Here is a 115343-nt window from a genome sequence, read left to right as displayed (position 1 = left end):
AAGGCGCTGTACAGTTGCTTCAACAGTTCCAGGATCTGGGTTCGTAGAAAAGGGTTCTCGTCTTTGATGAGCGGAAGGTCCTCTATCTCACCGCCTGAGTAAAGCCTACCCGGCACCTGCCGTTGAAATTCCTTAATTTTGAACACCCCAATGCCTTTGGTTTTGATGTCCATTTCACCGCCCAGATATTTCTTTTCCAGACTCAGGATCTTGATCTCGGTGCCGTAATCGCCCAGGCCATTCTCCAAATAAACCGGTATCCCGAAGGTGGTGTCATTGGTCTGGCATTCCATGATGAGTTGCCGGTAACGGGGTTCAAAAATATGGAGATTCAGTTTTTCCCCCGGAAACACCACTATGTTCAACGGAAAAAGAGGTAAAAATCTACTCATGCGTGTTTTTTAGAAACGTACGTAAAGATTCTAATTTAAGAAGGCTTTCTACATGCTGCCAGTAATTCTGTATTTTTGTCTGTAGAGCATGTTTATTTTTGCAGCAGCTTAGGTTACGTCATGGCTAAAAAGCAGATTTCCGTTCCTTTCACCTGGGCAGATGCCCGTTGGCTTTTCCTTAAGCTGTGTATTACCCTTTTTCTGGTAACGGTGCTGTGGGTGTTGGCTTACCGCTGGCTTGACCCGCCCGTGACCCTGCACATGCTCCTGAAACGCTCAGAACCTTCGCCCAAAACCCAGAAGATAGATCAGATTCAGCACCAGTTTGTAGACCTGGAAGACATGTCCCCGAATTTGCCCTTGGCGGTGATTGCGTCTGAAGATCAGTTGTTTTTCACCCACAACGGTTTCGACTTCAAAGCAATCAAACAAGCCTTCCAGCGGAACATGTCCAGCAAGAAAACTGTGGGCGGCAGCACCATTAGTCAGCAGGTAGCCAAGAATGTATTTCTGTGGCACGGGCGCAGCTACCTGCGGAAAGGAGTGGAGATGTACTTCACCTTCTTGATAGAGCTGCTGTGGGGCAAGGAACGCATCATGGAGGTGTACCTGAACATTGCCGAAATGGGCGACCATATCTTTGGGGTGCATGCCGCCAGTAGAAAGTATTTCAAAACCGAACCTATTAATGTAAGCAAGAACCAGGCGGCCTTGTTGGCAGCGGTACTACCCAACCCCATCCGGTACTCCGCCGCCAAACCATCGGGGTACACGCTTCGCCGGCGCCGTAACATTGCCCGTAACATGACCCGCCTGGGCGGAAGTGCTTACATCAAAAAATGGATTCAATTCTAGCATGAAACAAACAGCTCTCTTTCCTAAACTCTTGTTGTTCCTGATCTTCTGTACGCTGCTAAGTTGTAGGGCTTCCCGGGAAACCGGAAATCTGCGAAATGAGATTGAAGAAGTAATGGCGGCGCAAAGCCAGGCCTGGAACCAGGGAAACCTGGAGGCGTACATGGAGCCCTACTGGAAGTCTGATTCATTGGTGTTTCTGGGAAAAAACGGACCTACCTACGGGTGGGAAAAGACGCTGCAAAATTACCGCCGAGGTTACCCCACTCCAGAGTCCATGGGTAAACTGACGTTCACCTTATTGAAGACCGATAAACTTAGCAAAGATGCCTGCTTTGTGATAGGCAAGTGGCACCTCCACCGCTCCCTTGGCGATTTGCAGGGGCATTTCACGCTTCTTTTCCGGAAAATAGGTGGGAAATGGAAGATTGTAGCGGATCATTCTAGTTAAAAGAAAGATTTAGTGCCCCTGGGCGGAATATTATACTACTGGTAAGTTCGTTTCAGCGATTTTATTAGATAAATTAGTTGTAGGTGCATGCAGTTTGTCTGTCGCTGGCGTGGCGGTGGGTGGATGCGGTGCCCTTATGCTTTATTGTTGCATGGTTTGCCTCCGTGCGCTCACGGCCGCGAGGCCCCGTCTTCCCCTCGCGCACTGCCCTTTCGGCCTGAGATATCCTTTGCGCTTAGTTCAAGTCTAACTAGGGCCAAAAGCGAGGCGCGCTCGGGAAAGACTGGAAGAGGGAAAGTAGTAATAGGCTTCTTCCCTCAAAAGCGGAGACTCCCCCTTTGAAGGGTCGAAGGGGGATGTTTACACCGGCAGATCACACGATTGCCTTCTTCTGCAAAATCAAAATAAACATTACCAACTCAGGACTCAGAACTCAAGACTCAGAACCCCTTTTCTTCGTGTCTTTGCTGATGGGGGCAGGGGCTTGTTGGGTGGGAGTACCGGCGGCGGCGCTTTTGTCAATTTCTTTCTGTTCTTCCACTTTCTTGATCTCTTCATGGAAGATGAGCCCGGTTTCGGCGGCGTGTTTGGCGGCGGCTTCGGTGTCTTTGACCAGCAGCATTTCAACCGTTCCCTTGAGTTCTTCTGAGATGGTCGTCACGAGTTTGGCGCGGTCTTCCAGTTCCACATCTCTGATGTAGACGCAGATAATACGGCCGGGGAATTGCTGAATCACTTCTTTGTAAATAGGGGCATCTTGCTGCCCACTGTCGCCAATGAGCACGAAATTCAGGTGCGGGTAGGTGAGCAGAATGTTCTGGATCTCCTTGAATTTATGGCTCATGTGGTCTGCCCCGAAGAACTTGTTCTGCAGCAATCCAAAGTCGCGGAGCAGGAGCGGACCCGCTGGAATGTCGTTGATGTCCAGAAAATCATGGAGCAGGTCATACATGTTCCAGGGGCTGCTGCTCACGTAAAAAAACGGGTTGTTGCGCTTGCCGTTTCGGCCTAATTGCAGGGAGCGGTAAAACGCCGATACGCCGGCAAAAGGCAGACGGGTGCGGGCATTGTGCATGAACGTCTGCTGCGACATCTTGATGATATCTGTGGCCGAAGTGAGCACAATGGTGTCGTCAATGTCTGAGATGATGCCGTACTCCGCATCTGGCGGAGGGACCAGTACGTGGGCTTCGGTTTTCACGCCAGGCTCAAAGGACGAGATATTGGCGTTGACCAGTTCTACCTCCATTTCGTGCCATATATCATCCAGGAGCAGGGGCGTTTTAGGCTCCAGATTGATGACAAAATATCCTTCTTTGTCGGTGATAACTGTATACTCCTGGCCTTGATGGACAATGCGTAACTGCGCGTTGGGCACCTCATCGCTCTCAAACCTTCGGTACATGTTCAGCAGGTTTTTCAGGAGCGTGTCATTGTCTTCGGCTGAGGTGATGCCTTTATTGGCCAGCACGCGGCCTTTCAGGTACAGACGGTTCACGGTGCCGTAGCTGCGGTAGGCTACTATCTGCAAAGGCTTGTAGAGCCCAAATCGGTTTCTGATTCTATGTACTACTGAATCAAATTGGCCATTGGAAAACTCAATGGCCTTACTTAGATTTTGTTTGAAGTTGTTGGTCATGTGACAAGTTCCTGCGTTTCAAGGCTGTTTACGCATAACAAAGAGATAAGTAGAAATACGGATTAGAGCCCTAAGTTGCGTTTGAACTCCTGAAATCCCGTATCTGAGGCCGTCTCAGTTTTGCAGCCGCGTTGGCGCGCCTGTGCCTGAATGTCCTGCACCCTATTACCGGGAGCAGGGTGGGTGCTGGCCCATTCTATTTGCGAGCCTCGGTTTTCAAGTGTTTGCATTTTCTGGAAGAACCCGGCCGCGCCGTCACAGGCATAGAAGTTAGTGGCCCCTAAATACAAAACCGAGTATTCATCTGCCTCCCGTTCAAAGTCACGGCTGAATTTCAGACCCACCAATTGGCCGCCCACCTGCGTGAAAATGCGCTCCACGTTTCCAGATTCGTTTCCCAGAATAAGCCTAGAAATAACCGAGATACCGTATTGTTTCTGGAGCTGTTTAATGGAATGGCGTTGGTCTGCGTGGGCAATTTCATGGCCCAACACCCCGGCCAACTGGTCCTCATTGTCTAGATGGTCTATTAAACCGGTGAAAACGTAGATGTGTCCGCCCGGGGTGGCGAAAGCGTTCTGGACATTTTTGTCATCAATGATCTTGACATCCCAGGGGAATTCCTCGCTGTAGGTGACCTGGCCAGATTCCAAAATCCGCTCCACAATTTTATCCAAGTGCGCGTAGGCGGCCCGTATTTTAGGGTTGGAAGAATTTCGGTTCAGCAACTGGCCTTTGCTTTTATACGCGGAGTCTGCCTGCGCTGAAACCTGCTTTCCCAACTCCAAGTCATTCTCTAAAGGAAAGAAAACTGCGTCGCCGTTTTTATCTCCGGTGCAACCGGTGAGCCATACAGAAAACACCAGCAGGAGCGTGGCAAAAGCTGGTTTTACAGAAGAGAAAAGCGGCGTAAAGAATCTAGCAGACATAGGTGTGTATCGGTTTAAATTCACTTCTACGTGAAGTTTGGTAAAAGAACAAAGTCTTACAATTAGTTGCGGTTCTTGGCTGCAATTGGCGGCTACGTACGTCAAGCTGTTTTCCGCTTTCTTTCCAGAAAACAGGCAGAAAAGAAGGCGTACAACTTTTATCTTCCTGATGGGTTTAAGGAGTGAAACTTCTCTATTGAACCTAAAATGGAAAATCCCTTATCTCCACACGCCATCTACGCCGATGCCACCGTTTCTGCCCAACAGGCGGGTTTGCGTTACTTCCCAGACACCAAACCAGGCATTACCCGGGAGCTGAAAGATAAAACCGCCACCTATTTTACGGCGAAGGGAGAACCTGTCACCGATGAGAAAGTGCTGGAACGCATAAACAAATTGGTGATTCCGCCGGCCTGGACCAATGTCTGGATTTGCCCATCGGCCAACGGCCACATACAGGCAACCGGCCGTGACGACAAAGGCCGCAAACAGTACATCTACCATCCGCAATGGAAAGAGGTGAGAAGCCTGAATAAATTCGGGCGGATGATTGCGTTTGGGAAGGCTTTGCCCAGCATCAGGAAGCAGGTGGAGAAAGACCTCCGGCTGAAGAAATTGGAGAAGCGCAAGATTCTGGCCATTGTGGTAGAACTGCTGGATAACTCTTTTATCAGGATTGGGAATAAAGCCTACGCGAAAGAAAACAAGTCATATGGGCTCACCACGCTACGCGACCGACACGTGAAAGTGGAGGGCGATCACCTGAAGCTGGACTTTGTGGGCAAGAAGGGCATCAAACACGAAATCAGCATCAAAGACCGGCGTTTAGCGCGTCTGGTAAAGCAATGCCAGGACATACCGGGCTACGACCTTTTCCAGTATTATGACGAAGACGGCAACCGCCAGCCCATTGAATCTGGAGATGTGAACGAATACCTGCGCAGCCTGTGTCCGGAGGAATTTACAGCCAAGGATTTCAGAACGTGGGGCGGCACCGTGCTCATGGTAGAAAGCCTGGAACATATTCTGGAGGAAGACCCAAGCATCTCCAAGGAAAAATCAGTAAAGGAAGCGGCCAAGTTGGTGGCTCAGGAGTTGGGGAACACGCCCAGCGTTTGCAACAAATACTACATCCACCCCGAGGTGGTGAATCTCTTCAAGCAAGACAAACTGATAGATTACCTCCGGAAACACGATGCCAAAAAGCGCAAAGAAAATCCGTACCTCTCCAGAACCGAAGAATTTGTAATTAAAATGCTGAAAGATATTCAATTAGGGAAAAAATAACGATTTTATAAATATCTTTCAGCCGGTATTAACGCTGAAGAATATGTACCTTGAAACCCAACGCCTTCGCATTCAGCCGCTCACGCAGGTACAGTTGCAGTTGTATGCCGCCAATGACGGCTCCCTAGAAAAGCAGTTGGGTTTGAAGCATACGCCCAAAGAGATTGAAGCAGATCTGGCAGACGCCCTGGAAAACTATTTTCTGCGCTTAATTCCTTTCCACGCCCGGGAGTTTTACTTCTACACTTTATGGGTTATTACACTCAAGCAGGAGCAAACCCTAGTGGGAGATATGTGCTTCAAGGGAGAACCCGATGAAGCCGGCGAAGTAGAAATCGGTTACGGCACCTATCCCGATTACCAGCAGCAGGGCATTATGCACGAAGCTCTGGAAGCCTTACTGACCTGGTGCGCCAACCGTCCAGACATCTCCACCGTCATAGCCGAAACCGAAACCGGAAACACCGCCTCCGAAAAAATACTAACCAGAAACGGCTTCCTCCGCGACTGCCAAACCCGCGACAACAGCTGGTGGAAACGGGAAGTAAAAGAGCTGGTGGTTTGATGAGGTGGGGATTTGAAGATTTGAAGATGAGGAGATTTTTTGAAATTTGAAGATGAGAAGATATGAAGATATGGAGTTTGATTAATGTAATATAGTGTTTTGCACTGCTTCACTTAAAATGAGCTTGAAACGACATTGGCGCAGACACTCGTAGAAACTGCGCACACTACGAGGTCTTTGGAGTGTGGGTTATTGCGGAAGCAGGCACACAATGGCGCGGAAGTTACTTCCGTGACTTGCTACTTTATTTTATAAACAGGAATCCTCTTCAGAAGAAAAGGCACGGAAGTAACTTCCGCGCCATAGAAAACTATAAAGACTTTCCCATTATCCCATCTCCAAATCCCCACACCTTCAAATCTCCACATCTCCTCATCTCCACATCTCCTCATCAAATCCCTTCTCGGTCAAAAGCGTGGACTTTCACATCATGTGATTTCTTAAGCTTGGTTTCTTTTCCTTTCTCTACCGCAATGCCTTGTTTGGTATCATAGACGTGGGTTTTCTTGCCCCAGCCGGCTACAAAGGAGTCGTCTTTTACGTCATCTTCGCCCATGCCGCCATAGATGTTGATGGTAATGCCGCGTTTCCCTTTGCCAGTGAGAATAAACTCGTCTTCATCGGCTAGGCCGTGCAGGGTGATTGATTTGGTGTCTGTTTTCTTGAAAACACGGTCAAAAACCACCAGGGCAGTTTCCTTGTCTTTGCTGGCTAGTTGAGAAACCAGAACTCGGGTATCGCCATTGGGAAGGCGTTCTATGATGAATTTCTCTTTTTGGTCGGTTCCGGCCACTTGTACCTTTTTGGCTAGATTCCGGTAAATCGCGCTGGCCAGCTCAGGTAATTGTTCTCTTCTGGAGCGGAGCTTCTGCTTGATTTCTTCACCGGTTAATGCATACGCCTGGGTGGGTAAAGCTTCTACCGCGGCGGCAATGACACTATCTGTTAATTGGGTCTGAAGCTGTGCGGCCAATTGTTGCCATTGCTCCAGGGTCACTTCGTTTAAGCAGCGTTCATCAATGAATTGGGCATTTTGCAAGTAGCCTTCTGGCGAGGAAACGCGGGCATGGAAAGTCTTCATTTTCTTCAAAGGAGCCCACTTTCGGCTGAAAAGCCAGGGGATTACTCCGTCATCGAACTTGAAAAAGGCTTGGTCCCGGTCTTTGGGGACCGGCGTGTAGGTAGTGACGTTGTTGGTGTCATACACCGCCCATTGCCACTGACCTTCGTGCCGGTCCCAATCGCCAATCAGGACATCGAACAAACGGGCTTTCGCGAAGGACAACTGGTCGGGGAGGTGCGAGTGCTGGGAGAATCTCTTTTGGAGGAATTCCTCAGAATCAACCAGGTTTTTGGCTTTGCCCAAGTAACTGGTGATAGCGGCTTTGCCTTCGTACTTTTCTTCCAGCAGAAATACTTTGTCCCGAAACTCAGCAGAGTTTTTGCCCAGTCCCTTTTCGTCTTTCGGAATATACACGTAGCGTGGATGGCTGTGGGGAATACGGGCGCCCCCGGCTAGTACAGAGACAACGGCGGCCCCATACGGGTGGGCAGCCGAGGTCTGGTCTCTCAGCCAATTGGTAAGAAAAGTTTTCCGTAAACGTTTGGGCAGAATTTCTTTCGGGTCTTTGTCTACGGAGCGCAAGGCGTACTCTTTTCCTTCCTCGTTCTGTAATGTAAGGCTGGTAGTCTGGAACCCTCCACCCATTTTTTCGGGGCTAAGTCCGCCATGCATTCGGGAGATGTCCAGTACGGGCAGAGTAACCGGCTGGGCCCAAACATGGCGGTAATGTTTGCCCCAGAAGATGTTATGCAGAAAACCTTTTTGATAGTGCTTACCCGCCACCACAGTGGCAGAATCCCATTTGGCATTTCGTTCCTGCTCCACAGCACCCACCAACGCTGACTGTTGAAAGTAATCTTTCCGGGCACAGCCCGAAGACATTAAAAGAACGGAGATAGAAAAAGTCAGTAGTTTCCGCATAGAAAGTGTTTGAATATTTGCCATACAGAAAGTATACCATAAAAGTTATATTCCACTTTTTAGCCGGAATAAGTCTTCGTTTTTTGGCCGTTTTTCAAAATTCTGATGAATAGTAGCCGAACATAGAAGCTGGCTTTTGGGTATAAATACGCACGTATGGCACAAAGCATCTTTTACAGGAAAAAACGTCGCATTTTAAAAATCGTACTACTCTGGCTGCTGGCTTTTCTTTTATTTCACCCCGAAAACGTAAGTGCCTTACCCTCAGATTCAACCGTAACCGTAGCCGCCGGTAAACACTATTTGAAGAGTGCCTTCCATAGATTCTGGTGGGGCAAGCATTACCGAAAGGTGTGGGCGGAACCCGTTCAGGTGCCTTATTTCTGGTTAAGTAAATTCAAAGGAGGCGTAACACCTCTAAAGGAGGGCGGAAGTTTCCAGACTAAAAACCTTAGGTTGGTAGACGCGGCCGGGCATGAATACGTCTTGCGCTCCATTGACAAAGACCCTTCCAAAGCCTTGCCCAAAGGATTGCAGAAAACGTTTGTCGCCAACTTAATGCGTGACCAGACCAGTGTCATTCATCCGTACGGAGCTTTTATTGTTCCGTCGTTGGCCGCGGCGGCGGGAGTGTACCATACCAATCCCAGGTTGGTGTACATTGCAGATGACCCGACCTTAGGCGAGTTCAGGAAAGAGTTTGCGCACATGCTGGCCTTGCTGGAAGAACGGCCAGATGGAAATTGGGAGAACCTTTCCAGTTTCGGGAATCCAAAAGATGTGGTTAGTTCCAAGAAAGCCTTTGAACAGTTCTTCAGTAACCCAGCGCACCAGGTAGATGCCAAAAAGTATTTGCTCTCCCGGTTGTTTGACATGTGGCTGAGTGATTGGAGCCGGAGAGAGGACCAATGGCGCTGGGCAGTGGCGGAGAAAGGAACAACTACCCAATATGCGCCCATTCCGCGCGACCGCGATCATGCTTTCTTTAAATTCAACGACGGCGTTCTAACCAAACTGGTCAGCGTTTTTAAGCCTAATTACCAAAGTTTTGACAAAACTATTGTAGGCAAGAATGTGGAAGGGCTGATTAAAAGTTCTTCCCAAATGGATGCGTATCTTCTGGCGTACACCACCAAGGAGGAATTTACCCAGGCCGCCCAGGAACTTCAACTAAAGTTGTCAGATGAGGTGATCGCCCAAGCGCTCCAACTGTGGCCAGCCCACATCAGGGACTTGTCTGCGCGTGAGTTTACTTCCAAACTGATCTCCCGGCGTCATGATTTACCAAAAGCAGCCGCCACTTTCTACAAACTCCTGAACAAAGAGGTGCTTTTGCCCGGCACAGATGCCAAAGATAGGTTTGAAGTTCAGTTCCAAAAAGATGGGAGCGTGCTGGTGAAACAATGGGCTGTAAACCAAGAACTACAGAAAGTCCTCATTCACCAGAAAATCTTTCTGCCCTCAGAAACTAACAGTATTTCATTCTACGGCTTAGGCGAGGAAGACACGTTGGTACTAGCCGGGAAAGGAAAAAGTAAAATCAAGCTGAAGTGGTACGGCGGCGAAGGAACCGACAAGCTTGTGGTGGAGCCAAACTTTCAACTAACCGGCAAGAAAATCACGGTGATGGACGAAGAAGACGGGAATGACTATGAAAAGCACCATAAGATCAAACAGGAGAAATATACCCCAGCCGCGCAGGAATTCAACGGGGCCGGTTGGCTCCTGCGGCACCGCCTGCATTAAACCCGCTTTTAACGTTCTTTTCAGAAAACAGCCTTAAAGCGCGGCGTCTACGTCTGAGGAAAACACCAGCACTTTGTCCTGGTGTTTGGTGCGCATGTAGCCTCTTATAATCTGCTGGGTGTCTTTGTTGTCATTGTAATACTTAATGACACCTCTGAAATCTTCCAAAGAACTGGCACTGAACGTCTCATCAAAATACCCGAAACCCAGGTACCTGCCGTTGTCAACTACCACTACAGATTTCTCCTCTGCGCTGCGACCTTTGCCTATAATCACGAAAGTGTCATAGTCATATTTAAAGGCGTCAATGGATTCAATAACCCGTTGATTGTAGTCTTCCGGCGATTCTTTGCCCACGCAGGCTCCCTTGCACTGGTGCACCTGATAGTCAAAGCAGGGCCCGCTGGATTTATACAGGTCGCACATTTTCTGGCAGAGGTTGTACTTGGCTACCCGGTTGTAAAGAAAGTTCTTCGCCTGAAACTGGTTAGACATGGTCAAGAGCGGCGGAACTTCGGTCTTCGCTTTCTGGAACGTGAGCCGCAGATAACCATCTTGGTCGTAATAGGAGTAGATACCCGAGTGGTACACGCTTCGGCGTTGCGCGCGGTTGTAGAAGGGTTTGCGTTTCTTGATCTCGTCAGATTCAAATAGTAAAGCCACCAATTCGCTGCCCGTCAGTTCATAGGTGATGCTGGTAATCCGGTTCTTAAACTCAAGGGATTTCTTGCTCTTGAAATCAATGCTGAAGTGCTGGATAATCCGTTTCCGGATGCTTTTACTTTTGCCTACATAGATGATCTGGCCTTCTTCGTCATGAAAATAGTACACCCCGGCTTCCAGCGGAAGCGCATCTACCATGTCTCTGGAAATGGCCGGGGGCAGCAAAGAGGTTTTTATTTCCTTTGAAATGGAGGAAGTTTCCAGCAGTTTGTCGTCCTGAGAGTCGTTGACCTTTTTCTCATCAATTTTCAATAAACGGTCAAAAAGCACAGCGGTGGCTTCGGCATCACCAATGGCGCGGTGACGCATTTGCAGCGGTATGTCTATGCTCTTGCAGAGTTTGCCCAGGCTGTAGGAGGGGAGCCCCGGCATCAGTTTGCGGCTCAAGCGTACGGTGCATAAGGTCTTGCGCTGAAAGGTAAAACCCAGATCAGCAAACTCCTTCTTCACGAAGGAATAATCAAAGCGCACGTTATGGGCCACAAACACATTACCCTCGGTAATCTGCACAATCTGCTTGGCCACCTCATGGAATTTAGGCGCGTCTTTAACCATCTCATCTGTAATACCGGTTAATTGCGAGATGAAATAGGGAATAGGCCTACCCGGATTGATGAGGCTGTGAAACTTGTCTACTACCTGGTTGCCGTCATGAATGAAAATCGCGATCTCCGTGATGCGGTCTTCTGAGGGTTGCCCACCGGTAGTCTCTATATCTATTATGGCGTACACGCGCGCTAGTTAAAGTGGATGATAGTTTTGAAGTGCTAACCTTATTAGAACCATAAGTTAGGCAATATCGTTTCATCAGCCACTTTGTACTACCTTAAATATAGGCAGCAATAAAAAAAGCAGCCCCAAAGGCTGCTTTCCTTTGAATTAATTCTTTGCTAAAGATTTTGCTTCAGGGAAATAATCATTTGTTTGGCAGCCTCAATTTCCTGCTTCTGTCGTTGAATGAGAGTCAAGATTTCCACCGGAATGCCTTGGGTATGCAGCGCGTTGTCATAGGCTTTCAAGGCTGCTTCATCGCCGTTTTCACATTCGCTCAGAATGGCTTTGCTGTCATTTGCGCTTATGGCGGCCTTTAAGTTAATCCAGCCCCGGTGCACGGCTCCCGCTGCTTGCAGGGCTACCCCTTCAACAGTGGTGGTTTCCTGAATGCTTCCGCCTAATTGTTGGGCGGCACTTTCCAGCTCACCTAGAAAAGTAGCACGCTGTTGTGCGAAACGCTCAAACTCAGACTTCAGTTGAGGATTATCTACCGCTTCGGCAGCGGTTTCAAAGCCTTTTTTACCGTCACGAGCCGTTTCCACCAGATCATTCAAGGCTTTAACGGCTTTGCTGTTATCGTTTTCCATAGTTTTACTTTAAGGTTAGTTGATGCAATAAATTAAAGGGGCAATTGAATCATATTTAAAATTGCCCATTACCTAAATTTTACTTTGAACCAACCATTTTAGTTACTTCGTTTTGAGGCTGTTTTCTGTAAAACAGCTCTTATTGAGGACCTTTCAATTGGTTAGTCCTGCTTTTGAGTCTTTTCAAAAGCCTGTTTTCCTCAGGTCCGTTGTTGACGTCATTCAGCAGGAAGCCGAAAGGATGCAGCGGTTCATAGGCATCAAAGATGACCTTCAGAATTGCGATGATGGGAATAGAAAGAATCATGCCCGGTGCCCCCCAGATTTCGCCGCCCAAGATCAGAGCCACAATGGCCGCGAACGGATTAATACTTACTTTGGAGCCTACCACATACGGCGTAATAAAGTTTCCTTCCAGGAACTGCACAAAGGCGAAGATCCCAATTACAATGAGCATTTGAGCTGGCGAACCGGTGTTCACCAAAACAAACAGCGCTGGGAACATGGCCCCAATCAAAATGCCTATGTAAGGGATAATGGTCAGGATGGAGGCCATCACCCCAAAGAAAATGGCATATTCTACGCCCATGATCAGCAACCCGATTGAATTAAGCACGGAGACCACCACAATCACAATCAAAAGTCCGGAAAGGTAGCCCTGCACCACGCGCTGAATGTTGTCAATAGTTTCCATTAACGGTTCCCGCCGGTCTCTGGTGATGAACTGAAACATGAATTGGCGCAGGTGGTCACGGTAATACAGCATACAGAAGATGTAGATAGGAATAAGCGACAGCACCGTAAGCGCCCCGGTGGTAAGCGAGATGGTACTGCCTAAAAAAGCGGTCCCGGTCTGCGTCACATTCCCCAAGGCCTTCTGCATGAACTCTGCTTTGTTGGTTGGCTTTATCCCGAACCGTTCAAACAGAAAGGTCTGGAACTTGGACAACAGCAACGAGAGCTTGCTGTTAATTTCGCCAAGTTCTGATGAGAAGTTGCCAATCTGGGAAGAGAGAAACCAGACCACCAAACCCAGCAACACAATGACTATCACCAGCGAGATGACGATGGACACCGATCTAGGCAACTTTTTCTCCAATCCTCTGGCCATGGGCAACAGCAGCAAAGAAAACAAAGCCGCAAAGCAAATGGGAATAAGAACCGGACTGAACGTCTGAAGGAAGTGGAGTAGCAGATACAGCCCCAAAAGAATGACCGTGTACTTGAAATAGCTAGGTAGTTTTATTTCCATGGGCGTAAGGCGCTAGTTATCATAAATTTGATGTGTATTGATTTACTAATAATATTAGTATTTATAAGTTCCTGATTATCAGAATATCTTAGAAATGCTAAAAATAACGGCAAAATAAGGCTTATTGAATGAACTGCGAAGTCCTATATTTGGTTACATAGAAACAGAAAACCTTTCTTTTGGCAAGGCTTTAAGCAGAGTCATTTACGGTAATTATACGAGGGCTTTCTGGATTAAAATTGCCCTGGCAGGGTTTTAAATCAAAGTACACGCAAAATTTATTTTAATTTTACCTAATTCTACTAAACCCTTACCTTCTGTATGGCTGAGCAAACTGATGTAACCTACAACGAGGATAGTATACGTTCCCTTGACTGGCGTGAACACATCCGGCTGCGCCCGGGTATGTACATTGGCAAGCTGGGCGACGGCTCCTCTCCCGATGATGGGATATACATTCTTGTAAAAGAGGTGATTGACAACTCCATTGATGAGCACATGATGGGGCATGGTCGCACCATTGAAGTAAAGATTTCAGACCACAAAGTAGTGGTGCGTGACTACGGCCGCGGCATTCCGCTGGGCAAGGTGATCGACTGCGTGAGCAAGATCAACACCGGTGGTAAGTATGACAGCCGCGCCTTCCAGAAATCGGTGGGTCTGAACGGGGTGGGTACTAAGGCGGTAAACGCATTGTCCTCCAGCTTCAGAATCCAGTCGGTGCGGGACGGTAAAACCAAGGTGGCCGAGTTTGAGCGCGGCGAGTTGGTGAATGATGAACCGCTGCAGGATTCTAACCAGCGCAACGGTACCACCACCATCTTTGTACCCGATGATACCATTTTCAAAAACTACCACTTCATTCCGGAGTTCCTGGAAAACCAGATCTGGAATTATGTGTACCTCAATGCTGGCTTAACCATCCATTTTAACGGACAAAAGTATTTGTCTGAGAATGGCCTGAGAGACCTGCTGAGCCGCAAGATTGCCGAGGAAACTATGCGCTACCCCATCATCCACCTGAAAGGAGAGGATATTGAGTTGGCCTTAACCCACGGCAACGACTACGGTGAAGAATACTATTCCTTCGTGAACGGCCAGTACACCACCCAAGGCGGTACGCACTTAGCGGCTTTCAGGGAAGCGGTAGTCAAAACCGTGCGCGAGTTCTATAAGAAAGACTACGATGCCACTGATATCAGAGGCTCTATTGTAGGCGCCATTGCCATTCGCGTTCAGGAGCCGGTTTTCGAAAGTCAGACCAAAACCAAGTTGGGTTCCATCAACGTGGGGCCAGACGGACCAACCGTGCGTAACTTCGTGAACGACTTCGTGAAGGAGCACCTGGACAACTACCTGCACAAAAACCCAACCGTTGCCGATGCGCTGCGCAAGCGAATTGAGCAAAGCGAGCGCGAGCGCAAGGACATGGCCGGCATCAAGAAACTGGCTAACCAACGCGCGAAGAAAGCGAACCTGCACAACAAGAAATTACGTGACTGCCGCTTCCACTTCGGGGAAAGCAAAGAACTGGAGAAAGAGGCGTTGACTACTTTGTTTATTACGGAGGGGGACTCGGCTTCCGGTTCCATCACCAAGTCCAGAAATGTGGAGTTAGAGGCGGTTTTCTCCCTGAGAGGAAAGCCCTTGAACTGCTTCGGGTTGAAGAAGAAGATCGTGTACGAAAACGAAGAGTTCAACTTGCTGCAACACGCCCTCAACATTGAGGAAGGCTTGGAAGGCCTGCGCTACAACCGCGTGGTAGTCGCCACAGATGCCGACGTAGACGGAATGCACATCCGCCTGCTGCTCATGACGTTTTTCCTGCAGTTTTTCCCAGATCTGGTCAAAAATGGTCACTTGTACATCCTGGAGACGCCGCTCTTCCGCGTACGGAACAAGAAAGAAACCATCTACTGCTATAATGAGCAGGAGAAGCAGAACGCCATGCGCAAGCTGGGCAAGAACCCAGAGATCACCCGCTTCAAAGGTTTGGGAGAGATCTCGCCCGAAGAATTCGGGAAGTTCATCGGTGAGAATATCCGCCTAGAGCCAGTAATCATGGGCAAGACCGAACAGAACATTCAGAAGGTGTTGTCTTACTTCATGGGTAAGAACACGCCGGAGCGTCAGCAGTTTATCATTGAGAATCTCAAAATAGAGAAAGATATAGTAGAGGAGGTTTATGCTTAACGAAGAATTGGAAAACGAAAACAACCTGGAACTGGACGCGCAACTGGAAGGCGAGGAGACCATCCATGAGATCAGCTCTGTTTCCGGACTGTACGAAAACTGGTTTCTGGACTACGCCTCCTATGTGATTCTGGAGCGGGCCGTGCCTGCCCTGGAAGATGGCTTCAAGCCAGTGCAGCGCCGCATCATGCACGCCATGAAAGAAATGGACGATGGTCGTTTCAACAAAGTGGCGAACGTGATTGGCCAGACCATGCAGTACCACCCGCACGGTGACGCATCTATTGGAGACGCCATCGTGAACCTAGGGCAGAAAGATTTACTCATTGAAACCCAGGGTAACTGGGGCGATGTACGCACCGGAGACAGCGCGGCGGCCCCTCGTTACATTGAGGCGCGTCTCACCAAGTTTGCTCTGGATGTGGTGTTCAACGCCCAGACAACTGAATGGCAGTTGAGCTACGATGGTCGTAAAAATGAGCCGGTAACGTTGCCAGTGAAATTTCCGCTGTTGTTGGCGCAGGGTGTGGAAGGGATTGCCGTGGGCTTGTCTACCAAGATCATGCCCCACAACTTCCGGGAGCTGATCAAAGGTTCTATTGACGTTTTGAAAGGCCGCAAGACTACCTTGCTTCCTGACTTCCCTACGGGTGGTCTGGCTGACTTCACCAATTACAACGGTGGGGGCAGGGGCGGCAAAATCCGTTTACGGGCTACTATTGAGAAAGTAGATAAATCGCTGCTCATCATCCGTGACGTGCCGTATGGTACCACTACCACGGCCTTAATGGACTCCATTGTAAAGGCCAGCGAGAACAACAAGATCAAGATCAAGAAGGTTGTAGACAACACGGCCGCTGAAGTGGAGATTCAGGTGCACATCCCGCCCGGGATTTCGCCTGACCTGACCATTGACGCGCTGTACGCCTTCACCGATTGCGAGATCTCTATTTCGCCCAACACCTGCGTGATCATTGAAGACAAGCCTCGTTTCCTGAACGTAGATGAGTTGCTGCGCATGTCCACTGCCAAAACCGTTCGCTTACTAGAGCGCGAGCTGGAGATTAAGCTGGCGGAACTGGAAGACAGATGGCACAACTCCTCGTTGGAGAAGATCTTCATTGAAAACCGCATCTACCGCGACATTGAGGAGTGCGAGACCTGGGAAGCTGTGCTGGAAGCCATTGACAAAGGCTTGGAGCCGCACAAACCCTTGCTGCGCCGCGAGGTAACGCAGGATGACATCATCCGTCTGACCGAGATCAAAATCAAGCGAATCTCTAAGTTTGATTCTTTCAAAGCCGACGAGTACATCAAAAAGCTGGAAGCCGAAATGGCCGAGGTAGCTGATCACTTAGCGAACCTGGTGCGTTACGCCATCAGCTATTTTGAGGGTCTTTTGGCCAAATACGGCAAAGGCAAAGAGCGTAAAACGCAGATCAGAACTTTTGACGTGGTGTCTGCCCAAAAAGTGGCGGTGGCCAACCAGAAGCTTTACGTGAACCGCAAAGACGGCTTCGTGGGCTATGGCTTGAAGAAAGACGAGTTCGTGTGCGACTGTTCTGACATGGACGACATCATCGCTATCCGGAAAGACGGCAAGTTCATGGTGTCCCGCATCAGCGATAAGATCTTCATGGGCAAAGACATCATCTATGTTGGCGTGTACAACAAGAATGATGAGCACATGGTCTACAACATGATCTACGTAGATGGTAAAACCAGCATCTCGTTTGCCAAACGCTTTGCCGTGACCTCTATCACTCGTGACAAAGAGTATGACCTCACCAAAGGCGAGAAAAACTCCAAGGTGGTGTACTTAACCGCGAACCCTAACTCAGAATCTGAGTTGGTGAGCATCACGTTGCAACCGGCCAGTACCGCCAGAGTGAAACAGTTTGACTTTGATTTTGCCGAACTGCTCATTAAAGGCAAAGGCTCACAAGGGAACATCGTGACGAAGCACCCCATCAAGAAGGTAACGCAGAAAGCCCTGGGAGAATCTACCCGTGGCGGACGCGAAATCTACTATGATGAGGTGATCGGGCGTCTGAACACCGAGAACCGCGGTCGCTACTTAGGGTCCTTCAACACCGATGATTCCATTCTGGTGATCTTCAAGGACGGTTCCTATGAACTGACCTCCTTTGATGTCTCCAACCACTATGACGTGCCTAACATTGAGGTGATCCATAAGTTCTCTCCGGAACTGGTAATCTCTGCCGTGTACACCGAGGGAGAAACCAAGGTGACCTACGTGAAGCGCTTTGTAGTGGAGACCAGTACGCTGAACAAGCGGTTCATCTTCATCAGTGAAACCAAGGGATCTAAGTTGTTGGCCGTATCGGTGCACCCGGAGCCTAAGGCTGAAATCAAGTTCCTTCGCGACAAGAAATCTGAAAAAGAGACCGAAAACCTGTTGCTCAATGACTTCATTGACGTGAAAGGCTGGCGGGCCATGGGTAACAAGCTCAACTACTATAAAATCTTGGGGGTAAACATCCAAAAAGAGGAAGAAGTTGAGCTGGCAAAGGCTAAAATTGTGCCTAAACAAGTAAAGGCTGTCAAAGTAGAACCCAAGATAGTGCAATCTGCAACTGCTTCATTCTCAACAGGAGATGAGGTGTTACTTGATATAGAAACATTAAACCCAGAACTAGATCTGCCCGTAGAAAAGGAACAAATCGGGGATCTGGCGGTACCAGCTAAAACGCCTAAAAAACAGTTAAACCTATTTTAGGAATTTCTAAGTTGTTTTCGTAGATTACCCGTACGTTGGACTAAACAGATTAACCGGGGAGTATGCGCAGAACATTTAGACTGATGCTTTTAGTGTTGACTCTCATAAGTTTTCCGAACCTGGCGGCCCTGGCGGGCGGCTTAGGTTCGGAAAAACTCTTGTGGGAGGCAAACCAATTATTTCGTGAATACAAGGACGCTGAAGCCTTAGAAAAATATGAACTGCTGCTGGCAGATGAACCTGACCAGCAAGAGGCTTTGACCAAAGCCAGCATTGTCTGCGGTCGTATCGGCAACCGGTTTCCAGACGATACCCACAAAAGTCTATATTATCAGAAAGCCTTCGGGTTTGCCCAAAAGGCCCTGGAAATAGACAGTCTTTCTGCCGAGTCTAATTACGCCATGGCTCTTTCCCTGAGCAACCTCTGCCAGACCGTAGCCATCAAAGACCGGATGGTGCAACTCAATCAGATCAAAACGTACTTAGACCAAGCTTTAACCCAAAACAGCAACCATGCTGGTGCCTGGCATTTGATGGGCAGATGGGCGTATAAAGTAGCCAATCTTTCTTTTGCCGAAAGATCTGCAAACAAACTTCTCACCCAGCTTCCGTTGCCTACCTCCACTAATGAAATGGCCATTAACGCGTTTATCAAAGCCATTGAGCTGGATCCCTCCAACATGTTGTACTACTATGATCTGGCCCGGGTGCAACGCGAGGTAGACCTGACAAGTGACTGCGTGAGTACCTTGCAAAAAGCCCTGGATCAGAAGTTGATCACCACAGAAGACTTGGAACTGAGCCGAAGATGTAAAGTGCTGTTGCAGGAAGTACTCAAAGTAAGAGCATAAATCCCGTAACCTACAGGTAAGGTCTTGTATGCGAGGAGGCACCCATTTTGGGTGCCTCCTCGCATACAAGACCTTTTCATTTACAGGCTATTTTAAAGAAAACAGTTGAAAAATAGGTCCCGCGTAGGGGTTTTCTCTAACTGGTTGTCTATGGAGGAATACCTGTTTAAAGAGTGCTTTGCCGTTTTTGCATGGTAAACGCAAAATCCCTGATTTAGAGCGCACTTGTTACATAGGATACTTAACATATTCATTATATTAGAGAAATAAACCCAATAAGGTGAGAAATTTCCTGTTCTATATTCTCCTGTTCATGAGTGTAAGGGTGGCTTATGCCCAGACCACTCCTGTAACAGGAAAGGTTACAGACGCAGAAAGCCACAAACCGCTTGATTATGTCACCGTGCATGTGCAGTCGGCTAAGATCCCTTCGTTTACAGATGAGGCAGGGCAGTACGTCATCCGGAAATACACGCCTGCAGACACGGTCACGTTTACGTTGCTGGGCTATGCGCCCGTTATAGAAACCGTGAGTGAGCTCCAGAAGAACGGGGGAGTGGCATTGGTGCGCCAGAGTTACGCCATTCAGGAAATTGTAGTCAGGCCCAGAGAAAATCCGGCGTATAAAATTGTAAGAGCCGCCGCCCGAAACAAACACCTGTATCTGCCAGAAAACCAAGCAGCCATTCAATTCGGGACCTATACGTTAATGAAAGGCAGCATTCTGGAGCGGGAAGCCAAAGACAAAAAGAAAGGTTTCTCTAAACGATACGCTCCTTACCTGGATAGCCTTACCATTAGTGATGCGCCTTCCAGAACGGCTTCCCTGCCTATTTTCCAGTCAGAAACCATCAAGGAAACCTACTTCAGCCAGAATCCCCAGAAATCGAAAGAGATTCTGAAGGCCAGTAAAGTGGTAGGGGTGGGCATTGAGCGCGAGAGCCAGATAGCCCAGTTATTGAATGCCCAGGCCGAACACTTTTCGCTCAACCAGAACTGGATGCGCATGTTTGACAAAGATTTCGTGAGTCCTATCGCCAACCAGTGGGCCAATTATTATGACTATGACCTGGAGGATAGCATAGAGACTGCCAGCGGAAAAGTGTACCGCATCAGAATTCTTCCCAAACGGTCACAGGATCTCACGTTTGAAGGCACCATGTGGATTGCCGATCACTCCTTTTCGCTGCGCCGCATTGAGTTGAAGCTGAACAAAGACGTAGCCCTGAACTTTGTGAGGGATCTACAGATTGTGCAGACCTGGGATGAGCAGAACCCGTCCATCCTGCCTTTGTCCAGCAAGCGCAAATTCCAGATCACGGGCTTGCCCGGTTCTGACGTCCGGCTGTTTGTAGAAACCGTGACTACCTACACAGATCTGGTGGTGGGCCAGCCCAAGCCCGAAGAATTCTTTGACATGACGCACCAGATCAGCGACTCGGCGCTGAAGTACAAAGAGGAGTACTGGCAAGCGGTTCGTCCGCAGGAATTTTCTCCTGAGGAACTGAAGCGAGTGGCGTCTATTGCCCAAATAAACAAACTGCCCGAGATCCAAAGTGCCGTGAAACTGATCAGGGTAGTGGTGGAAGGCCATTTGCCGCTCAATGACAAGTTTGAATGGGGTCCTGTGTTCGGCACGTATGTGTACAATAAAGTAGAAGGCCACCGGTTTCAGTTCGGCGGCCGCACCACCCCGGAGTTCCATCCTAATTGGATCTTGAACGGCTACGTGGGGTACGGCACCAGGGACGAGTCTTTTAAAAGCCTGTTCAACATCAGGTACGTGGCAAACCGGCAGCAATGGACCGAATGGGGCGTAAGCTACCTGAACGATGTGGGACCAGCGGCCATGGATTTGAACAACGCCCAACTCAACAGCCTGTTTTTCTCCTCGTTCAGATGGGGGCAGATGAATTTCCCCTACCAGCAGGAGCGTATACAGCTTTGGGCCGAACGGGAATGGTTTCCTTCTTTCCGGCAGCGTGTCACATTCAGGCGCACCAATTACCGGCCGGTTTTTGATTCCCAACCTTTAAGTGGCGGCAAAGACGATTCCAAATTTGCGGGCTTCAGTACCACAGATGTGTCGCTGAGTTTACGTTTCTCCGCAGACCAGAAAATGCTGATAAGGCACTACGAGAAAATCCCGATCTCCAATTCCAATGCTCCCATCATTGGGCTGGAGGTCTCAGCGGGAATAAGCGGATTGATGAATTCTGATTTAACCTACCAGGAGGTGGCTCTGTCTGTAGAACAGCGGGTACGGGCGGGCATTTTCGGGTATGGGCGGTACTACCTCAAAGCCGGAAAAACCTTCACCAAAGTACCGTTACCGTTGCTGCAAGTCCCCATCGGGAACGAGACGCCTTTCTTCATTCTGCAAGGCTATAACCTCATGCCCTTCTTCTCTTTCGCCACCGATGAGTATGTCTCGTTGCGGTATGATCATCATTTTGAGGGAGCATTTTCCATCACCAATCGGCTGCCGCTTCTGAAGAAAACCAAATTGCTGCTTGTGGCCGGGGGCGCAGTGCTGTATGGTAGGTTAACAGACAAAAACAAACCAGCCCAAACCGATACCTCCGCAGAGAACATGAACTTCCAGAGCCTGGGAAAAGACCCGTACGCCGAGGTGAATGTGGGCTTTAAGAACATTTTTCAAATACTGCGGGTAGATCTGGTGCACCGGATCACGTACCGGGACCTGGAGGCGCCTTTGTGGGGCCTGCGGTTGTCTGTGGCGGTAAACCCATAAGGTTAAAAGCTGTTTTTACAAAATCAGGGTTAAAACAGAGCAGAACTTAGCGGTAAATGGTACCTTCGCCTTGTTATCTTTTTTCATATCTTTTCACGGGCATGCGTTTTTCTTTTTGGCTTTTAGGTTTGGGCATTGTTTTCCTTTCTGCCTGTTCCCAGAAAACACCAGAAGAGAGAATGTTTAACCCCACGCGGGTAGACAGCAGCATTCCTACCCAGATAAACGAACTCACCAACGCCCTGGAGCAGCAGAATTCGCACCCCGAATGGTATGTGAAACGGGCGAAGCTGTACCTGACGCTGGATAAAACGCAACCGGCCATCAAAGATCTTACCACGGCCATTGCCTTAGACCCTTCTTTGGGTGAAGCGTATTTTTGGCAGGCCAAGATTTTAACCGGTAAGCAGCAGTACCAGGAAGCCATGAAAATGATGATGCAAGCCGATGCCTTCAATTTCTATGCGCCAGAATCAGAGGCTATCTTGGCAGAGACTTACGTGGGCTTGAAACAATATGACCGCGCCCTGCGCCATAGCAGCAAAGCGATCAGGTTGAGCCCCGGCGAGGCCAAATACTATGTGCTGCTTGCCAAAGCCCAGGCCGGTACGCATGATACCACCCGCGCTATTTTCAACCTGAACCGGGCCTTGGTACGCGATTCTACCTTCCTGCCGGCCTTCCGGGAACTAAGTGCCATCTACACGGCCCGTAAACTGTATGACTTCGCCATTCCCATGGTGCAAGTAGGAGTGAAGAAACAACCCAATGACGGTTTCTGGTGGCAGCAGTTGGGCCAATACTATCTTAACCGCAACTTAACCGACACGGCCATTGCCTGCTTTGCAAAATCTATCAACTTAGAGCCGGAAAAGGCGGAGGGGTACGCGGGGTTAGGCGAGGCCTGGTACAAGAAAAGGCAGTACAGCACCGCCTTGCCCCAGTTGCTGAAAGCCCAGGAGTTGGGCCTTCGGCTCACCGAACATAACCGTTGGATTCTGGCTACCTGCCTGGAATGGACGGGCCAAAAAGCTGCCGCCCGCCCGCACTATGTTTATTTAATCAGAAAATATCCAGAGAACCGGCGCTATAGTGTAGCTTTGCAACGTATCAATAGACCCGTGCGGCCAAAGCCCATGGTAGATACATTGAGTTCCGTATCTGTTTTTTAGCTATTTTGCCGAAAACTAGACTAAAACGAAGAAGTTTATTTCTTTATATATGATCAACATTACCTTACCAGACGGTTCGGTCCGTGAATACCAGGAGGGAGTAACCGGAATTGAGATTGCCGCCTCCATTAGTGAAGGCTTAGCCCGCAACGTGTTGGCCGTGAAAGTGAACGGCCAGGTGTGGGATCTAACACGTCCTATCACTGAGAACGCTTCCATTCAGTTATTGACCTGGAACGATGACGAAGGCAAAGCAACTTACTGGCACTCTTCGGCGCACTTGATGGCTGAGGCCCTGGAGGCGCTTTATCCGGGTGTTAAGTTAGGTATTGGCCCCGCCATTGAAAACGGGTTCTACTATGACATAGATCTGGGTGATGACAGAAACCTATCCCAGGAAGACTTCCCGGCCATTGAGCAGAAAATGCTGGAACTGGCTCGTCAGAAAAGTGAATACGTGCGCAAGCCGGTCAGCAAAGCCGATGCCATCGCTTATTTCACGGAGAAAAACGACCCGTATAAATTAGATTTGCTGGAGAGGCTGGAAGACGGTTCCATCACGTTCTATACCCAAGGGAACTTCACTGACCTTTGCCGCGGGCCGCACATTCCTAATACTGGTTTCATCAAAGCCGCCAAACTCATGAACGTGGCCGGTGCCTACTGGCGCGGTGACGAGAAGAGCAAGCAGTTGACCCGCGTGTATGCCATCACGTTCCCCAAGCAGAAAGAACTCACCGAGTACCTGGAGCGCCTGGAGGAAGCCAAACGCCGCGACCACCGCAAGTTGGGCAAGGAAATGGAGCTATTCGCTTTCTCTGAGAAAGTGGGCATGGGCTTGCCGCTTTGGTTACCCAAAGGCACCTTGCTGCGCGAGCGCCTGGAGCAATTCATGCGCAAAGCCCAGATGAAAGCCGGTTATCAGCCGGTAGTAACGCCGCACATCGGTTCTAAAGAACTGTACGTGACCTCGGGCCATTATGAGAAATACGGGGCAGATTCGTTCCAGCCCATCAAGACGCCCAATGAAAACGAGGAGTTCCTGCTGAAGCCCATGAACTGCCCACATCACTGCGAAATCTACAAAACCCGTCCGCGCTCTTACAAAGAACTGCCGGTGCGTTTAGCTGAGTTCGGAACAGTGTACCGGTATGAGCAAAGTGGCGAATTGCACGGCTTAACCCGCGTGCGGGGCTTTACCCAGGATGATGCGCACATCTTCTGCCGTCCAGACCAGGTAAAAGAGGAGTTTACCAAAGTAATTGACTTGGTACTATATGTGTTCAAAGCGCTAGGCTTTGATAACTATACCGCCCAGATTTCTTTGCGTGACCCTGAGAACAAAGGCAAGTATATTGGTTCAGATGAACTTTGGGAGAAAGCAGAGCGGGAGATCATTGAGGCCGCCACTGAAAAAGGCTTGCCTACTGTAACCGAACTAGGCGAAGCTGCGTTTTACGGGCCTAAGCTGGACTTCATGGTACGTGATGCGTTGGGCCGTAAGTGGCAGTTAGGAACCATTCAGGTAGACTACAACCTGCCCAACCGCTTTGAACTGGAATACATTGGCGCCGATAACGAGAAGCACCGTCCGGTCATGATTCACCGGGCACCTTTTGGTTCTCTGGAGCGTTTTGTAGCGGTTCTGATTGAGCACTGCGGCGGTAACTTCCCGCTGTGGCTTAGCCCAGACCAGGTAGCTATTCTGCCTATTTCTGAGAAATACCATGACTATGCCCACCAGGTGAACGCGCAACTAGCCGAGCAGGACATCAGAGGATACATTGATACCCGTGATGAAAAAATCGGCCGTAAGATACGCGATGCCGAGGTGAGCAAAGTGCCGTACATGATCATTGTAGGGGAGAAGGAGCAGGAAAACGAGATTGTTTCGGTGCGGAAACACGGCTTGGGAGACATGGGTACGTTGCGCGTAGATGCCTTCGTAGACAACTTCAAAGCGGTGCTAGCCGAGATGCTTAGTTAAAATATTAGAAAAATACTTTTATTTTACAGGGATAAGCGCGATATTCGCACCCTGATTGTGAAACCTTAAACTTTTAGGAGGTACAACTATTTCTACGAATAACAGACGCTACGTGCCACGTGGCAAGGTCGAAGAACCTTATCGTATCAATCAGCGCATCACCGGCGTCCGCGACGTGCGGGTGGTAGGTGAGAACGTGGAGCCCGGTGTATACAGCATAGACCAAGCCCGCCGTCTTGCCACAGAGCAGAACCTGGACTTGGTAGAGATATCGCCCAAGGCAGATCCGCCCGTTTGCCGTATTATTGATTATTCAAAATTCAAATACGAGCAAAAGAAGAAGCAGCGGGAAATGAAGGCTAAAACCACCAAGGTGGTGATGAAGGAAATCAGGTTCGGTCCTAACACCGATGACCACGATTTCGAATTCAAGCTGAAACATGCCCGTGAGTTCCTGGGTGAAGGTGCGAAAGTGAAGGCGTATGTGCACTTTGTTGGCCGGACAATTGTCTTCAAAGAGCGTGGCGAGTTACTTTTGCTTAAATTTGCCCAAGCGTTGGAAGACGTGGCAAAAGTAGAACAGTTGCCAAAACTGGAAGGGAAACGGATGTTTCTGTTCCTTGCACCAAAGGTGAAAAAATAACAGTACACTTTTATATACACCCAAATGCCAAAGATGAAAAGCAAATCAGGGGCTAAGAAGCGATTCACCCTGACAGGTACGGGCAAAGTAAAGCGTAAACATGCTTTCAAAAGCCACATCCTGACTAAAAAGACCACCAAGCAGAAGAGAAATCTGACCCACACCGGACTGGTTAGCGAAGCTGATCAAGCCAACGTGTTACGGATGCTTGCGTCTTAATCACATTCAATTTTTCCAATTGTTTCATCGGGAACTGGTAACTAAGAATTAAACCGAGATCACCAGCCCCAAAAAAAAGTAGAAATGCCTAGATCGGTCAACACCGTGGCGGCCCGCCACAAAAGAAAAAGAATAATGAAAATGGCCAAAGGTTACTTTGGTCGTAGAAAAAACGTTTGGACCGTAGCCAAAAACGCCGTTGAAAAAGGGTTAGTTTATGCCTATCGGGATAGAAAAGTGAAGAAAAGAGATTTTCGCGCTCTTTGGATCCAACGTATCAATGCCGCAGCCCGTATCAACGGTCTGTCTTATTCCCAGTTAATGGGCGGTTTGAAAAAAGCCAACATCAACCTGAACCGTAAAGTTTTGGCTGACTTAGCTTTGAACCATCCAGAAGCTTTCACCGGTATTGTTGAGAAAGTAAGATAAGCTTTCCTGCCTATATGATTTAAAAAGCCCAGCCTACGCTGGGCTTTTTTTGTGTTCCTGCGGTGTTTCGTTTGGCTTTCTCCTGTGGTGTAGGTGCAGGCAGTTTGTCTGTTGCTGGCGTGGCGGTGGGTTGATGCGGTGCCCTTATGCTTTGTTGTTGCATGGTTTCTCTCCGTGCGCTCACGGCCGCGAGGCCCCGTCTTCCCCTCCCGCACTGCCCTTTCGGCCTGAGCTGTCCTTTGCGCTTAGTTTTGATATTCCAGGGCCAAAAGCGAGGCGCGCTCGGGAAAGACTGGAAAAGGGGAAAGTGGCAATGCATTTCTCTATCAAAGCAGAGACTCCCCCTTTGAAGAGTGCGAAGGGGGATGTTTACATCGGCAGAGCATACGCATTTCTTTCTCCTTCAAAGGTTATTCCCTTATACATGTTTCAAGTCTGTGACTTGGACCTACCATGACCGGAAGTTTGCAACTTCCGTGAGCCATAAAGACAAAGGCGTATTCTCCTCTTCAGAGGAGTAGGAGCGGATTTGGCGCTCTACCATCTCCTGTAAAGGCGCATCAATCATTCAATAAAGGGTTTCATGCTGTTTTTGAAAAGTGAGCCTTGAAACAGGTATTCCTAAATCACGGATGAACCTACTATATTTTCTAGCCCTACAGACAGGAAATAGCTTGTATATAGGTTAATCTAAATATAAATATTGCTCTAAATTCATTTTTTATCTTCTAATCTTTTGGGGTAGGTTTGACAATTAAACCCAACCCATCTGAACTGAACCCCTTATTATCAGATTGATCTACTGTTGAAATGAAATCTAACGTTACCAGAACGCTAATTGCCCTTAGCTTACTTTTTAGTACAATTCAAGTATTCGCCCAGCAACATACCGCAAATGAAAGTGTGACTCCCTATTCCGCCGTCTTTGGATATGGCAGTAACATGGGGTATTATGCCAATGGTTGGGATGACCGGGGACTTGCCACCATCGTGAACAAAGCCGGTGGTAATTCCATTAGACCAACTTTACCAGAGACCTTCGTAGACACCTGGGGGTATAAAGTTCGGTTAAGTGAGTTTCAACATTACACCAATACGTTGGGTATGAAGGAAATCACTTGTTTTATAGAAGGTCCGTCTGAGGCCCACCGGGATAAAACAGTTTACCCGGGAAGTAATTCTTCCTCTAAAATATTCGCCAATTTATACGAGCCAATCTGGCGCGCGGATGGAACCGTTAACCCCACCAATTACTACGCGAACTATGTCTATAATCTGGTGCAAACCTACGGGCCTTACATCAAGAACTGGGAAGTCATCAATGAACCGGACATAGGAAACAATAACCCTGACGAATGGCTTACCCGGGCTCCGCTGCCCAATGAAATGGAGAACATCAAAGCGCCTTTCTTTCACTACATTCGTATGCTGCGCATTACTTGGGAAGTAGTAAAGAAGTATAATCCGGAAGACCATATTACGCCGGGAGGACTCGGCCATTCGAATTACCTGGATGCTTTGTTGCGCTACACAGATAACCCCAACGGCGGAGCTGTGTCAAGCCAATACCCAAACAAGGGAGGCGCTTACTTTGATATGGTAAGCTACCATGTATACCCCTCTTTTTTTCTTCGCAAGTGGGACAATTCCATTGGAGGATTCAAATACCTGCACAATTCTGATTATGCGGCTGCCCAGGTCATCAACCATAAAAATGGTTTTGAATCTGTTTTGCAGAAATATGGCTATAACGGAACTACTTACCCTAAAAAGCATTACATCATCACTGAAACCAATATCAGTAGGCGAACTGCCGATTGGCGGTACAGCTCAGATGAGATGCAACGTAATTTCGGTATAAAGGCTTTGGTACTGGCGCAGAAGAACGGAATCAAGCAACTACATATTTATGGAGTAGGTGAAAATACCAATGCACCTTCCGGGGCAGCTGTTCCAATCTCTGAGGAGTACGGCTTGATGGGTATTTATGAGAACTTAAAGAGAGATGCCCCCGGCTCAGAAAAGTTGTCGCCTTTGGGTAAAGGATTCAAAACTACTTCGCTACTTTTATTAGGCTACACCTACGATGCTGGCCAAACAGCAGCGTTGAATTTGCCTGCAGCCGTTGAGGGGGGAGCTTTCAGAAAAGAGGGAGAAACAGTTTATGTGCTATGGGCAAAAAACCCGAACGACAAAACGGAAAACTATACCCAGCCTTTTTCTTTTCCAGCAGCCCTGAACATCACAAAAGTAGATCGATTTGAATGGGATTATGCGTTAACAGGAACCACAACCCAGCAAGCCCCAATAAACCTTACTTTAAATACTGCACCTTCCTTTTTCAAAGCGACTGTAAGTTCTGTAACAAAGCAGAATCAAACCATCACCTTTCCAGCCATTGGAACCAAAACAGCAGGAACTCCCAGTTTTACTTTGCAAGCAACAGCCAGTTCAGGGTTACCCGTGAGCTTCAAAGTAGTTTCCGGGCCCGCCACTCTTACCGCAAACACCCTCACCCTAACTGCGGCAGGTATAGTTACCATTGAAGCAGCCCAGAGTGGTAATACCACGTTTAATGCTGCGCCAACCGTAAGCCAAAGTTTTGAAGTGACTGCGGCTTCCACTACTCCTGGCATTTTACGGATGGAAGCCGAGAAATATACGCGTATGAGCGGAGTGCAGGTAGAGAATACAACTGACGTTGGGGGAGGGCAAAACGTAGGATATGTAGACACCGGCGACTGGCTGAATTATACTGTTAACGTACAGACTACTGGTACCTACACTATGCATTTCAGGGTGGCGGCAGGTTCTGCTTCCCAGTTTGATGTAAGAAGTACCAATGGCACGGTGCTCCGCACAGTAGAGGTGCCAGCTTCGGGAGGTTGGCAGAACTGGCAGACCGTGAGTGTTCCAGTTACGCTTGCAGCAGGCAACCAGACCCTCCAAATCTATGCACGCAAAGGGGGATGGAACATGAACTGGTTTGAAGTTGGCGCTATAATCAATGAGCCTGTGGTAACCACAACTCCGGTTATCACTTTCAACGCATTGCCAACTAAAACCGTGGGCGACGTTCCATTTGAATTAGTGGCCACCAGCACCAATGCTGGAACACCCATCACCATCACTTCTTCCAATCCCGGGGTTGTGTCGGTTTCTAACGGTACCGGTAAGTGGATGGCTTCCATAGTTTCTGCTGGTACTGCTATCATAACTGCCTCACAAGTAGCCGGACCAGGCTTTACCGCTGCAGTGCCCGTTCAGAGAACCATTACTGTAGCGGCTGCACCAACTTCAACTTATAAAGTACTGCCCGGCCAAATCCAGGCCGAGGCCTATGACGCTATGGCGGGTATTCAGAAAGAGAATACCGGAGATACCGGAGGAGGCCAAAACGTAGGCTATATTGACGATAATGACTGGATGGAGTACCACGTAGAGGTGGCTTCTACCGGAACCTACACCATTCATCTTCGAGTTGCTTCTACAAGCAGCACCGGTAATATAGAGATCCAGAATGCTGGAGCCGTGTTAAGTTCAGTTGCAGTGCCTTACACGGGTGGATGGCAGACCTACACTACCCTAAAGGCTACAGTCAACCTTATGGCTGGTAAGCAGACGTTGCGTCTGTTTGCTAGAAAAGGCGGTTGGAATATCAATTGGTTAGAGGCTACTAGCAGCACAGGCAGCACCTTAGCCCAAGCGGTCATCACCTTTCCTGCCCTAACCAGCAAGACAGTGGGTGACGCTCCCTTCACTCTTTCTGCCACCAGCAACAACACTGCTTCACCAATTACCTATACCTCGTCCAATTCAGAGGTAATTTACATCTCAAATTCAAATGGGAAATGGATGGCAACAGTGTTATCAGCCGGAACAGCAACCCTTACTGCCGCACAAGCAGCAGGAGGGAACTTCACTGCTGCTACATCGGTAGTACAGCAACAGGTTGTACTTGCGCCGGGAACTCCCTCTGTACAAACAGAAACCAGGATCAAGGTTACTTCCGTTTCAGCAAGTTCGAATACCGGTCAAAATTATACCCCTTGGCTGAATGACAACCTTAATGATCTCGTGGAAAGCGTTTGGGGCCAAGTAAACATGACCTATGTGGATGTTATTCTTCCGCTTGAGACAAGCGCCACCATCACCAGGCTTTCGCTCTATGACCATCAGGGCACTTTCGTAAATAATCCGGTTACAGTGTATGCGCTTAATGGGACCGAGAAAACCTTGATAGGAACGTTTACCGGGGAGGCTTACCTGGCTTGGGTAAGCCTGAAACCAAGTCAACTGCTAGTGGCAGACGCCATCCTGATCCGTAAATACGGGAATAACATACCACAGAAGGTGCAGGTGTACGGATATCCAACTTCCCAGCAAACTACCCTTAACGGAAGCACTGCCTCAGCATCTTTGCAAGTTGGAGAAGAATTAACTGCTAATCCCGTTAACTGGACAGTCTATCCGAACCCTACCACCGATAAAGTTCTGGTCCAATTAGGTTCTCACATAACTGGTGAGGTGGATATCCAATTGATTGATGTAGCTGGCAAGACCCTTGAGAAAATAACTCTACAGAAGCAGAATACTCAGTTTACCCAGGTGATCACATTGGAAAAATTACCTCAGGGTCTATACATTATCCGGCTTAAGACAAAAGGCATCAATGAGTTTAGGAGGATTTTGAAACAGTAGATAAAGAGGTAGTGCACCTCTGATTCTAATCTACAGCAAAACAGAAAGGCCGAAGCTTACTCTTCGGCCTTTTTGTTTTCAGGAAAGTAATCTGTTTTTATAGATCGGTCTTACTTGTCATAACAGACTCTTACTTCAACCTACTAGGTTACTGAATGATGGCTCATTTCAGTTAGAAATGCCAGATATGTTTCTGGGCTACTTTGGTAAATTTAATGTGAAAGCAGAGAATTCCTTTAGCCTATGGTGGGAACGCATCTTTATCAGAGTACAATTTATGATTTCATTATAAAATAAAGAAGGGGCTTCAAAAACAAGAAAGCTTTGATCTAACTCATCTTCATTCTATGGTCTGTTGATGCCTAAACTAAGTGATTGTGGACTACTTAATTTGTGCATAGCTCTCATAAACTGTGAATAGTTATAAAAGTTTTAGTTGGTGTTTTCATTATAAAGAAGCCTTCACGAGAGTCACTTTCGGTTTTTAAGCTCAAACCTATAGATTGTCTTAGACAATTGCATATTCTCTAATAATATTAGGTTTTTAATTGAATATCAAAGCATTGTAATCAAAGTGTTAGTGGTATTTTGCAACTTTTCAAAAAAGCGGTCAAAAATGGTGCTAAGACTTATACTCTATAGCCCACAGTAATATTCAAACTTAACGCAACATATATAAAGTTCTTTAGCTAAATATAAGATACAACTTTGCAGAGTATGAAAATTTCTTAATTGCATTAAAATTTACCAGGAAAGCTAATGCTGATAAATTGCCAAATAAATTTTAGTTTGGATTATAACTTTTACAATAGTGTGATTTTGTAAGCATCAGTAAAATAAGTATATAGGTGATATCAAATATTAATTGAGCGCATATTTTTATTTTAAGTAGACTTTTAATGCATTAATTTTGTCACATAGCTCTAGGTCTAGAGTAGCTTTTATGCATTAAAGCACCATTACAAAAACTTAAAATAATGAAATTAGGTTTACAACGATCTCTTCGTGTCTTCTCGTTCCTATTTTTCCTTTCGTCACTTAACCTTTTAGCACAGCAACCTGCTGTTACTGAAAGTATAAGCCACAATCCCCATCAGGATCTGGCTGTTTTAGACGCTGATTTTATTTCTGAAGAAACACCTCTGGGTAATATTAATACTAATAGTAGTTCTACGATATTTGGTCAGCCCTTTAAAACTGCTTCACGTTCATCAGGGGCACTTTCTGCAAAGTTCAGGATAGAAGCAGAGGAGTATACGCGCATGCACGGTGTGCAGACCGAGAACACCTCTGATATAGGAGGAGGTGAGAACATAGGCTATACAGATAATGGCGACTGGATGAATTACACTGTTCCGGTAAGTGCTTCGGGGCAATACACCATGAGTTTCAGGGTAGCGGCAGCCAAGAAGGGAGCAGTACTAGAGGTGAGAGACGAAAACGGCAACGTATTAGCCTCGGTTGAAGTGCCAGAAACCGGCGAATGGCAAAATTGGGTGACGGTGAGCACCCCAATCAACTTATACGAGGGTACCCAAACCCTACAGCTTTACGCCAAAAAAGGCGGTTGGAATGTTAACTGGTTTGAAGCAGTTCTAGGTGAAGAGACATCGCTTGCAAAACCCGGAAATAATTTATCTCTCCCGGGCCTGATCCAGGCCGAGTCTTATTCTGATATGTACGGCATGCAGAAAGAAGATACTGAAGATACAGGCGGCGGCCAGAATTTAGGGTACGTGCACGATGGGGATTGGGCTGATTATAAGGTGAATGTGGCTTCTACGGGCACGTATACCTTTAACCTGAGAGTGTCTTCGCAAAGCAGTTCAAGTATACTGGAGATAAGAAATGCGAACGGAACTGCCTTAGGCGCAGTAAACGTAGAATCAACCGGCAGTTGGCAAACTTTTACTACCGTAAAGTTGACTGTAAATCTTACCAAGGGAGACCAGACGTTGCGCTTTTTTGCCAAGAAAGGCGGCTGGAATTTTAACTGGTTTGAGGCAACTACCGGCACTGTTGCTCCTCCAGCACCAGCTCATGCCGTCATCACGTTTCCAGCCTTACAGGATAAAACAGAGGGAGATGCGTCTTTTGAGCTGAATGCCTCCAGCACCAATCCACAGGTACCTATTACCTACTCATCGTCAAACCCTTCTGTTGTTTCCATTGCAGAAGTTTCAGGCAAGTGGAAGGCCAGCATAGGGAAGTCCGGAACTGCCACAATCATTGCCATGCAGGCCGCCGGAGCAGGTTTCGCCGCAGCGGAACCTGTATCCCGAACCTTGACGGTGGTACCTGTTAAGGCTACTACTCCGGCACCAAAAGGCGACATCACCGTACAGGTTAAGTTCAATTCTGCTCCTCATTCAGCTTCGTCCACTTTTGCAGACATGAAGTTTGACAAGTCTGTAGGTTTCCTTTTTGTGGCGGATGATGCGCACTTAGCTAACTATAACTTAGTCTACAAAGTGCTGCATGGAGGAACAGCTATAGATGGAAAAACTTACCCTGGAATAAGCTACACCGATGGTGCTGGTAATCCGGTAGGGTATAAGTGGAGCTTCGCGATCAATGGCAGGGGAGATGAGCCCGGTTCTGCCTACATTCAGTATCCCCAAATCTCTGAAATGATCGCCAACGGTTTTGATGTCATGAACCATACCCGTAGCCACGGTGGTTCTAACCGTTACCAGGAGATCAAGGAACTGGAAAAAGAGATCTTTCAGCATACGGGCTACCGCACTAGAACCGGCGTGATTCCTACCGCCGATGAAGGTTTTGTCTCTTCCTGGATTCAGGAAGGCTATAAATTTATAGGAAGCACCTTTGGGGTTGCTGCCTCTCGTGATGGTTACGATGCCTACGTCAATTGGAACGACCGCGCCAACGTGAAAACAATGAACATAGACCACATGCTGGTTTCACGCTTCACGATGGATGACATGTGGAAGGCTGATCTTGGCAGTGCCGATACCTGGGTTGACAATATCTTTGCCGCCGCCACTAAAGGGAACAAGATTATGGCGCACGCCTTCTCGCATGGCCCTGGGGGAGCCTCAGAGGTGAAGTATTTCCAGCAGTTTGTCCAGTATGTAAAAGACCACCCTTCCAACCATGACCGAGCCTGGATTGCAGGTGCCCAGGAGTTTGCCGAGTATTATGAGACAAAGGAGAACGTAGTTAAAACGGAACAGCTAGCCGGAAACACACTCACCATTACTTTAGATCTCTCTAATATATCAGATAGAAACAGGCTGAGAGACATGTCTTTGTTGGTAGATAGTGACAGCAAGATTAGCAGTGTCTCCGTAACCGGAGCAGATGATTTCTCTTATAATCCAGCCACTGGCTTGATCAATGTGTTTAAGAAGAACCTGCAGGTGGCTTCTCCTTTTGATGATCCCACTCCACCGCAAATCACCTCTGTGCAGGCCAATGGTAAGAAACTGACCATTTCTTATGATAAGCCCGTGAGCCAATCAGGAACCGGAGGGTATGAGATAGTTGGAAACACCCTTACCGGCCTAGAAGGCTCCGGCATGCAGTGGACCCTCACGTTACGCGATAATTGGACTGACGGGCAAAGGTTTATATACCGCATGCAACAGGGTAACGCTACAGGCAACGGGCTAAAGGTTACTTCCTACATAGACCATCTGATCACCAAAAAAAACAGCAACAAAGGACAAGGTGACCGGATAGAGGCTGAACATTACAACAACATGAACGGTGTACAGACAGAAAAAACCTCAGATGCGGGAGGAGGATTGAATGTGGGCTGGCTGGATTCAGGTGATTGGATGAACTACTCTGTCTCGGTTGATGCCGCCGGCACGTACATGATGAATTTCAGAGTGGCAGCCAGTGGGTATGGAGGTAAATTCGAGGTAAAATCTGAGCATGGTGCTGTGCTTGGTACCGTTGATGTACCTGTTACAGGTGGTTCGCAGAAATGGCAAACCCTAAGCGTTCCTGTAGCATTGTCTGCGGGGAGCCAGTCCCTGCAACTTTACATAAGAAGCGGTGGCTGGAACCTGAATTGGTTTGAGGTGGCAGATTTAGCCCAAAGAGCACAAGCTGAAGCAATATCAGAAACGGCAGAGGCTTCTCTACATTCTACAGACCTATCAGGTGCCACATGGTCCGTTTACCCGAACCCGGCGCAAGATAAAGTTCAGGTGCAGCTAGGAGACCAACTAACGGGTAATGTAGCAGTAGACTTGTTGGATGCTTCTGGCAAAGTTATCAAAAGTATCAGATTACTTAAAACGACCGGCAAAAGTCTGCAGACTTTGCCTTTAGATGCTCTTGCAAATGGCTTGTATTTTATTCGTCTTAAGGCAAATGGTTTGAACGAAGTCAAAAAAATCATGAAGCAGTAAACAGCAACCGTACACCATGCTTTCATGACCCATAAGGTGAAGCTATACCTAAAAAAACCGGAGCAACCACTCCGGTTTTTTTAGGTATAGCTTCACCTTAATTTTTTAATTAATTTACAGTATGCTTTTAACCAAATTTCTGTTAAACACCTGAAAAACGACAACGGAATAATTTACTAATATTCTTAAATCGAAATTTTCTAAGTAGAGTACCTATTGCTTAAGTCCTGACTAGCAATGTGAGACGTCTTCTTCTATTAGAGTACAAGTCAATCTCTCTCTGTTTTATTGATATTTATTGAAAAGGAGACTAAAAACAGAATAGGAGTAAAGTTCGGCGGTTAAATCTTAAGCCTATCTTAGAGATACTAATTGGTTCTTAGAGCTAGTATTTGATAATACAGGCAGAAAATACATTCAATTATTAAAGCTAAATAAATGCCCATATTAAATAGACAATCAGGCTGTTTAATTTAGACTTTGTCAAAATGAGTGACAAAACGAAAAGGTAAGGTTATCTAATCAGCAGATTTAAGCAGAAGCAGTACGCTGTAATGGTTGAGAAAGGGGGAGGAATAAAAAAAGCCCCACTGGGAAGTGAGGCTTTGTAGCGGGGAGCAGAATCGAACTGCCGACCTCAGGGTTATGAATCCTGCGCTCTAACCATCTGAGCTACCCCGCCGTTTTGATGCTGCAAAAGTAGGAATAAGATTTATAACCACACAAGTTTTTTTGTATAAAATATTTTACCTTAATTGAGAACATATCCGCCCCCAACCTTTACGAACCCTATTACCTTTTAACTTTACTGTCTTATGAGTAAAATTAAGTTTGTGAGAGAGTATCCTCTAAACGCATCGCCTAAGATGTTGTACCCGTACCTGAGTACGGCCTCTGGTTTGGCGCAGTGGTTGTGTGATGCGGCCAAACAGATTGGAGACCGCAAGTACAACCTGGTTTGGGACAACCAGGACCACATTGCGGAAATGACCAGCCATAGAATGAACAAATCAGTGCGGTTTACTTTTCCGGGAACCAACAAAGGGGCATCCCATGACTACAGCTACATAGATTTCTCCATAGAGTCAGGGGAGTTAACCCAGGAACAATTTTTGCGGGTGGTAGACTACACAGACGTGGGAGACGTTGAACAACTAACCGAACTCTGGGATAATCAAGTGCTCACGTTACGGGAGTTGATAGGAGGATAGCCCGCCTTTGCACCGCTTTTCGTAAATTTGGCCACTTTCCCGTGAAAGCTGGCTTTCTACCTTATGGCCGGTGCTGGAGGAAGCGGTAGCACTACATGAAAAAATTAGACAAACTTATTTTAAAGTCCTTTTTAGGACCGTTCGTTCTCACCTTCGCCGTGGTAGAGTTTATTCTGCTGCTGCAGGTAATCCTGAAATATCTGGATGATCTGATAGGGAAAGACCTGGGCGTGGGCGTTATCTCAGAGCTGTTGTTTTACTTCAGCCTGAACCTGGCCCCAATGGCCTTTCCGCTGGCCATTCTGCTTTCTTCCTTGATGACGTTCGGGAACCTGGGGGAGCACCATGAACTAACGGCTATCAAAACATCAGGGATTTCCCTGGTGAGAGCTTTGCGGCCGGTTTTCTTCTTTGCCGTGCTGCTCACCATCTCGGCCTTCTATTTCCATAACACTATTGTTCCCAAGGCCAACCTGAAGGCGTACAGTCTTATGTGGGATATTCGGCAAAAGAAGCCATCCCTGGATTTAAAGGAAGGATCGTTCTATGGTGGTCTGCCAAACCGCAGCATTAGGGTAGGGAAGAAATTTGAAGACGGCCAGACTTTGAAAGACATCATGATCTACGACCATTCCAATGGACAAGGGAATGCGGTGGTCATGCTGGCGGACTCCGGGAAAATGTACACCCAGTTCAATGACCAATACCTGGTGCTGGAGATGTTCAACGGCAAAACCTTCGCTGAGGAACGGCCTAGCAGTTCCAATGGCTTTGGGCAGACTACGGGCTATCTGCGGCAGGCGTTTACCAAAAACAAGATTGTGGTGAATTTGTCTTCTTTCCAGATGACCCGGAGCAATGCCCAGTGGTTCGCTGATAACAAGATGATGAAGAACATAAATCAGCTGACGCAGGTAACAGATTCACTGCAGAAACAGATCAGCAAGGAAACCACGTTGCTGGAGCCCAATGTGCGGCCGTTTTACTCGCATTTTTCCACGCTCGGCACTAGTGATTCGCTCAAGATAAAAGTGGATGCCAAGAAGCTGACGCCAGAGATAACTTTGCAGGATGTGCAGACAGCCGCCAACTCGGCGCGGAACGTGAAAAGCTTCACCAGTTCTTATGCTTCAAGATTGAGCACCATTCAACGGGAACGCAACAACTATGAGATTGAAATCTTCCGCAAGTTTACCCAAGCATTTGCCTGTTTCATCATGTTCCTGATTGGCGCCCCGTTGGGAGCCATCATCCGGAAGGGCGGGCTGGGAATGCCCGTGATCATTTCCATCGCTTTCTTCATTGTCTACTATGTGCTCAGTATCCTAGGGGAAAAATGGGGCCGGGAAGGAGTGGCGCCGGTAGCGGTGGGCATGTGGGCGGCCAACCTCATTTTGCTGCCCATTGGACTTTTCTTTTTGTACCAGGCGCGCAATGACTCCAACCTGTTGGAGTTCGACTTCTGGCGCAAACTAACCGCCCGGTTCAGGTCTGCCAAGGCGTAGGAAAAGAAATATCCGTTCTTTATTCTGGTGAAATATTTGAATTATAGGGTTTGTTTGCTATCTTTGCGCCTTATAATCTGAACTGCGAAAATAGACAAGTACAGTTACACGCAATGAAATTAACTACCGAAGCGAAAAAAGAAATCTTCCAAACCAGCGGTTTTTCTAAGTCAGCCACCGATACCGGATCAGCTGAATCACAAATCGCCCTGTTTACTGCCCGGATCAATCACCTGACAGACCACCTGAAAGCAAACAAAAAAGACTTCTCAACCCGTTTGGGTCTTTTGAAGTTGGTTGGTAAGAGAAGAAGACTCCTGAATTACCTTACTAAAACTGACATCACGCGTTACCGCGCTATCATTGCTGAACTAGGCATACGTAAATAATTCACAGAAAAAGATTAGGGAATTCGGTTATTGGATTCCCTAATCTTTTTTATTGCCTCCGCTTTCCCTTCTTGCATTTAGCGCCCTGGGCTTTCTGCCTGTGGGTGCCTTTTTACTTTGAATGCCTCTTATTTCAAGAACGATGTCATATAACGCTATAACTAAAACAATCCGCATGGCCAACGGCCGTGATATCTCTATTGAGACCGGTAAGCTTGCCAAACAGGCAGACGGGTCTGTGGTAGTGAGATGCGGAAATGCCATGCTGCTGGCAACAGTAGTATCTAACGTAGGTGCCCGCGAAGGGGTAGATTTCCTTCCTCTGTCGGTTGATTACCAGGAGAAATTTGCTTCCTCTGGAAAAATTCCAGGAGGTTTCCTGAAAAGAGAAGCCCGTCTTTCTGACTATGAAATCCTGATCAGCCGTTTGGTAGACCGTATTCTGCGGCCTATGTTCCCAGACGACTATCATTCCGAAACCCAGGTAATCATCAACCTGATCTCCGCTGACGCGGAAGTGTTGCCAGATGCGCTGGCTGCTTTGGCCGCTTCTGCCGCTATCTCGGTTTCTGATATCCCTTTCAACGGACCAATCTCTGAAGTACGCGTTGCCCGTATTGACGGACAATTCCAAATCAACCCGTTGCTTTCAGACCTGAAGCGCGCAGACATCGACCTGATTGTAGGTGGATCTGCCGATAGCGTTGCCATGGTGGAAGGTGAGATGAGCGAAGTGTCTGAAGAAGACATGCTGGAAGCCATCCGTGTAGCGCATGAAGCCATCAGAATGCAAGTGCAGGTGCAGGTTGAACTGGCGCAGGAAGTAGGTAATACTACCAAGCGCGAGTACAGCCACGAGACCAATGACCTGGAGCTGAAAGACCTGATCTTCAAAGCGGTTTACGACAAAGCCTATGCGGTTGCCGCCTCCGGTAACAACGTGAAAGCCCAGCGCAAAGAAGCGTTCAAAGCGATCAAAGAAGAATTTGTGGCTTCGTTGCCAGAAGATCACACCTATGATTCTGCCCTGATTGGCAAATACTTCCATGACGCGGAGAAAGAAGCCGTGCGTGACGTGGTCTTGAAAGAGCGTCGTCGTTTAGACGGTCGTGCTTTGGACGAGATTCGTCCTATCTGGTCAGAAGTGAATTACCTGCCTTCGGCGCACGGTTCTGCCGTGTTCACCCGTGGTGAGACTCAGTCTTTGACTACCGTGACCTTAGGTACTAAATTAGACGAGCAGATGATTGACGGAGCCATGTTCTCTGGCTACAACAAATTCATGCTGCACTATAACTTCCCTCCATTCTCTACCGGTGAAGCCAAGCCAATGCGTGGTACCGGCCGTAGAGAGGTAGGGCACGGAAACCTGGCCATGCGTTCTCTGAAGAAAGTATTGCCGCCCGAAGACGAGAATCCATACACTATCCGTATTGTTTCTGACATTCTGGAGTCTAACGGTTCTTCTTCCATGGCTACGGTTTGCGCCGGAACCCTGGCGTTGATGGATGCTGGTATCCAGATCTCAGCCCCTGTTTCTGGTATCGCTATGGGCTTAATCATGGACGAAGAGACGGGCAACTTTGCGGTTCTTTCTGACATCTTGGGTGACGAAGATCACTTGGGTGACATGGACTTTAAAGTAACGGGTACTTCTAAAGGAATCACGGCTTGCCAGATGGACATCAAAGTGAAAGGGCTTTCCTTTGAAATCCTGGGCCAAGCCTTGGCGCAAGCCAGAAACGGACGTTTGCACATCTTAGGCGAGATGAACAAAACCATCGCGCAGCCAAACGCCGACTTCAAACCGCATACGCCACGTTCTACTAATATCATCATTGAGAAAGAATTCATTGGTGCTATCATTGGGCCAGGTGGTAAAGTAATCCAGCAGATCCAACGTGATTCTGGTGCGGTTATCCAGATTGAGGAGAAAAACGACAAAGGCTACGTGAACGTGTTCGCCACGAACCAGGATGCTATGCAGATGGCTGTTTCCAAGATCAAAGCCATTGTAGCCGTTCCGGAAGTAGGCGATACCTATACCGGTAAAGTGAAATCCATTCAGCCGTACGGTGCGTTTGTGGAGTTTATGCCTGGCAAAGACGGTCTGTTGCACATCTCTGAAGTGAAATGGGAACGTCTGGAAAGCATGGAAGGCGTGTTGGAATTAGGCGAGGAAATCCAGGTGAAACTGGTGGACATTGACCCTAAAACCGGCAAGTTCAAGCTTTCGCGTAAAGCGTTGCTGCCCCGCCCAGAGCGTCAGGAGTCTGCTCCTAAAAAGGACTAAGTAAATTACCGCTTAACCCGGCCAAATGCGTCTTGCAAGAGCACGCGTGTGGCCGGGTTTTGGGGTTTATTTATGAAAACAAGCCTGAAACCACGCAAGTTAGCAGGTGTTTTCATTTAGAGAGAACTTTTGGAGAGGGGGAGAGTGTTATCCCAACAGCCAACCAAATCAGAGATTTACACAGATAGAAATACACTCCAATGAGACAGCTGAAAATAAGCAAGCAGATTACCAACCGTGAAAGCCAATCCTTAGATAAGTATCTGCAGGAAATTGGAAAGGTGGACTTGCTCACCCCAGACGAGGAGGTAACGCTTGCCCAGCGCATTAGAGAAGGCGACCAGTTCGCCCTCGAAAAATTAACCAAAGCCAACCTCCGCTTCGTGGTGTCGGTGGCAAAGCAATACCAGAACCAGGGTCTTTCCCTGGGTGACTTGATCAACGAAGGGAACTTAGGTCTTATCAAAGCCGCCAAGCGTTTTGACGAAACCCGTGGTTTCAAATTCATCTCTTATGCCGTTTGGTGGATTCGTCAGTCTATTCTGCAGGCCTTGGCCGAGCAGTCCAGAATTGTGCGTCTTCCGTTGAACCGGGTAGGTTCTTTGAACAAGATCTCTAAATCTTTTTCAGAACTGGAGCAGAAGTTTGAGCGTGAGCCGTCTCCAGAGGAAATTGCCGAAGTATTGGAATTGACTACCGCTGAGGTAGTAGATACCTTGAAGATTTCTGGTCGTCACGTGTCTGTAGATGCTCCTTTCGTACAAGGGGAAGAAAACCGTTTATTGGACGTTCTGGAAAACGAAGACGAAGAGTCTCCGGACACCGGCCTCATGAACGATTCTTTGCGCAAAGAAGTACAGCGCGCCCTTTCAACCTTAACCAAACGCGAAGCAGATGTAATTACCCTTTACTTCGGATTGAACGGTGAGCACTCCCTTACGTTGGAAGAGATTGGCGAGAAGTTCAACCTAACTCGTGAGCGTGTACGTCAGATTAAAGAGAAAGCGATTCGTCGTTTACGCCATACTTCCCGCAGCAAGGCCTTAAAACCTTACTTAGGATAAGTTTACCAGATTATTTTGAAAGCCTTGGTTTCAGCAGGAACCAAGGCTTTTTCTTTTTTAGGCTTTGTAGAAGAAAAAGAGAGAGCTCCCGTTTTTGGGCAGTTTTAGAGAAAATGCCTTGAAAACAAAGGAAGGTTAAACCTTTGGCAAAGCGGCCTGTCTAAAGATTGTGTTACGCAAGAGAATTGTTCTTTCCTGTCTTTTGTTCTATTTGAAAGCTACCTGCTGTACGCGTATTCAGCTTTACAGCTTGATATTGAAACATTCTGGCTTGTAACTTTTTTTATTGCCCTTGGAGGCTACCGGCTCATCTGCCAGTGTCTTTAAAATAATTTGTAATATTGCACTCCCAAATTATTACCTGATATGGATAACCAAAAGGAGCGCGTAAAGTGTTTGATCATAGGTTCCGGCCCGGCCGGATATACCGCCGCTATTTACGCCTCACGTGCCGGTCTTAAACCGGTTATGTACCAAGGCTTACAGCCTGGAGGTCAGCTGACCATTACCAACGACGTTGAAAATTACCCCGGATATCCCTCCGGCATAAATGGCCCGCAGATGATGGAAGACTTCCGTCAGCAGGCCGCTAAATTCGGCACAGACATACGCTATGGCATTGCTACCTCCGTAGACTTCTCCGGCAAGCCGCATAAAGTGACCATTGACGAGCAGAAAGAGATTGAGGCAGACACGGTCATCATCGCCACCGGGGCTTCGGCCAAATGGCTGGGACTGGAGTCTGAATCCAGGTTGAACGGAAGCGGGGTTTCGGCCTGTGCCGTATGCGACGGATTTTTCTACCGGGGTCAGGACGTAGCCATTGTGGGCGCCGGTGATACCGCCTGTGAAGAGGCGCATTATTTGTCCAATCTTTGCTCCAAGGTGTACATGATTGTGCGCCGAAACGAAATGCGCGCGTCTACCATCATGCAGAACCGCGTGAAGCATACGCCTAACATTGAGATTCTTTGGAACAGTGTGACAGAAGAGATTCTGGGTGAGCACGGCGTAGAAGGCGCTCGCATTAAAGACACCGTGACCGGAGAGACAAGAGACATTGCCGTGAACGGTTTCTTTGTGGCCATTGGGCATGAGCCTAACTCCAAAATCTTCCAGCCTTATCTGGAGCATGATGAGAGCGGCTACCTGAAAACCATTCCGGGCACCTCTAAGACCAACATTGACGGGGTATTTGCCTGCGGCGATGTGCAGGACAATGTGTACCGGCAGGCGGTAACTGCCGCTGGTACCGGTTGTATGGCCGCCCTAGATGCCGAACGCTATTTAGCTTCATTAGAAGATTAGAAAATAAAGGAAGAACAAGCCCCTATGGGTTGCCAAGGCAATAAAATAGGGGCTTGTTCAGTTTTAAAGCCGAACCCAAGGAATTGGGACTTTGGTGATTAATCGGATTAAATGTATCTAAGAAAGCTACTTTTTTTCCTGCTGTTCGCTTGCCTCACCTTTACCGGGCACCTGGCCGAAGCGCAGAGAAAAAGAAACACGAAAGAATACAGAAGGAAGTCTCCCAGAATAAATCAGGTGAAACCTGAGACGACGGTAGATGTCAAGCAAGAGACCTTACAGGACAAAGATAAACCCAACCGAGCCGAGTTTAATCCGGTGAAGAAATTATCCATTGTAAGTGAAGACACCAGCTCTTTGAACCTTGGGGAGCAGAGCATTGTGGAAATGTCTGAAGAGATTCAGATGGATGACAGCGCCTGGGTGAAGATAGCGGCTTACTACGCCATCTGGGACACGCAAAACCTGAACCCCTACCGCAAAGACGGACGCACCATCAAAGATACGGTAAACATTACGCTCTTTGATAAACGGCATCCCTACAAAATGCCGCTGGTAAAAACTCCTATTACCTCAGATTTCGGGTTTAGGGGCTACCGCTGGCATTATGGTACAGATCTGGACCTGGATACCGGCGACTCTGTGAAAACAGCATTTGACGGGGTAGTACGGGTTTCTAAATGGGACGGCGGCGGCTACGGCAACTACCTGGTGGTACGCCATGTGAACGGTCTGGAAACGCTGTACGGCCACTTGAGCAAGCCCATTGCCAAGGTAGGGCAATACGTGAAGGCGGGGGAGTTGATTGGCTGGGGCGGTAGCACCGGACGGTCCTCTGGCCCGCACTTGCACTATGAAGTGCGTTACGCGGGAAATCCCATTGACCCAGAGGAACTCTATGATTTCCCTGAATACCTCTTGAAAGGGGAGAACTTCCAAATCACCTCGGCGCTTTTCAGCTACTATAGCAAAACCAAAAAGAAATCAGGTACATCGTCAGGCGCTAGTAGAGCCAGAAGAACGGTTTACCACAAGGTTAGAAGCGGTGATGTACTGGGTTCCATTGCCCGTAAATACGGCGTGCCGGTTTCTCAAATTACCCGTTTGAATAACATTACCGCCAGAACAACCCTGAAATTGGGACGAAATCTGCGGATCAAATAAAAACCACACATGAAGCTTGACTTATTGGCCTTTGCCTCTCATCCAGATGATGCCGAGTTAGGCTGCGTTGGTACGCTGTTGGCTCACAAAGCCCAAGGCAAGAAGGTAGGCATTGTAGACCTGACGCGGGGCGAACTTGGCACCAGAGGCACCCCAGAAACACGTGCCCAGGAATCCGCCGATTCCACCAGGATCTTAGGATTAGATGCCCGCGAAAACTTAGGCCTTGCCGATGGCTTTTTCCGGAATGATGAAGAACACCAGCGGAAAGTGATCCAAGCCATCCGGAAGTTCCAACCGGAGATTGTGCTGATGAATGCCGTTTATGACCGTCACCCAGACCACGGGCGGGGGAGCCAGTTGGTGTCTGAAGCTTGTTTTTACGCAGGCTTGCGGCAAATCAAAACGCAGGACGAAAACGGAACTGAGCAGCAGCCCTGGCGCCCGAAAGCTGTGTACCACTACATCCAGGACCGTTTCATTACCCCTGACCTGGTAGTAGACATTACGCCTTACTGGGACAAGAAAATTGAAGCGATCAGAGCGTTTAAAACCCAGTTTTTCACGCAGGACAGCCCCAACAGCAATGAGCCGGCTACCTACATTTCTTCGCCGGAGTTTTTGCGCTTCATTGAGGCCCGCGCCCAGGAACTTGGTCACGCCATTGGCACCACTTACGGCGAAGGCTTTACTAAAGAACGTTTTTTGGGAGTAAAGAACTTGTTCGATCTGATCTAGATAAATCAAAAAGAAACGAAGAATCCCTTTTGGGCCTTTTTTTAAGAAAGTAAGCCCAAAAGGGATTCTTCGTTTTCAGGTGGGCTTACCTTTACAATACCGCTAACTCAAAAGACCTCGTAGTAACTGTAGGTGATACGAGTATCTGTGTTGATGGCTTTTCCATTATGCCAATCAGGAGATTGGCTGTCCTTTGGTGCGGAGAGCGCTAACTCTACGCACAATCCATTATTTCTCATAACAAATCCCTGCGCTTTAAGCCTGTTTTCTGGAAAAAAAGCTTAAAGCGCAGGGATTCAATTTGCAAAAGAGTAGATTACTTCAGGCGGTTTTTGCGCCAGTCAGACATGCCGGAAGTGGGAGTGGCAGGTGACGCTGTTGCTGTGATTTTCTTGGTTTGTCCTGCAAAAAGGGCGGCTAAAACGGCAGCTATTTCGGCTTCGTCCTGGGAAGGAGCGGGCTTGAGGACGGATGGGTCTTGGAAGTAGCGTTGGATGAACTTGGTGTCAAAGTTACCGGAACGGAAGGCCTCATGCTCCATCACAAATCGCCCGAAGGGCAAGGTGGTTTCTATGCCGGTGATCTGGTACTCATCAATGGCGCGTATCATTTTGTCAATAGCGTCTTGCCGGTCTTTCCCGAAGGTGACCAATTTGGCAATCATGGGATCATAATAGATAGGAATTTCCATGCCTTCCTCAAAGCCATCGTCTACGCGTACGCCTAAGCCTTGCGGGCGTTTGTAGGTGGTGAGGGTTCCAATGTCCGGGAGAAAGTTATTGGTAGGGTCTTCGGCGTAGACGCGCAGCTCCAGGGCGTGGCCGTTGATGGTTAAATCTTCCTGCGAGAAGGAGAGAGGTGCCCCCTGCGCGATTTTGATTTGTTCTTTCACAAGGTCCAGTCCCGTGATTTGCTCTGTTACGGGATGCTCCACCTGCAAACGGGTATTCATCTCCAGGAAGAAGAAGTTCAAGTTTTCGTCTAGCAGAAACTCAACGGTACCGGCGCCCACATAGTCACAGGCTTTGGCTACGTCAACGGCGCAACGGCCCATCTCGGCCCGCAGCTCGGGGGTAAGAACCGCCGAAGGTGCTTCCTCAATCACTTTCTGGTGTCTCCGCTGAATGGAGCATTCCCGCTCAAACAGGTGAACAATGTTGCCGTGGGTATCACCTAACACCTGTATCTCAATATGGCGCGGCGAGCCGATGTATTTCTCAATGAAAACGGCCCCGTTCCCAAAGGCGGAGGTTGCTTCACTTACGGCTAACTGCATCTGTTCCTCAAACTCAGAAACCCGCTCTACCACGCGCATGCCTTTTCCGCCGCCGCCTGCACTGGCTTTGATCAGAATAGGAAATCCGATGTTGGTGGCTATGACCTTAGCTTCTTCCAGGTCGGTGATGGCGTACTCGGTGCCGGGCACCATAGGAATGTTGTACTGCGCCACGGCGGCTTTGGCGGCCAGCTTGCTGCCCATCAGTTCAATGGCTTCGGGCGAGGGGCCTATGAAAGTGATACCGGCATCTTTTACTTGTTGGGCGAAAGCAGCGTTCTCAGAAAGAAAACCGTAGCCCGGGTGAATGGCGTCTACCCCTAAGCGTTGGCAAACATCCAGGATTACATCGGCACGTAGGTAGGAAGCGCTGGAAGCGGGCGGACCCACGCACACGGCTTCATCGGCGTAGCGCACGTGCAGGGCCTGACGGTCTGCTTCAGAATAGATAGCCACCGTTTTGATGCCCATCTCGCGGGCAGAACGCATCACTCTCAAGGCTATCTCTCCGCGGTTGGCCACCAGCAGCTTTTCAATTTTTTTCATGTAGGCAAGTACTTTGGGTTCGTTCTTCAAAGAAAGTTCTTTCCATTCAAAGTTAAAAGGCGTTTTTGCAGTGCCATTCTGACCATGACTTTGTAATTGAGAACATTCAATGTAAATTTGCCTACCTTTTAGGTTTCTATTTTATTGATTACAGAAGGCTTATCACGGCTTTCACATCATTAACCGCCTTAAACTTATCTAAAGTGGATTTATTTGAAAAGTTATTAGCCAACCGCGGACCGCTTGGCAGCCATTCTCACTATGCGCACGGGTATTTTACGTTTCCTAAACTGGAGGGCGAGATTGCTCCGCGCATGACCTTTAGGGGCAAGCAAGTGCTCACCTGGAGTTTGAACAACTACCTGGGCCTGGCCAACCACCCCGAAGTACGTAAAGCCGATGCTGATGCTGCCGCTGAGTTTGGAATGGCTTTGCCGATGGGGGCCCGTATCATGTCTGGTAACTCAAATAACCATGAGCGTTTAGAGCGTGAATTAGCCGAATTCGTGCAAAAAGAAGATGCGTTTCTGCTCAATTTCGGGTACCAGGGCGTGGTTTCTATCATTGATGCCCTGGTAGACCGCCATGACGTGATTGTGTATGATGCCGAGTCACACGCCTGTATCATTGACGGCGTACGTCTGCACCAAGGCAAGCGCTTCGTGTACCAGCACAATGATATGGAGAGCCTGGAGAAACAGTTACAGCGCGCTACCCGCCTCACTAATGAAACCGGCGGCGCCATCTTGGTCATCACCGAAGGGGTGTTTGGCATGAGCGGTAATCTGGGTAACCTGAAAGAAGTGGTTGCCCTCAAAGAGAAATACAGTTTCCGGTTGTTTATTGATGATGCCCACGGTTTTGGCACCATGGGAAAAACCGGTGCCGGTACCGGTGAGTTCTTAGGCGTGCAGGATGGTATTGACGTGTACTTCTCTACGTTTGCCAAGTCTATGGCCAGCATTGGCGCGTTTGTGGCCAGCAATGAGCAAGTAATTGAATACCTCCGCTACAACATGCGCTCGCAGACCTACGCCAAATCTCTGCCCATGACCTTGGTAGTAGGCGCCCTGAAGCGTCTGGAGTTGTTGCGTACCAAACCAGAGCTGAAAGACAACCTCTGGAAAGTGGTAAACGCGCTGCAATCAGGTTTACGGGAGAAAGGCTTTAACATTGGTACCACCAACTCTCCGGTAACACCGGTGTTGTTGAACGGCCAAATACCAGATGCCACCGCTCTTACGCTGGATTTACGTGAGAATTACAACATCTTCTGCTCTATTGTGGTGTACCCGGTGGTACCTAAAGACGTGATTATGCTGCGCCTTATCCCAACCGCCGCCCACACCTTAGAAGACGTGGCCGAAACCATTGCCGCTTTTGAAGCAATCTCCGCGAAGCTAGATAAAGGACTTTATACTAAATCATCGGTAACGGCCTAGAAAGGAGCATCGTTAATAAAATAATACAAACGCTTATATTTTTTGCACCTTATTTTAAAATTCCTATATTAGAGCCATTAAACAACATGTTAAACCATTTAAACAAGCTCTAATGAACAATTTTTCCAAACTTAAGGATCTGGTTCTTTCTCTGGAAGGCGATTTTGAGAAATTCTATGACAAGAAGAATTCAGCCGCCGGTACCCGTGTAAGAAAAGGCATGCAAGATCTGAAAAACATGGCCCAAGATATCCGTAAGGAAGTTCAGGACATGAAGAACAGCGAAGGTGCTGCTAAATAGTAAGTTGCTTTAAAATAAGATATTAAGAAGAAAGGTGGGGATAAAACCCCGCCTTTTTTTGTGCCGATGTTATTCATTAAAAAGCCTCTTGCTTCTGGTCTGTTTAAGAGAAAACAGGCCAGAAGCAAGAGGCTTTTACGTATTCAAACGCTGAGAAAAGCAGTGCTACACAGCTTTCACCAAGTAGTAATTCTTCTTTCCTTTCTGCACCACCAGGTATTTGCCTTGCAGGAAGTCCTGGGAAAGCGCCTCGTCAGGTTTGCCTACTTTCTGCCGGTTAATGCTCACCCCGCCGTTCTGAATCATTTTTTTCGCTTCGCCCTTAGACTCGAAAATCTGGTTCTGGGTGAGTTCAGAAAGAAAATCTACCGACTGGGTTTCGGCAGTTAAACTTTCTCTGGACACCTCAATCTGGGGAACGCCTTCAAACACGGCCAGCAATGTGTCTTCTGGTAAGTTGCGTAGCGTTTCCAGGTCACCTTTCCCGAACAGGATCTGCGAGGCTTCCACGGCACTTTCGTAATCCTCCGCGGAGTGCACGGTGGTGGTCACTTCTTTGGCCAGAGCTTTCTGCAGCACGCGCAGGTGCGGGGCTTGCTGGTGCTCGGCTACCAACGCTTCTATCTCAGGCTGCGTCAGCAACGTGAACCGCTTCACCAGTTTCTCGGCTTCTTCATCGGCTACGTTCAGCCAGAACTGGTAGAACTTGTAGGGCGAAGTCATGGTTGGGTCCAGCCATACGTTTCCGCTCTCAGATTTCCCGAACTTGCTGCCATCGGCTTTGGTCACCAGGGGAGTGGTAAGCGCGAACGCTTTGCCGCCTTCCATGCGCCGGATGAGCTCGGTGCCCGAGGTGATGTTTCCCCACTGGTCAGAGCCGCCCATCTGCAGCCGTACGTTCTTGTGTTTGTACAGGTGGTAGTAGTCGTAGCCTTGCAGTAACTGGTAAGAGAATTCAGTGAAGGAAAGACCTTCGGCGCCGTTTTCGCTTTCCTGGGCGGTAATCCGCTTCTGCACAGACTCCTTTTTCATCATGTAGTTCACCGTGAGGTGCTTGCCCACGTTGCGCAGGAAATCCAGGAAAGAGAACTCCTTGAACCAGTCATAGTTGTTCACGATCTCGGCTGCGTTCTCTACGCCCTCAAACTTCAGGAACTTCTCCAGTTGCTTTCTGATGCCGTTCTGGTTGTCGCGCAGCACTGCCTCAGACAACAGATTCCGCTCCGCGGATTTGCCCGAAGGATCGCCAATCATACCGGTGGCTCCGCCCACCAGCGCGATGGGTTTGTGGCCCGCGCGCTGTAAATGCACCAACAGCATAATGGTGGCCAGATTGCCTATGTGCAGCGAGGAGGCCGTAGGGTCAAAGCCAATGTAGCCCGTGGTCATGCCTGCGTTCAGTTGTTCTTCGGTGCCGGGCATGGTATCCTGCAACATGCCGCGCCAACGCAGTTCTTCAATTAAATTCATGTGACGTCAATTTTACCTGGGTCAAAGTTACCCATTTTTAGTTGTCCGTTAATAGTTGTTCGTTTTTAGTGGAAGGTTGATTCAGATAGCTGACCATCAATTTAACGTGTAAGCCATTATCCTGATAGTATTTGTTTGGGAGCTGATTTCTGAAAAGGGGGCTTAAAACAGATTTCAAAAGGTGTTTGAAGAAGGAACACTAAAAGCTAATAACTGCCAACAAAAAACTAAAAATGGGTAACTTTGGAGTTCCACTTCAATTCCCATCAACTTACCTCCATGGCGCTTACCGCAGAAGATATCCTGAAGCAACTGAAGAACCGTGAATTCGCGCCCTTGTATTTTTTGCAGGGCGATGAACCCTATTATATTGACCTTATCTCTGATTACATTGAGCAGCATGCTTTGAATGACATGGAGAAGGGCTTCAACCAAGTGGTTATGTACGGCAAAGACACCGATGTGCCTACCGTGCTGCTGCAAGCCAAACGGTTCCCCATGATGTCTGACCGGCAGGTAGTGATTGTGAAGGAAGCGCAGAACCTGCCCAACCTGGAAGCTGACCCCGAGAAAGACCCGGCCGCCAAACAGCTGGATGCCTACCTGAACAACCCATTGCCGTCTACCATTCTGGTGTTCTGCCACAAGCATAAATCAGTGGACGGGCGCAAGCGGTTGGGCAAACTGCTGAGCAAAAAGGCGGTGTTCCTCACCACCAAAAAGCTGTATGACAACCAGGTGCCCGCCTGGATTACCCAATTCATCAAAAGCAAAAACCTGCTGGCTACCCCGCAGGCGGTCATGATGTTGGGCGAATTCATTGGCTCAGACTTGTCCCGTTTAGCCAATGAAATTGAGAAATTAGCCATAAACCTGAAACCGGGCCAGACCATTGATGAACGAATGGTGCAGGACAATATTGGCATTAGTAAGGAATATAACATTTTTGAACTGCAGAATGCCCTGGTGCGGCAAGACATTCTCAAGGCCAACCGCATCCTGAACTATTTTGAATCCAACCCGAAGGACAATCCGCTCATCCCTAACCTGGTACTGCTGTTTTCTTTTTTCTCCAAGCTGATGACGTTGCACCTGCTGCCGCAGATTACGGAACAGACGGTGGCGAAGGAGCTGGGTAACCGCGGATTCCTGGCCAAAGAGTACTTGCAGGCGCTCAGGGCCTATCCCTACCGGCGCGTGTTGCAGATCATCGGCTTTATTCATCAGGCAGATTTGCAGAGCAAAGGCATTGAAGGCGGGGCCATGTCAGACGCGGCTATTCTCAAAGAACTGGTGTTTAAGATGCTGCACCAGGTGCCCGTTTTGCAAAAAACCGTTTAAAGGCCGGTTTACAGAAACAAGCCCCGAAACAGGAATTTATCTAGTAGGGTTACATGCTAAAACTACTATATATTCGTTCAGGGCAAAGGACAGTTTGGTAAAATAAGCTCGTCACTTTCGTTGCATTTTTTCTAATTTTGAAGGACTGGCCTTCGCGGCGAAGCAGGACAGAACTGTTTTACCTGAGCGGCTGCCTTAAGTTTATTTCACTATGAAACTACCTCACAAGTTAGCCTTGGCTACTGCCTTGCTGGGAGGAGCTCAGGTTGCCCACGCGCAGCATCCCCTGACCTTCCGCTCAGAAGAGCGCTTCTTCCAGGAAGGACTGGAGTTGTTTGACCGCGAGAAGTTCGGGGCTGCCCAACAAGCCTTCGCGGAGTACATTCGGCTCATCAATGACCCGCTGAAAACTGCCGATGCCCAGTATTACTACGCCATTAGTGGTCTGCACCTGTTTCACCCAGATGCCGAGCAGTTGGTTTTACAGTTTGCCTCTAGGTATCCGGCGCACCCAAAAGCAGCCACCGCTTTCTTTGAGTTAGGTTCTACGCTCTTTGACAACAAGAACTACGACAAAGCCATAGAGTACCTGGAGAAAGCCCCCGCTGACCGTTTGAACGAGGCGCAACTGAAAGAGGCTGACTTCAAACTGGGGTATTCCTATTTTACCAAGAAGAACTTCACCAAAGCCAAGGAACTGTTTGACCGCAACAAGCGGGGCACCCACAAGTACACCTACGCCTCCAGCTACTACGCCGGTTATCTGGCGTACCGCGAGGGCGATTACATAGGTGCCAAACTGGACTTGCAGGTAGCCGAAAAAGACGAGCATTACCGCCCGGTAGTGCCGTACATGCTCACCGAGGTCCTCTACAAAGAAAAGAACTTCCCCGAGGTCATCAGCTACGGCGAAAAGTCGTTGCAGATGAGCCCGCCGGTGCAGAACCCCAAGGAGATTGAGCTGTTGGTGGGCGATGCCTATTTCCAGCGGAACGACTTTGCAAATGCCGCCAAGTACTTCAAGAGTTATGCTCAGGGCAAAAAGACCCTTGACAAAACGGTGCAGTACAAAATGGGTATCACCGATTACAAGAACAATGATTTCAAGAGCGCCGTCCAGAACCTGAAAGCGGTGGCCTTCCACTCAGATTCGCTGGGTCAGAATGCTTCGTATCATTTAGGTTTAAGCTACCTCAAAGACAACAACAAGCAATTCGCGCTGGGCGCTTTTGACCAGGCCCGCAAGCTGAACATTGACCAGAACGTGAAGGAAGGAGCTACCGTGAAATACGCGCAGCTCAACTATGAACTGGGCAACTTCTCTGAAGTCATTAATTCCTTGGCTTCGTTTGGAAAAGACTATCCAGATTCAAGGTTTAGTGGCGAAGTAGATGATATCCTTAGCGAGGCTTACCTCAATTCAAGCAACTACCTGGAAGCCATTCAGCACATTGAGAAACTGCCTAAGCGTAGCCACCGCATCAATGAGACCTACCAGCGGGTAACCTATTACCAGGGCGTAAAACTGTACAATGACCAGTTGTTCCAACAGGCAGTGGCCATGTTGGACAAATCATTGGGTTTTCCTTACAACAAGGAGATTGAAGCCGGCAGTAATTTCCTGAAAGGCGAGGCCTATTCCATTGGGCAACGCTGGCCGCAGGCAATCAATAGCTACGGCGCGGTGTTCCAGACTGTGAACTCCGGCCGTACCGAGTTTTACGTGAAATCTCGGTACGGCATTGGGTACGCCTACTACAACGAAAAGCAGTACGACAAAGCGCTGGTACACTTCAAAGCGTACCTGAACGACAATACCATCAAAGCCGGTAACCCTAACTACGCAGATGCCATGATTCGCTTAGCGGATTGCTACTACGTGACCAAAGATTACACCTCGGCTCTGAATTACTATGACCAGGCGCTGGCCGCCCGTACCCCAGACGCGGACTACGTGCAGTTCCAGAAAGGCGTGGTCTATAACCTGATCGGCAGAAGGGATCAGGCCATTCAGAGTTTACAGACGCTGCTCAAGTCCTATCCCAAGTCGCGCTACGCAGATGATGCCGTGTACCAGAAAGGGATTATTGATTTCGAGAACTCCAACTACGCTCCGGCCATTGCTTCGTTTACACAACTGGTAGACAGTTATCCTTCCAGCACGTTGGTGCCAAACGCCTTGCAGAAACGCGGAGTAGCGTACATGAACCTGAAACGCCAGAATGAAGCCATCGCAGATTTCAAGCGCGTAATTGACCAATACCCAACGCATGAGATAGCCAACAATGCGCTTTACAGCTTACAGGAAGCCTTAGGCGCTGCAAACCAAACTGAGCAGCTAGATACCTATCTGATCAAGTTCAAAGCGGCCAACCCAGAAAGTGATGCCCTTGAAAGTGTTGAATTTGAAGCAGCTAAGTCGCTTTACTTCAATGAGAAATACGCCCAGGCCATTCCTAAGTTTGAAGGCTTCCTGAAGAGTTATCCTGCTAGTGCTTCAGTGGCGAACGCCCGTTACTTTTTAGGTGATTCCTACTTCCGGAACGGTGACAAAGCCAATGCCCTGCGCAGCCTTAAGGAAGTTGCCATAGAAGGTAAATCTGAATACCTGAGCAAAGCCGTACAACGCGTAGCGGATATGGAGTTTGAAATCGGTAACTACACCGAAGCCGCCAACTTCTACTCTCGTCTGCGTGACCTGGCCGTGAATAAAAAGGAGCAGGCCAATGCCTTAATGGGCCTCATGAAGAGTTTCTACTTCACCAATGACTTCAACAACACCATCCTGATTGCCGACGAATTGATTGCCCGGGGCAATGCGACCTTGGGGGCCTACAACTCGGCCTTGCTCTTCAGGGGGAAAGCCAGCTATGCCTTAGGCAGAGTAGATCAGGCCCAAAAGGAATTCGCCGCGGCCGCCACATCTGCCACGGATGAGAACGGGGCCGAAGCCCATTACCTGCTCAGCGAGATTTACTTCAAGCAGCAGAAATACAAAGAAGCCTTAGACCACGGCTTTGAGTTCAGCAAGACCTTCGGCGACTATGACCAATGGTTGGGAAGAACCTTCCTGCTCATTGCCGATGTCTATGTGGCTCAGAACGAAGCTTTCCAGGCCAAAGCTACCCTGAACTCCATTATTGAAAATTCTCCGCTGGAAGAAATCAAAACCGAGGCAAGAGCCAAATTGGCGGCATTAGAAAACAGTGTTGTTCCGGCTACCAGCACTCCTAAAGACTAAGAACATGAGATATACAACTAAATGGGCAGGGGTTTCCGCTCTTTTTCTGTTAGGCTTATTACCCGCTGCCCACGCCCAGACGGGTTGGGGCGAAGGCAACAAACTGGAAAGCACTGAGATTGTAGTAGAGAAGAACCGCACGCTGGAGTTGCCAGAAGCGCACCGAAACTTCCAGAAATTCCTGATTCAACCACCCACCCTGGCAGACCGCAAGGTGACGTACCGCTTCAATGAGTACCGCTTACCTGAGCATTACATCAACCTGCCCATGAAGGTGCTAACCATCCAGCAGGAAGAACTCTCCAAGCTGTATGGCAACTACGTGAAAGCCGGTATCGGGAACTATGGTACGGTGTATGCGAAAGGGTATTTCCATAACAAACGCAGTGACAAATCTTCCTTCGGGGCACAGGTGGGGCATATCTACTCGGCCCATGGCCCTATAGAGCATTCGGGCTCGGCTAACAGCTATGTGCAGGCAAACGGTGACTTGTACTTAGGTCCTGTCACGGTAGGCGGACGGATAAAGTATGACCGTGACCAAACCTATTTCTATGGTCGCCAGAATGTAGCGGAATTTGACGAAGATGCTATCAAACAGGTATATAACCGCTTTGCCGTAGAGGGACACTTGAACAACCTCACAGACGTAAAGAACCCGTTCCAGTATGATGGCAAAGTGGGCTTGACTTACACCAATGACAACTACAACGCCAAAGAAACCCACCTGTATGGCAGCGTAGAAACCAACTACGCCCTTAGCGATGTGTCTAAAGTGCTGGTAAACCTTGACCTGGCCTACACCAACCTGAATGACGCGGATTCTTATGGCCGGGGTTTCTTCAAGATTCGTCCGGCGTACGCCCTGCAGAAAGACAACCTAAACCTGTTGTTGGGTGCTACCATTGCCTATACCGGAGACACCATCAATGATGCCCGTAAATTCAACATCTACCCAGCTCTGGAAGCCAACTACCAGGTAATCCAGAACAAGCTGTCATTGTTTGTGGGAGCGGGCGGAGATTTGCAGCGGACTACCTTGTATTCGCTCAGTAAAGAGAATCCCTGGCTAAACCAGAACGTACAGATAGCCGATGTCAACAAAGGGCTGGAAATCTACGGGGGTATAAACGGCAGCATCAGCAAATCGGTGCAGTTTACGGGCCGGGTAGCCTTGCAGAATTACCGGAACCTGTATTTCTACAATAACGCCGTGGCAGACTCCTCTAAGTTTGATATTCTGTATGACAACGGCGTCACCAAGGTGTTCCAGTTCTTCGGGCAATTGACTTTTAACCAGTCAGAAGATTTAAGGCTGGGCTTAAAGGCCGAAAGCAATAACTACTCAACTACTTCATTGCGTGAGGCTTTCCACCGGCCAGACATGATTGCCACCGCGTTTGCCTCATATAATCTTTCAGACAAGATTCTCTTCAACGGTGAACTTTACTATCTTAGCAGTTCGTTCGGGCAAATAACCCGTACAGATGGTACTACCGTATTGCGCGAAACAGACACCGTAGTGGATCTTAATTTGAAAGCAGATTACCGCTTCTCTCCAAGATTCTCGGCGTTTCTGATGGGCAATAACCTGTTGGGCAGCAAATACCAACGTTTTGTGAATTATCCAACCCAGGGAATTTCCCTGATTGGTGGGGTTACTTACTCATTCTAATTACTATGGTTCAGAGCCACATAAAATCACTCTTGTACGCCTATGACTGCGTGATCATTCCCAATTTCGGGGGATTGATCACGCATTATGCGCCTGCTAAAATCCATCCGGTGAAACACATGTTTTCGCCTCCTTCTAAACGGATTGCCTTCAATGAGCAACTGAAGGTGAACGATGGACTTCTGATCTCCACGTTGGCGCAGAAGCAGCAGTTGCCTATGTCAAAAGCCCAACTGGCGGTGGCTGAATTTGTCTCCGAACTGAAAGAGCAACTCAGAACCCAGCACCGCTTTGAACTGGAAGACGTAGGCGTGTTCCGCTACAACGCCGAGCACAAACTGGTGTTTGAGAATTTGGAGAGCGACAATTTTCTGGAGCAGGCCTTCGGGTTACCAGAGTTGGTAGCCAAACCAATAGCCGGTAAAGAGACCCTCATTCTTAGAGGCAAGTATCAGGACCAGACCGCCCAACCAGCAGAAGGCAAAAAAGCCGGAAGCCGCTTCCGCAAGCTGTACCGCGTAGGAGCCAGTCTGGTGATTGGTTGCTTATCTGTGAGTGCAGTGTACCTTCTTTCCCTGCAAAGTGATGTAGCATTGAGTTCCTTGAATCCAGTGACTCTGTTGACCGGTTCAGAAAACGCCGCATCCGCCGATCAGGAGTCTACACAAGCCACTGAGCTAGATGCCTTTGAACAAGCGCAGTTAACGGAACAGTATAGATCGGCTTTGCCCATTGAACCTTCCATTGAGGCAGAATTAGCCGCTGAAGACTCGCTTTTGGCCTCTTTTCCTAAAACTGGCCCAGAAACACCGGTAGCGGAGCCAACGCCAGTTCAAGCAAAGGTTGAAGTAAAAGAAGAAGCGAATGTGGCTGCTGCTCCCGTAGAGGCCGAAGTAGCCAATGCCGAAAAACCTGCCGAGGTGAAAGCTGTAAAAAAAGCACCTGTTGCTACTTCTACTGCAATTAAAAGCAAAACAGGCCGTTTCTACATCATCATGGGCGTGTTTGACAACTCTAACGGCTACGCAACCATGAATCAGAAGCAACTTCTGAAAAAAGGGTTCAAATCAAAGATTATTACCTCCATCTATGACACCAAACGGCAACGTGTTTCAGTAGCAGATTTTGCTTCTGAGGCCGAGGCCTTCGCAGCTCTACCGGCGTTGCGCTCTAAAATCAGCAATGAACTTTGGGTATATAACTATTAACATGAACGCTTTTCTGCTCCAGATTACCACTTCAGCACCCGTAGACACCTTGGCTAATGCAGCAAATGCCGCAGAACCCACCACCGAAACTGTTTCGCTTTTAGACCTTACCCTTGCCGGGGGGTGGGCCATGATTCCCTTAGCGGCTCTCTCGTTAGTGGCCATTTACATTTTTGTGGAGCGTTTCCTCACCATTAAGAAAGCTTCTAAAAACCCTTCAGACTTCCTGGGCAGACTCAAATCTCTGGTAGTTGCTGGTGACGTGCAGGGCGCGCGCATGCTTTGTGCCCAAACCAATTCACCTATTTCACGCATGTTGGAGAAAGGTATTTCCCGCATAGGGCAGCCTTTGAAGAGCATTGAGGCATCTATTGAAAACGTAGGTAAAATTGAAATTGCCCGTTTAGAGAAAAACCTGTCTGGTTTGGCTACCGTGGCCGGAGCGGCTCCTATGCTGGGTTTCTTAGGAACAGTAACGGGTATGATTGGCGCGTTTATTGCCATTGCCCAGGCAGAAGGCTCCATTAGCCCTAAATTGCTTTCAGGAGGTATTTATGAAGCAATGGTAACTACCGCCGCTGGTCTGATTATTGGCTTACCGGCGTATGTGGGCTATAACTACTTAGTTTCTGAGATTGACAGCATTGTGCACGACATGGAGCACAGCTCCATTGAGTTCATTGATTTATTACAGGAGCCACAAGCCTAATGAATTTACGTTCCAAAAATAGAATCAGTGCCGAGTTCAGCATGTCATCCATGACAGATATCATCTTTCTGTTGTTGATCTTCTTCATGCTGACCTCCAATTTTGTCACACCCACGGCCTTGCCGGTAAACTTACCTTCCAGCACCAAAGGCAGCATTGTGATGCAGAAGGTGAGCGTAACGGTGACCTCTGACTTGAAATATTACGTAAACGACCAACAAACCAACATTGAAGGACTGCAACCACTGTTAGCGCAAGCGTTAGGCAACGTAGAAGAAGGTATGGGGGTGGTAGTCCTTAATGTAGACAAAAGCGTACCAGTAGAATATCTGGTGAAAGTTGGCAGCATCGCCAATGACTTGAAGGCGAAGGTATCAATTGCCACTATAGCAACGGAATAATAGAATGATTGCCTTAACTCAAGAAGAAGAAAAAAACAAACGGATAGCCATGGGCGTGAGCTTGGCGTTACATCTGCTTTTGTTGCTTTTTCTTTTCTACTTTATGGCCTGGAAAGCCCCAGATCCGCCGCTGGATCAACTAGGCGGCATCGAAATGTCCTTCGGGACAACGGAGACCGGGAGCGGAGATGTGCACAGCCGGGCCGAGCCTAATCCTTCCACCAACACCGAGGATAGCAGACCCGCCGCTACGGCTCCTAAAGTAACGCCCACGCCGCAACCGCAGCCTCAGCACGTAGAAGTAACCAAAGCCGACAAAGTAGTCACCACAACCATGGAATCTCCGGTTTCGGTGAAAGAAGAACCAAAGCCCAAGGTAGAGGAGCAGCCGAAGGAAGTGGTGAAGAAAGTGGACAACCGCGCCTTGATGACCGGCAAAGCAAAAGCCGGCGCTGGAAACGGAACCTCGGGCACCAGCAATCGGCCTACCGGAAATAACAACGGAGATGAAGGTACTGTGGGTGACAAAGGTAATCCTGCCGGTATTTACCCCGGTAAGTCGAATGGCAAAGGCGGAAGCGGCGGTGGTTCTTTGAACATGCCCGGTTGGCGGTATGACATCGCCCCCAGACCTGACCCATATGACAATGAAAGCGGCAGAGTTGTTTTCAGGATTAAGATAGACGCCGACGGCGAATTAGTGAACCTGGAAGTAGTGGAAAGTAATGTAAGCCCTCAGGTGGTGAACTGGTATAAGAACGAAGTTAGGAAAACCTCCTTCAGCCGTACCAATAATGCCGCTTCCAGTGCTGGTGCCACCGGAACTATCACCTTTATTATCAGAGCTAATTAAAGACGACCTTCGTGACGTACGAACAAGCCTTAGACTACCTATACCAACAGTTGCCGATGTTTCACCGCATCGGCAACGCTGCTTTTAAGAAGAGCCTGGACAATATTCTGGCTCTCACCGCAGCCATTGACAACCCCCAGTACAAGTTCAAAACCGTGCACGTGGGCGGCACCAACGGGAAAGGCAGTTCCTCTTCCATGCTGGCGGCGGTGCTGCAAGCCGCGGGGTACAAGACGGGGCTTTACACCTCACCCCACCTGAAGGAGTTCACCGAGCGCATCAGGGTAAATGGCGAAATGATTTCCCGCGAGAAGGTCGCTTCCTTTACCCAACAGCACCAAGCTTTGTTTGAGGAAGTGAAACCCTCCTTCTTTGAAATGACGGTAGCCCTGGCCTTTGACCATTTCGTGGAGGAGCAGGTAGACATTGCCATCATTGAAGTAGGCCTGGGTGGACGGCTGGACTCCACCAACATTATCACGCCGCTGGTTTCCTTGATCACCAACATCGGCTTAGACCATCAATTGCTGTTGGGTAACACGGTGCAGGAGATTGCCACAGAGAAAGCGGGCATCATCAAATCTGGGGTACCGGCTGTCATCAGTACCACCCAAGTTGCCGTTTCAGCCATCTTTGAGGAAAAGAGCCGTGAAACGAACAGCCCCCTCATTTTTGCCGACCAAACCTACAAAGTAGAGTTTCTGGAAACGAAAGGAACATCGTCTTTATACGCTGTCTACAAAGGAGATACCCTGTATATAGATCAACTGGAGCTTTCACTGCTGGGAAGTTATCAGCGCTTTAACTTACCGGGAGTTCTGGCCACTATTGAGCAGCTGAAAGAAAAAGGGTTTCACCTGACGGAAGAACACCTGCGGGAAGGACTGAGGAACGTGCAAGCGCTTACTGGTTTAAAGGGCCGTTGGCAAATACTAGGGCAAAACCCATTGATGATCTGTGACACCGGACACAATGTAGACGGCTTACGGGCGGTGGTGCAGCAATTGCTGTCGCTTCAGCCTAAACGGGTGCATTTCGTTTTTGGGGCGGTTAACGACAAAGACATTCAAAGCGTGCTGCGCCTGCTGCCGGTGAGTTACCGTTATTATTTCTGCGAAGCCCAGATTCCCAGAGCGCTGCCCGTGCAGAAACTTTGGGAAGAAGCCCAGTTTGCCGGACTCAAGGGAGCCGCGTACCCAACCGTGGAAGATGCTATTATGGCTGCAAAAGCCTTCGCCCAGGAAGATGAGGTAATTTTCATTGGCGGTAGTACCTTTGTAGTGGCAGAAATACCCGAACTATAAGTAATGGGCAGAGGAAAACTAGAGAAATTTGCAGTAAACGCCACCCGCGCAAATGTGGTGGAACCAGGAAAAGAGAATTTCGAGAAATTAAAAGGGAATTGGAACCGCGACTTCTTCCTGAAAGAGCAACCCCTGATTCTGGAAGTGGGCTGCGGCAAAGGCGAATATACAGTGGGCATGGCCCAGCTATTCCCCCACAAAAACTTCATTGGCATTGATATCAAAGGAAACCGTATCTGGAAGGGGAGTTCCCTGGCCCTGGAAGCCGGTTTATACAACGTAGGTTTCCTGCGCATCTTCCTGGAAAACCTGGACCAGCACTTCGGAGAGCACGAGGTAGACGAGATCTGGATCACGTTCCCAGACCCACAACCCCGCAAACGCGACATCAAGCGTCGGCTTACCTCCCCGCGGTTCCTGGAGATGTATAAACGCCTCCTCAAACCCGGCGGCAAGCTCCACCTTAAAACCGACAGCGAACTGCTCTTTGACTACTCCCTGGAAGTACTCCAAGAGCGCCCTGCTGCTAACCTGTTATACACCAAAGATCTATACGATTCTGACCTACAGGAACACACCATGGGCATCTACACTACCTTCGAGAAAAAGTACCTTGATCTGGGTGTGCCCATCAAATACCTGCAGTACACCTTTTAATGTGCTAATGGGTTAATGTGCTGATGTGTTATTTTAAATTTGGAGATTTGAAGACGTGGTGATGTTGGTTGGAGATGATTTTGTTATTCAAGGTAACTTTAAGCATTGCCGTCACACTTGATTCCTCATAATAAGAAAGCCCTTTTGGGCCTGTTTTATGAAAACAGGCCCAAAAGGGCTTTCAATTTTTAAGCTATATGAAGAAGTAATTTATATGCTTTTTAAATCTGCACATCTTCAAATCTCCACATCTCCGAATTCAAAAATTAGCACATCAGCACATTGCCCCATTAGCACATTAATCAATCTTCCAGCTGTTCAAAGATTTCCTCCAGTTCATCAAAGTTCTTGAAGCCGGGCCGTATTTCCTGACCGCCTTTGAGGGCGATGCCTGCCGGGTGAATCTTATCTAAAGCTACTTTCGTGTTTTCTTTCGTTAAGCCGAAGCCTAATAGAATTGGGTACTTTTTAGAGATATCGCGGAGAAAACGGAGGTTGGTCTCGTCAATGAAGGTGAAGTCCTCAGAGTCAATCAGGAAGTATTCTACGTGTTGGTGGTAGGTTTCCAGGGTACTGATGATGTTTTCCTCTACGGTATCTTTGTCAATGAGCACGCGCAGGATGATGGGAAGGGGCAGGTCGTCCAGTTCTTCAATAAAGTAGAGGCTGTTTAACTGTAGCATGTCTACTTTGTAAGACAGAAGCAGTTCCTCCAGTTCCTGCGCCGGAATATCGGTTACTTCGCCCACCAGTTTCACACCCGAAACCCAACCGGCTATTTCCTTGAAAGCTTCTGGGGTGATGTACTGAGATTGGCTGGGCTGTAGCGAAAAACCCAGCATTTCTACCCCCATACCGGCGCAATAGCGGGCATCGCTTAGGTTAGAAATCTGGTTGACTAGAACAATTGTATTAAGTGCCATGCTATTAAATGCTTGTTTTACGTAAAACAGCCCATAAATAGGTTGTTTCAAGGACCAAAAGTAATCTGTTTCCCTCTTGTAGCCTAAAGAGACCACATTTATTTCCGGTTAGGTGCCTCCAAAAGGAGGTTATCTTCTCTTAAACTTATTTTTAACGGATTGGGTTGAAAGTAAGAAGGCTAGTAAGTGCCTGATCTCTGGAGAAAAAGAAAACGCGTGAATTTCACTATATTTGCGGCATTGTTTTTCGGCGGGACTGTGAATCCCGTTTCATCTTAGAAAAAAATGAGTTCAAAAGGAAGAGTATTGGTCGCCATGAGTGGCGGCATTGATTCCTCCGTGGCAGCGGTGTTGCTCCACGAGCAGGGATACGAAGTAGTGGGCATGACCATGAAAACCTGGGACTACTCCAGTTCCGGGGGAAGCAAAAAGGAAACCGGCTGCTGCAGCCTGGACTCCATTAATGACGCCCGAGACATTGCGGTGCAGTTGGGCTTTCCGCACTATATCATTGACATCCGGGAAGAGTTCGGCGATTATGTGATCAACCATTTCACGGATGAGTACATTGCTGGCCGTACGCCCAACCCGTGCGTGCTATGCAACACCCACATCAAATGGGATGCCTTGCTGCGCCGCGCCGATAAACTGGGCTGCGACTTCATTGCCACCGGCCACTACGCCAACATCCGTAAGGAGAATGGCCGCTTTGTCATTTCCAAAGGCAAAGACCACAACAAAGACCAGTCATACGCGCTGTGGGGCATTTCGCAGGAAAGCCTGAGCCGTACCATTTTCCCGCTGGGGCAATTACATAAAACCGAAATCCGGCAGATGGCCATGGACCGCGGTTTTGATGCGCTGGTGAAAAAAGCCGAGTCTTACGAGATCTGTTTCATCCCTGACAATGACTACCGTGGTTTCCTGAAAAGAAGAGTGCCTACGTTGCAGGCCGAAGTGGCCGGTGGCGAGTTTGTGCTGGAAGACGGCACGGTAGTGGGCAAGCACGAGGGTTATCCGTTCTATACCATTGGGCAACGCAAAGGTCTGGGGGTGGCTCTGGGCTATCCGGCGTTTGTGACGCGTATTGAAAAGGAGTCTAACCGGGTAGTGCTGGGCAATTATGAGCAACTGGCTAAAAATGGCATGAACGTAGGTAAACTAAGCATGGTTAAGTACGAGAACCTGCACGGGCTGCCTACCGAAACCGTGACCAAAGTGCGCTACAATGATCCCGGCACCGCCGCTACCATTGAACAGGTAGGTGATAAAATGCTGGTGAAGTTCCATGCGGGCGTAAACGCCATTGCCCCGGGCCAGGCCGCCGTTTTCTACGAAGGCGACGACGTGATTGGCGGTGGTTGGATTGAAACCAGCTTTTTGGTAGATTAAGTTTTCTAACCCGTATATGAAAAGAATCCTGCTCTTTGTGGTCTTATGTACCAGCTTGCTCTCTTCCTGCAAGGATGAGGAAATCACCCGAGACCCCGAAAGTTTGGGGTACCAGTATTATCCTTTGGCAGTGGGCAACTACTGGATCTATAATGTCAAAGAGAACCAGTATTCTAGAAATAAAATATCAGAATCAACTTCTTACCAATCAAGGGAGCGTATTGACGCCATCATCAAAGACCAGACCGGCAAGGAATGGTACCGGGTAGAAGTGAGTCGCAGGACTTTCTCCACCGAAAGCTGGACCGTTAGCGGCGTGAAACTGATTTCCCTGAGTTCCTCTGACCTCAGGGTACAGGAAAACAACAAGACTGTGGTGCAGATGGTATTTCCGGTGAAGAACGGCTATTCCTACGTTTCCAACGGCTTTTCCAACGCCGGGGACCCTGATCAAAACGTGTACTTCACCTACGCTGAGTTAGGCAGTGTTTTTGTGGAAGAAGATAAAACGTATGACAACATAGTTGTCATTCAGCAAGCCGACACGGATACGCAGATTGAGTTTGAGCAGAAATTTGAAGTGTTGGCCTCCGGCATAGGACCCGTGAACCGTACCTATAAGTACCGGTACTTCTGCGATGACTCCACCGGAGATTCCTGCCCTTACGGCGTGGGTTACATCATCACCGGTTCTGATAAAGTTGAAGTACTGGAGAGCTCCGGCACCATGGAGTAGCCTCTGCTTAATATGACTTACAAGAAACCTCGTTATGATTCTTCATGGCGAGGTTTCTTTTTGAAGAAGGTACCCTCAAACAGGCGAAGAGCAGTTTTCATTTAACCTTCCTTTTCTGAAAACGAGCTATAAACCCAAAAATTCTTAGAAACGTCTGCTGCTGAATACCGCCTGTAATTGCTTTTTGCCCCTAGAAAGCGTTGCTTTGTATAGCCAACTAGTCCTTGTAAAATGTCTCATCTAATTGCTCCTTCCGTTCTGGCCGCTAATTTCGGGCAGCTTGACCATGCTATTGAAATGCTCAACCAAAGCACCGCTGACTGGATTCATGTAGATGTGATGGACGGCCGTTTTGTGCCTAATATCTCCTTCGGGTTTCCCGTGCTAAATGCTATTCAGAAAGTAGCCCAAAAACCGCTGGATGTGCATTTGATGATAGAACACCCCGAGTTGTATATTGAACAATTCAGGGCGGCTGGTGCCGATGGGATCACGGTTCATTACGAAGCTTGTCCGCACCTGCACCGTACGCTGCAACAGATTAAAGCCACGGGAGCCAAAGCAGGAGTAGCCCTAAACCCGCATACGCCGGTTTCTATGCTGTCTGATATCATTCAGGACATTGACATGGTTTGTTTAATGTCTGTGAACCCAGGTTTTGGCGGGCAGAAGTTCATCTCGCATACTTACCAGAAAATAAAGGAGTTAAAAGCGCTCATTAACGCCAATAAATCAACCTGCCTGATAGAGATAGACGGCGGGGTGAACCAGGAAAACGCGCCGCTGTTATTAGCCGCCGGTGCCGATGTTCTGGTAGCCGGTTCTTTTGTCTTCCAATCAGAAAATCCGCCGGAAACCATTCTTGCCCTCAAACAAATCACTTTTTAGTATGGCCAAGCGTACGGGTTGGTGGCTAGGGCTATTCCTGCTTCTGCTGAGTTTCCCCACTTTGGCCCAGCAGGCGTATTTGCAGGGAGTAGTGCAGGATGTGCAGCAACGCCCGTTGATAGGAGCCACCCTCTCGGTACAGGACCGAAGTATCTCCACCTCGTCAGACGCCCGTGGACGGTTTACCTTAAAGCTTGAACCAAACACCCGCTACACCATAGTAGTAAGCTACATAGGCTACAAGACCCACCAGCAGGAGATACACTTATTGCCGCAGGAAAACCGGTTTATCACGGTAGAACTACAAGAGGTAAACAGCCAGCTCACTGAAATAAACATCAGAGGAAGAAGTCTGGATGATACGCGTGAGCAGGTGAGTATTACTAGGCTAGACCCGCGTCTCACGCAAACCTTGCCCGCTCCGTTTCAGGAATTCAACAAAATATTGCTCACGCTGCCGGGCGTTACCAGCAACAATGAACTTTCCAGCAGTTACTCAGTGCGGGGCGGAAGTTATGATGAGAACCTGGTGTACGTGAACGGCATGGAGGTGTACCGGCCGTTTCTCAACATCAGCGGACAGCAGGAAGGACTCAGCTTTGTGAACCCAGATCTGGTAGAAGATGTCACCTTTTCCTCGGGCGGCTGGCAACCCCGGTACGGCGACAAGCTTTCCTCGGTGTTAGATATCCAGTACCGCAAACCCAAGAAGTTTGCCGCCACCATCTCCGGCAGTCTGACCGGCGGTTCTGTACACACTGAAGGCACAGCTGCCAAAGGTAGGTTCACGTACTTACTGGGCGCCAGGCATAAGAATGCAACCTACGTTCTGAACAGCCTGGAAGTGGAAGGGGATTACCGGCCCAAGTTTTCTGATGTTCAGACCTACCTTACCTATGATCTATCCTCCGCAGAACACCGCGCCACCGGTTTGGAACCCAAAACCCAGCTCAGCTTCTTAGGCAACATAGCCCAGAACAACTACCAAGTGCGCCCCGAAACCCGGGAAACTACCTTTGGGAACCAGTTTCAGATGCTACGGCTGCTGGTAGGTTATGATGGGCAGGAGCAGATGCGTTACACTACTTATCAGGGAGGCTTGCGTTTGCAGCATAACTTCAACGCTGATCTGCAATCAGAAGTAATTTACTCCGGTTTATACAGCCAGGAACGCGAATTTAGAGACCTAGAGGCCGGTTATCGCTTCTGCGATGTCATGCCCATGCCCGGTGTATCGCCCTTTAACCGATGCGCGGGAGAACGGGGCGTAGGTACCCGTTATGAGTATTCCCGCAATCGGCTGCGGGCGGCGCTACAAACCTTGGAGTTTAAAACTACCTGGACTCCTACTAATAGAAGCCAGTTTAGTGCCGGCGTGAAAAGCAGCCATGAGAACATCTCTGATGTACTGCATGAATATTCCTTTCAGGATTCAGCGGATTATGTGTTTGACCTGAACACCTTACAAAGCAATCAAGCGCTTTCTTCCTGGCGGCACCAAGGCTTTGTGCAACACCAATGGGCCTTTGACACCCTTAAGACCTTGACCTACGGGCTTCGGTTTCATTATTGGTCTGTGAACAAGGAGCTCTCGGTGAGTCCCAGAATTCAGTATGCCATGCAGTTCCCGCGTCTGCCAGATTGGTCGTTTAAAGTAGCTACGGGGTTGTACGTGCAGGCACCGCTGTACCGCGAGCTGCGCACTATTCAGGGAGAGTTAGTGACTGATCTGGAAAATCAGAAATCCTGGCACTTCATTACGGGAACGGAGTACCGTTTTCAGAAATGGGGACGGCCTTTCAAGCTTACCGCCGAGGCCTATTATAAGTACCTGCCTTCGGTCATACCGTACGACCAGGACAACATGCGGGTGCGCTATCTGCCCAACGTACAAGCAAAAGCGTACGCCATGGGACTAGATCTACGGGTGAACGGCGAATTCATCAAAGGCGAGGAGTCCTGGTTTAGCGTCGGGTTTCTGAGAACGCGCGAGAATCTGGTAGGCGACTCTACCATCATCAGAGATCCGCAGACGGGTAAAATCCTTTCCAAAGAAGACCGAGGATATATCAGAAGACCCACTGATCAGCTGTTGAACTTCGGGGTGTATTTTCAGGACCATTTGCCCAACAACCCAACCCTGCGGATGTACCTGAACATGGTGTACAGTACGGGTTTGCCGTTCAGTCCGCCCGGTAACCTTAACCTGAGAAGTTCTTTCCCCGGGCCAGACTACAAGCGCGTAGACATAGGTTTCTCTAAACTGATCACGCTGCGCAGAACCGATGATAGCCAGGGCGCAGGACTGAAAAGCCTCTGGCTAAGTCTGGAGGTACTCAACCTCATTGCAGCATACAATGTTATTTCGTACAACTATGTTCAGGATTACAACAGCATCACCTACGCCGTGCCCAATTACTTAACCGGCCGTTTGGTGAACCTGAGGTGCATTGCGAAGTTCTAGTTCAGAAACAGAAGTTGTTTGATAACTGTCAAAGTATAGAACTCTCGCGTGTAGAAGGTGTCTTTTTCACCATACTAGCTTTGGGTGGGGAAAGTAGCGCTCGAACGACGTCGTTATAGTGTAACGACGCTACAGGATACCAACTGATACCTAAAGGTGCTACATAAAACAGAGAGGCCGCTCCATGTAGGGCGGCCTCTCTGTTTTTGTGCTGTATTTCAAAAAACGGCTAATTAACGGCAAAGCGTTTCTCTTTCCAGAGCACAGCGGCATCTTCAATTTCTTCGGCGTAAGTCTGGTAAGATTCCATAGACTTCTTCCCTAGTTTCTGGGCCTTCTTGTTTAACTCCAGGGCCTCGGCGTATTCATTCTTCTGGGCCAGTAGTTTTGCTTTCAGCCAGGTATTATAAAAGTTCTCTTCCATGGAGATGGATTGGTTCACCCACTGTAATGCCTGCTCATGGTCTGTGTTTTGCAGAATGAGGTAATTCACCGCTTGCGCATACACCATCCAGTCTGTAGGGGTAGATTTCTGCAGGGCTTCTTTGATCAGGTTCATGGTCTGCTTATGCGACTCCACTCTGATAGGTACTACCAGTTGTTTGTCGGCCCAGTTCAAGGTCAACCTGCCGCTGTTGGCGGTAATGTCCTGTACGGTGTACTGGAGCGTCTCATGGAAAGGGGCAGGTTGCGGGCTGAAAGGTAACCTGATCTGGTCTTGCTTAGGATCATAGCCGTCGGTGCCCCAGAGGCCTTTTTGCTTGCTTAGGATAAACGTCCAGTTGGTGGAATCAACGGGTAACACATATACCGTGTACGTACCCGCGGGAATGTTCTCCTGCGATATCCGAACATCGGTACTGAAGGAAATAGTAGTAGCTTCGTTTGCTCCGGCTCTCCAGACCTGCCCGTAAGGCACCAGTTTTCCGTAAATGGCTCTGTTTTTAACGCCCGGGGCTCCGTAATTGATCGTGATATCGGTAACGCCCACGGTGTACGTCAGGACTGCCCTGGGGCTGGCCTGGGGTAATTTCAGGAGGCTTTGCGCAAAACCAGAGAAGGAGAGGAGTACAAGAAGGAGAAAAGAAAAAGCTACTTTGGTCATACGTTTTCTGTTATAAGCGGGACAGAGAAGAAGAAAATCCGTTACATCAACACGATGAATAGCAAATACTATCCCACTTTTATTGCATTTTGACAGGTGTTTATATGAAAATACAAATATCTTCATTAAAGTCGAGGAAAACAAATCAAAAAGCCTCTGTTTCCTGTTTGATATAAAAGAGAACGTATTACCTTTGGCCTACTATATGAGCAGCACCTACAAAAATATTTCCCTTTCTACCACCGCAGCCGCGGTGCATGGGGTGCATTGTGCTCATTTCCATCATTCCTCTTAGGAGGAATAATTACACCATATCGTCCATTCTGGGGCTGGGCTCCATTTAACCTGTCGCTTTTCTAAGAGAATACGCGATGAGGAACTATCTTTGTTTTCATTCATGCTATCTAAAGCACCACAAAACTATGATCCGGTTAGCCATTCAGAAATCCGGGCGCCTTTCTGAGGACTCATTAAAACTTATCCGCGAGTGCGGCATATCCTTTATCAGTACCACTTCCAAACTCAAGACGGAAGCCACTAATTTCCCTCTGGAGATTCTTTTCCTGCGCGATGATGACATTCCCGGCTACGTAGCCGACGGTGTGGCCGACATTGGGATTGTAGGCCAGAACGTGCTGGTGGAAGAAGGTTTACAGGACTTAACGGTCAAAAACCTGGGCTTCAGTAAATGCCGCTTGTCCTTGGCCGTTTCCAAAGGAGCGGAATACCAGGATGTTACTACGCTATCAGGTAAAAGCATTGCCACCTCTTACCCTAACCTGTTGCAGGAATTTCTGACTTCTAAAGGTGTTGAAGCTGATATTCATACCATCAGCGGTTCGGTGGAGATTGCGCCTAGCATAGGCCTAGCAGATGCGGTCTGTGACATTGTTTCATCCGGCTCCACGCTCATCAGCAATGGATTGAGAGAAGTAGAAACGGTTTTCAAATCTGAAGCGGTTCTAATCGCCAATAAGAGCCTGGACCAGGAGAAAAGCCGCCTGCTTCAGCAACTGCTGTTCAGAATGGAGGCCGTACAGAAAGCCCAAAAGTCTAAATACGTAGTCCTCAACGCACCAAACGCGGCCATTCCTGAAATTAAGAACCTGTTACCCGGTATCAAGTCGCCCACCATTATTCCGCTGGCGGAAGAAGGCTGGAGTTCCTTACACTCTGTGGTGAACGAAGACGATTTCTGGGATATAATCCAGAAACTGAAAGAAGCCGGAGCCGAAGGCATTCTGGTGGTTCCTATAGAAAAGATGATTGGGTAAGATGAAGACGTATCTATATCCTTCTCCCCATGAATGGCCTGCCCTCACCCAACGTCCGGTTCAGAAACTGGACCAACTACGAGCGGGTGTGCAGCAGACCTTTGATCTGGTGCAGCAAAAGGGAGACGCGGCCTTGATTGAGTTAGCAGCCAAGTTTGACAAAGCGACGCTGCAGAGTGTATGGGTCACCGAGGAAGAAGTTGCCGCTGCCTTGCCGCAAGTACCAGAAGAGCTAAAGGAGGCGATTGAACTAGCGTACAATAATATAAAGCATTTCCACGAAGCGCAGCAAGAACCTGTTCAGCAGATAGAAACCATGGCGGGCGTTACGTGCTGGCGGAAGTCGGTAGGCATTCAGAAAGTGGGCTTGTACATTCCCGGAGGTTCAGCGCCGCTATTCTCTACCTTGCTTATGCTGGGAATTCCCGCGCAGATTGCCGGTTGCCGCGAAATTGTGCTGGCTACTCCGCCCAGTGCAGATGGTTCTATCAATGCCACCATTCTCTATACCGCCCATCGGTTAGGTATCAAACGCATCTTAAAAGCCGGAGGCGCGCAGGCTATTGCGGCCTTGGCTTTCGGTACCGAAACGGTGCCTGCGGTAGATAAAATATTCGGGCCAGGAAACCAGTACGTGACCGCCGCCAAGCAAATGGTGACGCAACTGGGTGTAGCCATTGACATGCCCGCCGGACCGTCAGAAGTGCTTGTTCTCGCCGATGATTCCGCTAATGCTGACTTCATAGCCGCCGATTTACTTTCCCAAGCCGAGCACGGCCCAGATTCACAGGTTGTTTTCGTCACGAATTCAGAAAAACAGCTTCAAAACGTACAGGCTGCCGTTATGCGGCAAGTAGCCCAACTACCTCGCCAAGCGGTTGCTGAACAGGCCTTGAACAACAGTATTGGGGTAGTGTTGCCCACGCTAGAGGAAGCCTTGGAATTCTCCAATCTCTACGCGCCAGAGCACTTGATTCTCTCCGTTGCGGCACCAGAAAATTTAGCGGAGCACGTCACGCAAGCCGGTTCTGTCTTCATGGGCCATTTCAGCCCAGAATCTGTAGGAGACTATGCCTCAGGAACTAACCACACGTTGCCCACTAACGGTTACGCCCGTAATTACAGCGGCGTGTCCCTGGACAGCTTCGTAAAGAAAATCACGTTCCAGCAACTTACCCGCGAAGGTTTAGAGCGCATCGGCCCCGCCGTAGAAATCATGGCTGAAGCCGAAGGACTGCACGCGCACAAGAATGCGGTGAGTGTTCGGTTGGGGAAAATAAATCCCACTTTTTCATCTTGAAAAGGATCTTGTGTGCGAACGGTTGTAGCGTTTGAATTGCCACTTTTCTAGTTCGCCCACAAGATCCTTTCAGGATGACAAAAGGGAGGAAAGAAGTATTTAATAATTTGCACATTAGCACATTACCTAATTAGCACATTAACTAATGTTTTCAATAGAGACTTTCATCCGTCCGCACCTGAAGTCATTGAAGCCGTATTCTTCGGCGCGTGATGAGTTTGAGGGCGAAGCCAGCGTGTACCTGGATGCGAACGAAAATAACCTGGGCAGTTTGGCTGGTGGCGAGAAGTACAACCGCTACCCAGACCCGTACCAGAAAACCATCAAAGAAAAACTGGCGGTTCTCAAAGGAGTTCAGCCCGAGCAAATCTTCATAGGAAACGGTTCTGACGAGGCCATTGACCTGCTGGTGCGCTTGGTCTGTGAGCCGGGCCGCGACGAGGTGTTGCTATTACCGCCCACATACGGCATGTACGAGGTAAGCGCCAACATCCACAACATCGCCATTCAGCGCGTACCGCTGGATGAACAATTTCAGCCTGTTTTCGAGAAAATAGCCCAAAACCAGACGGAGCGAACCAAGATTCTGTTCCTGTGCTCGCCCAATAACCCCACCGGCAATATTCTGGACCCCGCTACGGTAGAAAAGCTGATCAAGTCTTTTAACGGAGTAGTGGTGGTGGATGAGGCCTACATTGACTTTACAGACACACCTAGCTGGAGCACCCGCTTAGCGGAGTTCCCCAATTTAGTGGTGTTGCAGACGCTTTCCAAAGCCTGGGGAATGGCCGGACTGCGATTGGGTATGGCATTTGCCTCCCCAGAAATCATCAGCTACCTGAACAAGATCAAGCCTCCTTACAACATCAACGCCGTTACGCAAGAACTGGTAAGTGCCGCCTTAGATAAAACGGCTCAACTTTCGGACATACTGCAGGTTATCATCGCTGAACGGAGCCGTTTGGTAGAGGCTTTTGCAGCCCTTCCGCTGATTGAGAAAGTGTACCCCACTGACGCTAACTTTGTACTAGTACAGGTGCCCAACGCGAATGAATTGTATGGGTATCTGCTGGAGCGGGGCGTAGTGGTGCGTAACCGTTCTACCCAGCCCGGTTGTGCCAATTGCCTGCGCATCACCATCGGGACACCGGCAGAGAATGACAATTTGCTGGAGGCGCTGGAAACGTACGCGGCGCAGGTGAGTGTTGTCTAAGGCTTTTTAGCTTAAATTTCTAAAATCAGCCTAAAACTGAATTCCTGGCCGAAGCTCCACAGTGGGCGCTTTCGTCTTAAGTAAACTAACGGCGAGTACCTTTGGGTAACTCGCGACACGATACACGCTACAAACAAATGAAGAAAGTCTTATTTATAGACCGCGACGGGACCATTCTCCTGGAACCACCCACCGATTTTCAGGTAGACAGCTTTGAGAAGTTCTCATTCTACCCCAAAGTCATCCGGAATCTCTACCGAATCTTTACCGAACTGGACTACGAGTTCGTGATGGTCACCAACCAAGACGGCCTAGGCACTGATTCTTATCCGGAAGACACATTCTGGCCTTACCAGGACAAGATGATGGAGATTCTGGAAGGGGAAGGAATTAAGTTTACCGAGGTGTTTATTGACGGTAGCTTTGAGCACCAGAACAGCCCCAACCGGAAGCCGCGCTTAGGTATGCTGGGCCAATATCTCACCGGCGAGTACGACCTGGCGAATTCCTACGTGATCGGTGACCGCCTTACTGATGTGCAGTTGGCTAAAAACTTAGGCGCGAAGAGCATTCTACTACAGAAGGAAGCCCACGAAGCCGCCACTTTCACCCACACAGACTGGGACGAGATTTACAACTTCCTGCGCTTGCCCGCCCGTAAAGCCACTATTCAGCGGAACACCAATGAAACCCAGATCAGCGTGGAAATTAACCTGGATGGGGAAGGCAAATCAGACATGCAAACCGGCGTAGGTTTCTTTGACCACATGCTGGACCAATTGGCCCGTCACTCCGGCGTAGACATGCGCATTCACGTGAAAGGCGACCTGCACATTGACGAGCACCACACAATTGAAGACACGGCTTTGGCCTTGGGCGAAGCCTTCGCGCAAGCCATTGGCGACAAACGCGGCATCAACCGGTACGGTTTCCTGTTGCCCATGGATGATGCTCTGGTGCATGCCGCCCTTGACTTTTCCGGAAGACCTTGGTTGGTGTGGGACGCGAAATTCAGCCGGGAGAAAGTGGGAGACATGCCAACGGAGATGTTCATGCACTTCTTTAAATCGTTCTCAGACACGTCTAAGGCTAACCTCAACATCAAGGCCGAAGGCGAGAACGAGCACCACAAAATTGAAGCTATCTTCAAGGCCGTAGCCAAAGCCATTAAAATGGCCTTAGTGCGTGACGTGAACAAGATGGAAATTCCCAGTACCAAAGGTGTCCTGTAAATGAAAATCGTCATTGTAGATTATAAAGCCGGCAACGTGCAGAGCGTCCTGTTCGCTTTGGAACGTTTGGGCGCTCAGGCCACTGTGACAGCCAACGCCGAAGAAATCAGATCAGCGGACAAGGTGATTTTTCCGGGAGTAGGGGAAGCATCATCAGCCATGCGGGCGCTCAAAGTCAACAACCTGGACCAACTATTGCCCACGCTTACGCAACCGTTTCTAGGCGTTTGCCTGGGTATGCAATTGCTGTGCGAGCACTCAGAGGAAGGCGATACTGAGATGCTGGGCATCATTCCGGTAAAAGTGAAAAAGTTTGAGGCCGCCATCAAAGTGCCGCACATGGGCTGGAATAACCTGCACCACCTTAAAAGTGATTTGTTTACTGGCATTAAGGAAGATGAGTACGCCTACTTCGTGCACAGCTTCTACGCGCCCGTTACCGAGCATACCATTGCGCAGAGTTCGTACCCAGCGCCGTTCAGTGCCGCGTTGCAATACAAAAACTTCTACGCGGTTCAGTTTCACACCGAGAAGAGCGGTCCGGCAGGAGCGCACATTCTCCAGAACTTCTTAAACCTGTAAGCCATGGAAATTATTCCGGCTATTGACCTTATTGGCGGCCAGTGCGTGCGCCTCACCGAAGGCGATTTCGCGCAGCAGACCACGTATCACTCAGACCCGGTAGAGGTCGCTAAACAGTTTGAAGGCTTGGGGCTGCGCCGCCTGCACCTGGTAGATTTAGATGGTGCCCGCGCCAAACAGCCCGTAAACCTCCCGGTACTGGAACGTATCGCAAGCCAAACCAAACTGCACATTGATTACGGCGGAGGCCTGCAAAGCTCCGAAGCCGTCCGTCAGGCATTCGACGCCGGGGCGCAACAGATTACCGCCGGAAGCATTGCTATACGCGAGCCGCAAACGGTAGAAGCCTGGTTGCAGGAATACGGCGCCAACCGCATAATTGTGGGCGCAGATTTCAAGGACAACCGCATCGCTATCAATGCTTGGGCCGAGCAAAGTGAGTTAACGCTGGAAGCCTTTTTGGCTTCCTTTTCAGAAAAAGGCGCCAAAACGTTCATCTGCACCGATGTCAGCAAAGACGGCAAACTGCAAGGCTCCTCGTTAGACGTGTATCAGCGGCTGCTTGCTCAGTTCCCTACGTTGCAGTTCATCGCCAGCGGCGGCGTCACAACCATTAAAGAAGTACGCCATCTCCGTGAAGCAGGTCTCCACGGCGCTATCATCGGCAAAGCTATCTATGAGGGTACCATCTCGCTGGAAGAACTGGCGAAGGAGGTGATTTGATTAGATGATTTGAAGATTTGGAAATTTGAAGATGTGAAGATGTCTATAAATTCTCTGATTGCGTGCGCTGGCGCGAGACTAAAGTCTGGTGACTTGGGATGAAGCGGGTCTCCAGACTCGCCGGGAACCATGAACTGATCAAAGAAGGGAGTCTGGAGACTCGCGCCAGCCTTTAAAATCTATACACTAGCATTTATCACATGCTTACAAAAAGAATAATACCTTGTCTGGATATCAAAAACGGCCGTACCGTAAAGGGCGTGCGGTTTGAAGATATTCGGGATGCGGGGGACCCGGTGGAACTGGCGGCTTTGTACGCCAAACAAGGCGCCGATGAACTGGTGTTTCTGGACATCACCGCCACTAATGAGAAGCGCAAAACCCTGCGCGAATTGGTCCGGGAGATTGCCCGCTACATAGACATTCCTTTTACGGTGGGCGGAGGAATCAGCGCCGTGGAAGATGTGGAGGTTCTGTTGCAGAACGGGGCCGATAAGGTTTCGGTGAACTCTTCGGCCATTCACCGGCCCGAGCTGATAACGGAACTGGCGAGCCGGTTCGGGAGCCAATGCGTAACGGTAGCCATTGACACCAAAAACACGCCGGAAGGCTGGAAAGTCTTCAGTAAAGCCGGTACCGTAGATACCGGGCTTTGGGCGATGGACTGGGCCAAAGAAGTGGTGGAGCGCGGCGCGGGTGAAATCCTGCTCACCTCCATGAGCAATGACGGCACCAAAGGTGGCTTCGCGCTGGATATTACCGGAGGCATTTCCCGCGAGGTAATTGTGCCGGTGATTGCCTCTGGCGGAGCGGGCAACCAGCAGCATTTCCTGGATGTTTTTGAAGCGGGCGCTGACGCAGCCTTGGCGGCTAGTATTTTCCACTTTCAGGAAGTGCCCATTCCAGAGTTGAAACACTATTTAGCCGAAAATAAGATTGACATTCGTTTGTAGTGACGTTTTAGAAACCCTGTGAGGTTTGCCTGTTCAAAGCCTCTTTCGGCTTGTTTTCGGGTAAATAGCCCTAAAAAGTATCTATATTAAGACTTAGAAGAAAACATGACCATAGATTTCAACAAAGGAGAGGGGCTGGTGCCCGCCATCATCCAGAATGCCACCACTGGAAAAGTATTGATGTTGGGGTACATGAACCAGGAAGCTTTTGAGCAGACACAGCAGACGGGTTTGGTCACGTTCTTCTCGCGCTCTAAAAACCGACTTTGGACCAAAGGCGAAACCTCTGGTAATACCTTGAAGGTGGTAAAAATTGAACTGGATTGCGACCAGGACACACTCTTGATTTTGGTGGACCCCACCGGTCCGGCATGCCACCGCAACACCGAAACCTGCTTTGACACAGAAGGTGACAGTGCTTCTTACCACCTAAGCAGTTTTCAGAACTTTACGCCCGCAGAAAAAGCGCTGCAGTTCATCGCGCAACTGGAGCAAACCATCAAAGACCGTCGGCAAAACCCTATAGAAGGCTCCTACACCAATTTCCTCTTCGACAAAGGGCTGAACAAAATGGCCCAGAAAGTAGGGGAAGAAGCGGTAGAAGTAGTCATAGACGCGGTAGCCGGAAAAACGGACACCATGAAGGGAGAAGCCGCTGATCTGATTTTCCATTTGCTCGTGCTTCTGGAGGCCTCAGGCCTTTCTTTGGCAGAAGTGGTGCAGGTATTAGAAAGCCGACATAAACCCAGGGAGTAGCGCTATTCCCAATAATGCTAAATTGAAAATGCTCCTTTAAGGCTCTTTTCTGAAAAAGAGCCTTAAAGGAGCATTTTGCTATAAAAAGGTTCTAGAGTTTATTGATGCGGCTGTAGAACTTCGTTTGATAGGAACCACCAATGGGAATGTATTTATCCTGCATCAGAATGGAATCGTTCTCAATCAAATCAATTTTCTTGAGGTTGATGATGAAAGACCGGTGAATGCGCAAAAACGAATCCTGGGGCAGTTTCTGGTCAATGGCGCTCATGGTGGTGTACACAATGTGCTTTTTGGTATCTGTGTTGATGACCACATAATCGCCGCGGGCCTCTATAAAGTAGACGTTTTGGAGGTTCAGCTTGATCATCTTGTTGTCTACTTTCACAAACAGCTCATCTGGCGAAGCAGCAGCAACAGGTGCAGGGGCCGCCGTGTGGGCTTCCAGCTTTTTGGAGACGTTGAGCACGGCTTGCGTGAAGCGGGTGAAATCAACGGGCTTTAGCAGGTAATCGGCTACCTGCAGCTCAAAGGCCTGTAAGGCGAAATCTTTATGGGACGTAATGAGAACGGTTTGCGGTTTATGGGGCAGCGTCTTCAGCAATTCCATACCACTCATTTCAGGCATTTCCACATCCAGGAAAAGAATGTCTACACCATCGTTCTTCAGGAGCCAGGCCAAACCTTCCACGCTGGAGCCGAAGGCTTTCACCAGTTCAAGGCTAGGGGTAGCTTGGATGTGACGCTCCAGAATCATGCGGCTAAGCTCGTCGTCATCAATGATTACGGCACGGAAGGGGGTATCCTTTTTCAAAACTTTCTAGTTGAGAGTTAACGCAATGGTACTTTCCTCTGTAAGAGGCAACTGCTAAAGGGGCATCCTGCTCTTACTATATTCTAAAAGTAAGAAAGAAGTACACAATGACAAAACTAGAAATAGTTATGTAGGAGCAAATTGCAATATTTCAGAAGCATAATGCCAAAGAAGTTATTAATACTTATAAAATACGAGAATTAATTTCGTACAAACACTTATTCATGAAAACGAAGACGTTCTTAAATAGCCTGCATTCAGGTTTACGCACTAGGAATAATGGAGTTTGAAACGATTGGGTAGAACGTGTTGGCAAAATACTTAAACTCTTTCTCTAAATGTCAAAGAAACGGAACAAAGTCGCTGGTGCGCGAGTCGTGTGCTTCCGACTTCAGATAATCTAAATTATTGTCGCGAACAGTAATTTTTGAGAGTCAATCGTATTAATTCTAGCGCTACAAAAAACGCCCTTATTACCTCTTTCCTTTCACAATCTTGAAGTTTGTAAATTATTTATTTACAAGTACTTATTTCTTATAAATGAATGCAAATAATAGGGGCAGACCTGTTCCTTAGAACCCGCAAAAGACGTATACAAAAAACGTTAACCTCAATGTCTGCTCTAAACTTGGTGTGCCATGAAAGACGAACGCTTGAAAGTGTTAGTTAGCTGTGAACATGGCGGAAATAAAGTACCACCCGAATACGCTGCTGCGTTCAAAAAGGCCCGGCGGGTGCTCTCTTCCCATAGAGGATATGACAAAGGGGCATTGGAGTTGTATAACAAGTTCTCAGAACAGGCCGACTTCTCTGTGGTCAGTACCACCAGCCGGTTAGTGGTAGAGTTGAATAGATCTTTACAACATCCTAAATTGTTTTCTGAGTTTATGCTGCCCATTTCTACCGCGCAGGCAGAAAAGGTATTGTCTGAGTATTACTATCCATACCGACAAAAGATAGAAAATCAGGTGAGTGGGTGGGTAGAACAAGGGTTTTCAGTACTGCACGTGTCCCTTCACAGCTTCCCGCTAGAACTGAATGGCAAAGTGCGCAAAGCGGACATCGGGTTGTTATATGACCCCAAACGGGAGCGGGAACAATTCTTCGCCGCCCGTTGGCGGCAGCAACTGCATTTGGTGCTGCCCAAAATCAATATAAGGTACAATTATCCGTACAAGGGTACCTCAGATGGTTTTATCACGCAACTGCGCAGAAACTTCTCAAACGTACAGTATGCCGGCTTAGAACTCAATGTAAATCAGCGGTATCCAGAGGAGGGCACGGAGGAATGGAAGGAGTTACAAACGTATCTTCTCCAAACATTTACCCTGGCGCTTTAACTTCTTTTCTTCTTTTAGAGTATATGTGCAGAACCAAGACGGTAAAATGTGTTGGTTTTACAAATGACTGTTCTACCTAAACTATGAAAAAGCATGGATTTTTTAATTAACCTTCTCGTAAGCGCCGGGGTCCTGATGTTGCTCGCCTACATTATGCCCCAAGTACACATCAAGAGTTTCTGGACCGCCTTGTGGGTTGCCTTTTTGGTAGGTATTCTGAATGCTACCTTGGGGCTGCTGTTGCGGTTCCCGCTGAACTTGGTCACCTTGTTCTTCCTGCAGTTTGTGGTCAAATTGGTAGTGACTGCCATCATCATTAAGCTGGTAGATAAGATGCTAAGAAACTTTGAGGTGCGGGGTTTCTGGCCAGCATTGGTCATTGCAATTGCTTTGGCCATAGCCAGTACCTTACTGGAACGCAACGATGAGGAATATGACAGGGCAGAATACCAGCAAGCATCTCTGGTTTCTTCTTCGGGCCAACCGTTTATCAGTTAATTCACCTTAATGACATTAAAAAACGCCAGCTTCTTTCTAAGAAGCTGGCGTTTTTATTTTCCTCACTTTTGTGTCAGCGCAAAGAAGTGTAGTAAGCAAGGTCAATCCTCAATAACCCTGCGTAAGATTGATTTTGTCAGCTAACTCTTGCCCGGCTAAGAATGACAGAAGATTAGACAAGAACCGGTCAATCTTACCTTCATTCTCCCGGGCCTGACCGCCGCCGGTATGCTGCGTCAGGATCACGTTGTCCATGCTCCAGAGCAGACTTTCCTGCTGCAAGGGTTCTTGCTGGGTAACATCCAGCACGGCTCCGGCCAAGTGCCCGTTTTGCAAAGCTGCGATCAAAGCGTCTTCATCAGTTGTATTGCCCCGACCAACGTTGGCGTAAATGCTGCCTTTTTTCATTTTCAAGAGGAAATCCTCGGAGACATATTTATCCAGATTGCCCGGAAGTGTATTGATCACGATGTCTGTCTGGGGCAGATGCCGGAAAAGCTCTTCTCTGGAGTGGATCTGGGCCGCCGGATTCTGGCGGGCAGTCATAACCACGCGGGTGCCAAATGCCTCCAGCATTCGTTTGATGGCTTTGGCAATAGTACCAGCTCCCAGAATAATGGCTGATTTCTGGCCCAGCAACTCCAGCGTAAAACGTACCTTTTTCCCTTGCCAATTCTTCTCCTGTTGCAGTCTCAGGAGAGTTGGGATGCCCCTGTAGAAGGCCAGGATTCCACTTACCATGGTTTCGGCGCAGGCTTCGGCAAAGAAGTCACCCATGTTGGCCACTGTGGCTTCTACCTGAAGCGCTTGGTACTGGTTAAAGCCCGCAGAATCTAATTGCCAGAACTTTACTGTCAAGTTTCCCTGGGCAAACCAATGGGAGGGAGGGTTCCCGAAAATAACATCGGCTTGGGTGAAAGCGGCTCGGTTTTCCTCCTCATTGGTTTGAGCGAAGTAAGCCGAAATGCCCGAGGGAAGTCTAGTCTCTAAATAGCGTTGTTGTGCCTGGTCAAGTTCTGCGTAAACAAACAGATTCATTTTAGTGGGGGTAAAGCTGAAAAAGAAATGAAAGACAGTTCTTCAAGAAGCATCATTTCATCATTATGTTTAATAGAAACTAAGCAGAAAGTGAGAAGCGTCGTTTATATCCCTTTTAAGGAAAAACGGCGGTAAAAGGGGTTATTCTTCATCCTCAAAGTAGAGTTTGTAGTATTTGCGCCCGTCTTCGTCTACACCTTTCTCAATCATGTCTTTGTTTCCGTGAATGTATACGTGAAAGTTCTTATCTAACTTCAACACACTTTTAAATACCCGGGCTTGTTTCTTGACGGCCTGCGGCGAAATGTCAAAACTGTCTTCCAGTTCAATGTCGTAGTTCTGGCGATATTCGGTGTCATAATTGCGGAAAGACTCAATCAGATCAGGCTGGCCGAACACCTCTGTCTCAAATTCTTCTTTGTCAAAGGTTTCGTGCTTGTTGAAGTACTCTACAGAACGGTTCAGCAGCACAATCTGGTCGGTTTTCTCCACCTCAAACTCCTCAGACATGCGCTCAGAAATAAACTCTTTGGTAAGGTTGAGCAGGTGGTTGGTCTGGTGGAACTCATTGTTAATCTGTGTGAGGCCCAGGAAATTTTCGCTCCAGTATTTGGCTTCCTCTCCCCGGTTCTGGTTATCCATGATGGCCACCAGAAAACCTTCCTCAGGTTTGGTGTTGAAGATGATGCAGCCTTTGTCAAATTTGTTGCTGTCAATGCCTTCCAGGTAAGAAATGGTGAAATCACGGTTCTTGCGGCTCACGTCAAAATAGCCGTTTTTGACCTCGGTTTTGAAAATACCCACGGCTTCCACCACGCGCTCTTCAATCTCGCAGTTAATGAAATGGGCCACGTACAACTCACCGGGCTTAATTTTGGGGTGGGTGGTGTTCTCAAACAGATGCCGCGCTATGTTCCTGGAGTTCTCATGGAAGCTCTCCTTGTCAGCGAAAATGTTTTCGGCGTAGCTGTAGACTTCATTGAATTGCAGCGAAGACGGATGGCTGAACTTGAACCGTTCGTGCGCTTGGGCAAACTTCCCGAGGAAGAACTTCTCCAGCTTTTCGGTGAGGCTGTCCCCAAAGTCGAAGGGGTTTTCAGACAAGGTTAATTTCTGTTCCAGCCCTTTGTTGCCCACGTGGTGGATGGAAAGATTGGTAAGCGAGGCGGTGTCAAATTTCATGGGCTGAATAGCGCTGGTTGGTACGTCTTGAGAATCTTGGAAACCTCAAAAATACGGAAACTCTGCCACCCAGTTGGTCTATATTAGCAAAAATCAGGGCAATTTACCGCTTCGTTTTGAGGCCAATTTCTGGAAAAAGCCTGTAAAACGATGCCGAAATATCTTTGCAGAAAATCTGCTTGATATAAAGTCAAAGTAGAATAAAGCTGCAATAAGTGTTTTGAAATTAAGCGAGTTAAGAGAATACTTACATTCTAAACGATGATACATGCAGGGCCATAAATTTCGCTTAAGCTACAAAGCAATGCCATTAAACATTATCTTTAGTTCTGAACCAAGTCACGTCTTCTCATGTACGTCTTCTCCTTTCTGACTGCTTTCCTGCTATTAAGGCATTTACGGCAATTCGTGTTAAAAACACCTCTGTCAGGTAAATGGGAGGCAATCTTCAATGGGGCCAGTTGGGCGACCGTCGGGATTTTCATAGCCGTGAGCAGCCTCATTCCGGGAGAAATCGCCGATCTGGGTTCCGGGCTGTTTTTACTAGTGCTTGTTTTCTACCTCCATCGAAATCCAGAGTTCAAAGCAGCCCGACCTTTGCTGCAAGCCTTATATCCGTATGTAGCGTTGATTCTGATTACCAGCACGTTGCAACTAATAGCGCCAGACTTCTACCGTACCTGGAATGATTACGCAGACATGGCCATGGTGGGGTCGTTCATCTATTTCATTGCGGTGTGGGCCAACAACAACAAAGCACAGAAAGAACTGGAGAAAGAGCGTCAACGTACCTTGTTTGAAGAAGAACAGAAGAAATTCATCTCCCTCAAGAAAACCGAGTTGGAGGTAATTGTGGCTTCCCGCACGGCCGAGCTGACCATGCAAAAAGAGGAACTGCAGCAAACCGTAAAGGAATTAAAGGCCACGCAGGCGCAACTGATTCAGCAGGAAAAACTGGCTTCTTTGGGGGAACTCACCGCCGGTATTGCGCACGAAATTCAGAACCCGCTCAACTTCGTGAACAACTTTTCTGAGGTAAGCGCTGAGTTGCTGGAAGAACTGGAGGAAGAACTGAGAAGAGGGGACACGGAAGAAGCGCTCGCCATAGCCCGCGACGTACGCGAAAACCTGCAAAAGATAACCCATCACGGCAAACGCGCCGATTCCATTGTGAAAGGGATGCTCCAACATTCCAGAGTAAACAACGGCCAAAAAGAGCTCACCGACATCAATGCGCTGGCCGACGAATACCTGCGTCTGAGCTACCATGGCCTCAGGGCCAAAGACAAAACCTTCAATGCTACCCTGGAGACCCATTTTGAACCTGCTTTACAGAAAATTGCCGTTATTCCGCAGGATTTGGGCCGGGTGCTGCTGAACCTGTTCAACAATGCCTTCTACTCTGTGCAGCAAAAGCAGCAACTTGCCCCAAGCGCAGACTTCAAACCACAGGTCACTGTCTCTACAAAGCTCATGGGCGAAGACGTGGAAATAAGGGTGAAGGACAATGGCCTGGGCATTTCTGACACCATCCGGAACAAGATTCTGCAGCCGTTTTTCACCACCAAACCTACGGGTCAGGGTACCGGACTGGGCTTATCGCTGAGCCATGACATCATCTCCAAAGGGCACGGCGGCACGCTTGCTATCAACACCCAGGAAGGAGAGTTTGCCGAATTCATCATCCGTATTCCGGTTCAGAAAGAAAAAGAAGTGTGGGTTTAAGGCAGACCTGCGGTAGGTGAACAGAGGATAGTTGAATTCATAAATACGTCAATACAGATTAGTTAAGGCTCTTGGCCATATCTTTTAGTTTAGATGAAAACACTTTTACTGCTTTCTCTGCTTGTATACCCCCAGCTAGAGCCTTCTAATCTGGAGCAGGAAACACTAGCACCAAAGGAAATCCTAACGCATCAGTTGCCTGACCAAGACCCAGGAAAAGGGAAGAAGCTCGTCAAGAGATTATCTGAACAGACCTTAATCGCGATGACCGATAACGAGAACGCCGGGGTAAGGTGTTCGGCCTTCCTCGGACTGGTAAAACTGAACAGCAGTAAGGTAAAGGACATCTTTCTGAATCATCTGGAAGACGACGAAAGGTTACTGCTTGGGTTTATCTGGAGTTTTGTGGCCGAATACGAACAAGTAAACCAATTCATGCTGGAACAACTGCACCCCGAAAAATCAAAAAGCAGCTACAAGTTAACTGTGCCGGAATACAACAAATACAGAGAACAGATCTACTAGACTGAAGTAGTATTTCTTAATAACCTGCAATGAAAATTTGTCTTTTAGACCGTAAGAATACCCAATTATAAGTATTTACATCAGAGTGCTTAGTATTTATCTTTGTATTTCTACTTACAGCATGATTACAGGTGTGTGGTAAATCAAACCTGTGCAAATCCTTTCCGCCCGCTGCCCTAGTACGCTCCTCCCAAGAAGAGTTTAGGTTTAATCTGTCATTTTAGACAGTCTGATGTTCAGCAAAATCCACCTCTTTAAGAATCCATTATCTAGCTTTTCAAGGGTAGTCACGATGGCAAGCTAATTTTTTAAAGCAGCAATCCTACTCATGGCAGCAGAAGTAATGCAAGCCTTTTACTTCATGCTGCTACTCTTATCTCCTACCGGAACACTATGTTTCACCTTTCTCGCAGTGTGCGTGAGAATAGGGTGAATGTCAATGCCTGCACCTGCAGCAAATCTAAGTTACCACCCAAATCACTGCTCTATCGCTGTAACCTACTCATCCTGAGTATGTTCTTTACTGATAAATATTTCTCATCAAGCTTAGCATTACTTATTGCTTGATGAGAAATGTGATTCTATTGCCCCTTATTCCATCTTCTAGCATTCAATACCACATATAGACTTAATTATTTAATCTTTTCCTCAAATCTAATCAATACTACTATGGATGAAGCACCAAAAAACCTGAGTGTTGGAGCAATTAACCCTTATGCGTTAACCGAATCACTGACTGGAAGGAGATTTGATTGGACTACCCCCGAGTCCATCAAGATAATGGAGGACACGCTAGAGACGGATTACAGCGAACTCTTCGACATGAAATTCAACTCTCCGCTTTACGCTGGACTCAAACTGAACAGCAATAACATGGCTGAGCCGCTGAAGCTGTCCGAAATCAAGGTAAGGGATGTAAACGAGGCGACCACCCCAGATTTATCTTCGGTGAAGACAATTGAGGACCTCCGTAAAATGGGAGTGAAGGACCTTGACACCCTGAAAATTCGCTCAGGAAGTATCAGCCGGGGTAACTTGAACCTGAACATTCGGGTACCGCAGCTAGACAGAACGCTGTCTAAATCATTGGTGAGCCGTCCTATGATGGAAATCCTCTTTGCCAACGTGGGCTCTAACGCAGAATGGACGCCAGCCAACGGCGTCTGGAGAGATACCGGTGATTTCTTTGAGGATGTTACAGAGTACAATGACCCCGTGCAGGGAGCCATTGGTAACTGCTACTTCATTGCCGCGATTGCCGCCATGGCGTGGGCGAACCCTTACAACATTGCCCATAAAGTGCGCGCCACTGGTACGGGTGAGGCTGACAGGGTGAACGCCATCCAGTTCTACACAAAAGGAGGAGGGAAGGACGCACCTTCCAAACTGGTGGAGGTATCTGATAATACCTTGGTCAATACCAATAACTTAACTCCAATCTACTGCCGTAGCAATGATGCCAGCGAGATCTGGCCAGCCGTCTACGAGAAGGCGTTTGCGAAATGGATCACCAAAACCGAATCTGACAAGCCAGACATTACAGCTACGGCTTATGGAGATCCGGCAAAGTCAACGGCCCAGCTCAACAACAAAACCCCGCTGTACTATAACACAGATTCCCGCACCGGAGACCAGCTGTATTCAATTGTGAGGGAGAACTCAATGAGCTATAAAACCGTCCATCCCATGACCGCCTGGACGTACGGATCAGGGAGAGATTACACTGGCACGAACATCGTGGGGAACCACGCCTATACCATACTAGGGTGGGCTTTCAGCAACAACAAGCAATACATAGTGCTCCGAAACCCATGGGGTGTGACTGAGCCTGCTGGGGTAAATACTTACCAAGGACTTCTGAGCTTCTTTGACAGCAGTTTCTGGAGACCCATCAACACCATAGGAAACAACGGGGTTTTTGCCTTGGAGGCCAATTCCTTTAAATATTACTTCGCCTGTATAGGAGTGGCAAGGTAAGCGCTACCATTTTCAATCACTTACCTTTAAGCAACTATTTACTAAAGACTTCCTGCGTTAAGGAAGCCTTTAGTAAATAGTTGCTTAAAATATTTCAATAATAAAAAACTCACCTGTTTAGGATAGGAGAGAGTCAACTACCTTTCTATTACATCATCAATCTAGCTAATTGCCTGCATACCTGCTTCAGCAACTACATGATCATTTTCAACGGTGCTGCCAGAAACGCCAATAGCCCCAATGATTTCTCCGTCACTGCCTTTGATCGGGATACCGCCAGGGAAGGTGATCAGTCCGCCGTTAGAGTGTTCGATGTTGTAGAGAGACCCGCCGGGTTGCGAAGCCTGACCTAAATCACCCGTAGGCATGTCAAAAAAACGAGCTGTCCTAGCCTTACGAATGGCAATGTCAATGGAACCCAACCAGGCACCGTCCATACGCGCGAACGCCGTAAGGTTAGCGCCGGCGTCTACTACAGCAATGTTCATTTTCAGTTTTAAACTTTGCGCTTTCTCTAAAGCTGCAGCGATAGCCTTGTTGGCTTGTTCCAGTGTGATTCCCATTGCTTTATATTTGTAGATGTATTTGTTGACCATGTATCTATGAATACTTACGACGACTGAAAAGGTTGGAAAAATGAGTCGATGAACATTGCTATGTTTAATCCATTTGCACGAGTGGAATTACTTATCTTAGAGTGCCGTTTTTCTTTCTATTTAACATATAATAAGCTATAAGCCCTTTCCTTTTTAACCTATATTATAGTCTTATAATTTATATTATGTTAAGTAATGTATTTAAAACTTGTTCTTCGCCTATAAATCTTCAAAAGCATTCCTCATTTATAGTGTATCTATTCATCTGAAGAATACTTGTCATCTGAAGAAATACTTGTCTGTAGTAAACTTTAGTCGTTCACAAGCCCAGCTTCACAACCTTAGTTCCGTTTTATCGGTAGTCATGTTGTGACATTACTAATTTAAGTAAACTATGGCGACACAGACATCCTTTGATGAACTACTGAATACGAAGCAGAAAAAGCTGGCTTTCTTCCAGAACCTGATTTTAGTAGCGATTGCAGATAATTATTTAGATCAGCAGGAAAGCGATTTCCTGGTACAGATTGGCCGCAAACTTAACCTTACGGAGGAAGACACCGCTCCTATTGCTGATAACCTGTCCTTGCTATCCTTTATCATTCCTGAAGAAGGACTACAAAAAACGATGGAATTGCAGACCTTGGTAATGATGGTGTTGCAGGACGGTAGAGTTGATAAAGCAGAGTATAACCTTTGTTTAGACTACGCCAGACGCATTGGGTATAGTAAGGACATGTTGGATGACTTCATCAAAACATTAAGCCAGTCTTAGGCCCTTTCTGGAAAGAAGGTCAAAAACCCAGACGGACATTCTGTCAAAAGCAAGCGCCTCTTAGATAACTAAGAGGCGCTTGCTTTTGAGATGATTACAGATTAGAAAGAAGTGCTTCATTTACTTACAACAGGCAAGGAACTGAATAGCTTCTCCACCCCTTCGGTAATTCTTTCCTGCACTTCTTCGCTTCTATTTGGCACTACGGCTTCTGCCTCAGCACTCCAAACCAGATTGTTCTGTGCCCGGTCAACTAAGTGAACCGAGATGGTTCCTTCCTTGTATCTGCCCACTACTACTTCCCTACTCTTCCAGGTATATCTTCTCTGGCCGGTGTAATAAGGGGCATCAGTTCTGAAATCGGTCTGACGGGTTTGGGCTTTCTCCATCACCACAATGCCCAGATTGACTAACAAATCAGGATTAGTGGCTGAGTAGGTCAAACCCCGTTGCTGCAGTTGCTTGGTTACTTCTCTTTGCAAAGAAGCGATATGCTCTGCCGGGATTTTTATTTCTGACGTATCTGTTGCTGCGTTGTCCTCTGCAAAACCGAAGGTTTGATAATTAGTAAGGTTGAAATCTGGGGCTTTCTCAGAGTTTACGACTCTAATAGAACTACACGCAGTTACAAAAATGATAAACAGAAGGAAAAGAGAATAAATGCTATGTTTCACCATGTTTTTCAAATAGTTAGATTTGTTCTACTGTACTTATATAAACACATTTGGTTTATTTAAAAACGATGTACTTACACAAGATAGTGCCTAAGCAAGGCTCCGTCCTCTATCTACTCCACTAGGTAAACGAAGTTTAAAAACAAATAAAGCCTTCCTTCTGAAAGTACGAGGTAATGGCGGTTCAGAAGTGCCTTCCCAGTTCGCCCACAATATCCTTCCAGAATGACTAAATGTACTGGTTAGATTGTCTGCTTACTTAGTAATTAACCGCATAAAAAAAGGGGCTCCTATAGAGCCCCTTTTTTATGCGGTTGACTGAGATTATAATGACTGCAACAAAGTATCCATACGTTTAGCATCGGCGGTTTTGTCTAAGGCAGTGTATACCTTCAGCAGAGATTGCACTGTGGTACGGTCTTTAGGCTGTGCTTTCAATGCGTTTTCAAAGTATGGCTGGGCTTGAGCGAAGAATTTTTTAGCCTCAGCTTGAACAGCTTTCCCGCTTTTCTGATACTCCGCCAGACTCATTTTGTTGGCTTTGTTGTTCAGGTTTGCGCCTTTGTTGAAGTAATACACGCCTAGGTTGAACTGTGCATCAAAGTTGTTTGGATCAATTTGAGCAGCTTTCTGGTAGGCAGCCAATGCCTCTTCCGGTTTCTTCAATCTTTCCAGAATGTTACCCCTAACAGTGTACAGGTTCGCGTTGTTCGGGTCTGCTTGGATAGCAGCATCCAGTTTACTGATGCTTTCTTGCTCCCGGCCAGATTTCAGGAACAAATCCAGTTCCTGCAACATGAATGTTTTGTCATTTGGGTATTTGGCACGGGCTTTCTCTAGCACCGCTAAGACTTCTTTGTCGTTTTTCTCAACGCTGTTCGCAATGTAAAGTAACTGGTTGTATACCGTTTTAGAAGCAAGGTTCTTGTCTACCAATTGCGTGTACAATTGCTTAGCTCCGGCATAGTCTTCGGCCCCGGCGGCAGCGTAGGCAGCATAAATGTAGGCGGTAGTATCTTCCGGCTTGTACGTGATAGCCTCCAGGTACGCTTTCTTTGCCTCGTCAAACTTCTTGTTGTTGTAGTTTTCTACCCCAGCATTCAACGCATAGGCGTACATGTTGTTCACCAGAACTTCCTTGCGCTTGTTGGCTTCGTCTGTAAACTCTTTTTTCTTAACTTCCAAGGCAGGAACTTTAGAATAAGCTTCATATGCTTCTTTAGAAGCCACTGCCGGATCTACCAACTTACCATATATCGGGTGACCAGCAAGATCTTGGTAAATGACGCCTTTGTAATACCAGGCTTTGGCGTTATTAGCAGTTTTCTCGTTTACAACGGCTTTGTCAATCTCTTCTTTCGCCTTATCTAAGGTTCCTTTCTGCTGATACATGATCGCAGAAGTAACGGCAGAAGTTTGCGCAAAAGCCACCTGCATGGAGACCACCGCTGCTGCTGTTAAAAAAAACTTTTTCATTGCGTTCTTAAGGTTTGGTTTATTGGTTGTTTGTATTGTGCAATCTATTAACTAAAAATTAATGAACTTAGTTCTCACTGATGGTATCCGGATCGAGTAAGTCATCTGAAGTGTCAGGATCAATCACGTCATCGTTAAGCTCCTCCTCTTCTTCTACATCATCTTCCATAACCGGATCAATCAAGTCCTCGGGGTTCAATGCTTCATCAATCGGAACTTCAGAAGCCGGCAAGTCAGATTCACTTAGGGTAACTTCTGCTTTGTCTTCTACCTCAATCTTCGCAACCGATGAAATCTCGTCGCCTTCGTTCAGTCTGATCAATCTTACACCTTGAGATACCCGACCAATGATTCTTAAGTCTGCCACCCGTAACCGGATGGTAATGCCTGACTTGTTGATGATCATGATGTCATCAGAGTCAATCACGCCCATAATGGCTACCAAGTGACCTGTTTTCTCGGTTACATTCAAGGTTTTCACCCCTTTACCGCCGCGGTTCGTGATCCGGTACTCTTCCAGAGAAGAACGTTTTCCGAAGCCTTTTTCAGAAACCACCAGCAAATTGGTGTCTGGGTTATGAACACAAACCATACCAACTACTTTGTCCTCTTCTCCGGCCAGCGTGATTCCGCGCACCCCGGCGGCGGTACGACCCATGGTGCGTACTTTCTCCTCGGGGAAACGAACAGCTCTGCCAGAGCGCAATGCAATGATGATATCGTTAGCCCCGTTGGTCAACTGGACATCCAGTAAGCGGTCACCTTCATTGATGGTAATGGCCTGGATACCGGCTTGTCTTGGTCTTGAATAAGCCTCTAGCGGTGTTTTCTTGATCGTTCCTTGCTCGGTACAGAACACCAGGTAATTGTTCAGGACATAATCTGGATTCTTCAGGCCGCTCACATTGATTACGGCGCGTACTTTGTCTTCCTTCTCTATATTGATCAGGTTTTGAATAGCACGTCCTTTGGTGGTTTTTCCGCCTTCCGGTACTTCGTAAACTTTGAGCCAGAAAACTTTTCCAGATTCTGTGAAGATGAGCAGATAGTTGTGGGTGCTGGCAATAAACAAGTGCTCAGTGAAGTCATCTTGTTTAGACGTGGCGGCTCCTCTGGAACCAACCCCGCCTCTGCTTTGGCTGCGGTACTCGGTGAGCGGTGTTCTTTTTACATAGCCTTCATGCGAAATGGTGATCACCATGTTCTCATCTGGAATCATGTCTTCCAGGGAGATGTCACTGGACACCATTTCAATGGCCGTGCGGCGCTCGTCACCGTAGCGTTCACGTATGTCAACCAGTTCCTGCTTGATGATCTCCATGCGCAAGCCTTCGTCGGCCAAAACGTTAATGAGGTGATCTATGAGCTGCATCAACTCATTGTATTCCTTTTGGATCTTGTCACGCTCCAAGCCGGTTAACCGCTGCAGACGCATCTCCAGAATGGCACGTGCCTGAATATCTGACAACTGGAAGCGCTCAATCAAACCGGTACGGGCCACTTCAGGGTCTCTGGAAGCTCTGATGAGGTTGATTACTTCGTCCAGATTGTCAAGCGCGATCAATAAACCTTCCAGAATGTGCGCACGTTTGCGGGCTTCTTCCAGTTCAAACTGCGTTCTGCGGATCACCACCTCATGACGGTGCTCCACAAAGTGTTTGATCAAGTCTTTCAGGTTCAATGTCATCGGGCGACCGCCCACCAATGCGACGTTGTTCACCCCGAAAGAAGATTGCAATTGGGTGTATTTGAACAGGTTGTTCAAGACCACGTTGGCAACGGCATCACGTTTCAAATCATACACAATACGCAGACCTTCACGGTCAGACTCATCGCGCAGGTCAGAGATGCCTTCAATCTTCTTGTCATTGATGAGCGCGGCCGTTTTCTCAATCATGGCGGCTTTGTTCACCATGTAAGGAATTTCGGTGACAATGATCTGGTCTTTGCCGTTCTTGTTAGTTTCAATAACCGCTCTGGCCCGCACAATTACCCTACCACGACCGGTCTCAAACGCATTTTTTACGCCGTCATATCCGAAGATGATACCACCCGTAGGAAAATCCGGAGCGGTGATGTACTTCATTAAGTCAGCGATGGAAATCTCTGGGTCTTCAATATAGGCGATGGTTCCGTTCACTACCTCCGTCAGGTTGTGCGGGGCCATGTTGGTGGCCATGCCTACCGCTATACCAGAGGTTCCGTTTACCAGCAGATTTGGGAATTTAGCCGGGAAAACACTGGGTTCTTTGAGGGAGTCGTCAAAGTTTGGTACAAAGTCAACGGTGTTTTTCTCCAGATCGGCCAGCAGTTCATCGGCGATACGCTTGAGGCGGGCCTCGGTGTAACGCATGGCGGCCGGTGAGTCACCGTCAATGGAACCGAAGTTCCCCTGACCGTCTACCAGCGGATACCGGAGCGACCAGGGCTGGGCCATGCGCACCATGGTGTCATAAACAGAGGAGTCGCCGTGCGGGTGGTATTTACCCAGCACCTCTCCTACTATCCTAGCCGATTTTTTATATGCTTTGTTATAGGAAACTCCTAATTCAGACATCCCATACAACACGCGGCGGTGTACTGGTTTAAGACCATCCCGCACATCCGGAAGGGCCCGGGAAATGATAACGGACATTGAATAGTCAATGTACGCCCCGCGCATTTCATCTTCTATGTTGATGGGAATTATCCGCTCGTTTTCTGCCATTTTACTTCAATAGAGCTTAAAAAATGTACTATTTGTAAGCCTGCAATTTACGAAAAAAGATAGTGATTTGCTAATTTTTGCCCTTCTTACGGCTACTCTTTCCCTCCATCTGCTGCTGCATTTCTTTAGAGGGCTTTTGTAGTTTCTCCCCTATTCTGGGATTCTGTTTTTTATACCAGGGCATGCCTCTATACTCGCCTTCGCCGTGGCGGTGTACCATACGGGTTTGGCAGGAGCTAATGGGGCAAGCAGGTCGGCAGGAAAAGGAAAAACCCACCATTAAAAGCATTAAACCAGAGAAGGTACTTCTTTTTATATAATCCATCATGGCGTAAAAATGTCATTTTTTTATCCAACACAAAATAGATGTTGTTATCTAAAAGCATTTACTGGCTTGTTTATTGTAAGAGGTTGTGTATATTAGACAAAGCTTCTAAACCTGGCTATCTGTTGTTTATATGAAAATTCCCTTTGTTAAAACCTTTTCAGTAGTAGCCCTTGGGCTTACCTATCCTTCCCTTGTTCTTGCACAAGGCAATGTGCCGCAGGGAGCGGCGGCCCAAATGAACTTAAACAGATTGGCATCTGCGGGTGCGGGAGGAAATGTGCAGGTCTATGATAACCGCTACGAGGGACTGAAAGGAAGTCCTTTCTTCAGTGATCAATGGTCTACCGGGCATGTAGAGATGAAAACTGATAATACCGGTAAAACAGAGGTCTTTAAAGACCTGAAGCTGAAATATGATGTATTCTCCAATGTGCTGGTAGCCATAAGCGCACAAACGAAAGACACCTTCCAGATCAGTACCGCGCCGGTGGTTTCCTTCAGTCTGGAATCGCCTACCGGCGAACCCCTCCCTTTTAAACGCATCAAGGAGGCGCAGACCCTTGAACCCAAACTAAGGAACGAATTCTTCGCAGTTCTGCACGAAAGCCCCAATGGCAAAGTGGCTTTTCTGAAAAGAACCGCCAAAACTAAGATAGACGCGAACTTCAAAGGCGGCTACAGTTCTGGGCAGACGTATGACGAACTGGTGAACGAAACCAGCTATTACGTTGTCGCGAATGGTAAAATGCAAAAGGTTAAACTTAACCGTAAGTCAATCATTGATGTGTTCCCCGATAAAGAGGCGCAACTCAAGTCCTTTATTACCAGCCAGAAATTAGCGATGTCTTCTGAAGCAGACCTGATCAAAACCTTGGCTTATTTACAAACGCTGTAACCAGATTTTAGCCTGAAAACAGAAAAGGCGGCCTAAAAGCCGCCTTTTCTGTTTTCTACCCATTTCATCAAAACCAGGTTAGAAACGTCTGCTTACTACACCTCCTTTGCGGCTGTCTACTTCTACCTGCAGATTGGGTTTGTTCGCGTTCACAATCCAGCGGACTTTGATGTAACCCATGCCCGGGATGTTAGGAATTTCTAGCCTTGCGGGATTTAGTTTCTGTTCCTTGCCCAGGTTCAGGTCAGCGTTTTCCAGAACCATGCCAGCCACAACGGTTGAATCCCGCAGTGAAATGTAGTCGGGGCGTTCAATGCGGTATTTCAGGTCCTGGCTGGAGTGCGTGGGAATGATGCGGGTATTGGCCACGGTGGCGGTTACTTCGGTGAGGCCGTTAGAGAGTTTCTTTGTTTGTACTTCCTGGACGACCAACTGCGGCAGTTGATACGCCTGGTACACGGTGAACGCCATGTTGCGGTGCGCGTCTTCCTCCAATAGAAAACCGGGGTGCGCCCGGGGATAATTCTTCTTGAAGCCGCCAATTTCCACTTGGCCGTAGGTAGGGTGGTCAAACGAAGTCCACTCCACAAACGCGTCATTGAAGAGCAGCATCTTGTTGAAGTCATACTGTTCGGCTTCCCGCTCCGTTCCGCTGATTCCTTTCCGGTCAAACTGCAGGTACGGCGACATTAACTCATTGGAAAAGGTGAAGATGCCGCGGGCACCGTGAAACCAGTCCAGTTCTCCGCCGAAGGCTGAGTATAAATCTTTGTACACCACCATGTAGGTGTACCCTGGAATGATCTGCTCAGCGTATTTTCCCAGCAAATCATAGACCTGGTTGTCATCCCGGTTATAAGTGTTCTGGTCTTCTTCTGCGCCGGGGCCGCGCAGAATCATGCCCCCGTTGTTATGGTAACTCTGGGCTCCGGCAATGTTGGGGTGGCGCAGCACAAAGTCTTTCACGGCCCGGTTCTCTGGAATAGAAAACGGGTATTTGTACGCTCCGCGCTGAATGTAATCTGGTTGCCAGTTCCAGCCCCAGTCGCGGTTGGGGTCATAATAACCCGGCGGGTCTTCGTTCACTTTGCCGTCGCCGTCATTGTCCAGTCCTTCGTAGCCCAGCAATTCGTATTCGCCGGGCTGGTCTGGCTTGGCCGGAATAAGGCGCAAGGGATTCTGCGGGTCCAGCACGTACCTGCCATTAGGTGACTTGCGGCGCATAAAGGTGATATTTCCGTCTTTGTTCAGGTCATCGGGCTGGTCTTCGTCTACCAGGCCATCACCGTCATCATCCAACGGAATCATGCCCGAGCGAGGCGAGTGCGCGCTGTTGGGCTTGTGCATGAAGTTGTTCCGGGCATCTGGGTTGATGGTGGGAATGATGTAGAACGTCTTCTGCTGTAATAACTCCTGAATGAACGTGTTGTCCTGAAAATTTTCTACCAGATACCAGGCCGTGTACAGTGCAAACTCAGAACCTTGAATTTCATTGGAGTGGATGTTTCCGTCAATGTACATGGCTGGTTTGCGGTCTGGATCGCCGGTGTTAAAATCTGAGATGGTCAAGGCCCAGATACGGCGGCCCTCATAAGAATCCCCAATCGTTTCAAGCTTCACCAGGTCTGGGTAGGCTTTGGCTAATTTGGCGCAGATCTCTGTGAGGCCGTCATAGTCATAGTACCGGTTCCAGCTCACGGTTACCTTGGGGTTGTGCGGCGTACCGGCTGCCCTGAAAACCTGTTCACTCGTCTGCGCTTGGGTTGTGGTTACGCCGGAAGCCAAGAGGCCGAAAGACAGCAACGCAATAGATAAACTTCTTTTCTTCATGACGAGCGACTAGCGTAAATACACTTCTTTGGTTTGTTTACCGGCGGTGGGGCTGTGCGCGATGATGGAGACATAACCTTTTCCGTTCACCAACCAGGAAACCTGATATTTTTCGCCCCCGGCCAGGGCATTGCTTAACTGAATCTTATTTCCCGACACCAATTTCTGGTTATCGCTTAACTGCAGCGTCACCTTCACTTTCTGTACCCACCGGGAACGGTCGCCTATTTCTGAATGGGTGGGCAAGGAACCCTGGTTGTAGACATCGGCGGTGATGCGGGTGAGCCCTCCGGCTACTTTCTCAGAGCTGATGTTCACAATTTGGAGCGAAGGCATCCATTTGGCGTACGCCGAGAAAAACCTGAAATGCTTTAACGCAATGGTTTCCAGCAGGTGCACCGGCGGGGTTTGTTTCACATACGGGGCCAATCCTCCTATCTCCACCACCTGGTCTGGGAAATCTGGGTGTTTGATGGCTTTCCAGTTCACGAAGGTTCCGGCCATGTCATTGGCTTTGGCCCAGCGCAGGAAATTGACATCTTCGTTTTCAGAAGGAAGTTCAGGGGTTTTGCCGCCGGTAGTGTCTGTTGAAAGTACCGTTTTAGGCGTCCACCAGCCGGGTGTGCTGTAGCTGAACCGGCCGTAATGGAAGTACGCCCACTGCAAGACATCGCCGGGCGAAGGGGCCGCCTTGGGGGCGTTCTTCAGGCGAGTGGAATTGTTGTACAATTTGGAAATCTGGTCATTAACGGCCGCATCTTTCTCCAGCAAACCGCTCACAATGCGTTTGGAGGCTTTGGCCCGGTCAAAGCGCAAGGGTTCAGAAAGGGTGTTGGCCGGCCCGAAGAGAAAGACGGCGTACACGTTCTTGGCTTCGTACATAAAATCGGCGAACGCCTTGGTTTCGCGTTCAGACATGGGGTGCTCGCCCGCGCCTTCCTGAAAGTAAGGGTAGTCAAAGGTGAAGTTCCGGTTGAATTGCACGCCTCCTTCGGGGTCTTCGTTCCACTTGCCGTCTTTGTCGTTGTCAATGCCTTCGGTGTAGAGGTGGTATTCGCCTTTCTCGCCTTTGGTCACATCGGCTAAGACCATGACTCTGGGGTCTTCGGCCGAGGGGCGGTAAATGCCGGTCGGGTTTTTCACGCGCATCATGGTAATGAGCCCGTCTTTGTTCAGGTCTTCAAAGGGATCCTCAAACATGCGCCCGTCACGATCATCGTCTACGGGTTGGGCGTTGCCTACCCGTTCCCAGCGCAGCTTTTCGTGGTATTGCTCAGAGGCATCTGGGTTCAGGTTGGGGAAGATGTAGAAGGTTTTGGACTGCAACAACTCCCTGACCGAATCTTGCAGCACCGCCGCCTGCAGCATCTGCTCGGCCATTTGCATGGTCAGTTCTGTGGTGGCCAGTTGCCGACCGTCAAGACCAGCCGCTACCACAATGGCGGGTTTGTTGGCGGCGTTGTCACGGCCCAAAGTCAGCATCCAGATTTCTTTACCGGTAGCGGTCTTCCCTACGGTGGTCAACGACGCGATAGTACTGTACCGGGTGCTCAATTTCTGCAAACGGGCAGTCAGCTGGGTATAGCTCTGGTAATCCCGCTGGGCGAATGCCCCCAAACTGATACCTGTGAAAGCTATTCCCAACAAGGAAGCTTTTATAATCTTATTCATGAAAGAATGCTCAAAAGTACGCTAGGAGATAGCAGCAGAAGCAGCGGCGGGAATTTGAAAGGGCTTAGGTGGCTCTTCTTCTCCGTGCCATTCTTTTAAGAACATCTGCACAAATTGTTCCATATAGGCATGCCGCTCCTGCGCTAGTTGCTGGCCGGTGTTGGTGCTGAATCTGTCTTTCAACAGGAAAAGCTTTTCATAGAAATGGTTGAGTGTGGGGCTATGGTTCTTCTTGTATTCCTCAAAAGAAGCATGTAAACGCGGCTCCTGTGCGGGATGGTACATTTCCCTGCCTTTGTGCCCTCCATATGCGAAGGCTCGCCCAATTCCGATGGCGCCAATGGCATCTAACCTATCGGCGTCCTGAACCACTTTGGCCTCAAGCGTGGAGGGCGTGGTGTCCACCCCGGCGCCTTTGAAGGTCACTTCCCTTACAATCTGGCAGACTTTCTCCATCAGATCTTCTGGCGCGTTCTGCTTTTGTAGCCATTCCCGGGCGGCTCTTGGTCCAGCTTCTTCGTCTCCCTGGTTAAATTTCCAATCGGCTATGTCGTGCAACAAAGCTCCTAGTTGCACTACGGTTGTGTCTACCGGTTCCTGTTTTGCGATGAGTAAGGCATTTTGCCAAACCCGTTTTATGTGCCACCAATCATGGCCTGAGCCTTCGCCCGCAAACAATTCTTCTACGTGTTGGGCAGTTTTTGCCACCAGTTCATCCGCGTTCATGTCCGAAAACTACTTAAAAATCCGCAAAGCCCCACGCGGTTATGGCCTGGCGCGGTTACATTCTAGCTTTTGGCCTGTTTTGATAAAAGTGCACCAGAATCATAGACCAAGCGCCATTTGTCTAGAAGTTGTTTTTAGGCCGATGCTTATGCGATTCTCAAACCATTCTATAAAGTAGATATTCTGAGATAATTATATTTCTTTTTTGTGGTAAACACGTATAGAGGCGCAGACAACTAACATGCTCCCCTTGAAAACAAAACTACTTATACAGGCATTTATGGCAATGAGCTTTGCGTCCTTTGCCCAATCTAAAGCCACGCAGGAAGCCGCACCTGAATCTCTTCAAACAGGCCGCGCAGATTCGGTGGCCCCAGCGTACCGAAAATGGAACATCTACCCGGTGGCGTACTACACCCCCGAAACGCAGTTCGGGTTTGGGACCAAGCTGGTGCACGTGCGCAAATCCAAAGGCACGTTGCCCACAGACCGCCCCGACCTTTATTCGCCCACGTTGGTGTACACCACCCGCAAACAGATCCTGACCACCCTCACCGCTGATGTCTGGCGCAAGCACAATGATCAGCATCTTTTCGCCCAGTTGGAGTACAATGACTATCCGTACTTTTTCTTCGGAATAGGCAACGAGTCGCCAGATGATGCCGAGGAAGCCTATACCAGCCGCACTGTTAATTTCTTCGGGCAGTTTGAGGAGCAGATCTTCAAAAGAGTCTACCTGGGCGCGCGCTATGAATTCAAGAGAGAAACTATTCCTGAAGTGGAGGAAGGCGGACAGTTAGCCCAGAAAACTATCATAGGCAGCGAGGGCGTGCTGGCTTCGGGCTTAGGACCGGTGCTCATGATAGACAGCCGGAACAACGTGTACACTCCCTCCAAAGGCCATTACCACCAGTTTTCGGCCTTGTTCTTCGGGAAATACCTGGGCGGCGACGATAACTTCACGCGGTATAAACTTGACCTCCGGAAGTACATGGCGGTTGGTCCAAGCGTGTTGGCGGTTCAGGGACTTTTCACGTTTACCGTGGGCGATGCGCCCTTCCAGTACCTGGCACCTTTGGGCGGCGTGAATGTGATGCGGGGTTTTCTGGAAGGAAGATTCAGAGACGAAGACGCCATTGTAGGGCAAGTGGATTACCGTTTCCCGATCAAAGGACGCATTGGCGGCGCGTTGTTCGGCGGGGCCGGACAGGTTTCCAAACGAATCCCAGATTTTGGGTTAGACAAATTCCACCTGGCTGGGGGCGGTGGCCTGCGTTACAAACTGAACGATGAAGGTATGGTGGTGCGCGGCGATGTCGCTTTCTCCAACCAGGGCATGTACCTCTACTTCTCCTTCGCTGAAGCGTTTTAAACTTCTTTTTCTAAGAACAGCCTTAAAACAGAAAGCCGCTGCAAAGAACATTGCAGCGGCTTTCTGTTTAAATCAAGAGTATTTTTTCAGCTAAACTTTGTCATCTTGGAAAGATCTTGTGCGCGAAACAGAAAAGTATTGATCAAGCGGTACTTCCGTTTACCCACAAGATTCTATAAGGATGACAAAGAAGAGAGGTCCAGTGTCTTACTTAAACTCCCGCGTTTCCAACGTACCCACCTTGGGTAAAATCTGAATCACAAATCTTCTATCCCGCACATCGCCGGTACGGCCGGCTCCTTCAAAGCCGCTGCCTGAGGCAATCAGTTCAATACGGTCGGCCGGAAATTTGATGCCCGCGTTTCGCCAGAACTGCAATAAAGCCAGGGCCCGTTTGTAGCTCAATTCCAACGCGTATTCCCGCTGGGTGATGTTACGAGCATCGCCTTTGGCGAAACTGGCGGCCCGTCCGTCAATGACAATCAAGTACTTCACATCTGTGTTTTTGATGGAATTGATCACTCGGCTCAGTTCCTGCCCCGCCCGGCGAAGTGGTGCTAAAGAACGCTGCGGAATGGTGGCGCTGCTTTGGTCAAACAACACATCCACTAGTAACTCATGCCGTTTGTACTTCTCGTTGTACTGGAAATAACGTCCGTCCAAGCGAGAGAGAGCAGCTTTTATCTCGTCTAGTTTGCGTTTCTCCTGTATCTCTACCTGCATCTGGGCTATGTTCCGGCGGTTCTCTGCGTCTTTGTCCCGGAACATTTTAAAACTCAGCACGAACAGCACCAGCATGATCAGGAACAGCGTGGTCATGAGGTCTACGTAGCTGGGCCAGAAGAAATCTCGGTTTTCTTTGTTCATGGTCTGCTATGCCTTTCTGCCGTTGTTCTGGCCTGTACCAAAGATTCGGCCCATGGCTGCTTTGATGGGACCCGGCTCCATGCTTTTCTCCACGTTGGCATTCAGCACGGCCAGTTGCTGTAGTAGTTTCTGCTGAATCTCAGAGTCGGTGTCAATCTTGCGGAGCAGGCGTTCATTGGTTTGTTTTATCTCCTGCGCCAGATCACGCTGCTGATGGTTCAGGTTGTCTTGCTGGTAATTGAGGCTCTGGAACGGCTTCATGTAATCCAGAATGCGTTGGTAAAGGTTGTCTTCGTTCAGTTTTCGGAAGTGTTCGCCCCATTTCTCGTAGGCGTTCTGGGCATCACGTTCCTGGTGCTCCAAGCGGGCCTGCATCAAATCAGTGAGTTTCAGGGCTGCTTTGTCAAAATACTGCTCGGTACGATTGGCAATGGTGTCCAGTTCTTCTTCATGCCGGGCGAAGAAATTGATTTGCCGTTGAATGGTTTCATCGTGCTTCTGCAAATATGTGGGCACTTGGTCAAAGCCTTCCTGCAGTTTGGTTAAACGGCTCAGTACTTGGGAAATATTCTGGGTGAGTTCGCCGCCCTTGCGCACCGATTCATTCAGGGCCTCTTGGTACTGCAGGAAATTCAGGAACAGCCGCTCGCTTTCCTTTATCTTGTCGAACACCTGCAAGTTGGCGTTAGCCATTTGGGTGAAGCCAATCTGGTCCAGCTTCTGGATGAATTCCTTCTGGGTGCTGATGTTGTCGGTGAGCGTTTCCACTATCGGGCGGAAGCCCAGAATCTTATCCAGAAAATCTTTGTTAAACGAATCCAGCACCGATTTCAGGTTGCCCAAACTAGCCGACATGTCTGAGTTGAGCTTAGGCAGCAGGTGGGTTTGCAGAAATGTGTAGTAATCGTTTTTGTGGCGGTCACGGGTGCTGCGGGCGTTCTTGAGGGCGTTGTTGCCCATCATGGTCAACAGCAATCCGCAGAAACTACCGGCCATGGCAATGAGCACCCCAAACAGGAAAGACGGAATGTTCTGGTCGGTGATGAAAGAAGTGCCGTCTTCCGGCGAGCCTCCCAGACCGGCAAACACCAGACTAGAAAGCCCCAGAATCACGCCCGAGAAAGTACCCAGCAACCCCACGTACAGCGGCGTGGCAATGGTAGACTGCACCTCGTTGTCCTGCGCCTCGGCGTACCGTTCCGCCACATCTTTCAGGATATTGAAATCGGCGGCGGCGCCTTTGTTCAGCCGAAGGTACTCATTAGTGCTTTTGTGAATCCCCTGGAACGTGGGTGAAGGGGCCTGCACCTCAATCAGGTCTACATAATTGCCATCCTCCACAGTTTCTGCTATTACCGGAGCCGGTGCATTGACCAGGTAGATGTTGCCGTCATTCAGGAGTTGCCTGAACTTCTCAATTTTGATGGTGTAAAAGGGCGTTTCACCGTTCTGGGCTTCAATGTGCAGTTCCTCGGCATCTACCGCAATGATTTTTTTAATGACCGGATTGGTAGGCGAAAATTCCCGAAACGCTTCTCCGTAGAGCAGGCGGTCCCATTGCTTTTCCAGGGAAGTATCAGCAGCTTTCTGTGGTTCTCTGGCGCTCAAAGACCGGCGGGCCACGGTCAGATTCTCTTTCGCGGGGAAGAGTTTTTCAATGCCGTTTATTTTGTTTCGGTTGGCCTGGTACACGCGCCATTGGTACCCAATGATAAGGATGACCAGTAACGCTTCAATAATAAAGACGAATTCCATGTAGGTAAGGTAACAGAAATTTAGGCATTGTAAAACGCTTCTTGAGCGTTTCAACTGACCTACTTTAGCAATTAGGTAAAAGGAAGAGGAACCGTTTTGAGCCCGTTTCCTTCAAAACAGACTTAAAACAGTTCCTCTACTCAGGTTTTTTCCACCTTCAGGTGAAAGGTCAACGAGTCAAATTTTTTCTGGCATTAAGCTTACCGGAAATCAATTTTAGCTTTCTCCTGAATCTTCCAGCCGCTGCTGGTTCTTACTAGAACGCCGTCGCCTTGTAGCACAATGCGGCTTACTAAACGGTTAGATGGTTTTTCAAAAGAGAAAGCATTCTCCAGACGGTCCATTCCTTGGGAGATGACAAACGCCTGGTTTCCGCCTAGATTGAAACGGTAACTGGTGCTGGAACTACCCTCGGCGGGGGCGTCAATCTCCAGGTAAGAATCTGAATCTGGGCGTTGCTGCAATTGGTGCGTTTTGATGGTGCCGTCTTCGGGGATGATGGAATAGCGGGTGCGGCTCACGGGTGCCTCGGGTTGCGGCTGCGGTTGCGGAGTTACTTGCTGGGTTAACTCGTTGAGCAGATCATCGCCCACAATCTCTCTTCCCAAGGTTGGTGCTGGCGTTGGCTGCGCCGAAGCTGGTCCTTCTACTTCCAGGTTAGTCAATGGTTCGCGTCTGCGGTTTTCGTTTCTTTTTTGCTGCGGTTGCTGCTGTGCCCGTTGCGGTTGGGTTCCGCCAGCCACTGCCGGTTGTGCCGGTTGCTGCTGCGGTTGTTTCTGACGGGGCTCCTGCGGCTGACGCTGTTCTTTGGGCTCGCGGGGCTCTCTTGGTTCTCTGGGTGGTCTTTGTTGCTGCGGTCCCTCCTGCTTTTGTCTTGGCTCCTGCGGCTGACGCGGTTGTTGTTGATTGCCACGGGTTTGCTCTGCTTGCGGCTGTTGACCTCTTCCCTGCTGCGGTTGCTTTTGGCGGGGCTCCTGTGGCTGACGAGGTTCCTGCGGTTGTCTAGGCTCACGCCCCTGGGGCTGGTTTGGTTGGCCGCCGCGCGGATTACGCTGGTTCTCTTGCTGCGGATTTTTGCTGTTTCTTCTGATGTGATTTTCCAGCGCTTTCACGCCTGCTTCCAATTCACGGTTTTTTTTCTCCAGTAACTGAATGCGGTACACCAGCCCACTGGCTTTGTAAAAGGTGAATGCGGCCACTAAAAGGGCAAGAATGGCAATGATATAAGGTACATATTCCATACCGACTTAAAATTTGATAATAGATGAATGTGTAAAGATGCCTCAAATACTTTTAAGAAAGTACCCAAGGCATCTGTTTAGTTTAAACCAAAGCGCCCACCTGTTGCTGGTAAAGTTCTTTAGACAATAGGTACAACGACTGTTTCAAAGGCATAAAGAACATGGTCTCTGGAATAAGCTCGCGGTCAGAAAGTCCGCGCAGGGTTTCTTCCAGCACCATGGTGTAGCTGTCTTGAATGTGGTTGCGCATGAAGTTCAGAACCCAGTGCGGGTCAACCTCTACGCCCATGGAACGCATCTGCGGGGCAATGTCTGCATCATCTAATAACAGTTCCAGACAAGCCATCACATTGCTTAAAACCTCCTGCCGAAGAGCTGAAGTAACCTGGCTTTTGTTCACCGGCTGTAAAGCGTTTTCACCAGTAGCAACTCCCGTAGGGCGCATGATGGGAATATCTGTGAGGTCAGAAAGGTTGTTGCCTTCCAGCGCCATGGCTCCGCCGTTGGCGGTTACTTGTTTAGGATTGTCTACCAACACCAGTTTGAAGTTGGCCGGAGGCTCCTGGCCCGTTACTTTCCGGAAGATGGTTTTAGCATAGCGCTCCACGTTTGACAGGTTATTGCCCGCACTCAGCAACTTGATGTACAAACTGCCTTGTCCACTGAAGCAGATATAACGTGGCACCTGCGCTCCAATCTGCTGCGTGAGCTGCGCCAAATGATACATCAATGACCCAAAGTGCAGGTAGAACATCAGACGCAGTTGTCTGGCTTGCAGCAGTTGGGAGCTGTAGTGCAGTTCTTTGTCATAGCTGAACAGCAAACTGGTGATATCCGCGGAGTTGAAATCTGGGTTATCCATCGCCGTTTCCAGGAACTTCTTGTATTCCTTGCCTTCTTCGGTGAGCGGAATCTGGAGCACGTGAGCCACACCGTATTGCAGCAAGCCATTGTCTTTGCTGGTCTTCACCGAGGCAAAGCCATCGCCCCAGAGGTCGTTGCCCGCGAAGCGGAAAGAGGCACTGTGCGACGGTTTGCGGTTGGTGAACAAGAGCACGTCAGTAGTACCGCCGCCTATGTCTACGTTAATCAGGTTCTCGTCCTGGCTAGGCACTACCGCCCCGGTTCTGGACAGGAAGTAGAAAGGTGCCACCGACTCTGTGATGCAGGCGGTATTCCGGCCGTTTTTGAAAACGGAGCTGTAAACCCCATCCCACACGTTCTGGAACATGTTGCGCGAGTAATCGTCAAAGCTCAACGGCGCGAACCACACCACTTTGGTGTTGGCCACGTTGCCGTGGTTCAGAACCACTTTGTTTTTGATGAGCAGCATGATTTCGGTGAAGAACGCTTCAATCCGGCGTTTACCGGTGTTTGACAGCGTTTCGCTCCACTTCAAATCTGTATGGTAATTCTGTTTGTATTGGTCCTGGTGCGTGCCCTCCGTGTTGATAGAGAACCCAATGTTGATGTTCCCAAACAAGCTCGGAATCTGGTTTTCAAAGTCGATGGACTCGCAGGTAGCTGTTCTGGTAGGGAATGAATACAGCGAGCCTCCGGCATTAACAATCAATGGGATAAACTCCCGTTTCAACAAGGTCTCAACGGCAAACAAACGCCCGAAGCCACGCTTGTGGAACCGTTGGTAATCCGTTAAGGAAGAATCATCCGACGGTTTGTTCAGCATCACCAACTGCTGGTCGTTGGCCGTTATGGAAAACTCTTTAGGCGGCTGGTTGGCTCCCGAGGTGTACGCGATGTGCGTGTTGGAAGTCCCGAAGTCCACGGCAAACGTAAAGCTTTGGATGCCCTGCTGCACCTCCTGGTACTTGGGAACAATCAAGGCTCTTCCGGTCACGTCTACGCCGGCATGCACCAACTCGGCGTAATCAAAGTGCGTGCCCCTGATTTCATAGTAAGTACTACCCGCGCTGCTGTTGCTCTTTTTGGTTCGGCGCTGCAAGGTGGCAGAAATAAGGCCACCGCTGGGTTCCAACTGTCTTCCGCCTGCATAGAAATTAAGCACATGGTTTTTGTTTACCAGCAAGGGGTCAATGTCCTCGTCTACCAACATCACTTTGTAAAAGTCATTGTAGGTAGGCGCATCAGTGAACTTGTAGAACGGAAACACGCCAATGCCTACCCTTGATTTCAGGATATGGCCTTTCTCCGGAATAACTTCACCGTGCGAATTTTTAGAGTTTAGCGGGTTATCATAGTAGCTGCGCTCATAGACAATGTTGCCCTTCTCCGTAGGGATTTGCAAGGTGATGCGCACGTGGTTTACATCTACATAGAACGTGAGATGATTGGCTAAATCATGCGGTGTAAAGTAATGGAAATACAGGCTGGTAACAGGCAACAGGTAATTGAATACTTTCTCTGTCACACCCGGCTGGTAGAGCACAGTTCCGCTAAAAAATCTATCGGTGTTCACTTCATACGGCACCTGCACAATAGTTTCCTGCAACAGGTCATTCACGGTGAGGTACGGGTAGTTGAAACCAACCCCAGGTAACGAGCGGCTTTCAATCTCTTTACTGTCTGAATAGCCCACGTTGGTGTTGGCGGGCCAGGCCAGGTTGTTCACGTATTTCACATGCGGCGCTAACCGCAAGTCCGGCTTCAACACGATAGGTCGGTCACCAGCGAACAGGGGATTGGTAGGCCGAAGAAACAAATCACTGCTGGTCACAGCGGTTTGGTCTTTCTTCACCAAAAAAGGCAAGTGCCCCACGTGTACCGGATTCTGCTGCAAATCTACCAAGGGCAGGTACTCAGAGGCGATGGTGTTCTGCCCCACTACCCCCGACATGCTGATACTCTTCAGCAAATGCTCATCCAAGGCATTGTACACCGCTGGAAACGCACGGATATAGTCTGGATTGGAAACGAACAGCTTGTGTACATACTCTTGGAAATCACGCTCGCGGTCATTCAGGGCAATGTAGTTGTTGTCAAAGTACACGCCTACGTTCTGCGCCCGGTTTATAGCTAATGGCTGTACATTAGGCGACACAAACAGGAAGGTCAGCGGCGAAGTACCGCCCAACAACTGCAAGTGACGGTCGCCTCGGGGCGATGTAGATTCCAGGTAAAAAAGGAACAGGTCTTCTACGCCATTGAACCGGCTGTCATTCATGAACAACTCCAGCGTTTTGCCCAACAAATTAGTGTTCGGGTTGGCCTGCATGGCTGAAAGTTGCTGGTGCTTGTTCCAGCGCCTGATGACTATTTTGTTTCCGCCCTGCGCGTAGCTCTGGTGGTTGTAGAGCAGTTCCCATAAGTCCCAGAAATGGGTAACAAACTTATGGTAGATGCTGTTCTGCGTGCTGGTGACCCCTTGCTTGACAAAGTCGAAGGCTGTTTCAAACAGGTGCATGCGGGCAAAAGGCGTGGGAATGGAAGCGTTTATCTTCTGAGCCCGGCCACCGGCACCATCCACCATATCTTTAATCTCGGTGCTGGTAATCTGGCTGGTTTTAGCCCACCCTTCTACGTTAGAGCCGGTTTTATGAAGACGAAGTACTTTCGGCATAAATCAATCTGTTTTAAAGATGTTTTGGTAAAAAGAGGTTGAAAACAATCAAGCTTTCAATGTGCCTCTCTTTTCATTTTTTGAGGATGAGGATGTGTATTTTTACATCTCTGTTTTAAGGCCATTTTCTAAAAACTAAGGCCTAAACACTAAACAAAAATCAGGCTATGGCGCGGAAGTTACTTCCGTGACTTACTGAATCTTTATTGAAAGTCACGGAAGTAACTTCCGCGCCATAGTATCATCATCTTCCGATAATTATTCTCTTACTCAATGAAGCAACTGCTTTGCTTCTTCCACAGCCTTGTCATCCCCCTACCCCCTTCAAAGGGGGACGATGCGAATTTGTATATTCTAAATTCTAGGAATATTTCAGCTTATCCTCTACCAGGTTGTTGGTAGCAATCTCAAAAGCTTTGATGGTTGCTTTAAAGGCCTCCCGGTCTGATACCGACTCTGAGGCTCGGTTCAGTTCTTTCACGAAGGAGCCTTGGTGAATGCCTTTGTTCAGGAAGCCGGTTTCTACCTGTTTATCAGAAACCATGCGGTTAAAGTCCGGCTCATTCAGATGGAAAACCGAGAACGTCCGTTCCATGCGGTTCAGCTCTTTGAGCCAGGAATCATAGCCATAGTCAGGGCTGGTCAGGAATTTATTTAGTTCCTTGAAAATAGGCTCATTTCGCATGGCACTGGCTAAGTCCACTCCTTTGGCATAGGCTGCCTGGGCATCTTGCGGAACATGAGTGGTGTAGTAGCGTGTAAAGTAGTGGAAACGAATCAGGTTCTTGGCTATTCTGTCGCGGGTTTCCTGGTCTAAATGGGAGAACTGCACATTATCTACGTCTTCGCGCAAGCCGAATTCATGGTACAGCGCAGAACCGGTTAGTTCATTGTCTGTGTAATCCATGAAATCAATGATGGACAATGCACTGAGCAATTCTACCAAGTGCGCATCGTTTTTCTGGCTCGCTCTACCCGGATTGTTTTCCAGCGGTTTGTCTGGCGTATCACCAATATAATAGGTGGCGTTTACCCCCGTCAGGTGATTTTGGTAATACGAGAGCGCGTCTTTGGCTTTGGTGGTGAAGGTGTTGGAATCAATGAAATCTGCCTCTACTCCGGCGGCGGGTTGCTCTAGCGAGAAATACGGCAACACCACCATGGCACCGGTCAGCGCCGAGTTCAGGCTGGAGGCATTGGGAAGCTTGGAATGCACGTCTTTGAAGTTCTTCAGCAATAGCGGGAATCCGGCGGCACCGGTGCCGCCAAAGATGGAAGACACAAAGAAAATGCGGTCCCCGGCCTGAAAGTTGGAGGCGAAGAAACGCATCTCTGGAGAATCTATAATCTCATTCAAGACCACGCTGCCCACGTTCGGGCTGCCTCTGAAACCCACATCTAGGCTGTTGTTCAGGTTTTCGGGGGTGAACAGCAAATCTACCAGGGCCTGGCTGTCAATGTCTAATTGATTGTAGCCCACATGGTCTTTGAACGGTTTGTTGATACCTCCGAAGTCATAGACAAAGGAATCTCTGATTTTAGAGGAACCGTCGCCGGCAATGCTGGAAAGTGTACTGATGTTGGTGTGGAAGAATCCTTCGTCCCGCTTGCCCAATTGGTCGTGCAGGTGTTTGTAGGTTTTGAGAAGTTCTACCGTGCGGTTCATGTCCCCGTTCTGGGTGTCGGGGTCAATGATGATGGGTACTATCTTATCACAGTTCTTAATCTTGACACCGGCCGCCATGAGCATGACCAGAGAACGAATAACTCTGGAGCCCGTGCCGCCAATCCCGAATACAAAAAGTTTTGCCATAGTTATTTAGAGTGAGGCCATTTCATAGGAGTTGTCCAAGCCTGGACAGACCCTTTTTTCAATAGTAGGGAGAAAATAAAAAACAGCACCAGGCTGAGTATCGCGTTTACCAGCGCAAACGTGTAGGTGTAGGAATGCGTCTCCACGTTATTGTTGTTTACCTGCATAATGGGCACAAAGAAGGCAATGGCGGCATTCAGAAACAGCATGATGACCCAGTGCTTCGGTTTGTAAAAGCCCGTACTCATGACCCGGTTAAAAATATAATAGTACAGGATGACCATGGCCAGCGAGATAAGAATTAACTGGATACCAGTGTTCGGAAACACCACCTCGCGGTAATCATTGGTGTAATTGGCGGGCATGGGCCGCCCCAGGAAAAGCTCATACAACCCGGAGAAGAAATTCTGAATCATCCTTACTTGTTTTCTTTGTTAAACTTCATGGTTACACTAAACACGTTGGCACTTTTTTCTCGGTACAGGGCCTGCACACCTTCTATGATATTGGTCAGCTGATAGGTTTTCCGTGGCGCACCCGCTGGGTTATTATCGTTTCCGGTAGACCATTGGCTTACCCAGGTGGGCAGTACCTGCGGCAGCTGAAGCGTGATAGTACCTGTGTTTGCTGTCAATTGTGGCACTCTTACCCTTACAAAATGCGTGTACTGCGCCAATTCTGGCGTGGCCTTCACGTCTTCTGAAGCTGCAATTACTGTACCAAGAGACGCCTTGCCCCCGGTCACGGCCAGCTTCAGGTTCCGCTTGAGGAAGTTCACCTCTTGCATGGAGGCCGGAAAATCACTTAGATTCATGCCGATAGTAAACTCTACCGGTTCCTCTTTTTCTGGCATTAAATTCACGCTGGTACACACCTCCGCGGTTCGGCTGGTACAGTACACAACGCCCGCCGGGCGGAATGTATTTGATTTCAGGATGGCCGAGTAGGTAACATTAGGGTAAGCAAACCCAAAGTACGCCTGCTGGGCCGGTAAATTCCGCAGCACCTTATTGATGACGGTCTGTACCTCCTGCTGCTTGCCAATTACCCAAATATAGAAAGGTACTTCCTCGCCGTTCAAGGTGCGTTTTACGGCTGGTTTCTTCACCGCGGGGTAATAACTGCCAAAAAACGGCGAGGCATTTCCCAACACCGCCACTACCAGATTCTGGTGCTCCGCCTGCTTCAGACTGCTTCTGATATCAGAATCCAAGGACAGAAACTGACCCGGATTGTTGGGGTCTGGTCCATGGATGAAATCGGAAATAATGACACTAACGGCATTTCTTTTGACAGAATTGGTCAGGGCTGCCTGTAGCATGTCTGGCAGAGGGGTACCACGCACATCGGCTTTTATCCCGCTGGTGATGGTGTTCTTCAGGGTGTTATAAGAGACACTGTCCAGCACTGGTTTTCCCTGACCGTTTTCGCCGGCTAGATAGTAGCGCTTGGCATTTACGTAAATACCGTCCTGAACTTCTGAAATGAGTTTGTTCAGTTGACGCTGGAAGACGGTGGGCTCTTTCTCGGCGGCCGGAGGCGGCATGAAACCCTTCATCCCATTGGAGACTTCCAGGTAAAGGTCCACGTCTACTTTAGAAGCCGTAGTGGCGGGGCTCGTCTCCTTTGGTTGAGGGTTAGCTTTCTGAGGTGGCGTCTGCCCCTGAGCCGTGGTGTTGTCTGGGGTGCTTTCCTCTTGTGTGCTCTTTTTGGTATAACACCCCGAAAACGCCAGCGCCACGCAAAACAGCAGCACGTGCCCTTTCTTCATACAGCTTCTTGTATTCATTCCTTTGGTATAGGTAATTATGCGCACTTACTTAGAATATAGTAATAAGGTTATCTTTCAAAGAGGCCTAAAAACATCCGGGAAAGTACTGATAGAACAATCCAGCCGGTAACCTCCTGGCGTCTAACACAACTTCTGGAAGCAATATAGAAAAAGGAATGGAACAGTCGCTACGCTAACGTGAACCTGTCAGATTCGTCTTGCCAGAAATTGTCCGCCTGTAGCTTACCACAAGATAGCCCCTACCTATACGTACACCTAACGTGTTAACCTACTCCTTTATTAGTACAGGTAACTCCTGGCGGTGGTTTGGGTATACTATTGAAAAAAGAAGCCAAAAACATGATAACCGCCTATAAACTGTACGCCTCTGAAGACGGACATTCCCATTTCCTGAAAGGCACTATCACCGAGAAGCTTATGACGGGCGTGGAAGAACTCCACTTCAAAGAAACCCCCGCAGATTTTGATTATGACTGGCACACCGCTCCCACTACGCAGTATGTGTTAACCTTAACCGGAACCTTGGAATTTACCACCAGTCTGGGCGAAGTTTTTATTGTAAGACCCGGCGATGTTCTGATTGCGATGGACACCATTGGCAACGGGCATAAGTGGCGCATGCTGGGGGACGAACCCTGGAAAAGAGCGTACGTGGTTTTTGCAAAAGATACCCACATCAACTTCGTGCCAGATTGAATTCTTTCTTTTTGTTATTGAAGTAGCTGTACAGATTTAAGAAAACAGTTCTAAGAAGCTTACTGAAAACCAGTTATACTTTTCTTTTAATTCACTTTACCAGTTCAAAACGAAGAAAATGAAAATACTAAAATTTAAAACCAACATATCTGGAGACGCTCAGATTGATAAAGTCGCTTCTTTTCTAGATGCTGTGGAAGGTGTTGAGAAATGGCAGATAGACCCCGAAAAAGAAGAAAACATCCTCAGCATCTCTGGGAGTAACCTTGATCCACAGAAAATTGAAAATACTCTGAAGGAAGCTGGCTTTACCTCAGAGGTGCTCCGGGTTCTTGGTACCGATGGAGAAGGGCTTTAACCAGACCTTCCTTCCGGAAAACAGCATAGCCCTAACTCATGCCTTGAATCTTCTGAGGATTAGCCTCGTAAGAAAATGCTTAGATGGACATTAAACCAACAAATCATCCTTACGCAACAACTATGAAATATTCTTTAAAGCCTCTGAACGAGCAGGTGATCGTAATTACCGGAGCCTCAAGCGGTATTGGTTTGGCCACAGCCTTAGCCGCCGCCAAGAAAGGCGCCAAATTGGTGTTGGCTTCCCGCAACCGTGAGGCCCTACTTCAGATTGAACAACAGATCAGAAGCGAAGGCGGACAGGCCTACCACTGTGTGGCTGATGTGGGCCGCAAGGAAGAAGTACAATGGATCGCGAATGTAGCCATGGCCGAATTCGGTGGGTTTGATACCTGGGTGAATGATGCCGGTATCTCCATCTATGGCCGTCTGGACGAAATCACCGATGAAGATGCCCGTCGGTTGTTTGACACCAACTTCTGGGGCATGACCTATGGCTCTTTGATAGCGGCCCAGCACTTGAGAAACAAAGGAGGCGCCATCATTAACGTGGGCAGCGAAGTGTCTGACATCTCTATTCCTTTACAAGGCATGTATGCTGCCAGCAAGCACGCGGTGAAAGGATTTACAGATGCGTTAAGAATAGAGTTGATGGAGGACAAAGCGCCCGTATCTGTCACCCTTATCAAACCTGCCGGTATAGACACCCCTTTCCCGCTCCACGCCAAAAACTACACAGACCACGAGCTGACTTTACCCGCTCCGGTTTATACGCCAGAGGAAGTAGCCAATGCCATTTTGCATGCGGCGGTACATCCGCAACGTGATATCATGATTGGCGGCGGCGCCAAGGCGATGAGTGCCTTGAACAAACGCTTTCCAGGAATGATGGACTGGATCAGTTCTAAGTTCATGACCGAAGAACAACTGCGCAAAGAGCCGGCCATGCACCGCGAAGGCGCGCTCCACCAACCCGGCAAAGATGGCGAGGTACGCGGTAACCATGAAGGTTACGTGATGAAAACCAGCCTCTACACCCGCGCTAAACTGCACCCCCTAACCACCGGTGCTCTTTTCGTAGCCGCCGGTGCCGCCGCGTATGCCTTATGGACCAGCAAAGCCAATAAAAACGGCAGCCAATATGGCTATGATGCCCCTGATGACTACGACAACGACCTAGATGATGACGTATTGATCTCCACCACGGTCATTTATGAAACCGATGACACCTCCTACCTGAATGATGATACTTCAGGAACTAACGGAGGATTAGGAACAGATGATGGCTTAGGTACCAACGGCGGATTCCAGACGAATAATCCTTCATTAGGAAATGACCGGTTGTAGACCTATTTTGAAGTAAAGCCAAACATCTGGTTTAAGGGTGTTTTTCAAAAAAGAGGGTGTTTTTGAATTCTAATGGAGTTCGGAAGCACCCTCTTTCTTTTGCCTGTTGCTAAGAAAATTCTCTTCGGTTATACCCGATTCACCTGAATGTGTTCTTTTGAATGGCATGCAGAGGGAGACCGGTTTTCAGGTATGAATTTCTCGTACCATCGTGCTGTCATAACCAAGTTGGTATTTCATGTACTAGTTAGTGTTTCTTGTCATTCGTGCCATTGTTGGTGTTATCACCAACAATCCTTTGTCGGCTCAATTTCCAAGGCATGCGTACGAAGTTTCAGTGTAACGTCGCTACAGGATAGTAGAAATGGCAGAATGGTGTTTGTAAAAAACAAAAAAGCACTTACCTCATTGGTAAGTGCTTTTCTTTGGGAGAGCCCCCAGCCGGGATCGAACCAGCGACCTACTGATTACAAGTCAGTTGCTCTACCAGCTGAGCTATGGAGGCTTTTTGTTTTTAGAAGCTGGTGATTTCTAAAAAGCGGTAGAAAAGTGAAGATTTTCAAAAAACAGCACTTACAGGTTGTGCCTATAAGTGCTGTTTTGTTGAGAGCCCCCAGCCGGGATCGAACCAGCGACCTACTGATTACAAGTCAGTTGCTCTACCAGCTGAGCTATGGAGGCTTTTGCTTTCATCTCCCAGGTGGTTTCTGAAAGCGATACAAAAGTAGAGGTCTTTTTGGTAAATGCAAAAACCTCTATAAACTAATTTGATCGCTTTTCACAAAGACCTTGAATGTCAAGCAGAAAAAATTACGACCGAAGCGCTTTCAACTGTCTTTTCAGGTGCTGAATTCTGTTTTGGGCTTCATCAATCTTAGACTGATACTCCTGACGCAGCTTTTCGGCGTTCTTAGAACGGGCAAAAAACTCAATATTGGTCTTTAACGTGGAGATATCATTTTCCAGTGAAGTGATGTCGCGGCGCAGATGCTGCTCTTTCTGGTACAACTTCTGGTCACCATCTGGGCTTGACTTCAGATGATTCAGTTGCAACTGGAACAAGGTCTGCTCTTTCTGCTGCGGGTTCATTTCCGGAATTTTGTCCAGGTACTTGGCCAGCAGTTGCTGGAATCTATCTTCTACTTTAGGATTACGCTTCCCTTCAGAAGAAAGCGTTTGCCACTCCTCGTTAATCTGGTTGAATTCAGCGGTAGAACCTACAAACGTAGGGTCAGAAACCTTGGTCGCCAATTGCTCGCAGAACGCTACTTTCTGGGTAGACAACTGGTTTAGGTGCGTCTCTTTGTTCTGCGTTTCCTGGTGCAGTCTGTCAAAGAAAGCATTGCAAGCTGTTCTAAATCGGTTCCAGATTTTATCGGAATATTTGTCTGGTACGCGGCCAATGGTTTTCCATTTCTTCTGAAGCTGAATGAGCTTCTCTTTGGTGCTGTCCCATTCTTCGCTGGCCTGCATGCTCTCCGCCTCTTCGCACAGGGCTACTTTTTGGCGGTAGTTCTGCATCTTCTCTTCGTCCAGGGCTTTGAAGAAGGTATTCTTGTGGTGGAAGAAGGCTTTGTAGCTGCTCCAGAACGCTTTGTTTACTTCCTCGGCATTTTCCTTGGGCACCAATCCGGCCGCGTCCCAAGCTTCTTTCAACTGCTGAATCTGGTCGGTTTTGTCGCGCCAGTCGTTGATACGGTCAGACTTGAAATGCTGGAACTGCTCAATCTGGGCCAGAAGTGCTCTCTTTTTCTCCAGGTTAGCCGTTTCTTCGGTACGGCGGGTTTCAAAGAACGCTTTCTTACGGTCATGCACCTGTTCAGAAGCCTGGATGAAACGGTTCCATATCTGGTCGCGGGCTTCATTAGGCACCGGGCCAATGTGCTTCCATTCGTCATGTAGGTGACGCAGTTCCTGTAAGGCCTTGTTGATGTTCTCTTCGTTGGCCAAGCCTTCGGCCCGCTCGCACAAAGCAGTTTTAGCGTCCAGGTTCCGCTTCCGGTCCAGCTCTTTCAGTTCGAAGAAAATGCTGCGGTTGTTGTAGTACATGTCCAGCAAAGCGTGGTACGAATTCCACAACTGCTGGGCTTCGGCATTAGGAACCTGCCCAATGGCTTTCCACTCGTTCTGCAGTTCTTTAATGCTGTTGCCGCTGGTCTGCGTCTCAGATTCCACCAGCACGCGCAGGCGTTCCAAGAGATCGCGCTTGCGCTGCAGGTTCTGGACTTTCTGCTCCTCTTCCTGGCGTTGCTCCCGGAAACGGGCTTCCCGGAAACGCTGCATGGCCTGCTCCACGTCTTTGTGGGCTTTGGGTGCATTGTACTCAAAATCATCCGCAGAACCGCCCTCGGCGATAAAACGATTCAAGGCTTCCTGCCGCTCTTCCTGGAAATGGGGCTCGTAAATCTTGTATAGCGTATTCAGGGCTCGGCCAGATTTGCGCACATTGCCTTCCTGGGCCAGCGAAAGAATCTTAGACCGGATTTCGTCTACGGAAAGGTGGCTATAATCTTCTTCCTGGGTTAATTCCTCTTCCTCAACATGTGCTTCATCCTGCGGAACAGCGGTTGCTTCTGGTTGGGTAGGTGTTAGCGCAGGAGTTCCTTCCTCAGAAACGGCACTTACCGGTTCGCTGGCAGGTGCTGGCTGGCTGGCTTCTGCTTCCGGGGCAGAGAAGTCAGTAGCAGGAGCACCGGCATCTCCAGATGGCTCCGTGATCACGGCCTCAGAAGCCAACACAGAAGACTGTGTTAATTCTGGTTCTACCTGTGGGGCAGCAACTTGGGTGGCCTCAGCTTCAGGGGCACTTTGAGCGGTGGGGGTTTCTTCCACAGCCTCTACAGGAACAGCGTTGTCTTCCTGACGCGCATTTATTTCTGCTAAACGTTCTTC

Annotated in this window: 89 protein-coding genes and 3 tRNA genes (2 of these 92 running past the window's edge); 58 read left to right on the top strand and 34 right to left on the bottom strand. The window is 48.5% G+C overall.

Annotation, left to right across the window (positions count from 1 at the left end; translation table 11 throughout):
* Nucleotides 1-392 carry the 5' portion of an LON peptidase substrate-binding domain-containing protein gene (locus ACY0JR_RS01160; protein ID WP_462631959.1) on the bottom strand. Its footprint begins 244 nt before the window's first position, so only the first 392 of its 636 coding nucleotides appear in the window; its start codon is at nucleotides 390-392; its stop codon lies off the left edge, out of view.
* Nucleotides 393-512: 120 nt separating this feature from the next.
* On the opposite strand from ACY0JR_RS01160, the gene mtgA reads away from it, so the two are divergent.
* Both mtgA and ACY0JR_RS01150 read left to right on the top strand, forming a co-directional pair.
* Entirely contained in the window at nucleotides 513-1247 is a 735-nt protein-coding gene (mtgA, locus tag ACY0JR_RS01155; RefSeq protein WP_462631958.1) for a monofunctional biosynthetic peptidoglycan transglycosylase, read from the top strand.
* 1 nt (nucleotide 1248) lies between these two features.
* Nucleotides 1249-1698, top strand: a complete 450-nt coding sequence (locus ACY0JR_RS01150; protein ID WP_462631957.1) for a YybH family protein — start codon at nucleotides 1249-1251, stop codon at nucleotides 1696-1698.
* A 433-nt stretch (nucleotides 1699-2131) separates the two neighbouring features.
* On the opposite strand, the gene ACY0JR_RS01145 is transcribed toward ACY0JR_RS01150, so the two are convergent.
* Both ACY0JR_RS01145 and ACY0JR_RS01140 read right to left on the bottom strand, forming a co-directional pair.
* Nucleotides 2132-3337 (bottom strand): App1 family protein, encoded by a 1206-nt coding sequence (locus tag ACY0JR_RS01145; protein WP_462631956.1) that lies wholly within the window; start codon nucleotides 3335-3337, stop codon nucleotides 2132-2134.
* Between the two features lie 62 nt (nucleotides 3338-3399).
* The gene (locus ACY0JR_RS01140) at nucleotides 3400-4266 is read right to left on the bottom strand and encodes a M48 family metalloprotease (RefSeq protein WP_462631955.1); all 867 of its coding nucleotides are present in this window, start codon (nucleotides 4264-4266) and stop codon (nucleotides 3400-3402) included.
* 207 nt (nucleotides 4267-4473) lie between these two features.
* Between ACY0JR_RS01140 and ACY0JR_RS01135 the strand changes: the two genes are divergently transcribed.
* Nucleotides 4474-5553 carry a DNA topoisomerase IB gene (locus ACY0JR_RS01135; RefSeq protein WP_462631954.1) on the top strand — a complete coding sequence of 360 codons (1080 nt, stop codon included), beginning with the start codon at nucleotides 4474-4476 and terminating at the stop codon, nucleotides 5551-5553.
* 43 nt (nucleotides 5554-5596) lie between these two features.
* Entirely contained in the window at nucleotides 5597-6118 is a 522-nt protein-coding gene (locus ACY0JR_RS01130; RefSeq protein ID WP_462631953.1) for a GNAT family N-acetyltransferase, read from the top strand.
* A 391-nt stretch (nucleotides 6119-6509) separates the two neighbouring features.
* Here the strand turns inward: ACY0JR_RS01130 and ACY0JR_RS01125 are convergent, their stop codons facing one another.
* Nucleotides 6510-8102 (bottom strand): hypothetical protein, encoded by a 1593-nt coding sequence (locus ACY0JR_RS01125; protein ID WP_462631952.1) that lies wholly within the window; start codon nucleotides 8100-8102, stop codon nucleotides 6510-6512.
* A gap of 156 nt (nucleotides 8103-8258) precedes the next feature.
* On the opposite strand from ACY0JR_RS01125, the gene ACY0JR_RS01120 reads away from it, so the two are divergent.
* Nucleotides 8259-9848: a hypothetical protein gene (locus ACY0JR_RS01120; RefSeq protein WP_462631951.1), complete on the top strand. Its 1590-nt coding sequence runs from the start codon at nucleotides 8259-8261 to the stop codon at nucleotides 9846-9848.
* 33 nt (nucleotides 9849-9881) lie between these two features.
* On the opposite strand, the gene ACY0JR_RS01115 is transcribed toward ACY0JR_RS01120, so the two are convergent.
* The 3 genes from ACY0JR_RS01115 to ACY0JR_RS01105 form a co-directional block, all read right to left on the bottom strand.
* A complete protein-coding gene (locus ACY0JR_RS01115; RefSeq protein ID WP_462631950.1) occupies nucleotides 9882-11303 on the bottom strand; it encodes an exonuclease domain-containing protein in 1422 nt (473 codons plus the stop codon).
* A 158-nt stretch (nucleotides 11304-11461) separates the two neighbouring features.
* Nucleotides 11462-11932: a ferritin-like domain-containing protein gene (locus tag ACY0JR_RS01110; protein ID WP_462631948.1), complete on the bottom strand. Its 471-nt coding sequence runs from the start codon at nucleotides 11930-11932 to the stop codon at nucleotides 11462-11464.
* A 139-nt stretch (nucleotides 11933-12071) separates the two neighbouring features.
* The gene (locus ACY0JR_RS01105) at nucleotides 12072-13184 is read right to left on the bottom strand and encodes an AI-2E family transporter (protein WP_462631946.1); all 1113 of its coding nucleotides are present in this window, start codon (nucleotides 13182-13184) and stop codon (nucleotides 12072-12074) included.
* Between the two features lie 321 nt (nucleotides 13185-13505).
* On the opposite strand from ACY0JR_RS01105, the gene ACY0JR_RS01100 reads away from it, so the two are divergent.
* From ACY0JR_RS01100 to rplT, 9 genes are all read left to right on the top strand, one after another.
* A complete protein-coding gene (locus tag ACY0JR_RS01100) occupies nucleotides 13506-15377 on the top strand; it encodes a DNA topoisomerase IV subunit B (RefSeq protein ID WP_462631945.1) in 1872 nt (623 codons plus the stop codon).
* The gene (locus ACY0JR_RS01095) at nucleotides 15370-18117 is read left to right on the top strand and encodes a DNA gyrase/topoisomerase IV subunit A (protein ID WP_462631944.1); all 2748 of its coding nucleotides are present in this window, start codon (nucleotides 15370-15372) and stop codon (nucleotides 18115-18117) included. The genes ACY0JR_RS01100 and ACY0JR_RS01095 overlap by 8 nt, the downstream gene beginning before the upstream one ends.
* A 62-nt stretch (nucleotides 18118-18179) precedes the next feature.
* Nucleotides 18180-18968, top strand: a complete 789-nt coding sequence (locus ACY0JR_RS01090) for a hypothetical protein (protein WP_462631943.1) — start codon at nucleotides 18180-18182, stop codon at nucleotides 18966-18968.
* Nucleotides 18969-19248: 280 nt separating this feature from the next.
* Entirely contained in the window at nucleotides 19249-21723 is a 2475-nt protein-coding gene (locus tag ACY0JR_RS01085; protein ID WP_462631942.1) for a DUF5686 family protein, read from the top strand.
* Between the two features lie 179 nt (nucleotides 21724-21902).
* The gene (locus ACY0JR_RS01080) at nucleotides 21903-22895 is read left to right on the top strand and encodes a tetratricopeptide repeat protein (protein ID WP_462631941.1); all 993 of its coding nucleotides are present in this window, start codon (nucleotides 21903-21905) and stop codon (nucleotides 22893-22895) included.
* Between the two features lie 49 nt (nucleotides 22896-22944).
* Nucleotides 22945-24882 carry a threonine--tRNA ligase gene (gene thrS / locus ACY0JR_RS01075; RefSeq protein WP_462631940.1) on the top strand — a complete coding sequence of 646 codons (1938 nt, stop codon included), beginning with the start codon at nucleotides 22945-22947 and terminating at the stop codon, nucleotides 24880-24882.
* 112 nt (nucleotides 24883-24994) lie between these two features.
* Nucleotides 24995-25525, top strand: coding sequence for a translation initiation factor IF-3 (infC, locus tag ACY0JR_RS01070; protein WP_462631939.1), 531 nt, complete (start codon nucleotides 24995-24997; stop codon nucleotides 25523-25525).
* A gap of 24 nt (nucleotides 25526-25549) precedes the next feature.
* Nucleotides 25550-25744 (top strand): 50S ribosomal protein L35, encoded by a 195-nt coding sequence (gene rpmI / locus ACY0JR_RS01065; protein WP_062545238.1) that lies wholly within the window; start codon nucleotides 25550-25552, stop codon nucleotides 25742-25744.
* Between the two features lie 84 nt (nucleotides 25745-25828).
* On the top strand, nucleotides 25829-26173 hold the full coding sequence (gene rplT, locus ACY0JR_RS01060; protein ID WP_462631938.1) for a 50S ribosomal protein L20: 345 nt from the start codon (nucleotides 25829-25831) through the stop codon (nucleotides 26171-26173).
* A gap of 19 nt (nucleotides 26174-26192) precedes the next feature.
* Here the strand turns inward: rplT and ACY0JR_RS01055 are convergent, their stop codons facing one another.
* Nucleotides 26193-26336, bottom strand: coding sequence for a hypothetical protein (locus ACY0JR_RS01055; RefSeq protein WP_462631937.1), 144 nt, complete (start codon nucleotides 26334-26336; stop codon nucleotides 26193-26195).
* A 740-nt stretch (nucleotides 26337-27076) separates the two neighbouring features.
* On the opposite strand from ACY0JR_RS01055, the gene ACY0JR_RS01050 reads away from it, so the two are divergent.
* Both ACY0JR_RS01050 and ACY0JR_RS01045 read left to right on the top strand, forming a co-directional pair.
* Complete coding sequence (locus tag ACY0JR_RS01050) at nucleotides 27077-30874, top strand: carbohydrate-binding protein (RefSeq protein WP_462631936.1); 3798 nt, start codon at nucleotides 27077-27079, stop codon at nucleotides 30872-30874.
* Nucleotides 30875-31851: 977 nt separating this feature from the next.
* Nucleotides 31852-35259, top strand: a complete 3408-nt coding sequence (locus ACY0JR_RS01045; protein ID WP_462631935.1) for a carbohydrate-binding protein — start codon at nucleotides 31852-31854, stop codon at nucleotides 35257-35259.
* Between the two features lie 608 nt (nucleotides 35260-35867).
* On the opposite strand, the gene ACY0JR_RS01040 is transcribed toward ACY0JR_RS01045, so the two are convergent.
* Nucleotides 35868-35941: transfer RNA gene (locus tag ACY0JR_RS01040), tRNA-Met, on the bottom strand.
* Between the two features lie 133 nt (nucleotides 35942-36074).
* Here ACY0JR_RS01040 and ACY0JR_RS01035 point away from each other — a divergent pair.
* The 8 genes from ACY0JR_RS01035 (at nucleotide 36075) to bshB1 (ending at nucleotide 44931) form a co-directional block, all read left to right on the top strand.
* Nucleotides 36075-36470, top strand: a complete 396-nt coding sequence (locus ACY0JR_RS01035) for an START-like domain-containing protein (RefSeq protein WP_462631934.1) — start codon at nucleotides 36075-36077, stop codon at nucleotides 36468-36470.
* Nucleotides 36471-36565: 95 nt separating this feature from the next.
* Nucleotides 36566-37975, top strand: a complete 1410-nt coding sequence (locus ACY0JR_RS01030) for an LptF/LptG family permease (protein WP_462631933.1) — start codon at nucleotides 36566-36568, stop codon at nucleotides 37973-37975.
* Between the two features lie 113 nt (nucleotides 37976-38088).
* Nucleotides 38089-38364, top strand: a complete 276-nt coding sequence (gene rpsO / locus ACY0JR_RS01025; protein ID WP_181306458.1) for a 30S ribosomal protein S15 — start codon at nucleotides 38089-38091, stop codon at nucleotides 38362-38364.
* Nucleotides 38365-38506: 142 nt separating this feature from the next.
* Nucleotides 38507-40657 carry a polyribonucleotide nucleotidyltransferase gene (gene pnp, locus ACY0JR_RS01020; protein WP_462631931.1) on the top strand — a complete coding sequence of 717 codons (2151 nt, stop codon included), beginning with the start codon at nucleotides 38507-38509 and terminating at the stop codon, nucleotides 40655-40657.
* A gap of 200 nt (nucleotides 40658-40857) precedes the next feature.
* Nucleotides 40858-41721, top strand: coding sequence for a sigma-70 family RNA polymerase sigma factor (locus ACY0JR_RS01015; protein ID WP_048920485.1), 864 nt, complete (start codon nucleotides 40858-40860; stop codon nucleotides 41719-41721).
* A gap of 366 nt (nucleotides 41722-42087) precedes the next feature.
* Nucleotides 42088-43029 carry a thioredoxin-disulfide reductase gene (trxB, locus tag ACY0JR_RS01010; RefSeq protein WP_462631928.1) on the top strand — a complete coding sequence of 314 codons (942 nt, stop codon included), beginning with the start codon at nucleotides 42088-42090 and terminating at the stop codon, nucleotides 43027-43029.
* Nucleotides 43030-43266: 237 nt separating this feature from the next.
* Nucleotides 43267-44193: a peptidoglycan DD-metalloendopeptidase family protein gene (locus tag ACY0JR_RS01005; protein WP_462631927.1), complete on the top strand. Its 927-nt coding sequence runs from the start codon at nucleotides 43267-43269 to the stop codon at nucleotides 44191-44193.
* Nucleotides 44194-44202: 9 nt separating this feature from the next.
* Nucleotides 44203-44931, top strand: coding sequence for a bacillithiol biosynthesis deacetylase BshB1 (bshB1, locus tag ACY0JR_RS01000; RefSeq protein ID WP_462631926.1), 729 nt, complete (start codon nucleotides 44203-44205; stop codon nucleotides 44929-44931).
* Between the two features lie 316 nt (nucleotides 44932-45247).
* Here bshB1 and accC read toward each other — a convergent pair whose 3' ends face one another.
* Nucleotides 45248-46753, bottom strand: a complete 1506-nt coding sequence (gene accC / locus ACY0JR_RS00995) for an acetyl-CoA carboxylase biotin carboxylase subunit (protein ID WP_462631924.1) — start codon at nucleotides 46751-46753, stop codon at nucleotides 45248-45250.
* 203 nt (nucleotides 46754-46956) lie between these two features.
* Between accC and ACY0JR_RS00990 the strand changes: the two genes are divergently transcribed.
* Together ACY0JR_RS00990 and ACY0JR_RS00985 are read left to right on the top strand one after the other, a co-directional pair.
* Complete coding sequence (locus tag ACY0JR_RS00990) at nucleotides 46957-48195, top strand: aminotransferase class I/II-fold pyridoxal phosphate-dependent enzyme (RefSeq protein ID WP_462631923.1); 1239 nt, start codon at nucleotides 46957-46959, stop codon at nucleotides 48193-48195.
* 112 nt (nucleotides 48196-48307) lie between these two features.
* On the top strand, nucleotides 48308-48496 hold the full coding sequence (locus tag ACY0JR_RS00985) for a histone H1 (protein WP_062545226.1): 189 nt from the start codon (nucleotides 48308-48310) through the stop codon (nucleotides 48494-48496).
* Nucleotides 48497-48661: 165 nt separating this feature from the next.
* On the opposite strand, the gene tyrS is transcribed toward ACY0JR_RS00985, so the two are convergent.
* Nucleotides 48662-49966, bottom strand: coding sequence for a tyrosine--tRNA ligase (gene tyrS, locus ACY0JR_RS00980; protein ID WP_462631922.1), 1305 nt, complete (start codon nucleotides 49964-49966; stop codon nucleotides 48662-48664).
* 279 nt (nucleotides 49967-50245) lie between these two features.
* Between tyrS and holA the strand changes: the two genes are divergently transcribed.
* The 9 genes from holA (at nucleotide 50246) to trmB (ending at nucleotide 61355) form a co-directional block, all read left to right on the top strand.
* Nucleotides 50246-51307 carry a DNA polymerase III subunit delta gene (gene holA / locus ACY0JR_RS00975; protein ID WP_462631921.1) on the top strand — a complete coding sequence of 354 codons (1062 nt, stop codon included), beginning with the start codon at nucleotides 50246-50248 and terminating at the stop codon, nucleotides 51305-51307.
* A gap of 211 nt (nucleotides 51308-51518) precedes the next feature.
* Nucleotides 51519-54548: a tetratricopeptide repeat protein gene (locus tag ACY0JR_RS00970; protein ID WP_462631920.1), complete on the top strand. Its 3030-nt coding sequence runs from the start codon at nucleotides 51519-51521 to the stop codon at nucleotides 54546-54548.
* 4 nt (nucleotides 54549-54552) lie between these two features.
* Nucleotides 54553-56223, top strand: a complete 1671-nt coding sequence (locus ACY0JR_RS00965) for a TonB-dependent receptor (RefSeq protein WP_462631919.1) — start codon at nucleotides 54553-54555, stop codon at nucleotides 56221-56223.
* 5 nt (nucleotides 56224-56228) lie between these two features.
* Nucleotides 56229-57431 carry an HU domain-containing protein gene (locus ACY0JR_RS00960; RefSeq protein WP_462631918.1) on the top strand — a complete coding sequence of 401 codons (1203 nt, stop codon included), beginning with the start codon at nucleotides 56229-56231 and terminating at the stop codon, nucleotides 57429-57431.
* 1 nt (nucleotide 57432) lies between these two features.
* Complete coding sequence (locus ACY0JR_RS00955; protein ID WP_462631917.1) at nucleotides 57433-58140, top strand: MotA/TolQ/ExbB proton channel family protein; 708 nt, start codon at nucleotides 57433-57435, stop codon at nucleotides 58138-58140.
* Complete coding sequence (locus ACY0JR_RS00950) at nucleotides 58140-58541, top strand: ExbD/TolR family protein (RefSeq protein ID WP_462631916.1); 402 nt, start codon at nucleotides 58140-58142, stop codon at nucleotides 58539-58541. Before ACY0JR_RS00955 ends, ACY0JR_RS00950 begins: the two co-directional genes overlap by 1 nt.
* 4 nt (nucleotides 58542-58545) lie before the next feature.
* Entirely contained in the window at nucleotides 58546-59394 is an 849-nt protein-coding gene (locus ACY0JR_RS00945; RefSeq protein ID WP_462631915.1) for an energy transducer TonB, read from the top strand.
* Between the two features lie 11 nt (nucleotides 59395-59405).
* Nucleotides 59406-60698 carry a bifunctional folylpolyglutamate synthase/dihydrofolate synthase gene (locus tag ACY0JR_RS00940; protein ID WP_462631914.1) on the top strand — a complete coding sequence of 431 codons (1293 nt, stop codon included), beginning with the start codon at nucleotides 59406-59408 and terminating at the stop codon, nucleotides 60696-60698.
* 3 nt (nucleotides 60699-60701) lie between these two features.
* Nucleotides 60702-61355, top strand: coding sequence for a tRNA (guanosine(46)-N7)-methyltransferase TrmB (gene trmB / locus ACY0JR_RS00935; RefSeq protein WP_462631913.1), 654 nt, complete (start codon nucleotides 60702-60704; stop codon nucleotides 61353-61355).
* Between the two features lie 302 nt (nucleotides 61356-61657).
* On the opposite strand, the gene trpF is transcribed toward trmB, so the two are convergent.
* On the bottom strand, nucleotides 61658-62278 hold the full coding sequence (trpF, locus tag ACY0JR_RS00930) for a phosphoribosylanthranilate isomerase (RefSeq protein ID WP_462631912.1): 621 nt from the start codon (nucleotides 62276-62278) through the stop codon (nucleotides 61658-61660).
* 285 nt (nucleotides 62279-62563) lie between these two features.
* Between trpF and mnmA the strand changes: the two genes are divergently transcribed.
* The 4 genes from mnmA to ACY0JR_RS00910 all read left to right on the top strand — a co-directional run bounded on the left by mnmA (nucleotide 62564) and on the right by ACY0JR_RS00910 (nucleotide 67758).
* Nucleotides 62564-63670, top strand: a complete 1107-nt coding sequence (gene mnmA / locus ACY0JR_RS00925; RefSeq protein WP_462631911.1) for a tRNA 2-thiouridine(34) synthase MnmA — start codon at nucleotides 62564-62566, stop codon at nucleotides 63668-63670.
* A gap of 16 nt (nucleotides 63671-63686) precedes the next feature.
* Nucleotides 63687-64406, top strand: a complete 720-nt coding sequence (locus tag ACY0JR_RS00920) for a hypothetical protein (protein WP_462631910.1) — start codon at nucleotides 63687-63689, stop codon at nucleotides 64404-64406.
* Nucleotides 64407-64637: 231 nt separating this feature from the next.
* Entirely contained in the window at nucleotides 64638-65294 is a 657-nt protein-coding gene (gene rpe, locus ACY0JR_RS00915; RefSeq protein ID WP_462631909.1) for a ribulose-phosphate 3-epimerase, read from the top strand.
* Between the two features lies 1 nt (nucleotide 65295).
* Complete coding sequence (locus ACY0JR_RS00910) at nucleotides 65296-67758, top strand: TonB-dependent receptor (protein WP_462631908.1); 2463 nt, start codon at nucleotides 65296-65298, stop codon at nucleotides 67756-67758.
* A gap of 229 nt (nucleotides 67759-67987) precedes the next feature.
* Here the strand turns inward: ACY0JR_RS00910 and ACY0JR_RS00905 are convergent, their stop codons facing one another.
* Nucleotides 67988-68863 (bottom strand): DUF2911 domain-containing protein, encoded by an 876-nt coding sequence (locus ACY0JR_RS00905; protein ID WP_462631907.1) that lies wholly within the window; start codon nucleotides 68861-68863, stop codon nucleotides 67988-67990.
* Between the two features lie 422 nt (nucleotides 68864-69285).
* On the opposite strand from ACY0JR_RS00905, the gene hisG reads away from it, so the two are divergent.
* The 8 genes from hisG to hisIE all read left to right on the top strand — a co-directional run bounded on the left by hisG (nucleotide 69286) and on the right by hisIE (nucleotide 76896).
* Nucleotides 69286-70137 (top strand): ATP phosphoribosyltransferase, encoded by an 852-nt coding sequence (gene hisG, locus ACY0JR_RS00900; RefSeq protein ID WP_462631906.1) that lies wholly within the window; start codon nucleotides 69286-69288, stop codon nucleotides 70135-70137.
* A gap of 1 nt (nucleotide 70138) precedes the next feature.
* Nucleotides 70139-71437 carry a histidinol dehydrogenase gene (hisD, locus tag ACY0JR_RS00895; RefSeq protein WP_462631905.1) on the top strand — a complete coding sequence of 433 codons (1299 nt, stop codon included), beginning with the start codon at nucleotides 70139-70141 and terminating at the stop codon, nucleotides 71435-71437.
* Between the two features lie 145 nt (nucleotides 71438-71582).
* Nucleotides 71583-72650, top strand: coding sequence for a histidinol-phosphate transaminase (hisC, locus tag ACY0JR_RS00890; protein ID WP_462631904.1), 1068 nt, complete (start codon nucleotides 71583-71585; stop codon nucleotides 72648-72650).
* A gap of 137 nt (nucleotides 72651-72787) precedes the next feature.
* Entirely contained in the window at nucleotides 72788-73882 is a 1095-nt protein-coding gene (gene hisB / locus ACY0JR_RS00885; protein ID WP_462631903.1) for a bifunctional histidinol-phosphatase/imidazoleglycerol-phosphate dehydratase HisB, read from the top strand.
* Entirely contained in the window at nucleotides 73883-74464 is a 582-nt protein-coding gene (hisH, locus tag ACY0JR_RS00880; RefSeq protein WP_462631902.1) for an imidazole glycerol phosphate synthase subunit HisH, read from the top strand.
* A gap of 3 nt (nucleotides 74465-74467) precedes the next feature.
* A complete protein-coding gene (gene hisA, locus ACY0JR_RS00875; protein WP_462631901.1) occupies nucleotides 74468-75187 on the top strand; it encodes a 1-(5-phosphoribosyl)-5-[(5-phosphoribosylamino)methylideneamino]imidazole-4-carboxamide isomerase in 720 nt (239 codons plus the stop codon).
* Between the two features lie 200 nt (nucleotides 75188-75387).
* A complete protein-coding gene (hisF, locus tag ACY0JR_RS00870; RefSeq protein ID WP_462631900.1) occupies nucleotides 75388-76140 on the top strand; it encodes an imidazole glycerol phosphate synthase subunit HisF in 753 nt (250 codons plus the stop codon).
* 105 nt (nucleotides 76141-76245) lie between these two features.
* The gene (gene hisIE, locus ACY0JR_RS00865) at nucleotides 76246-76896 is read left to right on the top strand and encodes a bifunctional phosphoribosyl-AMP cyclohydrolase/phosphoribosyl-ATP diphosphatase HisIE (RefSeq protein WP_462631899.1); all 651 of its coding nucleotides are present in this window, start codon (nucleotides 76246-76248) and stop codon (nucleotides 76894-76896) included.
* Between the two features lie 91 nt (nucleotides 76897-76987).
* On the opposite strand, the gene ACY0JR_RS00860 is transcribed toward hisIE, so the two are convergent.
* On the bottom strand, nucleotides 76988-77710 hold the full coding sequence (locus ACY0JR_RS00860; protein ID WP_462631898.1) for a LytR/AlgR family response regulator transcription factor: 723 nt from the start codon (nucleotides 77708-77710) through the stop codon (nucleotides 76988-76990).
* A 638-nt stretch (nucleotides 77711-78348) separates the two neighbouring features.
* Between ACY0JR_RS00860 and ACY0JR_RS00855 the strand changes: the two genes are divergently transcribed.
* Both ACY0JR_RS00855 and ACY0JR_RS00850 read left to right on the top strand, forming a co-directional pair.
* Nucleotides 78349-79050 (top strand): N-formylglutamate amidohydrolase, encoded by a 702-nt coding sequence (locus tag ACY0JR_RS00855; RefSeq protein WP_462631897.1) that lies wholly within the window; start codon nucleotides 78349-78351, stop codon nucleotides 79048-79050.
* 93 nt (nucleotides 79051-79143) lie between these two features.
* Nucleotides 79144-79548, top strand: coding sequence for a phage holin family protein (locus tag ACY0JR_RS00850; protein ID WP_462631896.1), 405 nt, complete (start codon nucleotides 79144-79146; stop codon nucleotides 79546-79548).
* A gap of 108 nt (nucleotides 79549-79656) precedes the next feature.
* Here ACY0JR_RS00850 and ACY0JR_RS00845 read toward each other — a convergent pair whose 3' ends face one another.
* Both ACY0JR_RS00845 and ACY0JR_RS00840 read right to left on the bottom strand, forming a co-directional pair.
* Nucleotides 79657-80586 (bottom strand): D-2-hydroxyacid dehydrogenase, encoded by a 930-nt coding sequence (locus ACY0JR_RS00845; RefSeq protein WP_462631895.1) that lies wholly within the window; start codon nucleotides 80584-80586, stop codon nucleotides 79657-79659.
* A 141-nt stretch (nucleotides 80587-80727) separates the two neighbouring features.
* On the bottom strand, nucleotides 80728-81768 hold the full coding sequence (locus tag ACY0JR_RS00840; RefSeq protein ID WP_462631894.1) for a nucleoid-associated protein: 1041 nt from the start codon (nucleotides 81766-81768) through the stop codon (nucleotides 80728-80730).
* Nucleotides 81769-82176: 408 nt separating this feature from the next.
* On the opposite strand from ACY0JR_RS00840, the gene ACY0JR_RS00835 reads away from it, so the two are divergent.
* The 3 genes from ACY0JR_RS00835 to ACY0JR_RS00825 all read left to right on the top strand — a co-directional run bounded on the left by ACY0JR_RS00835 (nucleotide 82177) and on the right by ACY0JR_RS00825 (nucleotide 85995).
* Entirely contained in the window at nucleotides 82177-83493 is a 1317-nt protein-coding gene (locus tag ACY0JR_RS00835) for a sensor histidine kinase (protein WP_462631893.1), read from the top strand.
* A 93-nt stretch (nucleotides 83494-83586) separates the two neighbouring features.
* Entirely contained in the window at nucleotides 83587-84018 is a 432-nt protein-coding gene (locus tag ACY0JR_RS00830; protein ID WP_462631892.1) for a hypothetical protein, read from the top strand.
* A 669-nt stretch (nucleotides 84019-84687) separates the two neighbouring features.
* Nucleotides 84688-85995, top strand: coding sequence for a C2 family cysteine protease (locus ACY0JR_RS00825; protein ID WP_462631891.1), 1308 nt, complete (start codon nucleotides 84688-84690; stop codon nucleotides 85993-85995).
* Between the two features lie 161 nt (nucleotides 85996-86156).
* Here the strand turns inward: ACY0JR_RS00825 and ACY0JR_RS00820 are convergent, their stop codons facing one another.
* Nucleotides 86157-86558, bottom strand: coding sequence for a GlcG/HbpS family heme-binding protein (locus ACY0JR_RS00820; RefSeq protein WP_462631890.1), 402 nt, complete (start codon nucleotides 86556-86558; stop codon nucleotides 86157-86159).
* Nucleotides 86559-86985: 427 nt separating this feature from the next.
* Here ACY0JR_RS00820 and ACY0JR_RS00815 point away from each other — a divergent pair, with 427 nt between their 5' ends.
* Nucleotides 86986-87366 carry a hypothetical protein gene (locus tag ACY0JR_RS00815; RefSeq protein ID WP_462631889.1) on the top strand — a complete coding sequence of 127 codons (381 nt, stop codon included), beginning with the start codon at nucleotides 86986-86988 and terminating at the stop codon, nucleotides 87364-87366.
* 116 nt (nucleotides 87367-87482) lie between these two features.
* On the opposite strand, the gene ACY0JR_RS00810 is transcribed toward ACY0JR_RS00815, so the two are convergent.
* The 4 genes from ACY0JR_RS00810 to ACY0JR_RS00795 all read right to left on the bottom strand — a co-directional run bounded on the left by ACY0JR_RS00810 (nucleotide 87483) and on the right by ACY0JR_RS00795 (nucleotide 92551).
* Nucleotides 87483-88043 carry a DUF4136 domain-containing protein gene (locus ACY0JR_RS00810; protein ID WP_462631888.1) on the bottom strand — a complete coding sequence of 187 codons (561 nt, stop codon included), beginning with the start codon at nucleotides 88041-88043 and terminating at the stop codon, nucleotides 87483-87485.
* Between the two features lie 321 nt (nucleotides 88044-88364).
* Complete coding sequence (locus ACY0JR_RS00805) at nucleotides 88365-89516, bottom strand: tetratricopeptide repeat protein (protein ID WP_462631887.1); 1152 nt, start codon at nucleotides 89514-89516, stop codon at nucleotides 88365-88367.
* 67 nt (nucleotides 89517-89583) lie between these two features.
* The gene (gene gyrA, locus ACY0JR_RS00800; RefSeq protein WP_462631886.1) at nucleotides 89584-92223 is read right to left on the bottom strand and encodes a DNA gyrase subunit A; all 2640 of its coding nucleotides are present in this window, start codon (nucleotides 92221-92223) and stop codon (nucleotides 89584-89586) included.
* A 70-nt stretch (nucleotides 92224-92293) separates the two neighbouring features.
* The gene (locus ACY0JR_RS00795) at nucleotides 92294-92551 is read right to left on the bottom strand and encodes a hypothetical protein (protein ID WP_462631885.1); all 258 of its coding nucleotides are present in this window, start codon (nucleotides 92549-92551) and stop codon (nucleotides 92294-92296) included.
* Nucleotides 92552-92681: 130 nt separating this feature from the next.
* On the opposite strand from ACY0JR_RS00795, the gene ACY0JR_RS00790 reads away from it, so the two are divergent.
* Nucleotides 92682-93446 carry a hypothetical protein gene (locus ACY0JR_RS00790; RefSeq protein WP_462631884.1) on the top strand — a complete coding sequence of 255 codons (765 nt, stop codon included), beginning with the start codon at nucleotides 92682-92684 and terminating at the stop codon, nucleotides 93444-93446.
* Nucleotides 93447-93524: 78 nt separating this feature from the next.
* Here ACY0JR_RS00790 and ACY0JR_RS00785 read toward each other — a convergent pair whose 3' ends face one another.
* The 3 genes from ACY0JR_RS00785 to ACY0JR_RS00775 are packed head-to-tail and all read right to left on the bottom strand — an operon-like array spanning nucleotide 93525 to nucleotide 97673.
* Nucleotides 93525-95276, bottom strand: a complete 1752-nt coding sequence (locus ACY0JR_RS00785; protein WP_462631883.1) for a M14 family metallopeptidase — start codon at nucleotides 95274-95276, stop codon at nucleotides 93525-93527.
* Between the two features lie 9 nt (nucleotides 95277-95285).
* Nucleotides 95286-96947 (bottom strand): M14 family metallopeptidase, encoded by a 1662-nt coding sequence (locus ACY0JR_RS00780; protein ID WP_462631882.1) that lies wholly within the window; start codon nucleotides 96945-96947, stop codon nucleotides 95286-95288.
* Between the two features lie 21 nt (nucleotides 96948-96968).
* Nucleotides 96969-97673, bottom strand: coding sequence for an HD domain-containing protein (locus ACY0JR_RS00775; RefSeq protein ID WP_462631881.1), 705 nt, complete (start codon nucleotides 97671-97673; stop codon nucleotides 96969-96971).
* Between the two features lie 280 nt (nucleotides 97674-97953).
* On the opposite strand from ACY0JR_RS00775, the gene ACY0JR_RS00770 reads away from it, so the two are divergent.
* Nucleotides 97954-99045 (top strand): BamA/TamA family outer membrane protein, encoded by a 1092-nt coding sequence (locus ACY0JR_RS00770; RefSeq protein WP_462631880.1) that lies wholly within the window; start codon nucleotides 97954-97956, stop codon nucleotides 99043-99045.
* 207 nt (nucleotides 99046-99252) lie between these two features.
* Here the strand turns inward: ACY0JR_RS00770 and ACY0JR_RS00765 are convergent, their stop codons facing one another.
* The 7 genes from ACY0JR_RS00765 to ACY0JR_RS00735 all read right to left on the bottom strand — a co-directional run bounded on the left by ACY0JR_RS00765 (nucleotide 99253) and on the right by ACY0JR_RS00735 (nucleotide 110030).
* Complete coding sequence (locus tag ACY0JR_RS00765; RefSeq protein ID WP_462631879.1) at nucleotides 99253-99912, bottom strand: hypothetical protein; 660 nt, start codon at nucleotides 99910-99912, stop codon at nucleotides 99253-99255.
* Between the two features lie 6 nt (nucleotides 99913-99918).
* Nucleotides 99919-101667: a hypothetical protein gene (locus tag ACY0JR_RS00760; protein WP_462631878.1), complete on the bottom strand. Its 1749-nt coding sequence runs from the start codon at nucleotides 101665-101667 to the stop codon at nucleotides 99919-99921.
* Between the two features lie 200 nt (nucleotides 101668-101867).
* Nucleotides 101868-102908, bottom strand: a complete 1041-nt coding sequence (locus tag ACY0JR_RS00755; RefSeq protein WP_462631877.1) for a hypothetical protein — start codon at nucleotides 102906-102908, stop codon at nucleotides 101868-101870.
* A gap of 82 nt (nucleotides 102909-102990) precedes the next feature.
* Nucleotides 102991-106446 (bottom strand): hypothetical protein, encoded by a 3456-nt coding sequence (locus ACY0JR_RS00750; protein WP_462631876.1) that lies wholly within the window; start codon nucleotides 106444-106446, stop codon nucleotides 102991-102993.
* Between the two features lie 361 nt (nucleotides 106447-106807).
* Entirely contained in the window at nucleotides 106808-108259 is a 1452-nt protein-coding gene (locus ACY0JR_RS00745) for a hypothetical protein (RefSeq protein WP_462631875.1), read from the bottom strand.
* A 2-nt stretch (nucleotides 108260-108261) separates the two neighbouring features.
* Nucleotides 108262-108675, bottom strand: a complete 414-nt coding sequence (locus ACY0JR_RS00740; protein ID WP_462631874.1) for a hypothetical protein — start codon at nucleotides 108673-108675, stop codon at nucleotides 108262-108264.
* 2 nt (nucleotides 108676-108677) lie between these two features.
* A complete protein-coding gene (locus ACY0JR_RS00735; RefSeq protein WP_462631873.1) occupies nucleotides 108678-110030 on the bottom strand; it encodes a hypothetical protein in 1353 nt (450 codons plus the stop codon).
* Between the two features lie 360 nt (nucleotides 110031-110390).
* On the opposite strand from ACY0JR_RS00735, the gene ACY0JR_RS00730 reads away from it, so the two are divergent.
* From ACY0JR_RS00730 to ACY0JR_RS00720, 3 genes are all read left to right on the top strand, one after another.
* Nucleotides 110391-110747 carry a cupin domain-containing protein gene (locus ACY0JR_RS00730; protein ID WP_462631872.1) on the top strand — a complete coding sequence of 119 codons (357 nt, stop codon included), beginning with the start codon at nucleotides 110391-110393 and terminating at the stop codon, nucleotides 110745-110747.
* 118 nt (nucleotides 110748-110865) lie between these two features.
* A complete protein-coding gene (locus ACY0JR_RS00725; RefSeq protein ID WP_462631871.1) occupies nucleotides 110866-111105 on the top strand; it encodes a heavy-metal-associated domain-containing protein in 240 nt (79 codons plus the stop codon).
* A gap of 122 nt (nucleotides 111106-111227) precedes the next feature.
* Nucleotides 111228-112451: an SDR family oxidoreductase gene (locus tag ACY0JR_RS00720; protein ID WP_462631870.1), complete on the top strand. Its 1224-nt coding sequence runs from the start codon at nucleotides 111228-111230 to the stop codon at nucleotides 112449-112451.
* A gap of 432 nt (nucleotides 112452-112883) precedes the next feature.
* Here the strand turns inward: ACY0JR_RS00720 and ACY0JR_RS00715 are convergent.
* The 3 genes from ACY0JR_RS00715 to ACY0JR_RS00705 all read right to left on the bottom strand — a co-directional run.
* Nucleotides 112884-112956: transfer RNA gene (locus tag ACY0JR_RS00715), tRNA-Thr, on the bottom strand.
* Between the two features lie 103 nt (nucleotides 112957-113059).
* Nucleotides 113060-113132, bottom strand: a tRNA-Thr gene (locus tag ACY0JR_RS00710).
* A gap of 129 nt (nucleotides 113133-113261) precedes the next feature.
* Nucleotides 113262-115343, bottom strand: the 3' portion of a protein-coding gene (locus ACY0JR_RS00705) for a DUF349 domain-containing protein (RefSeq protein ID WP_462631869.1). The gene runs 105 nt beyond the window's last position; only the last 2082 of its 2187 coding nucleotides appear in the window; its start codon lies off the right edge, out of view — the gene reads right to left on this strand; the stop codon is at nucleotides 113262-113264.

This window comes from Rufibacter sp. JT3400010 (genome assembly GCF_054956755.1).
The sequence above is the reverse complement of the archived record's forward strand: the minus strand, read 5'-3'. Positions and strand labels throughout refer to the sequence as shown.

Coding starts and splice junctions, on each gene's coding strand:
- mtgA (WP_462631958.1), top strand. CDS start 513: ATGGCTAAAAAGCAGATTTCCGTTCCTTTCACCTGGGCAGATGCCCGT.
- ACY0JR_RS01150 (WP_462631957.1), top strand. CDS start 1,249: ATGAAACAAACAGCTCTCTTTCCTAAACTCTTGTTGTTCCTGATCTTC.
- ACY0JR_RS01145 (WP_462631956.1), bottom strand. CDS start 3,337: ATGACCAACAACTTCAAACAAAATCTAAGTAAGGCCATTGAGTTTTCC.
- ACY0JR_RS01140 (WP_462631955.1), bottom strand. CDS start 4,266: ATGTCTGCTAGATTCTTTACGCCGCTTTTCTCTTCTGTAAAACCAGCT.
- ACY0JR_RS01135 (WP_462631954.1), top strand. CDS start 4,474: ATGGAAAATCCCTTATCTCCACACGCCATCTACGCCGATGCCACCGTT.
- ACY0JR_RS01130 (WP_462631953.1), top strand. CDS start 5,597: ATGTACCTTGAAACCCAACGCCTTCGCATTCAGCCGCTCACGCAGGTA.
- ACY0JR_RS01125 (WP_462631952.1), bottom strand. CDS start 8,102: ATGCGGAAACTACTGACTTTTTCTATCTCCGTTCTTTTAATGTCTTCG.
- ACY0JR_RS01120 (WP_462631951.1), top strand. CDS start 8,259: ATGGCACAAAGCATCTTTTACAGGAAAAAACGTCGCATTTTAAAAATC.
- ACY0JR_RS01110 (WP_462631948.1), bottom strand. CDS start 11,932: ATGGAAAACGATAACAGCAAAGCCGTTAAAGCCTTGAATGATCTGGTG.
- ACY0JR_RS01105 (WP_462631946.1), bottom strand. CDS start 13,184: ATGGAAATAAAACTACCTAGCTATTTCAAGTACACGGTCATTCTTTTG.
- ACY0JR_RS01100 (WP_462631945.1), top strand. CDS start 13,506: ATGGCTGAGCAAACTGATGTAACCTACAACGAGGATAGTATACGTTCC.
- ACY0JR_RS01095 (WP_462631944.1), top strand. CDS start 15,370: ATGCTTAACGAAGAATTGGAAAACGAAAACAACCTGGAACTGGACGCG.
- ACY0JR_RS01090 (WP_462631943.1), top strand. CDS start 18,180: ATGCGCAGAACATTTAGACTGATGCTTTTAGTGTTGACTCTCATAAGT.
- ACY0JR_RS01080 (WP_462631941.1), top strand. CDS start 21,903: ATGTTTAACCCCACGCGGGTAGACAGCAGCATTCCTACCCAGATAAAC.
- thrS (WP_462631940.1), top strand. CDS start 22,945: ATGATCAACATTACCTTACCAGACGGTTCGGTCCGTGAATACCAGGAG.
- rpmI (WP_062545238.1), top strand. CDS start 25,550: ATGCCAAAGATGAAAAGCAAATCAGGGGCTAAGAAGCGATTCACCCTG.
- rplT (WP_462631938.1), top strand. CDS start 25,829: ATGCCTAGATCGGTCAACACCGTGGCGGCCCGCCACAAAAGAAAAAGA.
- ACY0JR_RS01055 (WP_462631937.1), bottom strand. CDS start 26,336: ATGCAACAACAAAGCATAAGGGCACCGCATCAACCCACCGCCACGCCA.
- ACY0JR_RS01045 (WP_462631935.1), top strand. CDS start 31,852: ATGAAATTAGGTTTACAACGATCTCTTCGTGTCTTCTCGTTCCTATTT.
- ACY0JR_RS01035 (WP_462631934.1), top strand. CDS start 36,075: ATGAGTAAAATTAAGTTTGTGAGAGAGTATCCTCTAAACGCATCGCCT.
- ACY0JR_RS01030 (WP_462631933.1), top strand. CDS start 36,566: ATGAAAAAATTAGACAAACTTATTTTAAAGTCCTTTTTAGGACCGTTC.
- rpsO (WP_181306458.1), top strand. CDS start 38,089: ATGAAATTAACTACCGAAGCGAAAAAAGAAATCTTCCAAACCAGCGGT.
- pnp (WP_462631931.1), top strand. CDS start 38,507: ATGTCATATAACGCTATAACTAAAACAATCCGCATGGCCAACGGCCGT.
- ACY0JR_RS01015 (WP_048920485.1), top strand. CDS start 40,858: ATGAGACAGCTGAAAATAAGCAAGCAGATTACCAACCGTGAAAGCCAA.
- trxB (WP_462631928.1), top strand. CDS start 42,088: ATGGATAACCAAAAGGAGCGCGTAAAGTGTTTGATCATAGGTTCCGGC.
- bshB1 (WP_462631926.1), top strand. CDS start 44,203: ATGAAGCTTGACTTATTGGCCTTTGCCTCTCATCCAGATGATGCCGAG.
- accC (WP_462631924.1), bottom strand. CDS start 46,753: ATGAAAAAAATTGAAAAGCTGCTGGTGGCCAACCGCGGAGAGATAGCC.
- ACY0JR_RS00985 (WP_062545226.1), top strand. CDS start 48,308: ATGAACAATTTTTCCAAACTTAAGGATCTGGTTCTTTCTCTGGAAGGC.
- tyrS (WP_462631922.1), bottom strand. CDS start 49,966: ATGAATTTAATTGAAGAACTGCGTTGGCGCGGCATGTTGCAGGATACC.
- holA (WP_462631921.1), top strand. CDS start 50,246: ATGGCGCTTACCGCAGAAGATATCCTGAAGCAACTGAAGAACCGTGAA.
- ACY0JR_RS00970 (WP_462631920.1), top strand. CDS start 51,519: ATGAAACTACCTCACAAGTTAGCCTTGGCTACTGCCTTGCTGGGAGGA.
- ACY0JR_RS00965 (WP_462631919.1), top strand. CDS start 54,553: ATGAGATATACAACTAAATGGGCAGGGGTTTCCGCTCTTTTTCTGTTA.
- ACY0JR_RS00960 (WP_462631918.1), top strand. CDS start 56,229: ATGGTTCAGAGCCACATAAAATCACTCTTGTACGCCTATGACTGCGTG.
- ACY0JR_RS00955 (WP_462631917.1), top strand. CDS start 57,433: ATGAACGCTTTTCTGCTCCAGATTACCACTTCAGCACCCGTAGACACC.
- ACY0JR_RS00950 (WP_462631916.1), top strand. CDS start 58,140: ATGAATTTACGTTCCAAAAATAGAATCAGTGCCGAGTTCAGCATGTCA.
- ACY0JR_RS00945 (WP_462631915.1), top strand. CDS start 58,546: ATGATTGCCTTAACTCAAGAAGAAGAAAAAAACAAACGGATAGCCATG.
- trmB (WP_462631913.1), top strand. CDS start 60,702: ATGGGCAGAGGAAAACTAGAGAAATTTGCAGTAAACGCCACCCGCGCA.
- trpF (WP_462631912.1), bottom strand. CDS start 62,278: ATGGCACTTAATACAATTGTTCTAGTCAACCAGATTTCTAACCTAAGC.
- mnmA (WP_462631911.1), top strand. CDS start 62,564: ATGAGTTCAAAAGGAAGAGTATTGGTCGCCATGAGTGGCGGCATTGAT.
- ACY0JR_RS00920 (WP_462631910.1), top strand. CDS start 63,687: ATGAAAAGAATCCTGCTCTTTGTGGTCTTATGTACCAGCTTGCTCTCT.
- rpe (WP_462631909.1), top strand. CDS start 64,638: ATGTCTCATCTAATTGCTCCTTCCGTTCTGGCCGCTAATTTCGGGCAG.
- ACY0JR_RS00910 (WP_462631908.1), top strand. CDS start 65,296: ATGGCCAAGCGTACGGGTTGGTGGCTAGGGCTATTCCTGCTTCTGCTG.
- ACY0JR_RS00905 (WP_462631907.1), bottom strand. CDS start 68,863: ATGACCAAAGTAGCTTTTTCTTTTCTCCTTCTTGTACTCCTCTCCTTC.
- hisG (WP_462631906.1), top strand. CDS start 69,286: ATGATCCGGTTAGCCATTCAGAAATCCGGGCGCCTTTCTGAGGACTCA.
- hisD (WP_462631905.1), top strand. CDS start 70,139: ATGAAGACGTATCTATATCCTTCTCCCCATGAATGGCCTGCCCTCACC.
- hisC (WP_462631904.1), top strand. CDS start 71,583: ATGTTTTCAATAGAGACTTTCATCCGTCCGCACCTGAAGTCATTGAAG.
- hisB (WP_462631903.1), top strand. CDS start 72,788: ATGAAGAAAGTCTTATTTATAGACCGCGACGGGACCATTCTCCTGGAA.
- hisH (WP_462631902.1), top strand. CDS start 73,883: ATGAAAATCGTCATTGTAGATTATAAAGCCGGCAACGTGCAGAGCGTC.
- hisA (WP_462631901.1), top strand. CDS start 74,468: ATGGAAATTATTCCGGCTATTGACCTTATTGGCGGCCAGTGCGTGCGC.
- hisF (WP_462631900.1), top strand. CDS start 75,388: ATGCTTACAAAAAGAATAATACCTTGTCTGGATATCAAAAACGGCCGT.
- hisIE (WP_462631899.1), top strand. CDS start 76,246: ATGACCATAGATTTCAACAAAGGAGAGGGGCTGGTGCCCGCCATCATC.
- ACY0JR_RS00855 (WP_462631897.1), top strand. CDS start 78,349: ATGAAAGACGAACGCTTGAAAGTGTTAGTTAGCTGTGAACATGGCGGA.
- ACY0JR_RS00850 (WP_462631896.1), top strand. CDS start 79,144: ATGGATTTTTTAATTAACCTTCTCGTAAGCGCCGGGGTCCTGATGTTG.
- ACY0JR_RS00845 (WP_462631895.1), bottom strand. CDS start 80,586: ATGAATCTGTTTGTTTACGCAGAACTTGACCAGGCACAACAACGCTAT.
- ACY0JR_RS00840 (WP_462631894.1), bottom strand. CDS start 81,768: ATGAAATTTGACACCGCCTCGCTTACCAATCTTTCCATCCACCACGTG.
- ACY0JR_RS00830 (WP_462631892.1), top strand. CDS start 83,587: ATGAAAACACTTTTACTGCTTTCTCTGCTTGTATACCCCCAGCTAGAG.
- ACY0JR_RS00825 (WP_462631891.1), top strand. CDS start 84,688: ATGGATGAAGCACCAAAAAACCTGAGTGTTGGAGCAATTAACCCTTAT.
- ACY0JR_RS00820 (WP_462631890.1), bottom strand. CDS start 86,558: ATGGGAATCACACTGGAACAAGCCAACAAGGCTATCGCTGCAGCTTTA.
- ACY0JR_RS00815 (WP_462631889.1), top strand. CDS start 86,986: ATGGCGACACAGACATCCTTTGATGAACTACTGAATACGAAGCAGAAA.
- ACY0JR_RS00810 (WP_462631888.1), bottom strand. CDS start 88,043: ATGGTGAAACATAGCATTTATTCTCTTTTCCTTCTGTTTATCATTTTT.
- ACY0JR_RS00805 (WP_462631887.1), bottom strand. CDS start 89,516: ATGAAAAAGTTTTTTTTAACAGCAGCAGCGGTGGTCTCCATGCAGGTG.
- gyrA (WP_462631886.1), bottom strand. CDS start 92,223: ATGGCAGAAAACGAGCGGATAATTCCCATCAACATAGAAGATGAAATG.
- ACY0JR_RS00795 (WP_462631885.1), bottom strand. CDS start 92,551: ATGATGGATTATATAAAAAGAAGTACCTTCTCTGGTTTAATGCTTTTA.
- ACY0JR_RS00790 (WP_462631884.1), top strand. CDS start 92,682: ATGAAAATTCCCTTTGTTAAAACCTTTTCAGTAGTAGCCCTTGGGCTT.
- ACY0JR_RS00785 (WP_462631883.1), bottom strand. CDS start 95,276: ATGAAGAAAAGAAGTTTATCTATTGCGTTGCTGTCTTTCGGCCTCTTG.
- ACY0JR_RS00780 (WP_462631882.1), bottom strand. CDS start 96,947: ATGAATAAGATTATAAAAGCTTCCTTGTTGGGAATAGCTTTCACAGGT.
- ACY0JR_RS00775 (WP_462631881.1), bottom strand. CDS start 97,673: ATGAACGCGGATGAACTGGTGGCAAAAACTGCCCAACACGTAGAAGAA.
- ACY0JR_RS00770 (WP_462631880.1), top strand. CDS start 97,954: ATGGCAATGAGCTTTGCGTCCTTTGCCCAATCTAAAGCCACGCAGGAA.
- ACY0JR_RS00765 (WP_462631879.1), bottom strand. CDS start 99,912: ATGAACAAAGAAAACCGAGATTTCTTCTGGCCCAGCTACGTAGACCTC.
- ACY0JR_RS00760 (WP_462631878.1), bottom strand. CDS start 101,667: ATGGAATTCGTCTTTATTATTGAAGCGTTACTGGTCATCCTTATCATT.
- ACY0JR_RS00755 (WP_462631877.1), bottom strand. CDS start 102,908: ATGGAATATGTACCTTATATCATTGCCATTCTTGCCCTTTTAGTGGCC.
- ACY0JR_RS00750 (WP_462631876.1), bottom strand. CDS start 106,446: ATGCCGAAAGTACTTCGTCTTCATAAAACCGGCTCTAACGTAGAAGGG.
- ACY0JR_RS00745 (WP_462631875.1), bottom strand. CDS start 108,259: ATGGCAAAACTTTTTGTATTCGGGATTGGCGGCACGGGCTCCAGAGTT.
- ACY0JR_RS00740 (WP_462631874.1), bottom strand. CDS start 108,675: ATGATTCAGAATTTCTTCTCCGGGTTGTATGAGCTTTTCCTGGGGCGG.
- ACY0JR_RS00735 (WP_462631873.1), bottom strand. CDS start 110,030: ATGAAGAAAGGGCACGTGCTGCTGTTTTGCGTGGCGCTGGCGTTTTCG.
- ACY0JR_RS00730 (WP_462631872.1), top strand. CDS start 110,391: ATGATAACCGCCTATAAACTGTACGCCTCTGAAGACGGACATTCCCAT.
- ACY0JR_RS00725 (WP_462631871.1), top strand. CDS start 110,866: ATGAAAATACTAAAATTTAAAACCAACATATCTGGAGACGCTCAGATT.
- ACY0JR_RS00720 (WP_462631870.1), top strand. CDS start 111,228: ATGAAATATTCTTTAAAGCCTCTGAACGAGCAGGTGATCGTAATTACC.